Below are 114,937 nucleotides of genomic sequence, written 5' to 3'. Positions count from 1 at the left end.
ATTGGAAGGTGCGCCCGCCGCGGCTGCCGAAGCTTCCGCCCCGCCGTGCATCGGCATGATCGACGGCGACCATGGAGAAGGCCATGACCAGGCCGGCGTAGAGGCTGGCGAACCGGAAGGTTCGGGACGAAAGCATGCGGTGTCTCCCCTTTGATGCAATCCTACGATCGTCATTTAGGGATAGAAGCTTTCGATTGTGAGACGCCGGCGTCGATTTATCTAGCGCGCCAACTGTCCGATCGCCTCCTCGAGTCCCTTCAATGTCATCGTGAACATGCGGTCCTCGAAAGCCCGGCGAACGAGTCCGATGGAGGCCGTCCCGTCCCAATGATCCCGGGGGACGGGATTGATCCAGACCGATCGGGGCCATTTCGCGCGGAGGCGCTCCAGCCAGACCGCACCGGGCTCTTCGTTCCAATGCTCCACCGAGCCGCCGGGAACCGCGAGCTCATAGGGGCTCATCGAGGCATCGCCGACGAAGATCGCCCGGTGGTCCGCGCCGAAGGTCCGGATCACGTCGAGCGTCGATACCGTCGTGTCCACGCGCCGACGGTTGTCGGTCCAGAGCCGCTCGTAGGGGCAATTGTGGAAGTAGAAGACCTCGAGATGGCGAAGTTCAGAGCGCGCGGCGGAGAACAGCGCCTCGGCCTCGCGCACGTGATCGTCCATCGAGCCGCCGGAATCGAGGAAGAGCAGGACCTTGACGGCATTGCGGCGCTCGGGCCGCGTGACGACGTCGAGATAGCCGTGCTCGGCGGTTGCGCGGATGGTGCCGGAGAGGTCGAATTCGTCCGCCGCGCCCTCGCGCACCCATCGGCGCAGCCGCCGCAGCGCGATCTTGAGATTGCGCGTGCCAAGCTCGACGCCGTCGTCGAAGTTGCGGAACTCGCGCTGGTCCCAGACTTTCACCGCGCGGCGATGCCGGCTTTCGCCCTGGCCGATCCGCACGCCTTCGGGATTGTAGCCATGCGCGCCGAAGGGGGAGGTGCCCGCCGTCCCGATCCATTTCGATCCGCCCTGATGACGCCCCGACTGCTCCGCGAGGCGTGCCTTCAGCGCCTCCATGATCTTGTCGAACCCGCCGAGTTTCTCGACGAGCGCCTTTTCATCCTCCGTCAGATGCTTCTCCGCCAGCCGGCGGAGCCAGGACTCGGGAAGGGCGGTCGCGTCGATCGCCTGCGCGCCCGAGACGGCCTCCACGCCTTTGAACACTTCGGCGAAGACGCGGTCGAACCGGTCGATATGCCGCTCGTCCTTCACGAGGCTGGCGCGGGCCAGGAAGTAGAAGCCCTCGACGTCGAAGGTCACGAGATCGGCACCGAGCGCATCAAGGAAGCTCAGGTGCTCGCGCAAGGTCACCGGCACGCCGGCGGCCTTCAGCTGGAGGAAGAACGACAGGAACATGTCGAGAGGATAGAGCGACCGAGCCGCGCTGTCACATCGAACGCCGCCCTGAACCGCGCGGATGTCGCGCCTGGCCGGACGACGGCCGAAGTCACGCGTTCCGTCGCGCCAGGAACGCCAGACGCTCGAAGAGATGGACGTCCTGCTCGTTCTTCAGAAGCGCACCATGAAGCTTCGGCAGGATCTTCGAGGAGCTTTCGCGAAGGTCGAGGGGGTCGACATCCTCGGAGACGAGGAGGCGGATCCAGTCGAGCGCCTCGGAGGTCGACGGCTTCTTCTTCAGGCCGGGCTGCTCGCGGATCTCGTAGAACTGGGTCAGCGCCGCCCGCAGGAGATCGCGCCGGATGCCGGGATGGTGAACCTCCACGATGCGCTCCAGCGTCTCGGAATCGGGGAAGCGGATGTAGTGGAAGAAGCAGCGGCGCAGGAAGGCGTCGGGAAGCTCCTTCTCGTTGTTGGAGGTGATGATGACGATCGGCCGCACCTTGGCGCGCACCGTCTGGTCGGTCTCGTAGACGTAGAACTCCATCCGGTCGAGCTCCTGCAGGAGGTCGTTCGGAAACTCGATGTCGGCCTTGTCGATCTCGTCGATGAGGAGCACCACCCGCTCGGACGCGTCGAAGGCGTCCCAGAGCTTGCCGCGGCGGATGTAGTTCGAAATGTCGGCGACGCGGGCATCGCCGAGCTGGCTGTCGCGCAGCCGCGAAACCGCATCGTATTCGTAGAGACCCTGGCTCGCCTTCGTCGTCGACTTGACGTTCCATTCGATCAGTCGAAGGCCGAGCGAGGCGGCGATCTGAACGGCGAGCTCGGTCTTGCCCGTACCCGGTTCGCCCTTGACGAGGAGCGGGCGCTCCAGCGCGATGGCCGCGTTTACCGCCACCATCAGGTCCTTGCCCGCGACATAGGCGTCGGTGCCGGAAAAGCGCATGGGATCTCGTTCCTCTCGTCCAGACCCGCAGCATAGGGTTCGCTCCGCCGCCGGCAAGTGTGGCCGCTTTTCGCGCATGCGATAGGACGGAGCGGATCTCAGTGATAATACGCAGGAGGAAGGCCCTCCCGCGAACGGGACGCCAGGACGCCCCGCCATGATCGATCGCAGCGCCGCACACGAGCCTCTCGGGCCCGTTCTGACCGTTCTCTTCGCCTTCACCTGCGGCGCGCTCGCCGCCAATCTCTATTACGCGCAGCCGCTGGTCGCCTTGATCGGACAGGATCTGGGGCTCGCACCCTCGGCCGAGAGCTGGATCGTGACCGCCGCGCAGATCGGCTACGGCATCGGCCTCGTCGCGCTCGTGCCCCTCGGCGACATCCTCGAGAACCGCCGTGTCATCCTCTGCACCATGGCGGCGAACGTCCTGGCGCTCCTCGGCCTCAGTCTCGTGCCGGGCCTCGCCTCGCTCTTCGCGTTGATGCTCGTCGTGGGCGTGACGTCGGCGGCCGCACAGATGCTCGTGCCGCTCGCCGCGTCCATGGCCCCGCCCGAGGCGCGGGGGCGCGTGGTCGGCAACGTCGTGACGGGCCTTCTCGCCGGCATCCTCGCGGCACGACCCTTGGCGGGTTTTCTCGCCGAGATCCTGGGCTGGCGTGGTGTTTTCGCGGCCTCCGCCGGGCTGATCCTCCTTCTTCTCATCGCCGGGACCCTCTGGTTCCCGCGCCGCAGGCCGGAGGGCGGCGAACGCTATCCTCGGCTGATCGCCTCGCTCGGCCGCTTGTTCGCGACGGAGCCGGTGCTGCGACGACGGGCGCTCTACCATGCCGCGCTCTTCGCGAGCTTCTCGATGTTCTGGACCGGGGCGCCGCTGCTCCTCTTCGGCGAGGCCTATCGCTTCACGGCGGCGGGCGTCGCGCTCTTCGCGCTGTCGGGCGTGCTCGGGGTGTTCGCTGCTCCGGTCGCCGGCCGCCTGGCGGATCGCGGACACGGCCGGATCGGCACGCTCATCGCCATGCTCGCGGTCGCAGCGGGATTCTCCTGCGCCCTGTTCGGCACGACGTCGATCGTCGCACTCGTGATCGCCGGGATTCTCGTCGATCTCGGCGTCCAGGCCAATCTCGTGATCGGGCAGCGCGACATTCTGGGGCTTGCACCGGCGCTGCGCAATCGGATGAACGCCGTCTACATGGCGACCTTCTTCTGCGGCGGCGCCCTGGGGTCCGCCTTGACGAGCCCGGTCCTCGAAGCGTTCGGCTGGCGCGGCCTCTGCGCTATCGGCATCGCCTTTCCCGTTGCAGCGCTGCTCTATCTCGCGAGCAGCCGCGACCGGGCATCTGGTCTGCCGAACTCGCAACGCGTAGAGTGAGACCCATGGATCGGACATCACCGACGTTCCACGGGTTGCGGATGGGGGCTTTCACGCTCGGCTTCGTCGCGCTCTGTGCTCTCTCGGCGCTGGGAACGGCGGGGTGGGCTCGGTACGGCGAGCGACTCTGGCTCGCGATGGCCGATGGCGCCTGGGCGACCTGCTTCTGACGGGGCATCGGCCGCTTTTCGCAGCGCGTTTTCAACCCTATATCGCGGAGGCCGGCGGGCGTTCAGGAGCGCCGGCTCGTTGAAGGACTTTCGCATGACCGGTGCTCAGATCTTCCGCATCGGCCTCTGGGCCGTCGTCGCGCTTGTCTGCGGCGCGACGCTGGCGGTCTATCTCTCCCAGAGCACGACCGCGCCGACATCGCCGGAAGCCGCCTACGGATCGCCGTTCCGGCTCGTCGACCAGAACGGCGCTGTGATCACCGAGGCGGCGCTTCGCGGCAGGCCCTCGGCCGTCTTCTTCGGCTTCACGCACTGTCCGGACGTCTGCCCGACGACGCTGTCCGAACTCGCCGCCAAGAAAGCGGCGCTCAAGGCCGAGAAGAAGGATCTCAACGTCGTCTTCGTCACTGTCGATCCCGAGCGCGACACGCCGGCCGTGATGAAGGACTATGTCGGCGCGATCTCGCCCGATATCGTCGGCATCACCGGAGAGCCCGCCGCGATCACCGATATGCTCAAGGGCTGGGGCGTCCATGCCGCCAAGGTGGGAGAGGGCGCGGATTATACGATGGACCACACCGCCTCGACCTTCCTGCTTGATTCCGCCGGTCGTTTCGCGGGCACGATCGCCTGGGGCGAGAACCCGAAGACGGCGGACGAGAAGCTCGAACGGCTGGCCAGCCTCTGACGGGCTTGCTCGGTTCGCGCCGAACGCCGCCCGAGGTGATCTGCGGGTGATCCTGTGATAGGTCGCGGCCTCGAGGCTTGCTCTCTCGCTTCGCTTGACCGTTGCCGACCGATCCTTCGAGGACAGCCCGCTTGACGCAGACCCGCTACTTCACCCGCGCCGGACGCGCCGTCGCGCACCGTGTTTCGTCCTGCTGGGAATTAGCCTTCGAGGACGAAGGCGCGCCGGTCGCTGTCGCGGAAATCGACGAGGCGGGCGATCTCTACGAGGTCTCGGTCTATTTCGACGACGAGGCGGGCGGCGCGGAGCGCCTGCCCGACGTCACCGCGGCTCTCTCGGAACTCGAACCGATGTCGATCGAGGTCGAGCACATTCCGGACACCGACTGGATGAAGTCGGTGCTGGAGGGGCTGCAGCCGGTGCGCGCCGGACGTTTCGTCGTCCACGGCGCTCACGATCGTCACCGGGTCCGCGCCAACGATCTCGCCATCGAGATCGAAGCCGGTCAGGCCTTCGGCACGGGTCATCACGGCACCACATCGGGGTGCCTTGCGATGATCGACAAGATTGTCCGCCGGCGTCGTCCGGGCCATGCCCTCGACCTCGGCACGGGCAGCGCCGTGCTCGCCATCGCTCTGGCGCGTCTCGCCCGCATTCCCGTTCTCGCCACCGACATCGACCCGGTCGCGGTCGCGGTCGCCCGCGAGAACATTCGCGCCAATCATGTGGCAGGCTTCGTGGAAGCGGCCGTGGCCAAGGGTTTCGAGGCACGGGCCATCGGCGACCGCGCGCCCTATGACCTGATCGTTGCCAACATCCTGGCGCGTCCGCTGATGGAACTGGCGCCGAAACTGGCGGCGCATCTTGCTCCCAGCGGCGACGTCGTCCTGTCGGGAATTCTGGAGCGCCAGCGACGCGCCGTCCTGTCAGCGTATCGGCTTCAGGGGCTGTATCATCGAGAGACCTTGCACCGCGACGAATGGGTGACCCTGCATCTCAGCCGCTGAACGGAGTTCCACCCGTCGAAGGCGAGCCACCCCCCCCTCCCCCCCCCGCGACCCCACCGGGAGGAGGCTCAGCAGCGCTCGGGAGCGGCGAGATCGAAAAGCGAGCGGCGTTCGATCTGGCTGAGGTCGAGACGTTCCGCGCCGTCGAAGGACAGGATGCTGGCCACCGTGCGGCGAAAACGGCGGTCGCGAACCTGCATGACGGTGGCTTCGAACGGGGAGCGGGCGAGTCCGCTCTGACGGATGCGATGGCGACCCCGGAGGTCTGCGAGTTGGGTCGTGGTCATGGGGCATACCTTGCTGATCGAGTTCGAATCCGTCCTCCTCGCTGTCAATATGGAGGAGGGAGCTGGCCTCCACCATGCCGGCCTCCGCATAGGTCCTCCGCGTATGCTGCATTGCAATAAGCGCGCTGTGGTCATCCCCGGTTCATGCTGCCGTTCATTGCGTGGGACAGGCCACAGAAGGGCGCGGACCGAGCGGCCGGTTTGCAGGTCGGGCTGGCTGCTGTATCGCTGCCGCCGAAGATCCAGCGATCGTGAAGAGGCGCGTCCATGTTCCAGTCGTTCGACGACGTGATCGATTTCAGCCAGAGCGCGCGGCGGGTGGAGCAGTTGCGACGCCTTCTTGCCGCCGAGGGACTCGACGGCTTCGTCGTGCCGCGGGCTGACGAACATCAAGGCGAGTACATCCCGCCCTCCGCCGCCCGCCTGTCCTGGCTGACCGGCTTTTCCGGGTCGGCCGGCGTCGCCGTCGTTCTTCAGGACCGTGCGTTCATCCTCGTCGACGGCCGCTACACCGTTCAGGTTCGCGATCAGGTCGATCTCGACGTCTTCGAACCCAGGAACTCGGTGGAGACGCCGTTGGCGGAGTTCCTGACGCAGGAGGCCAAGGGCTTGACGATGGCGGTCGATCCCTGGCTGCACACGATCGGCGAGATCGCGGGATTGCGGGCCGCGCTGGAAGCCTCCGGCGGATCGCTGGTCGAGATGTCCGGCAATCCCGTCGACCGGATCTGGAACGATCGACCCGCGCCGCCGAAGGGCGCCATATCGGTGCATCCCGAGCGCTATGCCGGGCGTGCGGCCGGCGAGAAGCTCGCCGAGATCGAGACAGCACTGGAGCGGGCCTCGGCGGACGCCTGCGTCCTCACCGATCCGTCCTCCATCGCCTGGCTCTTCAACATCCGCGGCTCCGACGTCGCGCATACGCCGCTGCCGCTCGCCTTCGCCGTCCTCCACCGCGGCGAGATGGCCGAACTCTTCGTCGAAGCGGACAAGCTCGGCTCGCCGGCGGATCACCATCTCGGCGACCTCGCCCGGATTGCGCGTCCGGAGGATTTCGAGGCGTCCCTGAAGGCGCTGGCCGGCAAGGCGGTGCTTCTCGATCCTTCCCTGGCCGCGGCTCGGATCGCGACGCTCGTCGAAGGGGCTGGGGGACGGATCGTTCGCGGCGCCGATCCCGCGCGGCTGCCGCGCGCGATCAAGAACGCGGCGGAAATCGCCGGCTCTCGCGCGGCGCATCGGCGCGACGGCGCGGCGGTGACCGCCTTCCTCCACTGGCTCGACGAACAGGCTCCCGGAACCGTCACAGAGATCGCCGCGGCGGAGCGACTGGAGGCATTTCGATCCCGCTTCGGCGAGGCCGACGGCATGGCGCTTCGCGACATTTCCTTCGACACGATTTCCGGCTCCGGACCGAACGGGGCGATCGTGCATTACCGGGTCAATCGCGACACCGACCGAACGCTCGGTGCGGGGGAGCTTTTCCTCCTGGATTCCGGCGCGCAATATCTCGACGGCACGACCGACATCACCCGAACCATACCGATCGGCGTGCCGACCGAGGATATGCGCCGGGCCTTCACGCTTGTGCTGAAGGGAATGATCGCGATCTCCACCGCGCGGTTTCCCAAGGGCACGCGCGGTCTCGATCTCGATCCGCTCGCGCGCATCGCTCTGTGGAAGGCAGGCCTGGACTATGCGCACGGGACGGGCCACGGGGTCGGCTCGTATCTGTCGGTCCACGAGGGGCCGCAGTCGATCTCCCGCCGCGGCGCCGTGGCGATCGAACCGGGCATGATGCTCTCCAACGAGCCCGGCTATTATCGCGAGGGCGCGTTCGGCATCCGCATCGAGAACCTCATCCTGGCGCTGCCCGCCGAGCCGATCGCCGGCGGCGACATCGCCATGCTCGGCTTCGAGACGCTGACCTTCGTTCCCATCGACCGACGCCTGATCGATCCGGCGCTCCTGACGCGAGACGAGCGGGACTGGCTGGACCGCTACCATGCCGACGTCCGGCGGACGATCGCGCCGCTGCTGGAGGGAGAGGGCGCCGCAGCCTGGCTGGAGACGATGACGCAGCCTCTCCAGGGATGACGTCACAGAAAATGGGGCAGGAGCCGTTGCCGGCTCCTGCCCCTGAACTGCCCGATGTCGACCGGCTTAGCGGCAGAACTGCCGGGGGCCGTTATAGGGCTGGAACGTGCCGCTGCCGGGATCGAACGAGCGGTAGCGGGCCGAGCAGTAATTGTACCAAGCCCGCGACCAGGGCTCGTAGCGGCCCCCGGAATAGACCGCGCGCGGCGCGGCCCGGTAGTAGGTCGGCGCGTCGCGATAGACGTAGCGCGGCTGGTTGGCGCTCGCGATGGCGGCGCCGAGACCGAGGCCGATCACCGCACCGGCGATGGCGGCGCCTCCATTGCCCCGGCGGTGATGACGATAATAGCCGCGGTCGCCACGGTAGTAGCCACGTCCACCGCGATAGGAGCCGCGATCCCCGCGCCATCCGCCGCCGCCGCGCCAATGCCGGCCTTCGCCATAATACTGCGCCTGGGCCTGCGAGACGCCGATGACCGGCACGTTGGACGGTATCGCGGCCGGCGCGACAGACAAGGCGATGGCGACCGCCATGACCTTGGCGCCGAGAAACTTGAACATGCGCATCCGCGCCTCCTCAGAGAAACCTTCGATTGAACGATCTAACTGCCCGCCGGCTGAACGGTTCCTGAATGGGGCGGGTGCGGAGGCGAGATCGCGCAACCGTGACGCGCCGGTCGGATCAGGCCGGGAGCCCGGCAGGGACGGGGCGGGGGTGAGACGGTCGGGTGAGGAGGACGAGAAGCGGTTTCTCCACGGCGAGATGGACGGCGATGCCGACGAGCGCCGAAAGCGTGACCGCGACGAGGAGAAAGGCGACTTCGCCCTGGAACGAGGAGGACAGGCCGAACGAGCGCCACCCCTGGGAAAGAAGCGGCAGCGCCAGGGCGTGCGTCAGGTAGATCGAATAGGAGGCGTCGCCGAGAAGCACCGGCAGACGCCAACGGGGGAAGGATCGCCCGCGCTCCAGAAAGATCGCACCGGACACCACGAGCACGGCGGGCAGGCCGGCGGCGAGGAAGCGCCAGAGGCCGGTTCCGGCCAGCGCGAGGAGAGCGAAGGCGCCGACCAGCATCGCAAAGAGCGCGACGCCGGGCCGCACCACCGATCCCCCGGCATGGGCCCGGGCGAGAAGGAGGCCGGCGCCGAATTCGAAGATCAGCGGCATCGTGTAGAAATCGGTCGCCGGCCGATAGGGAATGTGCTCGCGGCTGGCGATGGCGAGGGCGAGGACGAGAAGCACGAAGCCGGTTCTGAGAGCGCGCGGCAGGACGAGCGAGACGGCGACGAGGACGTAGAAGGCCATCTCGTAGTTCAGCGTCCAGCCGGGAATGAGCAGCGGCAGGATCTCGTTCAGGGCGGGATGCACGACCGGCCAGAAGACCAGCGAGGCCAGGAGATGGCGCGCGTCGAAGACCGTGGAGGAGAGGAGATCCGGCCGCACGATCGCGACATTGGCGACGAAGAGCGTCAGCAGCCAGTAGAGCGGAACGATGCGCACGATGCGCTTGCGCAGGAAGGCGATCGGCGGGACATCGCGCCCCTGCGTCGTCAGTCCCATGACGAAGCCGGAGATGACGAAGAAGATGTCGACCCCCGCCAGTCCCGCCGTGAAGCGGAAGGCCTCGTCGGGCTCGACCAGCCGCCCGAACGCCTCCGCCGCGTGGAACACGACCACCATCATCGCCGCGACGGCTCGGAGATACTGGATCGAGAGCAGCACGGCGACGACGGCCTTGACGAAAACGGAGAGACCTCGACCCTGACGGATATAGCTTAAGATTTGGGCCGGTCTCGCCGGTCTCGCCGGTCACCCCGACATCGGCGTCGACACAGACCGGCCGGGGGTTGCGCCGCTCAGAGCTTCACTTCGCCCTCGTCCTTCCCGTCCCAGTAGTGAAGGCGGGTCGCATGGACCTTGATGAGGACGACGCCCGGCGTGTCGATCCCGTCCTTGAACCAATAGTCGAGGTCCGAGGTCCAATGCGCGGCGAAGGCCGCCTTGTCGCGGATGAGCTCGGCCGTGCCCTCGACGGAGATGAAGAGGGGCGGCTTGCCGAGGAGGCCGGACTTGCCCTGGAAGCCGAGACCGACCTTCGGATCGCGCTCGATGTCGGCGACGGTGTGGGCCTCCTCGTAGGTGAAGAAGTAGCTGTCGCCGTCGAACTCGACCTCGCCATTGTTGCTCATCGGCCGCGCCGCGATGTCGCCGGAGGCGGCCCGCGTCGAGAGCATGCAGAAGTCCAGGTCCTTCATGGCCTTCGCCAGGGCGTTCAGCGTCATCTCGCTCATGATGTCGTCCTCTCAGGTTTCGTCGGGGGGCAACGCGCGAGGCGGGGATCGGCTCCGGACGGGCCTCGAGGCGAGCCAGGGGAAGCGGGCCGAGGATCTGCCGGCTCGCACGCGACGGCGCCCCCTCTGGCCTGCCGGCCATCTCCCCCTCCAGGGGGGAGATCAAGCGCGTCGGGGGCGGCGCACGTTCTGAACCCTTGCCTCGTCGCCTGTCCGGACATGCCGAAACGCCCGCACGCTGGCGCGCCGGGGTGATGATCGAGCCGGCGGGCTGGTCGCCGGGATGCTCGTGCCGTCCTCGGGGGAGCGGCGGGACGCCGGAGGAAGACCCTCCGGTGTGGGGTATGTGGTGTGGTTGGTCCGCCTCCGGCGTCCACGCGTCAGTCCCGCTTCGTGCGTCGTTGATCGGGCATATTGGACTTTGGGCGACTTCGCCCGCCAGGATCTACGCCGATCTCTCCCGCAACCCCGGTTTCCCAGAGCCGACGCGAACATCCGGACCCAGGGGCTCCGCCTTTCCGAAAAAGGCTTCCTCCCGAGACCCGCCCCCAGCCCCCGAACGATCCCGGTGATCATTCGCGCCCGTCTCGTGGGCCGGTGGTGAGAAGAAGGATAGGGGCAGGCGGGGAGGGTGGGGATAAGTTTTGATGGCGACCGAGCCGGTGGGGACCGGTATCGACCCTGCTGAGACCTCCAGCCCCTACCCGACGTTTCCAGAAAGCAGACATCAAGCCTGTCTCGCCATAGGTCGGCTACATCACGGATACCGCGCAGTGGAAACACGCTCGCACGCACAGCTTCCCGCCAGCGAACCTACTCGAGCGCGTCATTTCCCTGCCCTTCGTCCGGTAAGCGCGACGTAACATACAGTAACCTACTTCAGGACCCGGCACGCTTCCGCGACACTCCAGCCCGAACGGATCGGCGGATTGCCCGCCTGCCCTGAAGGCCATGCTGAATGTCACTCACCTGGACCCGCGCTCTTGCGATCATGACCGCCGCACTGATGACGGCTTCGTGCGCAGGGCACCCCAAGGGTGTCATGACGCCCGTCACCTTCTCCTCTCGGTCGCCGACGGCGGCTAAGGTCGAGATGCTGGTCGCTACCACGCGTCTGGCGTCGAACAACCCGTCGACCCTCTTCAACGGGGAGCGCAGTCCGCAGCCGTCGCTGACCGACATCACCGTCTCGATCCCGGCCGGCTCCGGCCGCAAGATCGGCGACGTTCAATGGCCGGCGCGGCTGCCGCCGAACCCAGAGACGGATTTCGCCGTGACCTCCGTCAACGCGATGACCAGTGCACGTGAGGGCCTCGACTGGTTCAGACGGCACGGCAAGGGCGGCCACGCCCTCGTGTTCGTTCACGGCTTCAACAACACCTACGAGGACGCCGTCTTCCGGTACGCGCAAATCGTTCACGACTCCGGTGCCGAGGTGACGCCGATCATGTTCACTTGGCCGTCACGGGCCAAGCTGCGAGACTACAACTACGACAAGGAGAGCACGAACTACTCGCGGACCGCCTTCGAGAACACGCTGCGCTACCTGGCGCGGGATCCTTCGGTGAAGGACATCACCGTCCTCGCCCACTCCATGGGAACGTGGCTCGCGATGGAGTCGCTGCGACAGATGGCGATCCGGGACGGGCGGGTCGACCCCAAGATCGTCAACGTCATCCTCGCCTCGCCCGACATCGACGTCGACGTGTTCGCCCGCCAGTTCGTGGAGCTGAACGAGCCGCGCCCCAAGTTCACGATCTTCGTTTCCCAGGACGACAGGGCATTGGCCGCGTCAAGGCTGATATCGGGCAACGTCGACCGACTCGGCAGGATCGACCCGGCGGCCGAGCCCTACAAGTCGAAGCTGGAGCGTGCAGGCATTACCGTCGTCGACCTCACTAAGCTCAAGACCACCGACAGCCTGAACCACGGCAAATTCGCGGAGAGTCCGGAGATCGTCCAGCTCATCGGCGGTCGCCTCGCCAAGGGTCAGACCCTGTCAGGCAAGGACATCGGTCTCTTGGAGGGGGCGACGGTGCTTGTCGCTGGAACGACGGCCGCCGTCGGCGCCGCGGCGGCGACGGTCGCCACCGCGCCGACCGATGCGGCCAATGCCGCCGTCACTGGAATGTCCCGCGATACGGATGGACGTGAGCTCGAAGGCATTCTCGAAAGCGAACCCTCGCAGCCCCTTGTCCCGGAGCACGCGAAGCCAACGACATAAAACCTCGGATGCAACCCGTCCCGCTCATGTTGGACGGCTCAGTCGACCGTCACACATCCCTCCTCGATCGCCTTTCCCAGACGGTCGAGTTCAAGGGAGTAGCAGAACAGGGCGAACAGGACCCAGAGGATCAAGGCAACTCTCGGCAGTGCCTCTTCAAGTGAGGGAAGCCTGTCCAACTCTGGCAGGTGCCTGAAGAACAGGGCGGAGAACAAGGTCCCGCCGAAGAAGAAACTGATCCGGCTGGCGAACTGAACAAGATGCCCGACAAGCGCGCTCCTGAAGGGGGAACGCACTTCGATCCAGCGATACCGGGCGAAGTACGCGCAGTTGAGAAGAAGCGCCCCGAGCAGGATCTCCGCGTCGACGACGGGGCTGATCTCCTGGGGTTCTCCGAGCCAAAGGATCATCCGTCGGAACAAGGGAAAGATGACCCAGAACAGAAAGCTCGCCGCGGCGGTCTGCACGGCGAGCACGCAGACATAGAGGAACAGGTTCCGCCTGCGCTTCATGATCCCTCACATCGCTTCGCTACGTGAATCCTGCGGACTCGGGACTGCGTGCGATTCAAATGCCCTGTCCACAAAGCGTCATTCCACCGGATGCGCAAGTTCCACGAGGAGGCAAAGACCATGAGTTCGCACGCAACGACGGGCCCGGAAACCACGGGCCGCGGATGGCGCTTCAAATGCGGCGTCGCCTTGTTCTGCTTGATGATCGTGATGGTCCTGCTCATCCCGATCGCTGCGGCATCCGGAATGTCGCCGAGCAGGGTTGCCACTGTCACCGGAGTGATCTTCGTCGGCAACAAGATCATCCTTCTCCTCACCATCGCCGTGATGGGCAAGGCAGGGTTCCAGGAACTGAAGGGCATCATCGGCGGCTACATGCCCCGTCTGAAGGCCGACGGCATCGTCAGCCCGACACGACACGTCATCGGCCTCGTCATGTTCTGCCTGCCGATCATAACCGCGTGGCTCGAACCCTATCTCGACGCGGTCGCCCCAGGGCTGCGGCCGAACCTCTGGCAGCTCCAGTTGCTCGGCGACCTGATGCTGGTTGCGAGCATCTTCGTGCTCGGCGGCAACTTCTGGGAAAAGGTCCGCTCTCTCTTCATCCGCACGGCCAGAGTGGCCGATCCCGCACCGGACGTCGGCTGATCCCGATGACCGACCGGGGAAGCAGTACGTTGGCGAACGACGCGATTGAAGCCGGACCCGTACGAGATCCGGAGCCGGACGTTCGCGGGGGCAATCCGTTGAGGCCTATCGCGATTGCGGTCGTCTTTCTCGCCGCCTTCTTGATGGTGGTGGCGATCTTCATGGAGCGGCGGACGCCGTCCTCCTCTCAGGCGACTGTGCAGGCCTATGTCGTCGGCATCGCGCCGGAGGTCGCCGGCCGGGTTATCGAGGTCGGAGCGGCCGACAACTCCAGGGTCGCACCTGGCCAAATGCTGTTCCGGATTGACCCGCGGCCGTACGAGTTGGCAGTGGCTCAAGCCGAGGCGCGTCTTGCTCAGGTCGGCCAGACGATCGGTGCGTCGACGGCATCAGTCGATGTCGCACAGGCCAAGGTGGTGGAAGCGCGGGCAGCGCGGAACAACGCCGAGGAGGAGGCGAACCGCGCCGAAGAGCTCGTCAAACGCAAGGTCTACTCGAAGGCCAAACGCGATACCGCCGCGGCTGAGCTGGAGCAGCGGAATGCAGCCGTGGTCGCGGCGGAGGCATCCCTGGCACAGGCACGTGAGGCTCTGGGCCCAGCGGGCGACAACAACCCGCAGCTTCAGGAAGCGCTCGCCACCCTCGAGCGCGCCCAACTCGATCTCGTGCGCACAACGGTCATCGCCCCGGCAGACGGCGTCGTCACGAACCTCCAGCTTTCCGTGGGCAGCGTCGTCGGTGCCGGGCAGAGCGCGATGACCTTCATCGACGTGAACACCATCTGGGTGACGGCCGCCTTCAAGGAGAACAGCCTCGAGAGGATTGCCTCCGGCAGCCGTGCTGAGGTGCTGTTCGATGTCCTTCCTGGCAAGCTGTTCAACGCCACGGTCGAGAGCGTCGGGCTCGGCGTGGCTCAGGGCAGCATCGATCCGCGCACCGGTCTTCCGAAAGTGTCGACGGAAAGCGGGTGGATCCGGACGCCCCAGAGCTTTCCCGTGCGCCTGACACTCGACGACGGCCTTCCGAAGGGTGTCCGCTACGGGTCACAGGCGAACGTCGTCGTCTACACGGGCGACCACCCCTTTACGAACGCCGTTGGCCGATATTGGATGCGGCTCGTGTCGTACCTGACCTATGCCAGCTAGCGCTCGTCCATTTGGCGCACCTTCTCCAACCTTCGCGCCGGCGACGCGGAAGGGGCTGCGGATCGCGCTCGCGGTGTCCGTCGGCTTTACGTGGGCAGTGGCGTCGGGGGCCGTCATCCCGTTTCTCGGACCGTTGTTTGCGGCCCAGTTCCTGATCGGAAGTTCACGACCGCTCCCGATCGGCAAGGCGGTGGGGATGCTCCTCATCGTGATGGTCACAGGATCGATCCTCGAGTTGCTCACGGCGTCTATGGCGGAGCGCCCCCTGGTCCTCCTTCCCTTGCTCGGCCTGTTCTTCTTCGCCTGCTTCCACGCCCAGGTGAGCGGCAAGGGTAGCGCGGTCGTCTTCCTCATGCTGGTGGTCGGGATCATGGTCCCGTTGTTGACGATCCTGCACCGGGATCTTGGATCGTCCGTCCTCGCGCTCCTCGCCCATAGCATTGGAACAGGGATCATTCTTTCGTGGCTGGCCCATGCCGTGGTTCCCGACCGAGGCGGGATCGATACCGCCCCGGCGGCGCAGTTCATTCATCCGCGGCCGACGTCACGCGCTGCCGCCGATACTGTCATCCTCCTCCTGATCGTCACCGCCTGCCTGATCAAGGACGAGTGGGCGACGGCGATGGTCATTCCGATTACCGTCGCCTCGATCCAGACCCAAGTCGACATTTCCGCTGGCGCTCGCGCCTCCGTCGGGCTCGTCCTCGTTAATCTGGTCGGCGGGATCGCAGCTTCTGTCGCTTTCGTCCTTCTCGAGATCCGTCCGTCGCTCCTGTCGATGTTCGTGCTCGTTCTGCTTGCAGGGCTTGTCTTCGGCGGGAAGGCGGCACTTCCGTCGGCGAGCGCGAAGGTCCACGCTGGAGCGCTTACGACGTTTCTCCTGATCTTCGGGGCGGGTGTCTCGCCCCTCCCGGGAACGGCGGCCGAATCGTTCTCCACACGGATCGGCTACATCGTCGTAGCGATCGCCTATGCGATGCTCATGGGGGCGCTCCTGTGGCCGAGATCACGTCCGGCCCCAACATCACTTAGAACTTCAAAGGTCGCATGATGCGCTTCGGGATCGTCTGGCTCGTCGCGGCCACTCTCATGTTCTGCGGCCTTTCGCGGCCTGCTTCGGCCCAGGATGTGACTGCGCCGCCAGCGAAGGTGCAGCAACTCATCGATCTCCTGAACGATCCGGAGGTCCGCTCGATCCTGGCGGAGAAGGCGCCGCAGGTGGCGTCTCCAGCGACGCCCTCGCTGATGGCGATGGTCACCAGCCTCGACTCGGCGGTGCGGACACGCTTCACCTCCCTCGGCGATGCCGTCGCCCGGTTTCCCTCTGAACTGCGCGCGGCGTTAGTGATCGTTGCTCAGGACATCAACGTCGGTCGGCCCGGAACGGTCGTGGCCATTCTTGCCGTGCTGGTCGTCGTCGGATTCATCGGCGAGACGCTGGTACGGCGCGCGGTGCCGGGTCCGAACCGCGGCTTAGACCATATGGGAGCGCTGGCCCCAAGTGCCGTCCTCTTGCGGGAGATCCTGCCCCTCCTGGTCTTCATCGCGCTGACGGTCGGCACGTTTTTGAGCTTCGGCTGGCCCGCCCTGCTGCGCAGGGTCGTCCTCACCTACCTGTTCGCCTTCATCACCTTGCGCGCTCTCATGGCGACCGCGAGACTGCTGGCGATGTTCGGGCGCGAGGCGGCCCTGGCCGACCCAGACGCGCCGATCGAGGGCAACGAAGGGCTGAGCCACTTCTGGCACAGGAGAAGCCGAGCCTTTCTCGGCTTCTTCCTTTTTGCCTGGGCGACGGTGAACCTCCTACCGGAGCTCGGCTTCTCAGCCGAAGTCGTCCAACTCATCGCCTATGCCGCCGGCGTCGGACTGCTCGCGATCGCGAGCGAAGCCGTCTGGCATCGGCCCATGGCAGTGGGCCGGCGTGTGCCTGCGACGAACGTCCTACTGACACTCTACCTCGGGCTTCTCTGGCTGGTGTGGGTCGCGGGTTTCTACGGCCTGCTCTGGCTCGGCATCTACCTCCTCATCCTCCCGCCGATCCTCTCGGTCACGGGTCGTGCCGCGGCCGCGCTCGCGGGAAGGCGTGGGTCCGATACGCTGTCGGGAGCCGTGATCAACGTCCTGTTCGTCCGTGGCGTACGGGCCTTAGTCATAGCGCTCGCGATCGGCTGGCTTGCCTATGTCTGGCGCTTCAGCGTCGCGGCGCGGTCGGGCGGGGAACGCTTCGAGGCCGTTGTCGATGGCGTCTTGCAGGGCCTCGTCATCCTCCTGGTCGCCGACGTGCTCTGGCAGGTCTGCAAGGCGATCATCGAACGGCAGGTCCAGACATCCGACGCTACGATCTCCGCCGCGGAGGCAGCCCGGAAGAGCCGATTGCGGACCTTGTTGCCGCTCTTCCGCAACACGCTCGCCGTGTTCATTGCCGTCGTGACAGTGCTGACGGTGCTGTCGGGGCTCGGTATCGCGATCGGTCCGTTGATCGCGGGCGCAGGCATCTTCGGCGTCGCGATCGGGTTTGGCTCGCAGACGCTTGTGAAGGACATCCTCAGCGGCGTGTTCTTCATGCTCGACGACGCATTCCGTGTCGGCGAGTACATCCAGAGCGGCAGCTACAAGGGTACGGTCGAGTCCTTCAGCCTGCGCTCCGTGCGCCTACGTCACCACCGGGGGCCGATCTTCACGGTTCCGTTCGGCGATCTCGGCGCCGTCCAGAACATGAGCCGGGATTGGGTGATCGACAAAATGACGATCAACGTCACCTACGACACGGACGTGGATCTGGCCCGCCGCCTCATCAAAAAGGTCGGCCAGGAGTTGGCCGTGGATCCGGAGTTCGCGGCGAACACGATAGAACCCTTGAAGATGCAGGGCGTAGAGAGCTTCGGCGACTTCGCGATCGTCCTCCGGATGAAGCTGATGACGAAGCCCGGCGAGCAGTTCCGGATCAAGCGCAAGGCCTTCGTGATGATCAAGAAGTCGTTCGATGAGAACGGCATCAAGATTGCGACGCCGACGGTTCAGGTGTCGGGGGATGACAAGGGAGCCGGCCCGGCGGCCAGCGAGGCGATGCGCATGCGCAAGAACCTTGAGGCCCAAACCTCTGCGGCTGAGCCCGCTTGACCCCGAGCCTCTCGGTAAAAGGTCAACCGGGCGGTAGACTTTCGGCAACCGTTGCAGCGAGTGGTCGGTCGGTGGCCTGTCGCGGCTCGAGACCCGCCTTCTTGAGGCCCGCCAGAATACGAGCCCTGTCTTCGGGACGGCCAAGCCGCGTTTCCAGTTCTTCGGCGAGGTCGACGAGGTAGTCCGAACCCGTCAGGGCGAACTCCCGGCTTTCCTGCTCGGCCTCTTCGGTCATGCCGCACTCGGCGTAGATGACGGCCGCGACGACGTGGAACAGTGGGAACTTCTGGATGTTGGCACGTCGGATCTCGGACGCCGCCTTCTCATGGTTTCCCTGCATGTACTCGGCCAAGGCTAGAACGCCGCGGTAGTATCCAGCGGCACCGGGGTTCCGAGAGATGGCCGCTTCGAGGATCCCGCTGCCCCGTTCCCATTGGCCACTGAGGGCCAAACGGCTACCGAACTCGCTGAGCAGCTCCGTGTCGTTCGGATTGACGACTATCGCTTGCTCCCCCACCCGCAACGACTCCTGCGGCTCGCGGTTGAAAAACAGCGCCGTCATCAGAGCCTGCAATCCCCGGGCGTTCTCCGGGTCGAGCTCGACGGCCTTCCTCGCAGCCTGAAGTGAGCGCTCCACGGCCTGCGGAGCCGCTTGACGCTGGTTGTACCTGAAGCGGTCCTCGTCGAGGTAGACCATGGACAGCATGGCCCAAGCAGTCGAGTAACCCGGGTAGCGCCCCACCGCATCCTCAAGACAGGATCTGACGTCGGCATGCTGCTCGACGCTGAGATCCGAACGGTAGGCGTAGAAGCGCAGCGTGCAGGCATAGGCACCGAGGCCGTCGGGAGGCGGGTGCGCCGTGTCTGTTCGAGCGATGATCCCGTAGGGCTGGGCGATGGCGGTAGCGACCTTGTCCGCAACCTCCTTCTGGATCGAGAAGAGGCTTCGAGCGTCGAGGTCCCCGTCGTAGGTCGTGGACCAGAGGATGGCCCTCGATGCCGACTCCATGAGCCTGGCCGTAACGCGGACCTGCCGGCCTGAGACCCGGACACCGCCTCCCAGCACGAACCTTGCGCCCGTTTCAACGACGGGCACATCTTGATTTGAAGCGTTCGGCGGGTGCGCGAGGGGTTCGCGGCCGAACACCTTGAGCTCCTTGAAGCGCGGAAGGGTGGTCAGCAGCTCGTCGGTCAGGCCGGCCGCGTATAGCGCTGACTCTGGTCCTCCACCGAAGTCCGAGAACGGTGCTACGACAAGCGTGGGTCCACCCGGGGCGAAGCTGCCGACAGGTTCGATCATCATCGGCGGTGCCGCGATCCACCACGCCAAAGCGACCGCGATGCCGGCGGCACCCAGAACCGCCGAGGATGCCAACGCGACGATGCGACTCCTCCACCATGTCCCTTCGACCACCGTTGTTGGCGTTTCCGGGGGTGAGGCGAGAACCTCGGGCAGAACGGGAGCCGCCACCCAGGTGAAGGTCGGAACATAGCCGCCTTTGGCGATGTCGATCCGGATCGGGTCGGCATCCCCGGCGGCCAGGTAGTAGAGCTCGAGCGCCCGCCTCAGTCGACCCGCTTCAATCCGGACGACCGGGTCGTCCTGCGAGAAGTCCTCGCCGCGCCCGAACACCTCGACGGCAATCGTGTAGCCCTTGATCCGCTTTCCGTGTCCGGCGAGGGTTTCTTCCGTCACGTACTGGAGAAACGACCCGCACCGTCCGGCTCCCGGGAACGTCGGATCGGTGACGATACGCTGGACCTGTGCGCGGACTTCTTCTGCACTCGGAGCAGCTCGCTCCTCGGCAGCTTGCATCGGCGTCTGCATCGGTGCCGCCTTTCGCCGGTCCAGTTCCGCTCCGGCGCCGCATTTAGCTCCCGACAATGACCCTCGGTCAAGCAGGTCCGCTCGTCGTCCTTCGCCCTTTTACCGTCGCCTTGAGGCATGAGGCTTCAGGTGCACAACGTCGGCCGTCACCAAGGCGCGTTCGATCTCCCCTTTCAGTTCGTCGATCAACGTCGCGTATTCGGACAGCCGTTCGCCGCGTTCCGGAGCCTTCGAGTCTGACCATGATCGATGCTCGCTGACGGCGAGATCGAAATCGCGGCAGAGATCGGCGAAGTCCTCGTCGCGGACCGCTAGGCGATCGATCTTGCTCGCCTTACCAGGAAAAGCGTTCTTGGTGGCAGAGGCTTCGTCGTCCATTCGACCTCGCCCGCGGGACGACGTCCCGCACGTTGGACATTGACCGGACTGTGCATCGGCGACGCTGGCTTGGCTAACGCCGACAGCGGGTGATCACCTGCCCGTAGGCATTCACGACCTGTGTGCAACGGGTCGTCGTGGCGGTAGCGGCCCCGACCGCGACGGCACGGCGAGTGACCCGCCGGGTCGTCCGGCGGGCGACCCCAGCGTAGCTCAGCGGCGTCGCCGGACGTCCGATCCGCGCCTCTGCCTGGCTGAAGAAGCCGATGCCTGACTGGAGAAGCTCTCCGTCCCAGCAGAGGCACGACACAGCCGTGACGAAGGCGAGGACAAACTTTGCAAAACGCTTGCCGATCATGGCCGATCTCCTTCTTCCACAACGCCCGGGGGCACCTCGTCGATGTCGCCGAGACCGTCGACGTCGACTTGGCTGGCACCCTCGGGTGCCTTGAACTCGAAGGCACCTGCGTCCGTCTTCAGGTCGGTGTGCAGTTCCTTGATCCGCAACGTGTACTGGGGAGCCTGCGCGACAGTCTTGCTGGTGATGACGTACTTGCGCGGGACCGGGTGCTCGCCGGCATCGATCCAGATCTGCCAATCGGTCTCCGCGTTGCGGAAGGCAAGGTGGTCGCACTCCACGCCGTCGATGACCCCGAGGCCGACATACTTGGCGTCAACGACGTCCTCGGTGAGCTTCTCGTAAGCCCCGGCGAGCAGCAGGTCCGCGCCCGGCACCTCGATCGAATGGTCGTTGCGGAGTCGCTCGACGAGGTCGTTGACTGACCCAGGCGCATCGACCGTGGCGAAGCTGTTGCTGTCATGGCTGTAGACGGTGGCGGACTTGCCGTCGAACATGAGTTCCACGTCGCTGTAGCCGCCTGTCCTGCTGGCCCGAAGCCCGACTTTGCGGTCGAGCGTTAACTCGCCGGAAGAGGTGAACTGGATCTTCTGAAGGTCCGTCGTGATGATCTCGATGTCCGTGTCGTACCGAGCGGAAAGGGCGTTTTGACCGGACAGGTAGTCGGTCATCCCCTTGAGGATCGCACGGGCGTCGTGGTCCTGCGCATAGCTACCTGAGGTAAACAAAAGCAGGGCGGCCACGCCAGCCATCCCCCGCTTCCGCATCCCACGTGCTCCGTCTCCGATCAAGGTTGCCTTGCTCATGATGACCTTCCCGGCAGCTTCGCCGACGTGCGACTTGACGTGCGGGGTGGATGGGATCCTTGAGAGAACACCCTCGCCGCACTAGCCAACGCTAGCAACAGCGGCGTTTGATAGCCCGTAGGTTACTGTATGTTACACGGATCGATTTGCAGGCTGGGTCCTGAACTGCGCTGCGAGTCGCGAGGGTTGAGCACGTGTGATGGGCAATCAGTCGGATAGTGTTCAGCAGGTAACGAACTCAATCTAACTAGGCCGACCTGAACCTCCTGATGCGAACCCAGCGTCCGCTCAGGCTCCGATGCGCCTCAAACCTGACAGTCTCCTTTCCACCCAAACGAGACATCCGGCACAGGCTCCGCAATTATGCGTGGCGGATGTCCATGGTTCGGCAAGGCCGCATCGCGCGGGCTTTCGAGCCGCAAGTGCCCTCTCTCCCGATCCCTCAAACCGGCTGCACGAACCCGTCCAGCACCCGCTTCTGGCCGGCCTTGTCGAAGTCGACCGTGAGCTTGTTGCCTTCGATCACGGAGACCGAGCCGGGGCCGAATTTGAGGTGGAAGACGCGGTCGCCGACGGAGAAGCGGCTGGCTTCGGTGGCGACGGACTTGGCGACGAGCGTGCCTTCGATCTCGCGGGGGCCGCCGGCGCGGGCGGAGGAATAGAGCCCGGCGCCCTGGCGCGGGGGCTGGTTGTGGCCGCGCGGCGAAGCGGGACCAGCAGGGGCGGCGCCCATGCGGCCGGCGAAGCCGCCGCCGCCGGCGGGGCGGGGCGCGTCCTCCTCGAGGCCGGCGCGGCGGGCGCTTTCGGCCGCGTAGCGATCCGCCTTGGCGGAGACGCCGGAGGCGCCGGCTGGGTTGGCGCGGGCGCGAAGGTTCGCACCCGTCGCGCCGTCCTCGCCATAGGTGATGCTGCGGTCCTTATGGCCGGAGCGCGAGCCCCAAGCGGTGTCGGGCTGGCCGGTGCCGGAGCGGGCGGCCTCCTGCCGGGAGGCCTGCGCGCGCCGCCAGCCCGGCGTCTGGTAGGAGGTGGTGGAGAAGGCGTCGGCATCCCAACGGCTCGCGCCATAGCCGCCCATGCCGCCAGCGCCGTAGCCGCCATAGGAGCTGGTCGGCTCCACGATGTCGACATGGGCCTCGGGCAGCTCGTCGAGAAAGCGCGAGGGAATGGTGGACTGCCAGAGCCCGTGGATGCGCCGGTTCGAGACGAACCAGATCTTCACCCGCTTCTTGCCCCGCGTGATCCCGACATAGGCGAGGCGGCGCTCCTCCTCCAGCGCGGACCGGCCGCCCTCATCGAGCGCGCGCTGGTGGGGGAAGAGGCCTTCCTCCCAGCCGGGCAGGAAGACGGTCTCGAATTCGAGGCCCTTCGCCGAGTGAAGCGTCATCAGCGAGACCGCGTCGGCCTCCGCGTTCTGGTCGACATCCATGACGAGGGCGACATGCTCCAGAAAGCCGGGCAGGCTCTCGTAGAGATCCATGGAGCGGATCAGCTCCTTCAGATTGTCGAGCCGGCCCGGCGCTTCGGCCGAGCGGTCGTTCTGCCACATCTCGGTATAGCCGGACTCCTCGAGGATCATCTCGGCGAGGTCCGTGTGCTTGGTGGTCGGCAGGAGCTGCGACCAGCGGCGGAAATTGCCGACGACCTCGGTCAGCGACTTTCTCGGCTTGGGTTTGAGCTCCTCCGTGGCGACCATGGCCTCGGCCGCCGCGATCAGCGGGATGCCCTGGGCGCGCCCGTAATCGTGGAGGAGGCGGATCGTCGCGTCGCCGAGGCCGCGCTTGGGCGTGTTGAGGATGCGCTCGAAGGCGAGGTCGTCGGCCGGCTGGACGACGCCGCGGAAATAGGCGAGCGCGTCGCGGATCTCCTGGCGCTCGTAGAAGCGGGGGCCGCCGACGACGCGGTAGTTGAGCCCCATCGTGACGAAGCGGTCTTCGAACTCGCGCATCTGGAACGAGGCGCGGACGAGAATCGCCATGTCGTTCAGCTTGTGCCCGTTTCGCTGGAGCTGCTCGATCTCCTCGCCGACGGCGCGCGCCTCTTCCTCCGAATCCCAGCCCGCATGGACCGCGACCTTCTCGTGCTCGGGATCGTCGTGCTCGGTGAAGAGCGTCTTGCCGAGACGGTCCTCGTTGTGGGCGATGAGATGGGCGGCGGCGCCCAGAATGTGCTCGGTCGAGCGGTAGTTGCGCTCCAGACGGATGACGCTCGCGCCGGGAAAGTCGCGCTCGAAGCGCAGGATGTTGTCCACCTCCGCGCCGCGCCAGCCGTAGATCGACTGGTCGTCGTCGCCGACGCAGCAGATGTTGACCTTTTGGTCGCTCGCGCTGTCGCCGCGATGCGGCTCGCTCCGCGGGGGCGCGCCACCCGGCGCGACGGCCGGCCGGCCTGTGCCGGCCTCCGTGGAAAGGGCGGGGGGTGAAGACTGACCGATCTCCCCCTCCAGGGGGGAGATCGACGCGTCGACGGCAGCGCGCGTCTTCGGCCGTTGAGCGAGGAGGCGGAGCCAGAGATACTGGGCGGTGTTGGTGTCCTGGTACTCGTCGACGAGGATGTAGCGGAAGCGCCGGTGGTAGTCGGCGAGGATGTCCGGATGGGCCCGCAGGATCGCGATCGGATGCATCAGGAGATCGCCGAAATCGGTGGCGTTCAGCGCCCGGAGACGGTCCTGATAGGCCTGATAGAGCTCGCGGCCCCGGCCATTGGCGAAGGCGCGGGCATCGCCCTCCGGAATGTCCTTCGGGGTGAGGCCCTTGTTCTTCCAGCCGTCGATCAGCTGGGCGAAGGCGCGGGCCGGCCAACGCTTGTCGTCGAGCTTCTCGGCCTGGATCAGCTGCTTGATGAGGCGGATCTGGTCGTCGGTGTCGAGAATGGTGAAGTTCGATTTGAGGCCCGCCAGCTCGGCGTGGCGGCGCAGCATCTTCACGCCGATCGCGTGGAACGTGCCGAGCCAAGGCATGCCCTCGACCTGCCCGCCGACGAGGAGGCCGATTCGCGTCTTCATCTCGCGCGCGGCCTTGTTGGTGAAGGTCACCGCGAGGATCTGGCCGGGATAGGCGCGGCCCGTGGAGAGGATGTGCGCGATGCGCGTGGTCAGCACGCGCGTCTTGCCCGTGCCCGCGCCGGCGAGCACGAGGACGGGGCCCTCGGTCGTCTCCACCGCCGCGCGCTGCTCGGGATTCAGGCCTTCGAGATAGTCCGGCCCCCGGCTGCCGCGCGCGGCCAGCGCCCGTGCGGCGATGCCGCCGGCGGGGGCGGGTGTGCGCTGTCCGTCAAAATCGCTCATGCCGCCCTATCTCACGAAACACCGGGGGAACACTAGGGGAACGCGCCGGCGCCGCCGGGAAAGCCGCATCGCGCGGCGGCCCGCGCATGGACGCGGAAGTCTGGCCACCTTACTATCCCGTTCCACCGATAAGGGCGAGAGACCCCACGGACGCGGGGACGCAACGAGGAGCGACGATGGCGAGCGACAGACCGGCGGTCACCCAGGCGATGATCGATGCCTATGACGAATACACCCACCTGACGCTCGACCGCCGGGGCTTCATGGCGAAGCTCACCGCGCTCGCCGGCTCGGCCACGGCCGCCGCAACCATCGCGCCGCTGCTCGGCGCCTCGAAGGCCGAGGCCGCGCTGATCGCGGAGACCGATTCGCGGATCAGCGCGGTCTGGACGACCTACGAGGCCGCGGGAACGGAGATGAAGGCCTATCTCGCCAAGCCCGCGGACGGCGCGGGACCGTTCCCCGCCGTGATCGTGATCCACGAGAACCGGGGCCTCAACGGGCACATCCAGGACGTGGCGCGACGCTTCGCCACGGAGGGGTTCCTGGCGCTCGCGCCGGACTTCCTGTCCGTCTCCGGCGGCACGCCCGCCGACGAGGACAAGGCGCGCGAAATGATCGGGGCGCTCGACGCGGCGAAGACCGCCGAGCTGGCCGCCGCGACGGTCGGCTTTCTGAAGACGGCGGAGGGCTCGAATGGGCGCGTCGGCGCGGTCGGCTTCTGCTGGGGCGGCGGGCTCGTCAACACGCTCGCCACCGTCCAGCCGGAGCTTCTCGCCGGCGTCGCCTATTACGGGCGGCAGGCCCCGGCCGGCGACGTTCCGAAAATCAAGGCGGCGCTGATGCTGCATTACGGCGGGCTGGACGAGCGCATCAACGCCGGCATTCCAGCCTACGAGGCCGCGCTGAAGGCGGCCGGCACGCAGCACCAGATCTTCGTCTACGAGGGCGTCAACCATGCCTTCAACAACGACACATCGGCCGCGCGCTACGACAAGGCCGCCGCTGATCTCGCCTTCGGCCGGACGGTCGCCTTCCTGCGGGAGACGCTCGCGGGCGCCTGAGCGATCAGGCGTCGGCCTTGCGCGGAATGCCGACGCGCCGACCGATCCCGGCGGGAGCGGGGAGGGCGGCGCCGGCCGCCGCGGCCGCCTCGATGGCCGCGCGAATCTCCGGCGTCCAGGCCGCGACCCTGGGGCCGGAGAGGTCGATCGAGAGCACCATCGCCTCGACGGTCGCGGCGAGCCAGCCGTCGGCGTGGTGAAGCTCCTGGTAGATGTGCATGCGCTTGTCGTCGAAATCGACGATGCGCGTGTCGACATGCACGACGGCGCCCTCGTGCAGTTCGCGCAGATAGACGACGTGGCTCTCGGCCACGAAGGTCGAGCGCAGGGTGCGCGGCACGTCCTCGCGCTTCAGGCCGAGCGCGTCGAGCGCTTCGCCCGCCGCCTGGTCGAACAGGACGTGGTAGTAGGCGAGGTTCAGATGTCCGTTGAGATCGATCCATTCCGGCAGAACCCGCATCGCGGAGGAGCGGGAGCCGGCAGGGGACGAAGAGGAAGAATCGGTCGTCACGGCGAATTTCCTGAAGCGGGCGCGTCGAAGATCCCTGGAGCGGGTCGGCCGCCTATGCCATGCCCTTGGAGCGAAGACCACATGCCGAGCGAACAGCGATGACCCTGGCCGACCTGAAGCGCGAGAATCCCCGGCCCCGCGAGGGAACGCCCGCCGCCATCCAAGCGCTGCGAGCGCGCTTCGGGGACCGGGTTCTGACCGGTGCGGACGTGCGCCGCGCGCATGGGCACACCACGACCTACATTCCCAACCAGATGCCGGACGCCGTCGTCTATGCGACGAGCGAAGCCGACGTCCGCGACGTCGTGCTCGTCTGCGCCGCCCATGGCGCGCCGATCGTCGCCTTCGGGACGGGCTCCTCGCTGGAGGGCCACGTCAACGCCCCCGAGGGCGGCATCTCGCTCGATCTCTCCCGGATGGACAAGCTGCTGCAGGTGAACGCGGAGGATTTCGACTGCACGATCGAACCCGGCATCACGCGCGAGGCCCTGAACGCGCAGCTGCGCGACACCGGCCTCTTCTTTCCCATCGATCCCGGCGCCAATGCCAGCCTCGGCGGCATGGCGGCCACGCGGGCGTCGGGCACCAACGCGGTTCGCTACGGCACGATGCGCGACAATGTGATCGGCCTCACCGTGGTCCTTGCGGACGGGCGCGTCGTGCGCACGGCGCGCCGGGCCAAGAAGACGGCGGCGGGCTACGACCTCACCCGCCTCATGGTCGGCTCGGAGGGAACGCTCGGCATCATCACGCAGCTGAATCTACGCCTGCAGGGTATTCCCGAGGCGATTCTCTCCGGCGTCTGTCCCTTTCCCGATGTCGACAGCGCCTGCCGGACAGTGATCCAGACGATCCAGGCGGGCATTCCCGTCGCTCGGATCGAACTCCTCGACGCGCTCGCGATCTCGGCCGCGATCGCCTATTCCAAGATCGACCTGCCGCATTCCCCCTGCCTCTTCGTCGAGCTGCACGGCTCGGAGGCGGGTGTCGCCGAACAGGCCGAGTTCTTCGGCATGATCGCGGCCGAGAACGGCGGCGGGACGCTCGCCGTCGCGACCAGGGCGGAGGAGCGCGCCCAGCTCTGGAAAGCCCGCCATGACTTCTACTGGGCGAGCCTCACGCTGCGGCCGGGCGCCAAGGCGATCGCGACCGACGTCTGCGTGCCGATCTCCCAGCTCGCCGACTGCATCGCGCAGACCCAGGCCGACGCCGACGAGGCCGGCCTGATCGCGCCGATCGTCGGCCATGTCGGCGACGGCAACTTCCACGTCACGCTCCTCATCGACACGGACGTTCCCGACGAGATCGACCGCGCGGAGGACTTCATCGCCCGGCTCAGCCGCCGCGCGCTTCATTTCGACGGCACCTGCACCGGCGAGCACGGCATCGGCCAGGGCAAGCGCGGCTACCTGACCGACGAACTCGGCGAGGCGGTGAACGTGATGCGCCAGATCAAGCAGACGCTCGATCCCCAGAACATCCTGAATCCGGGCAAGATTTTCAGCCCGGTGTGACGGGGCGACATCGACAAAGCGCCGTCGTTCTGGCGTAACATCCCGGCATGCGCCGGGCCGGCGGCGCACGGGGCCGGTCGCCTGCCGAACCGAGGCCCACAATGCCGGTCGCCGGCCGTCTCGGCGGCTCGAAACCGAAGGAGCCGAGGCTGGTCAGGGCGTTCGTCGCGATCGGTGGTCTGTTGGTGGTCGCGCTGTTCGGCGCGCTCGTGGCGCCGTATTTCGTGGATTGGTCCGCCTACCGGGCGAGCTTCGAGCGCGAGGCCGGCCGCATCCTCGGCCATGCGGTCCATGTGCGCGGCGAGGCCTCCGCGCGACTCCTGCCGTTCCCGAGCGTGACCTTCACCGATGTCGTCGTGGACGGCACCGATGCGGCCGCGCCGCCGCTTCTCACCGTCGAGCGGTTCCGGATGGATGCCGAGCTCGCCCCCTATCTCTCGGGCGAGATCCGCATCTTCCGAATGGAACTGCAGCGCCCGCATCTCACCATGTCCCTCGACGAGGACGGGCGGGCCGAGGTCGCGAACGGCTCGGCCGGCCTGCCCGGCGGCGCGACCGTGATCCTCGAAGATGTCGCGATCTCGGACGGACGGGTGACCATCGCCGATCGCCCCGCCGGACGGACCGACGAACTGACGGACGTCACGGCCAGCCTGTCGGCCCGGTCCCTGACGGGGCCGTTCTCGGTAACCGGCCAGTTCCGGCTCGGAAGTTCGGCCTATGGGGTGCAGCTTTCCAGCGGTGCGCTGCAGCCGGACGGCGGGCTGCCGCTCCGTCTGACGCTCGACGCCCCCGATCTCGACGCCGAGGTCGTGGCCGACGGCCTTCTCGCCTCGCCGAACGGGACCCCGCGCTTCGAAGGCGGGATCAGGCTGACAAGCCCCCGGCCGCCGCCGCCCGGCGCGCAGGGCGCGGGCGACACCGCCGCGCCCGCCACGGCGCCTCTGCTGCCGCCGGTGACCGTGACCTCCCAAGGGGTCGCAACCCCCCAGCGTCTCGTTGTCTCGCAGATGCGGGTCGCCGCGGGCCCGCGCGAGCGGCCCTACATCCTCACCGGCGACGGCCGGATCGATCTCGGCGCGACGCCCCGCTTCGAACTGTCCCTCGAAGGCGAACAGGTCGACGTGGACGCCGTGGCGAGCGGGGGCGATCACGCTCTGTCCGGCTCGCTACGCCAGACGACGAGCTTTGCCGAGCGCCTCGATGCGGCGCGCGGCATCGTCGCCGCCATTCCCCGCCCGACCCTGCCGGGAACCATCCGCCTGTCGCTCCCGGTGATCCTGTCCGGCGACACGACGATTCGCGACGTCTCCTTCGTCGCCACGCCCTCGGCCGAGGGCTGGCGCGTGGCGGACCTGAAGGCCGAGCTTCCCGGGCGGACCCGGGTCGAGGCCAGTGGCGAGATCGGGCTGGAGCCGCCGTCCTTCTCCGGCGATCTCCTCGTCGCCTCCCGGCAACCCTCCGGCTTTTCCGACTGGCTGACCGGCGACGTCGATCCGGCGCTCCGGCGGATCGCGAATGCGGGCCTTTCGGCCAAGGCGGTGCTCACCGAGGAGACGCAGCGATTCGACGCGCTCGAACTCGACATCGGCGGCGAGACGGTGACCGGGCGCTTCGAGCGGGGCGCAGACGGCCTGACCGCCGATCTGAAAGCTGGCGGCGTCGATCTCGACGCGCTCTTGGCCCTGTCGCGGCTGTTCGGAAAGGCGGGCATCGCGGACCTGTCTCCCGAAGCGCGGCTGTCGGTGAAGCTCGATGCCGGACCGGTGCGGTGGTCGGGCGCGGCGGCCGAGCGGGTCGAGGCCGATCTGTCCTTCGATGGGCATACGCTCGCGGTGAACCGGCTCGGCGTCGCGGATCTCGCGGGGGCCGATCTCGACGTCTCGGGTCGCTTGACGGGGCTCGACACGGAAGCGGGCGGCCGTCTCGACGTGCGACTGGAAACGCCCGACCCCGAGCGTCTCGCCGCCTTTCTCGTCACCCGGCTGCCCCCGAGCCCGGTGCTGTCGGTCCTGGAGGCGCGCGCGGCGACGCTGGCGCCGCTGACGATCGCCGGCAGCGTCGCGACCGTCACGGAAGCACCCGGCGAGAAGCCGACGCTGCGCATCGCGCTCGAGGGATCCGCCGCCGCCACCGCGATGAAGCTGCAGGTGGCGCTCGGCAACGGCATCTACGCCAAGGGCACGAGCGGACGCTTCGGCCTGGAGGTCGACCTGTCGAGCCCCGAGCCGCAAGGGCTTCTGACGCAGTTCGGGCTGGAGGCCATCGCCACGCCCGCGCCTGCGCCGCTCGGTCTGAAGCTCCAGCTTTCGGCCGGCGCGACCGGTCCCGTCGCCGCCAGTGCCGCCTTGAACGCGCCGGGAACGGAGGCGACCGCCGAAGGAACGTTCGATGTCACGACCGCGGGCGTCGCCTCCGCGGATTTCGGCATCGGAGCGCGAAGCGACGATCTCGCTCCCTGGCTGAGGACGCTGGCGATCGAGGCGGGCCAGCCCCTGACCGGGCGGCTTCCCGTCGCGTTCGACGGCAATCTGTCCTGGTTTCGGGGCGACTGGACCTTGAAGGGGCTCACGGCCGACATCGCCGGCAGCACGATCTCGGGCGAGTTGCAGAAAACCGCGGACGGGCCGGTCGCAGGGCGGCTCGATGCGTCGGCCCTGTCGCTTCCCTGGCTGGCGACCCTCGTCACGGGACGCGCACCCGCCGAAACGGGGGACGGCGAGCCCTCGGCGACCGACGGGTTCGCCGCACCCCTCCTGCCGCCGATCGAGGCCGCGCTCGACCTCAACGTCGTCGCCCTCGACATCGGCCGCGGCGCCGTCGTTTCGGACGCCGCGGGCGCGCTCGAGATCGGACCGGCGCGGATCGCCTGGACGGATCTGTCCGGCGCCATCGCGGGCGGCTACATCAAGGGGGATGCGAGCCTCGAGAACGCCAACGGCGTCGCCGGCCTCTCCATCAATGCCGACCTTTCCGGGCTCGACCTCGGGGAGATCGTCCTCGCCGGCGGCGGAGACGGGCCATCGGAGCCGGCCGTCGCCGAGGCATCGCGGCCGCCGATCGCCGGCACCCTGGATGCGAGCCTGACGCTGAAGGCGACCGGCCAGTCCTATCGCGCGCTCGCCGCCTCTCTGAACGGGGCGGCGCGGCTCGAACTCGAAGGTGGAAGTCTCGGCGGCGTGCCGGTCGATCCGTTGCCGCGCCTTCTCGCGGCGGCGGACGCCGAGGGTTTTTCGGCCGAGATCGAGACCGTGGCGTCCCTGGTGGCGCGATTGTCGGCCGGCGCGCGGCGGTCGATCCCGGCGGCCTCGTTCGACGTGGCCGTCAGCGGCGGCTTGGCGCGGCTGGCCCCGGTGACCATCGAGGGCGGTGCCGAGGCGCTGACCGTCTCGGGCTCGCTCGATCTGAAGCGCGAAACGGTGACGGGCGATCTCCGGCTCTCGCTCGATCCCGGCGACGAGGCGGTGCCGGGCACCGATCCCTCCCTTTCCTATTCGCTCTCGGGACCCGTCGCCATGCCCTCGGTTTCGACCGACGTCCGCTCGCTCGCCACCTATCTCGGTGCGCGAGCGGTCGAACGGGAGGAGGCGCGCGTTCAGGCCATCCAGGAAAACCTGCAGGAGCGCTTGCGGCTGCGCCGGGAGGTTCGCTTCTTCAAGGCTCGCGCGGCCGAACGCGCTGCGCGCGCGGAGATCGCGGCGCAAGCCGAGCGTCGCGCCCTGGAACGGAGCCGGGAAGAGGCCGAACGCCGCCGCGTCGAGGCGGACGAGGCCGAGCGGGCGGCGGCGGAGGCGGCGCGCCGCAGGGCCGAGGATGAAGAGCGAAGGGCCAACGCGGCGCGGCGTGCCGACGAGGCGGCCCGCACGGCCCCGACGCCGACCCGCGCGCCCGCAAGCGAACCCGCGACCGAACCGGCCCCGACGCCTGCGCCAGCCCCGACCGCACCTAACCCGCCGGCGGCTCTCGATTTCGGCACCTCCGTCGACCCGGCACCCGAGACGCCCGCGCCGCGGGAAACCTTTCCATCGTTGCCCGGCGTGGAAAATCCGCTGAACTTCTGACGCCGGGCCGGGACGGAGGAAAGCCGTTCCCCGAACGCCCGAACGCCCGAACGCCCGAACGCTCGAAGGTCGCTCGATCCGGTCGCGCCGATGGCAACGCGGTTGCGGATCATCCTCCGATGTCCGGTCCCGATGCCGCCGCCCCCCGACGGCCTTGGGCGCGGGAGTGCGTGCGGCAAGGGTGCAGGAGCCGTGACGGCGCATCCCCGGGGGTTCGGCGATCCCGCCGCGTTTAGCGATCGCCCCAGAACTGCGCGCAGATCAATCCGCGAGGGGCGGGGGGGCGTCGCCGCCGCGGGTCGCCGCATCCGGATCGGTTCCGGCGCGCTCCAGCGCGGCTTCCAACACGAAGATGCGAAGGAGGGAGGAGAGGTTGGTGCCGTCGGCGCGATGGGCGTCGAGGTCGGCGACGAGGCGCGCCAGGGGAAGGCCGCGGCCGGACGCGATCGCCTGCAACTCGCGCCAGAAGGGTTCCTCGAGACTGATCGAGGTACGATGGCCGCGAATGGTCAGGGATCGCTTGAGGACGGTGGACGAGGCCGACGGGCCGCTCAGCGCGGCGGATCCTGCGGGAAACGGGTCGTCACGTCGACGTTTTCGTCGGGCGAGACGCCGTCGCGCCTCACGCCCGGCCGGTCGTCACCGACACCGGCGTCAAGCCGGTGGCCTTCGAGCCGCTCGGCCGCCGTCTCCGCTTCCCGCCGCGCGGTCTGGCGGAGGGTTTTGGGGAGGCCGTGGAGCAGGCGCTGCTCCGACGCGAGGGTTTCGGCGACCCGGCGGGCGGCGCGCTTGCGCTGAAGGCGGAGGTTGACGACCTCGCCCACGGCCGGTCAGGTCTTCTTGCGGAAAGCGTCGAGGGAGACGACGTCGGCGGGCTTCTTCTCGCCGGACGCATCGGCCCTGTCGGCCGACTTGTCGGACGCCTCTTCGGCCTCCTTCGCGACGGCCTTCGCCGGGAGCTTGGCGGGTGCGGGGGCGGGAATGCGCGGGGTCTTGGCGGAGGACGCGACCGGCGGAGCGAGCGGGATCGGGGCGTCCTCGTCCTGTCCGTTGGCCGCCTCGACCTCGCGCACGTCGAACTCCAGCTCGAAGTTCACGGCGGGATCGTAGAAGCCGCGGATCGCCGCGAAGGGAATGAGCAGCCGCTCGGGAATGTCGGAGAAGGACAGGCCGACCTCGAAGGTCGTGTCGGTGACCGCGAGGTCCCAGTACTGGTGCTGGATGACGATCGTCATCAGCTCCGGATACTTCTCTCGCAGGCGGGACGAGATGCGCACGCCCGGCGCGGAGGTCAGGAAGGTGATGAAGAAGTGGTGCTCGCCGGGCAGGCCGGTCTTGATCACCTCGCCCAGCACCTTGCGAATGACGCCGCGAAGCGCGTCCTGCGCAAGGATGTCGTAGCGGATCAGGTCCTGGCCCATCGTTCGCGTCTCGCACAGCATGTCGTCGACCGGTCGACCGGCGTCGTGCGCGGTGCCGGACAAAATCAAGTGGAGGCTTCTGTTGCCAGGTGCCTCCGGACCCCGCCTAGAAGTGCGAACCCCCAGGGCTTGATTCGAAGCTATCGCGCTGCCTTAAGCAGCGAGACGGACTTCCGCATAGTTGTCGTTGGCAACTATAAAAATAGCCCGATAACGGCGGTACAATGCCGGGCAAAAGTCCGATCTTTACACCCTCGTCGATCCTATTTCGCCCCCGCCGCAGGCTCTCGGCATCCTCGTCGCCAGGAACGAGGAGAGAGACTCCGGTGGAGGCGCCGGGTACCGCCCCCGGGTCCGAATGGTTTATTGCATCGTCTGTTTATCACCATAGCCGGCTTTCACCGGCGAGGAGGAATATAGGCACAACGCCCGCGTCTGAAAAGGGAGAAAGCGGCGGGTATGCGCGATCAAGGCGCACCGCCATGAGATGATGATCCTCCCAAGCCTTTCGCTTTAGTCTCTTGCAACCCATGCGGGAGAAAAGTTCTCCAGACGTGTATTGGATCGGTGCGCTGGACTCTGCGGCCCAATTGGGGAATCTATAGTTTATGGATTTGCTAACCATCCTGCGAGGCGTGTGAGTCGAAGTAGGGTGGTGTTTACCAGGCTGACCGGAATCTGGGTCCAGATTGGGGTCTTAGTATGCGTCAATATCACGAATTGCTGGATCTGATCTTGGATCGTGGGGTCTTGCGAGGGGATCGTACTGGAACTGGTACGAAATCTGTCTTCGGGCACCAGATGCGCTTCGATCTTTCGGAGGGTTTCCCGCTCATCACGACGAAAAAGCTTCATGTTCGGTCGATCGTTCATGAACTCCTTTGGTTTTTGCGTGGTGATCGCAACATTGCCTATCTGAAAATGAACGGCGTGCGCATCTGGGACGAATGGGCGGACGAGAACGGCGATCTCGGGCCCGTCTACGGCTCGCAATGGCGCTCCTGGCCGGACGGTCGGGGCGGCCACATCGACCAGATCGCGAACGTGGTGGCGGAGATCCGGCGCAATCCCAACTCCCGGCGTCTGATCGTCTCGGCCTGGAACCCGGCCATGGTCGACGAGATGGCGCTGCCGCCTTGCCATTGCCTCTTCCAGTTCTACGTCGCGGACGGGCGGCTCTCCTGCCAGCTCTACCAGCGCTCGGGCGACGTGTTCCTGGGCGTGCCCTTCAACATCGCCTCCTATGCCCTCCTGACGGCGATGGTGGCGCAGGTGACGGGACTGGAAGCGGGAGAGTTCATTCACACGCTCGGCGACGCGCATCTCTATGCGAACCATTTCGAGCAGGCGCGGCTCCAGCTGACGCGCGAGCCGCTGCCGCTGCCGCGCCTGAGGCTCAACCCGGCCGTGACCGATCTTTTCGCCTTCACCTTCGAGGACATCGCGATCGAGGGCTACGAGGCGCACGGCCATATCGCCGCGCCGGTCGCGGTCTGAGCCGGTGAGCGAGCGTCCCCTCGTCGCGGTCGTCGCCATGGCCATGAACGGCGTGATCGGCCGGGAGGGCGAAATGCCCTGGCGGCTGAAGAGCGACCTCAAGCGCTATCGGCAACTGACCATGGGCAAGCCGATGATCATGGGCCGCAAGACGCTGGTCTCGATCGGGCGCGTCCTCGACGGGCGCGACTCCGTCGTGCTGTCCCGGGGGAGGGAGTTGCCGTTCGAGGGCGCGCATCTCGCGGACACGGCCGAGAGCGCCGTCGCCATCGCCGACGACCTCGCTGGACGCCGCGGAGCGGAGGAGATCGCGGTGGTCGGCGGCGCCGAGATCTATCGCCTGTTCCTCGATCGGCTGGTGCGGCTTCACGTGACGCATGTCGAGGCGGAGCCGGAAGGGGATGCAAGGTTTCCCCCGATCGATCCGCGCGTCTGGCGGCTCGTCCGCCTGGATCCGGCCCTCACCGGACCCGGCGACAGCGCACCGACCCGCTACGCCTTGTACGAACGCCGGGCATAGTTAAGAAACGCCTGAAGGCCGCCTCGGGGCGCGACAGAGCCCGGAAGCGCTTTGGAAACAACGCGCGGCCCGTCTCGAGGGCTCGTCCAGCATTCGCGTCGAACGCGTGGGATCCTTCGCCTAAAAGGTCGCGGCCGCGTTGAAAGCGCAGGGTGCAATTCCTATAAGAGCCTTGATCTTGACGACATCGCGCGGGGACAACCCCGCGCTTCTCTTATCGGCCGAAAGGATATCGATGCCCTGGAGCAATCAGACGGGGGGTGGCGGCGGCTGGAAGGGCGGCGGCAACAATGGCGGACCCTGGGGTCAGGGACCGCAGAACCCGCGCCCCGGCGGCAACGGCAACAACTCGCCCGACCTGGAAGACATCCTGCGCCGTGGCCAGGATCGCCTGCGCCGCGCCATTCCGGGCGGCGGCGGTGGTGGCGGCGGCCGCGGCGCCTCCGGCGGCAATCTGGCCTTCGGCGGCCTGATCCTCGCCGGCCTCGTCGGCATCTGGTTGTTCAACTCGGTCTATACGGTCCAGCCGGATCAGGTCGGCGTCGAATCGATCTTCGGGAAGCCCAAGGAAGAACTGTCCGAGCCCGGACTGCACTTCGCGTTCTGGCCGGTCGAGTCGGTCGAGACTGTGCCCGTCGTGGAAAGCCAGATCACCATCGGCAGCGCGCAGTCGCGCGACACGTCCGGCCTGATGCTCTCGGGCGACCAGAACATCGTCGACGTGCAGTTCGCCGTCCTCTACCAGGTCGACGATCCCAAGGCCTATCTCTACAACGTCGAAGATCCCCAATCGATGCTCCAGCAGGTGGCCGAGAGCGCGATGCGCGAGGTCGTCGGCCGCCGGCCGGTGCAGGACGTCTTCCGTGACGCCCGGGCCGGCATTGCCGAAGAGGTGCGCGCCATCGCGCAGGACACGTTGAACCAGTACAATGCGGGCCTTCGCATCAATGCGATCGCCATCGAGGATGCCGCCCCGCCCTCCGAGGTGGCCGACGCCTTCGACGAGGTCCAGCGCGCCGAGCAGGACGAGGACCGCTTCGTCGAGGAAGCCAACCGCTATCGCAACGAGCGCGTCGGCGGTTCGCGAGGCGAGGCCGCGCAGATCCGCGAAGATGCCGCCGCCTACAAGAACCGCGTCGTCCAGGAAGCCGAGGGCGAGGCGCAGCGCTTCTCCTCGATCCTCGCCGAATACGAGAAGGCTCCCGAGGTCACCCGCAAGCGTCTCTTCCTGGAGACGATGGAAGGCGTGATGAAGGGATCCGCCAAGGTGATCGTCGAGCCCGGCGCGTCCGGCACGCAGGGCATCGTGCCCTATCTTCCGTTGAACCAGCTGCCGGGGCAGGGCGCGCAGCGGCCCGCCGGCGGCACCACCACGACGGCGCCCCGCGCCAGCCTTTCGGCGCCGCAGGGAGGCAACTGATGAGCAACCGTTTCACTGGCTTTCTCGTCGTCGTTCTCGCCGGCGTCTTCGTTCTCTGGAACTCGATCTTCATCGTCACCGAGAAGGAGCAGGCGATCGTCCTGCGCTTCGGCGAGATCCGACGCGTGGTCGAGCAGCCCGGCCTCTACTTCAAGCTGCCCTTCGGCTTCTCCGGGGCCGACACCGTGCAGAAGCTGCCCGATCGCGCGCTTCGCTTCGATCTCGACAACATCCGCGTCCAGGTGTCGGGCGGCAAGTTCTACGAGGTCGATGCCTTCTTGGTCTATCGCATCGAGGATGCCGCGCGGTTCCGGCGCACGGTTTCGGCTTCGGTGCCGCAGGCCGAGCAGCGGCTGCGCACCCGCCTCGATAGCGCGCTCCGTACCGTCTACGGTCAGCGCGGCTTCGAGGCCGCCCTTTCGGAGGAGCGCGGCGACATGATGCAGCAGGTCGCGGAGCAGATCCGCCCGGACGCCTCGTCCCTCGGTCTGCAGCTTCTCGACGTCCGCATCCGTCGCACCGACCTGACGCAGGAGGTCTCCCAGCAGACCTACGAGCGCATGAAGGCCGAGCGTCTGGCCGAAGCCGAGCTTCTGCGCGCCCGCGGCCAGGTCTCCGCCCGCACGATCCGCGCGGCGGCCGACCGCGAGGTCGTCGAAACGGTCGCCGCGGCCCGCCGCGACGCCGAGATCCTCCAGGGCGAGGGCGAGGCGCAGCGCAATTCCGTCTTCGCCTCCGCCTTCGGCGCGAACCAGGACTTCTTCGAGTTCTATCGCTCGATGAAGGCCTACCAGACCGCGTTGCAGGACACGGGAACCACGATGGTCCTGTCGCCGACCTCGGAATTCTTCCGCTTCTTCAACGAAGCGGGCGAGGCGCCCGCGGGAAGCACGGCAACGGCTGCGCCCGCGGCGCAGGCGCAGACGCCCGCACCGGCTCCTGAAGCGACAACGGCACCGGCCTCCGCGCCGTCGACGGAGCCCACCGCTCCGGCGGCACCGGTCGCCGATCCCTCTGCTTCCGCCGTTCCGCCCGCCGCGACGCCGTGACGCGCGGACGCGGCGTCCGGCGATGCCGGAGGTCGCGGGACCCTTGAAGGAAGACGGCCCGTCTCGCATGTCGAGGCGGGCCGTCTTCGCGAGGGGGTCCGGACGGGTCCGGTCCTCCCGTCACAACTCCGCCAGTTCCCTTGATTCAGACGCTTTTTTCGGTTTGCCTGTCGCTTCGCTCCGCGTCACATGATCCGGTCCTCGTCGGGAAGGCCGACATGTCCCGCGACGAACAGGAAGCCCCATGTCCGAATCGACGTCTTTGATCCTTCGCGCCGCGCTCGCTGGAGTGGCCCTCGGCGCCCTGGCCTCGATCGGGCCGGGCGCCGCCCTTGCGCAAGGGGTGATCGCGCCGCCCGCCGAGGGTCAGGCCATCGCGCCCCAGCCGCCCGTCGCGCAGACGATCGATCCCGCGGCGCCGGGTGTCCCCCCGACGCCGCGCACCGCTCATGGCCCGGCCTCCGTCGCCGATGTCGCCGAACCGCTGCTCGACGCCGTGGTGAACATCTCGACCTCGCAGACGATGAAGGATGCCGGCCGCGGCATTCCGACGCCGAAGGCTCCGGAGGGCTCGCCGCTCCAGGAGTTCTTCGACGATTTGAACAAGGACGGCGACGGCGTGGCGCGCAAGGCGGAGTCGATGGGTTCCGGCTTCGTGATCGATCCTTCGGGCATCATCGTCACCAACAATCACGTCATCGCCGACGCCGACGAGATCAGCGTCAACTTCACCGACGGCTCCAAGCTCGACGCGACGGTGGTCGGCGTCGACACCAAGACCGACCTCGCGGTCCTCAAGGTCGAGCCCAAGGCGCCACTGAAATCCGTGAAGTTCGGTGATTCCGAGAACCTGCGGATCGGCGACTGGGTGATGGCGGTCGGAAATCCGTTCGGCCTCGGCGGCTCCGTCAGCGTCGGTATCGTTTCCGCGCGCGGCCGCAACATCAACGCGGGCGCCTACGACAATTTCATCCAGACGGATGCCGCGATCAACCGCGGCAATTCCGGCGGACCGCTCTTCGACATGTATGGCGACGTCGTCGGCATCAACACCGCGATCATTTCGCCGACCGGCGGCTCGATCGGCATCGGCTTTTCCATCCCCTCCGTCTTGGCCGCCAATGTCGTCGGCCAGCTCCGCGAGTTCGGCGAGACGCGCCGCGGCTGGCTCGGCGTTCGCTTCCAGGAGGTGACGGACGAGATCGCGGAAGGGCTGAACCTTGCCGACGCCAAGGGCGCGCTCGTCATGGGCATCGTCGCGGGCGGCCCGTCCGACAACGGTCTCCTGAAGATCGGCGACGTCATCACCGAGTTCGACGGCAAGCCCATCGCCTCCTCGCGCGATCTCCCGCGCATCGTCGCGGAAACCGCGATCGGCCGCAAAGTGCCGGTGAAGCTCCTGCGCAAGAAGGCGCTGACCTCCGACCCGAGCGAGGAGATCACCGTGGAGGTGACGCTCGGACGGCTCGAGGACGGCGAGAAGCTGATGGCCGAGGACGAGACCAAGCCGGAGCCGGTCGAGACCGAGGTCGAGGAGTCCGCGCTCGAAGCGCTCGGCATGACCTTCGCCGACATCGACGAGAAGACGCGCACCGATTTCGCCCTCGCGGAGGATGCTTCCGGCGTCGTGGTGACGGCGGTCAAGCCGGCCTCGAGCGCGGCCGAGAAGGGCATCGAGGCCGGCACCGTCATCCGCGAGGTCGCGCAGGAGCCGGTGAAGACGGCCAAGGACGTGGCGGAGAAAGTCGCCAAGCTGAAGGGCGAGGGCCGCAAGAACGCGCTCTTCCTGCTCGCCTCGGGAAGCGGCGAACTGCGCTTCGTGGTGGTGCCGATCGACTGAGGCTGGTCGCGGCGGGAGAGTCCCGCGCGTTGCGCGGGGGGCCTCCAGCGTTCAGCGCGAGACGATCTCCTCGCTCCGGTAGCCCTGCATGAACAGGAGCGCCGAGAGGTCCGCGTGGTCGATCCGGTGCGGGGCGGCGCTCGCGACGGCGGGCTTGGCATGGACGGCGACGCCGGAGCCGGCGATGCCGATCATGCCGAGATCGTTGGCGCCGTCGCCGACGGCGATCGCGTCCGAAGCGGACAGGCCGAGTTCGGCGGCGATGGCTTCGAGCGCCTCGACCTTCGCCTCGCGGCCGAGAATGGGCCGCTCGACTTCGCCGGTGAGGCGGCCCTCGGCGATGACGAGACGGTTGGCGCGGTTTTCGTGGAAGCCGAGGCGCTCGGCGATGACCGAGGTGAAGGCGGTGAAGCCGCCGGACACGAGCGCGGTGCGCGCGCCGTTCGCCCGCATCGTCGCGACGAGTTCGGGTCCGCCCGGGCTGAACGTGATGCGGCTGGCGATCACGTCCGCGATGACGCTCTCGTCGAGGCCCTTCAGGAGCGCGACGCGCTCGACGAGGGCGGGCTCGAAGGCGATCTCGCCGTTCATCGCGCGCGCGGTGATCGTGGCGACCGCATCCTTGATGCCGACGATCGCGGCGAGCTCGTCGATGCACTCCTCGCCGATCATCGTGGAGTCCATGTCGGCGATCAAAATCCGCTTGCGCCGCGACGCCTCCTCCTGCACCACCACGTCGAGGCGGGCCTCGTCGAGCCGGCGGCGCAGCTCCGCCAGCGTTTCCGGCGCGGGCGGGGCGGGAAGGCGAAGGTCGCAGGCGACGCCGGGTTCCAGCCAATCGGCAGCGGCGGAGCAGAGGAGCGCGGCGGCGGCGTCCGCGATGTCCTGGGAAAGACCGGCGCGACCGCGCGCGGAGATCAGCGTGACGACGATCATGGCGGAAGAGGTCTCTGGCGGGGAACGGGCTTCGGCCGTGCTGATAGCCGGGCCGACCGCCAGCGGCAAGTCGGCCCTGGCGGTGGCGCTGGCCGAGGCGACCGGCGGCGTCGTGGTCAATGCCGATTCCATGCAGGTCTATGACGGCCTGCGGATCCTGACCGCTCGGCCCTCCGATGAGGATCTCTCGCGGGCGAAGCATCGGCTCTACGGCCATGTCGCGCCCGACGCCGCCTATTCCACGGGCGCCTATCTCCGGGACGCCGCCAAGGTGCTTGGCGAGATCCGCGCGGCCGGGCGTCTGCCGATCGTCTGCGGCGGGACGGGGCTGTATGTCCGCGCGCTGCTCGGCGGGATCGACGACATGCCGCCCGTGGACGAGGGCATCCGCGCCCGCTGGCGGGCCCGGATGGCCGAGGAGGGGCCGGCTCGGCTGCACGAGGATCTCGCGCGGCGCGATCCGGCGGCCGCCGCACGCATCCGGCCGGCCGACGCCCAGCGCATCCTGCGCGCGCTGGAGCTCTTGGAAGCGACCGGCGGCCCGCTTGCCGATCTCCAGCGCCGCGCGGGAACCCCGCTCGTGGAAGAAGCGCGGGCCTTGAAGATCGTGTTGACGCCGCCGCGCACGATCCTGCGCGAGCGGATCGCGCAGCGCTTCGATCAAATGATGGCGGCCGGTGCGCTCGAGGAGGCCCGGTCCTTCCTGGCAAGGCCCGGCGCGGCGGAGAGCCTTGCGGGGAAGGCGATCGGCATTCCGGAATTGGCGGCTCATTTTTCCGGCGAACTGACGCTCTGCGCCGCCGTCGACCGCGCGGTGACGCGCAGCCGGCAATATGCCAAGCGGCAGGACACCTGGTTTCGCCACCAGCTCGGACCGGACTGGCAGCGCTTCGCCGATCCCGCCGACATCGGCCTGCCGGATGTCCTGCGCACGGTCGCCGTGAACGCTCGGTCCGGCTGACATCCTCGGAACCTGTATGGCAGGCTTCCGTTCACGTTGACGTCAACGCCGTGTGACGGCCCTATGAGAGTAACGACATGTCCGCGACCGAGGTCATTCGCCGTCACGGCGACCATATCGAGAGGGCCGCCCGGGCCGGTTACATCGCGCGAGGCATCGTCTTCGTCATCATCGGCTATTTCGCTTTCAAGGCCGCCTATTCGACGGGCCGGACGATGGACTCCAAGGACGCCATCAGCTTCGTCTTCGGCACGGTCGGCGGCCAGATCCTCCTCGTCGCGCTCGTCGCCGCGCTCGCCGCCTTCGCCGCCTGGCGCTTCCTTCAGGCGATCCGCGACGTCGACCGCCACGGAACCGGCGTCAAGGGTGTCGCGGTCCGCACCGGCCTCGTCGGCAGCGGCATTTCCTACGCCGCGCTCGCCTTCTTCGCGGGGGCGCTCGCCTGGGGCGCCGGGTCCGCGTCCGAGGGGGGCACGACGAAGGGCTGGATCGCCATGGCCTACGAGGCGGGCTGGGGTCAGGCTTTCACCTACACGGTCGCCGCTCTTCTCGTCGTCGTCGGCGCGGCGCATGTCTTCAAGGGCGTCGGCGCGGGCTTTGAGAAATACATGACGATCCCCGCGGACAAGAAGGCGTGGGTCAAGCCGGTCTGCCAGTTCGGCCTCGTCGCGCGGGGCTTCACCTACTTGCTGCTCGCCTATCTCCTCGGCACCGGCGCCGCCTCCTATGGCGACGGCGAGACGCCGGGCCTGGAGACCGCGCTCGACGCCATGTCGGCATGGCCCTACGGCTGGCTCTTCCTCGCGGCCACGGGGATCGGCCTCATCGCCTTCGGGCTCTACGCCTTCGCCGAGGCTCGCTATCGCCGCATCCGTCTGGACTGACAGGCGCGCCTCGCGCCGACGTCCTGCGGGGAAGGGGCCAGACGATCGATGGTGTTCGACGGTGATTGACGGTGGGACACGGAGTGACTAATGTGCGCCCCATGAGCACGATTCTTATCGTAGTAATGGAGCGCACACGCGAGACGGTCTAGAGACCGTCCGGCGAAAGCCACGTGTGCGCTGAGGGCCCCTTCGAGGGCCCTTTTTTATTGCCCGAACTTTGAATGCCGAAGACGAAGATCACAGACGACGCAGCGACACGAAGGCCGGCTCATCCCGAGGGGACAGCGAGATCGGCCGGACCGAAGCCCCAGACGGGAGAGACGAGATGCAGGCCGGAACACGCGAGATGACGGGCGCCCAGATGGTCGTCCAGGCGATGAAGGATCATGGGGTCGAGCACCTCTTCGGCTATCCCGGCGGCGCGGTCCTGCCGATCTACGACGTCCTGTTCCAGCAGTCGGACGTCAAGCACATCCTTGTCCGGCACGAACAGGGCGCCGGCCATGCGGCCGAAGGCTATGCCCGCTCCACCGGCAAGCCCGGCGTCATGCTCGTCACCTCCGGCCCCGGCGCGACCAACGCCGTGACGCCGCTGCAGGACGCGCTGATGGATTCCATCCCACTCGTCTGCATCACGGGACAGGTCCCCACGACCCTGATCGGCTCCGACGCCTTCCAGGAATGCGACACGGTCGGCATCACGCGGCCCTGCACCAAGCACAACTGGCTGGTGAAGGACGTCAACGACCTCGCCCGCATCCTGCACGAGGCCTTCCACGTCGCGACCACGGGCCGGCCGGGTCCGGTCGTCGTCGACGTCCCGAAGGACGTCCAGTTCGCGACCGGCACCTACACGCCGCCCGCGCCGATCGAGAGCCACCAGAGCTACCGCCCGCGTCTCGACACGGATGCCGGCCGCATCCGCGCGGCCGTCGAGATGCTGGCCTCGGCGAAGAAGCCGATCATCTATTCCGGCGGCGGCGTCATCAATTCCGGGCCCGAGGCGAGCCGGCTCCTGCGCGAACTGGTCGGCCTCACCGGCTTTCCCATCACCTCGACGCTGATGGGCCTCGGCGCCTATCCGGCTTCCGGCGAAAGCTGGCTCGGCATGCTCGGCATGCACGGGACCTACGAGGCCAATCTGGTGATGCACGACTGCGACGTCATGCTGTGCATCGGTGCGCGCTTCGACGACCGCATCACCGGCCGTCTGAACGCCTTCTCGCCGAACTCCAAGAAGATCCACATCGACATCGATCCCTCCTCGATCAACAAGAACGTGCATGTCGAACTGCCGATCATCGGCGACGTCGCGCATGTCCTCGCCGATCTCGTCTCCGCCTGGAAGGGCGGCGAGCGGCGGGCGGATGCGGATGCACTGAAGGCCTGGTGGTCGACGATCGAGGGCTGGCGCGCGCGCAACTGCCTGTCCTATCGGCAGGACGACAAGATCATCATGCCGCAATACGCGATCCAGCGCCTCTACGAGGCGACCAAGGACCGCGACACCTACATCACGACCGAGGTCGGGCAGCACCAGATGTGGGCGGCGCAGTTCTACGGCTTCGAGGAGCCCAACCGCTGGATGACCTCCGGCGGGCTCGGCACCATGGGCTACGGCCTGCCGGCGGCGCTCGGCGTCCAGATCGCCCATCCGGACTCGCTCGTCATCGACATCGCGGGCGACGCCTCCATCCAGATGATGACGCAGGAGATGTCGACAGCCGTCCAGTTCGACGCGCCGATCAAGATCTTCATCCTCAACAACCAATATATGGGCATGGTCCGCCAGTGGCAGCAGCTGCTCCACGGCAACCGCCTGTCCAACTCCTATTCGGAAGCGATGCCGGACTTCGTGAAGCTCGCGGAGGCCTATGGCGGCGTCGGCCTGCGCTGCGAGAAGCCGGGGGATCTCGACGGCGCCATCCAGGAGATGATCAACGTCCGCCGGCCGGTGATCTTCGACTGCCACGTCGCCCAGCTCGCCAACTGCTTCCCGATGATCCCGTCCGGCAAGGCGCACAACGAGATCATGCTGCCCGACGAGGCCACCGACGAGGCCGTCGCCAACGCGATCGACGCCAAGGGCAAGGCTTTGGTGTAAGCTCGCCCGAACGCGCCGCGCCTCATCAGGGGCGCGGTCGCCGGGCGTGAAGGAGAGGGCCGTGACGATCCGGGTGAGACTGTCGGAGACGGGCGAGATCGCGATCCCGAAGGACGTGCGTGATGCGCATGGCTGGGGCGCGGGGACGGAGTTCGATTTGATCGAGAGCGGCGAGGGCGCCCTGTTGCGTCAGGTCGTTCTCAGTCCGCGGCGCCCGTCGAAGGAGCAGATCGAGGCGTTCCTTGCGTCTCGTCCCAGGATCAATCGGCCCTTCCCCACTGACAACGAAATCGAACGCATCGTTCTCGAAGAAGCGAAGCGACGGTTCGATGCGACACGCGATTGATACGAATGTGCTGGCACGGCTTCTCGTCAGTGACGATGAGGAGCAGTCTCTTCGGCTGAAGCCTTACTTCGAAGCCGAACTGTTCGTACCCGTTTCGGTCGTCGTCGAATGCGAGTGGGTGCTTCGCAGCGCTTTCGGACTTCCTCGGCCTGTCCTCAACCGACTGATCCGTTCCATCTTCGATTTTCCGAATATCGAATTCGCGGAGGCGAGTTCGGTTCTCGCCGCGCTCGATCTTCATGAAAAAGGCTTCGACTTCGCCGATGCGCTTCATTTGGCGCTGAGCAAATCCTGCTCGGTGATGCTGACCTTCGACAAAGCCTTCATCCGGCGAGCCGCCACGTCGCCGGATCTGCCTCTCGTGCGCGAGCCCTGACGGCTCCGCTTCATTTCCCTCGTTCAGCCTCAGGTTCCCGTTCCATGAATCGCCCCGTCCAGCCGCCCGCTTCCGCCTATTTCATCACCGACGAGAAGGAGCAGGTCGAGGCCCGCACGCTCGCGCTCGTGGTCGACAACGAGCCGGGCGTCCTCGCCCGCGTTATCGGGCTCTTTTCCGGGCGGGGCTACAACATCGAGAGCCTGACCGTTTCCGAGACCGAGCACGCCAAGCATCTCTCGCGCATCACGGTCGTCACGCGCGGCGCGCCCCATGTCATCGAGCAGCTGAAGAGCCAGCTCGACCGGATCGTGCCGGTCCACCGCGTTCTCGACCTCACCGTCGCGGCGCGGGCGAACGGGCATGACGGCCCGATCGAGCGCGAACTCGCCGTCGTCAAGGTCGCGGGAACCGGCGATCACCGCGTCGAGGCGTTGCGCCTCGCCGACGCCTTCCGCGCGACGATCGTCGATGCCTCGGTCGAGCATTTCATCTTCGAGATCACCGGTCGCGTCTCCGAGATCGACCAGTTCATCGCCATCATGGCGCCCTTGGGTCTGGTCGAGGTCTGCCGCACCGGCGTCGCGGCGCTGACGCGCGGCAAGTCCGAGACCTGATGGGGTGCCGCTCGAAACCTTTCTCGCGCTGATCGTCTATGCCTTCGTTACCTCGGTGACGCCGGGGCCGAACAACATGATGCTGATGGCATCGGGCGTGAATTTTGGTTTCAAGCGGACCCTCCCGCACATGCTGGGCATCGCGCTTGGCTTCTTCGTCCTCCTGCTCAGCGTCGGCTTCGGGCTCGGCGCCGTTCTTCTGGCCGTCCCGGCGGCGCAGACGGCGCTGAAGATCGCGAGCGTCGCCTACATGGTCTGGCTGGCCTGGAAGGTCGCGATGTCGCGCTCGATCGGGGAGGGGACGGCGTCGGCCAAGCCGTTGACGCTGCTCGAGGCCGCGGCCTTTCAATGGGTCAATCCCAAGGCCTGGGCGATGGCGCTCGTCGCGATGGGCGCCTACACCAACGCGGACCATCCCGTCCTTTCGGTCGTCCTCGTCGGCGTCGCCTTCGCGGTCGTGAACTTCCCGAGCGTTTCCGTCTGGGCCGGCTTCGGCGTCGCCCTGCGTGGCTATTTGGCGGATCCGCGCCGTCTGCGGGTCTTCAACGGCCTGATGGGGCTGGCGCTCCTCCTATCGATCGTCCCGATCCTGTTCTGACACCAGGGAGAGTTCCGATGCCGATCGAGCCCGTTATCGTCCGAGATCTCGGGATTGCGAGCGACGGCTGGAGCGAGCCGGAGGGGCGGGGCGTGGTCGGCTGGCAGACGCTCCTGTCGGGTGATCTCACGCCGACGGACGGGCTGACGGCGGGAATCGCCCATCTCCAGCCGGGCGGGCATCTTGCCCTGCATCGCCACGAACCCGCCGAACTCTACTTCCTTCTCGAAGGCGAGGCGGTGGTCTCCGTCAACGGCGCGGAAAGCCGGGTGTCGACAGGCGCCTGCGTCTTCATTCCCGGCAATGCCGAGCATGGCATCCGCAACGAGGGGGGCGCGCCCGTGCGCTTTCTCTACGTCTTCCCCACCGACAGCTTCGCCGAGATTGTCTATCGCTTCTCCGAGGATGACAGGCCGGAATGAGGGAGCCCCGGAACGGGATGGGGAGATCGATCGCCTTGCCCTTCCCGGCCGAATCCTGTCACTGGCAGTCATGAAGTTTTCTCCTCAGCAGGATCAGGCCCTCAAAGCCGTCGCCGACTGGCTGGCGGCCGGCGACAAGCCGCTGTTCCGTCTCTTCGGCTATGCCGGAACCGGCAAGACGACGCTCGCGCGCCATTTTGCCGAAGGCATCGACGGCAATGTCCAGTTCGCCGCCTTCACGGGCAAGGCGGCGCAGGTCCTGCGTTCGAAGGGCGCCAAGAGCGCGCGTACGCTGCATTCGCTGATGTATCGCCCCCGCGGAGAGGAAACGGTGACCGACGAGGAGAAGGGCTCCTCGCGCATCTCGCCGACCTTCTCGCTGAACCGGCAGAGCCCTGTCTCCAAGGCCAAGCTCATCGTCGTCGACGAGTGCTCGATGGTCGACGAGGTTCTGGGGCGCGATCTTCTGTCCTTCGGAACACCGGTCCTGGTGCTCGGCGATCCGGGCCAGCTGCCTCCGGTTTCCGGCGGGGGCTTCTTCACGGAAGCCGAGCCAGATTTCCTCCTGACGGACATCCACCGCCAGGCGCGCGACAATCCGATCATCGACCTCGCGCTGACCGTTCGGGAGGGCCGTCCGCTGATGAAGGGCGACTACGGCACGGCGCAGGTGATCGGCAAGGAGGAGGTCGACCGCGACCGCGTGCTCTCGGCCGATCAGGTACTCGTCGGCACGAACCGCACGCGGCGGCGCTACAATGCGCGACTGCGGGAGCTGAAGGGATTTCAGGGCGCGCTGCCCTATTCCGGCGACAAGCTTGTCTGCCTGCGCAACGATCCGGCCAAGGGCCTGCTCAACGGCTCCCTCTGGCAGGTCATGACGGCCTCGCCCGAAACGACCAAGCCCGGCATCAACCTCATCGTGAAGCCGGACGACGACGATGTCGACCAGGGCGCGGCCAAGATCAAGCTCTTGAAACAGGCCTTCGAGGCACCCGACGAGGAGGTGCCCTGGGCAACGAAGAAGCGTTACGACGATTTCGACTACGGCTATGCCCTGACCGTCCACAAGGCGCAGGGCTCGCAGTGGAACGACGTCATGCTCTTCGACGAGAGCTGGGCCTTCAAGGAAACGCGCGATCGCTGGCTCTACACCGCCATCACGCGCGCCGCGGAGCGGCTGACGATCGTGCGCTGAGCGCGCGGATGCCGGGCGAGATCATCGCGATCGGAAGGTCCGGTCGCCATCGTCCGTCCCGTTCCCAACGACCAGGATCTCTCGCATCCAAAGACATGGCCGAACGCAGAGAGGGCGGCGGATCGCTCCGCCGCCCTCTCTGCGTCTGCCTGACGTGCGGGATCAGCAGCCGGCGGGCGTGAAGCTCGCGGTGCCGGCGCCGATCGACTCGAGCTTGGCCGTGCAGCCGCCGCCGAGATCGGCGGAGGCGCCGGGCTTCACCTCCTGCGGGCCCTGGCCGACAACGACGATGAAGGCGGCTTCGGGGGTCAGGCGCGACAGGAAAATGCGCTTGTCGCCATAGGTCGCGGTCTGCCCGATGGCGATCGGCGTGCCCGCCGCGGTGGACGCGGCCGGTGCCGCGGCCGGAGCCTCGGGTGCCGGGGCTTCGGCGGCGGGAGCCGGAGCTTCGGGCGCTGCGGCGGCCGGGGCTGCTGCGGCCGGCTCCGCGGGCGCCGCCGGCGCTGCGGCGGACGCGGTATCGGCGGACGGGGTCTCGCCGCAACCGGCGGGCTCGACCGTCACCGACGTCGCCTCGACGCTGGCGACCGAAAGGCTGCAGCCGTCGCCGAGATCGACGCTGCCACCGGCCTTTCCGGAGACCTGACCCTGGCCGGGGATGAAGAAGAACGCCGTCTGATCCGCCGCGGAGATTCGGGACAGGAACGCCTTCTTCTCGCCGAACACCGCCGTCTGCCCGATCACGAGCGCGCCGTTGGACGCGGCCGGCGCCGGGGCGGCAGCCGGAGTCTCGGCAGCTGCCGGCGCCGGGGCGGGCACGGCTGCGGGCTCGGCGGCGGGCGCCGCGGGTGCTGCAGCGGCGGGAGCGGCTGCCGGAGCGGCCGGCGCAGCCGCCGCGGGTGCTTCGGCGGCCGGAGCGCTCGGAGCGCCGCAGCCGGTGGGCGCGAGAAGCGCGGCGGGACCGGCGACGCCGGTCAGAGCCACGGAGCAGCCATCGCCGAGATCGACCGAGGCGCCGGACGCGACTTCGTTCGATGCGCCGCCGGCCGTGCCGATCGTCGCCTTGCCCTCGCCGACGGAGGCGACGGTCAGCGTCTTGGAACCGAAGATCGCGGATTGTCCGGCCAGAAGGATCGCGCCGCTATTGCCGAGGCCGGATGCCAGCGCCGCGAACTCGCCGCCGGACGGAGCGGCGGGAGCGGCCGGAGCCGGCATCGCCGCCAGCGCATCGATCTTCTGCCCGAGCGCTGCGACCGTCTGTCCAAGCGCGTCCGTGGCGGCCTTCGATGCGGCATCCGCCTGATCGAGCTTCGCCGAAAGGGCGGCAGCGGCCTCGTTCGGTGCTGCCGACGCCTGCGCCTGGACGGCGGCGGCGATCTCGGTCATCCGCTGATCTGCGCCGACCATGCCGTTCTGGATGCCGGCGACGGACACGAGCCCGTTGTTCACCTTCGCCTCGATCTGCGTCAGCCGATCGCCCAGCGTCGTCTCGATGTCATCGACATCGGGTCCGAGGACCCAGCCGATGAGAAGGCCGATGAAGCCTGCAATCACCAGCGGCACGAATCTTGAACTACCCATCAATCTCTCCCAGCCGTTTATCGCGGCTTGGCAAGGGAACAGTGCGAGGTCCGTGCTGTCAACCGCTCTTGCGCCGCGGTCTCCAAGAGTTCATCGACCGAGCGCAAGGCGCGACGGACGAGCGTCCCGACGCCTTGGCGGCATGCCTCGACGGGGGTCCGGACGAGGTCCTGCGCCGGGCGGGACGGCCTCTTGCAGTCCGAGGCAAAGACGGGTAGAGGGCCGTACCGTAACGTACGGTACTTATCGGGAAGGCGGTTGCCGCGTGGATGTCGAGGAAGCCGAAATCGAGGGACGTCCGCTGACCAGCCGTCAGCGCGAAGTGCTCGACGCCGCCCTCGGCCTCCTGGTCGATGCCGGGGAAACGCTGACGATGAGCGCGGTCGCACAGCGCGCGAGCTGCTCCAAGGAAACGCTCTACAAGTGGTTCGGCGGTCGCGATGGTCTCCTGACCGCGACGGTGCAGTGGCAGGCGGCGAAGGTGCGCATGCCGACGGTGCCGGCCGAGGGGCTCGATCGCGCCGCGCTCTTCGACAGCCTCGACGGTTTCGCGCGGGACTGGCTGACGGTCCTGACGGGGCGCACCTCCGTCGCCCTCAATCGCCTCGCCGTCGGCGAGGCCGGTTCGGAGCGCAAGGGCGAGGCGGGATCCTCGCCGCTCGGCTCCATCGTCCTCGAAAACGGTCCGTCCGCGATGCGCCGCCGGCTTCGGCCGATGATCGAAGCGGGCCGGTCCGCCGGACTGATCGCCTTCGCGGATGCCGACGAGGCCTTCGCGACCTTTTTCGGTCTCGTCGTGCGCGACGTGCAGATCCGTCTCCTGCTCGGCGAGCCGCTCGCGCCGACGGAGGGCGAGATCGCACGGGACGCCGGCCGCGCGACCGAACAGTTCTTCGCCCTCTATGGGGCAAGGCCCGGCAGCGGCTGACGCCGCTGATCCACAACGAGAGCGGCCGATGGCCGCGCCGTCCCCGACCGCCACCCGGTTGCAACCCACCGCCACAAGGAAACGATGCGATGCGCGTCTATTACGATCGTGATGCCGACCTCAACCTCGTCAAGTCCAAGAAGGTCGCCGTCATCGGCTATGGCAGCCAGGGCCGCGCCCATGCGCTGAACCTCAAGGATTCCGGCGCCGGCAACGTCGTCATCGCCCTGAAGAGCGGTTCGCCGACCGTCAAGAAGGCCGAGGCCGACGGCTTCAAGGTCATGACCGTGGCGGAAGCCGCCGCCTGGGCCGACCTCATGATGATGGCGACTCCGGACGAACTGCAGGCCGACATCTACAAGGCCGACATCGCTCCGAACATTCGCGACGGCGCCGCGATCGCCTTCGCCCACGGCCTCAACGTGCATTTCGGCCTGATCGAGCCGAAGTCCTCGGTCGACGTCGTCATGATCGCGCCGAAGGGCCCCGGCCACACCGTGCGCGGCGAGTATCAGAAGGGCGGCGGCGTGCCGTGCCTCGTCGCCGTCCACCAGGACGCATCGGGCAACGCGCTCGAACTCGCGCTCTCCTACGCCTGCGGCGTCGGCGGCGGCCGCTCCGGCATCATCGAGACCAACTTCAAGGAAGAGTGCGAGACCGATCTCTTCGGCGAGCAAGTCGTGCTCTGCGGCGGTCTGGTCGAACTGATCCGCGCCGGGTTCGAGACGCTGGTCGAAGGGGGCTACGCGCCCGAGATGGCCTATTTCGAGTGCCTGCACGAGGTGAAGCTGATCGTCGACCTCATCTACGAGGGCGGCATCGCGAACATGAACTATTCGATCTCGAACACCGCCGAGTGGGGCGAGTACGTGACCGGCCCGCGCATCATCACGGATGAGACCAAGGCCGAGATGAAGCGGGTTCTCAAGGACATCCAGACCGGCAAGTTCACGTCCGACTGGATGCAGGAATACCGGTCCGGCGCGGCCCGTTTCAAGGGCATCCGCCGCAACAACGATCGCCACCAGATCGAAGAGGTCGGCGAGCGTCTGCGCGGCATGATGCCCTGGATCAAGTCGAACGCACTGGTCGACAAGGCCCGCAACTGAAGCCTCGCGGCCCAAGACTCTGGCGGCCCGAGACCCTGGCTGCCCCAGACTCTGGCTGCCCGAGACTTTAGCTGAACGGCTTGCGGCGAAGCACCCGTGCGGGTGCGGCCGGCTCGCCGGCTTCCGTCGAGCCCTGATCCGAAAAGCCGCCGCATCCAAGGGGATGCGGCGGCTTTCTTTTGAAAGAACCTCAGCGCTTTGGCGTTGGCCGACCGGCCCGTGCCGCCCCGACGCCCGCCTCGGGCCTTTACCTAGCGTTAAGAGCGATATGACAATGTCGTTCACCGATCGCTCGTCATGGAGGCCACCTGTGAGTGCCGTGCCCGACCAGGAACCCGACGGGTCCGAGCGCCGCGTCGCGCAGCGAACCCGTACGCTCAAGCGCGCCAAGATCCTGTTCAACAATCGGTTCTCGACCTTCGACTGCATCGTGCGGAACATCTCCTCGACCGGCGCCCTCCTGACGATCGACGACGCGGCTCACCTGCCCAAGGTCTTCGAGGTTCGCATCGGCGACGAAGCCGAGCGGCCGGCCAAGCTCGTCTATCGCCGCGGGATGTTGGCCGGCATCCGCTTTCTCGACGTGATCTCCGAGGAGGAGGAGCAGGCGGCTCTCGATCAGGCCGCGCTGGCGGCCGAGACCGGGCGTGCGAGCGAATTTGGACCGGGCGATCCGTTTCACGATCAGGCTTCGATGCCGGCAACCACCGGACTTTCCATCCGCCGCATCGTTCCCGAGGCGCTGCCGAGCGCCTTGACCCGCCGGTTTCCCTGGTTCTGACGTCGAAATCTCGCGCATCCGCGAAGAAATGTTCGCAACGAGGTGGACAGGATCGGCGACCTTGGCTATAGAGCCGCCATCGGCCTTCGGGACCGACACGCACCGCTCCGGCGGCGCGGTTTCTGCCTTGGCAGGATGATGGGTGTGTAGCTCAGTTGGTAGAGCAGCTGACTCTTAATCAGCGGGTCCACAGTTCGAACCTGTGCACACCCACCATATCATACGCTGATAAAATTCCAGGACATATTAGCCGGACGGCCGGCGATCAGCTCGGATCGTCTTCGCCACGAAGCGGACCGGTCGGCTCTTGGGCTGTTGTAGCGGCTGGATGGCGGGGGCCTCCGGCGTCGCTGGGGCGATCGATGCCGCGTGCACGCGCCGCACCGCGTCGATGCCGGCGGGACGCCGAGCCCTTAAATGATAAGCCTGACTGGTCATCTTGTCGCGGTTGTCGGAGTCCCGTGAACCGAACCGGCGCGAGCGCTGTTGGACCCCGGATCGCTCGGATGGGCCGAGCAGAGGAGTTGAGCATGGCCGCACGTTTCACCAAGTTGAACAATGCCATCAAGTCGGGTCTCGAGACCTTGGCGATCAAGGCCGCCGTCGAGCAGATCGACTATTGGCAGGAGCAACTTGCCGATGTCGAGACAGCCGGCGCGAAGGGCATCCACGCCGATCTCGCATCGCTGAAGACCAAGCTTCAGGCCGACGAGGTGGACGGCGAGGCGGTGAAGAAGCTTCTGGGCTCGCTTGCGGACAAGACCGAGAAGATCGCCGGCCGCGTCGACGACGAGAAGATTTCGGAACAACTGGCCGGCGTCGGCGAGGGCCTGCATCAGGCCGCCTGATCAACCGTCGCAACGCGTTCGCTGGGGCATGCGCCGGGCGAGGGCAGGGGCACCGGGGAGCATCGCGCTCGCCGGTGCCCTTTCGTTTCGGCTCCCGGTCGCCCGACGCATCCTCCAAGGGCTACCTTGCCCAGAGCATCGCCGCTTCGCCCATGGGGAGGCACGGCTCGATCCCGTCGAAGACGCGTCAGACAAGAGATGCGCCGAGGGCCACAAGTGCTCACGCGCCTCGCGCGCCATCCTCCAAGAGTTCACAAGCAGACGGGTCGTTCCTATAGAGGAGGCCGCCGTCTCACCAAGAATTTCGATTGTTTCGTCCAAAGACAAGGGACGGATATTGCGGTTTGCCCGACAGTGATTCAATCTCGCCAAGCCGAGCGGATCAGCGCTTGATCGCGGTCATTGGAGCCGGAATTGGACGTGATACAGGTGCCGGGCTCGACGCTCGGCGGCGACCTCATCGCAGCGGCGGTTACGGCCGACATCGAGCGGGTCCTCAAGACGGTCCGACAGCATCTGGGAATGGATGTCGCCTTCGTTTCCAACGTCATCGGCGACCGCCGCATCTTCCGCTACGTCGAGGGGCAGACCGACCGCGTCCTGCTCCGTCCGGGTGATGCCGGCCCGCTCGACGAGAGCTACTGCCAGAGGATCCTCGACGGCCGCCTGCCCGAACTCATGCCGGACACGACCCAAGTGCCGGAGGCGACGGCGATGCCGGTCACGTCGGACATGCCGATCGGCGCCCATATGAGCGTCCCGCTCCGCTTCTCCGACGGCAGCATCTACGGCACGTTCTGCTGCTTCAGCCATGAGGCCCGTCCCTCGCTCAATCCACGCGATCTCGACGTGATGCGTGCCTTCGCCGAGATCACCGCCCACCAGATCGAGCTTCGGGAAACGGCCCGCCGCGAGGCGGCGGTCAAGCGGGCGCGGATCGAGGCCGTGCTGGCGGCTGGCGGGCCGACCATGCTGTTCCAGCCGATCATCATGCTGTCGGATCAGCGGGTCGTCGGCGTCGAAGCGCTCGCGCGCTTTTCGGCCGAGCCCTTGCGCACGCCCGACAAATGGTTCGCCGAGGCGGCGGATGTGGGGCTGCGCATCGAGCTCGAGACCGCCGCCATCCGCAACGCGATCGAAAGCTGGCACGGGATCTGGGCCGACCTGCCGCTCCAGCTCGGCCTCAACTGCTCCCCGACGACGATCATCGAGGGACGCCTGGAAGATCTCTTCCGGGACCTGCCGGCCGACCGGATCGTCCTGGAACTGACCGAGCACGATCAGGTGGAGGATTACCTGATCCTGAACGACCGGCTGCGCCCTTTGCGCGACCTCGGCGTGAAGGTCGCGATCGACGACACGGGATCGGGCTATGCCAGCATGCGCCACATCCTGACGACCCGCCCGAACATCATCAAGCTCGACATCAGCCTCACCAAGAGGATCGATCTCGACCCCATGCGCCGGGCCCTCGCCGAAGCCCTGATCGGCTTCGCGACCGGTTTCGGCGGGCGCGTGGTAGCCGAAGGCGTGGAAACGGAGCGTGAGCTGGAAGCCCTGCGCGCGATCGGCGTCCAGGCCGCTCAGGGCTATCACATCGCGCGCCCGATGACCGTCCCCGCCTTCCGGCAGTTTCTCGCGCGCCGATAGGTCGGATCGCCCGCCCGATCCCGATCCCGATCCCGATCCTGGCTCCGACGGCCGCGGACCGGCCCGGCGATCCGTCGAGATCGGCGGCTTCCGCTTTGGCTCCGCCGCGGGGGCGTTGACGCGCCGTTAATCCTGTTGGCCCAGGGTGACGCTAGGGAAACCTTCGCAGAAGGCGGGTGATGCAGGTCTGGGGAACGAGGCGGCGACCGTCGAAGATGCGCCCGGACCGGCGCGGCGGCGAGCGGCTGGCGGGCGACGCGCGGCTGCGGCCCGACGCCTTCCTCGCCCATCTCGTGGACGCGCGCGCGATCGAGCCGCCGGCCGCCGAGCGCGCGCGGGCCGCGCTTCATCTCGGCGGCTCCCTGCCGATCGTCCTCAGCGAGCTCGGCCTTTTGTCGGAGGACCGGCTGGTGGAGGCGCTGTCGCAATGGTGCGGCCTCGAAGCCGCCGGCCCCGAGCGTCCCGCGCAGGCCCTCCTCGCCGACCGCCTGCCGCGCGATTACTGCAGCCGCCTACGCCTCCTGCCGCTCGCCGAGGACCCCGCGCCGCTCGTGGCGCTGGCCGATCCCTTCCGCAACGACCTCCTGACGAGCCTTCGCTACGCGTTGGGACCCGACGCGCAGTTCCGCATCATCGGCCCCTCCGCCTTCGACGCAGCCTTCCGCGCGCTCTACGGCGAGGAAGAGGCTCGGGATGAGGCGGGAGGGGACGGCGCGCTGGTGGGCAGCGACACCGAGCGGCTCGAGGACGCCGCGCGTCAGGCGCCCATCGTGCGTCTCGCCAACGCGCTCCTGCGCACCGCCTTCGAGATCGGCGCCTCCGACATCCATGTCGAGCCCGGCGAGACCGATCTCGTGGCGCGCTTTCGCGTCGACGGCATGCTCGTGCGGCCGACCATCTATCCCCGCGCGCTGCACACGGGCCTCGTCACGCGCGTCAAGATCCTCGCCGGGCTCAACATCGCGGAGCGTCGCCTGCCGCAGGACGGGCGTCTCACCACGGTGGATCGCGGGCGCGAGGTCGACGTGCGCGTCTCCGTCCTGCCGACCGCCAGCGGGGAGGCGCTGGTGCTGCGCCTGCTCGGGCAGGGGCAGAAGCCGCAGGAGGAGGTCTCGCTTCCCGCGCTCGGCTACACGCAGGCCTTGGCCGAACGGGTCGAGCGCATGGCGGCGCGTCCGAACGGCATCTTCCTCGTGACCGGCCCCACGGGTTCGGGCAAGACCACGACGCTCTACACGCTGCTCTCGCGCTTCAACGACGGGCGCACCAAGATCGTCACCGTCGAGGACCCCGTGGAATACCGCGTGCCCGGCATCCAGCAGGTGCAGACGCACGCCGCCATCGGCCTCGACTTCGCGCAGGCGCTGCGCTCGATCCTGCGACAGGACCCCGACGTCGTGATGATCGGCGAGATCCGCGACGTCGAGACCGCGCGCATCGCCGTGCAGGCCGCGCTGACCGGCCATCTCGTGGTCTCGACCCTCCACACCAATTCCGCCGCCGCCGCCATCACGCGCCTCGCGGATATGGGGGTGGAGCCCTATCTCCTTGCGGCCACGCTGAACGGCGTCCTCGCCCAGCGCCTCGTTCGTCTCCTCTGCGCGGCGTGCCGCCGGATCGAGCCGGCGACGCTCGCCGAGACCGCGCTTCTGGTGCGTCGGGGATGTCTCGCGTCGGGCGCCGCCCCGCCGCCGCTCGCCCATCCCGGCGGCTGCCCCCATTGCAACGGCACGGGCTTTCGCGGCCGCGCGGTGATCGCGGAAGGCATCGAGTTCGACGAATTGCTGCGCGCCCGCGTCTCGGCGCGCGACACGGAGGCCGCGATCCGCGACCTCGCGCGGCGGAACGGCATGGCGAGCCTTGCCGACCACGGCATCGGACGGGCGCTGGCGCTGGAAACCAGCCTCGACCAGGTGATGCGCCATCTCGAACTGGAATCGGATGCGGCCGTTCCGAGGCCGGAGGCGGCATGACGCGCTTTCGTTTCGAGGTGGTGGATTCCGCGGGGCGCCTGCGCGCGGGACATGTCGAGGCCGAGAACCGGAGCGAGGCCGCTGCGCGCGCCGCTTCCGGCGGCCGGCGCCTCATCAAGCTCGCGCAGGCGCCCGAAACCGAACCCTTCTGGAAGCGCGACATCCTCGGCGGTCCCGGCAGGGCCAGGCCGGCCGACCGGCTGATCTTCCTCAAAGACCTCTCGACGCTGCTGGGAGCCCAACTCACCGTCGACCGCGCCTTGCGCCTCGCCATCCGGCAAGCGCCGGCGCGCCTGCGTCCGATCCTCGACGCCGTGCTTGCCGACGTCCTGTCGGGCGTGCCGTTGTCCAAGGCCTTCCGCCGCCATCCCGGCGCCTTTCCCATCGAGACGGTCGAGATCACCGCGGCCGGCGAGATCAGCGGCTCGCTCGGGCGCGTCCTCGCCGATCTCGTCGCCTCGCTGGAGCGGCGCGAGGAGATCCGCCGCACCGTCGTCTCCGCGCTGATCTATCCGGCGCTGCTGCTCGCCATGGCGCTCGGCATCGTCGGCCTCGTGATCGGCGTCCTCGTTCCCTCGCTCGCGCCCCTCTTCGACCAGCCGGGGGTCGAGACGCCCGCGGTCCTGCGCCTTATCCAGGAGGTCGAGGCGCTCCTCGCCGAGGGCTGGCCGGTGATCATCGCCGGGCTCGGCGCGGCCCTCAGCGGCCTCGTCGCCGTCTGGTCGCGACCGGGCTTCGGGATAGCGCGCGAGAAGCTCCTTTTTCGTCTGCCGCTGCTCGGGCCGGTCCTGCTCGGCAGCGAGGCGGCGCGACTGTGCCGCGTGCTCGGCACGCTGCTCGGCGCCGACGTGCCGGTGCCGGCCGCCATCGCGGCGGCCTCGCTCGTGCCGCGCAGCCAGACCTTCCGCCGCGTGCTCGCCGAGGCCGGACGGCGCATTCCAGAGGGCGCGCGCCTTGCCGTCGCGCTCGGCGGGCTGGAGGCCCTCTCGCCCGTAACCCTGCGCATGATCGCGACCGGCGAGGAGGTCAACCGCCTCGGGCCGCTCCTGATGCAGGCCGCCCATCTCCACGAGAGGGCCTTGGAAACCCGCATCGGCCGCCTGTTCGCCGTGATGACGCCGGTCATCACCGGCTGTCTCGGCATCGTCATCGGCGGCCTCATCCTGTCGATCATGAGCGCGGTCTTCTCCGTCAACGACCTGGCGGTGCGGTGATGGCCGGCCCGCCACGCCCAAGGGTGGGGGAGGCCGGCTTCACGCTGGCGGAAATGCTCGTGGTGATCGCCGTCGTCGCGCTTGCCGCCGGCGCGGGTGCGCTGGCAATGGCAGGCCGGGGCCCGGCCCGGATGGTCGCCTCGGCCGCCGACCGCGTCGCGGCGGAACTGCGCTATGTCCGGCTCGACGCCATCCGCTCGGGCCAGCCCCGAAGCCTTATCTTCGATCCCGCAGCGAAGGCGCTGGTGAGCGAGACGCGCCCGCCCTTCGCGATCCCGGACGGCCTGCGCCTCGATCTCGTGACGGCGCGCGAAGCGGGCGCGGACGGCAAGGCCGCGATCCTCTTCCTGCCGGACGGGCGCTCCAGCGGCGGCCGCGTCGAACTGGCCGCCGGCACGGCGAAGGGCGCCCTCGTCGTGGACTGGCTGACCGGCCTCGTGCGCGGTGAAGCCCCGTGACTCCCGCCGCGGATCCGCATGTCGAGGACGGCGAGGCCGGTTTCGTGCTGGTGGAAGCGCTCGTCGCCTTCGCCATCCTCGCCCTCGTCAGCATCGCCATGCTGCGCGCCTTCGCCGGCACGATGGATGTGGTGGAGGTCGTGGATGCTCATTTCCGTCGCCTCGCGCTGGCGCAGGATCTCGTGGAGAGCGTGCGCGCCCGCGCGATCGTCGCTCCGGGGCGCGAGCAGGGCGTCAGCGATGGAATCGCCTGGCACATCGAGATCGCCGAGGTCCGGCGCGCGGGGCCGCCGGCGGAACCCGGCAGCCCACGCCCCTTTCGCCTGTCCGTCTTCGTGGTCGAGGCACCCGGCACGTCGAAGGGCCGCCGGCCCGATCTGTCGACGCTGGTGCTTGCCCGCGCTCCGGCTCCCGATGCGTGACGCACCGCAACGCTCGCCGCCGCCGGCACCTTCGATGGACGCCGGTCCCGAGGCCGGCATGACGCTGGTGGAACTTCTCGTCGCCATGGCGCTCCTGTCGCTGATCGCGCTCTTCGCCCTCCAGGGCATCGGGTCCCTGCGATGGGCGGCCCCGATCGCCGGACGCCTCGACGCAGCGGAAGAAGCCTCGCTCGTGGCGGCCCATCTGCGCCGCACGTTCGGCGAAGCAGTCGCCCTCCTGCCCGACGGAACGCCCGCCGCCTTAATCGGAACGCCGGACTCCGTCCGCTTTCTCGCACCCGCCGATCCGCTTCTGGAAAGCGGCGGCATCGCGGCGATCACGCTCTCGGTGGAGCCGGCCGCCGACGACACGCTCGTCCTCGCCGAACGCCGGAAGCCGTCGCGCCTGCAGCAGGACGAGAAGCGCGACGCGAACATCCTCCTCCGCGGCGTCAAGGCCCTCCGGCTCGCCTACGGCGCGACAAACGAGGACGGCTCGCCCGAATGGCGGGCGGACTGGAGCGATCCGGCGCTCGGCACGCCGGCCCTCGTGCGGATCGAACTGGAGCGGGCCGACGGGAAGGGACGAGGCCTCGACCTCATCGTGCATCCCATGTCCGCGTTCCAAGCGCCCGCAGCAGGAAGCGATACTGTGAATTCGGCGGCACAAAAGATGGCAAGTCCTGCTAGAACATAAGTATCTTATAGTAAAATTCATTGTTTCTTTGCGTCAGCTTCGATCCACCCTCCTTCCGTAAAGCATCGGGCTTGATCGCCACCCGCCATCGGCGCGTGGCGGAGGGAAAGGGTCGAGAACGGTATGGCGACAGGCCGAAGCGAGGGATGCGGCAGCCAGGGACGACGCGTCGGCACGCCCCGCTCCGCGGCGACGCTCGTGCTCTGCGCCATCCTGCTCCTGTCGGCAGCGTGCAACACGCAGCCGTCGACCCGCAGCGGACTGGAGGCCACGCGCTCCCTGTCGAGCCCGCGCGACACGTCGAACCGCCGCCCGTTCGTCTCCGCCGCGCCCAAAGCCGGCGCCGTCACGCTGACGAGCGGCACCCCGGTCGCCCGGCGCCCGCTTTTCCAGGATGACGGCAAGGCCGTCACCCTCAATCTCGTGGATGTGTCCATCGCCGTGGCGGCCAACGCCATCTTCACCGAAATCCTCAAGGTCAACTACGTCATCGGCGACGACGTGGAGGGAACGGTGACGCTGCAGACGGCGCGGCCCATGTCGAAGCAGGCGCTGGTCGACACGTTCCAGTCCGTGCTCGCCTCCAGAGGCATGAAGATCACCAAGGTCGGCGCGGCCTACCACATCACCGGCTCGCAGGACCCGATCAGCACGGGCAGCCTGTCCTTCGCCCAGCGCGGCGGCGTTCAGATCGGAACGGCCGCGCGCGTCGTGCCGCTCGTCGCCGTGTCCGCCGCAGAGATGGAGCGCATTCTCGCGCCGATCGCGCCCGCAGGCGTGCTTCGGGCCGATCGCGCCCGCAACATCCTGATCCTGTCCGGCACGGCCGAGCAGATCCGCAACATGGAAGAGGCCATCGCGCTTTTCGACGTCGACTGGATGCGCGGCATGTCGGCCTCGATCTTTCCCCTGTCGGGCGGCGGCGACCCCACCGCCATCTCGCGCCAGCTGGAGGAACTCTTCGGCGGCACGAACGGACCGGTCGAGGGCGCCCTGCGGTTCGTGCCGAGCCGCGAGCTGAACGCCATCCTCGTCATCTCCTCCAACGCCGCCTATCTGGAGCGCGCCCGCGATTACATCCGCAAGCTCGATCAGGTCGCGGCGGCGAACACGCCGCAGACCTTCGTCTACAAGGTCGAGAACCGGCCGGCCAAGGAACTCGCCGTCATCGTGCAAGGCATGGTCGGGGGCCTCGAGGGCGCCAACGGAATTGCGAGCGGCCTGACGCCGCTGCGCTCCAGCCTCGGCGTCGGCGATACGGAGACCGCCTCTCTCGCCAGTCCGTCGCCGACCCAGAGCGCGGACGGCACGGACGCGGTCTCCAGCCTGTCGAGCGGCCATGTCGGCATCGTCGCCGACGAGCCCAACAACGCCCTCATCATCGTCGCCACCAAGGCGCAGTACGACCGCCTTCTGCCGACGCTCATGACATCGGACCGCATGGCGAACCAGGTGCTGATCGAGGCCGTCATCGCCGAGGTCACGCTGAACGACGAACTGCGCTTCGGCCTGCGCTGGTTCTTCGACCAACAGAACGTCAAGACGCGCCTGACGGATGCCGTGAACGGCGCCATCGGCGTCATCGCGCCCGGCTTCTCCTACCTCTTCGCCAATTCCGACTTCCAGGTCGTTCTCAACGCCCTGTCCTCGGTCACCGACGTGAAGGTCATCTCCTCGCCGACGCTGACCGTCCTCGACAACCGCACCGCGCGCCTGCAGATCGGCGACCAGGTGCCGATCGTCACGCAGACGGCGTCCTCCACGCAAGGGTCGATCGACGCGCCCATCGTCAACCGCGTCGAGATGAAGGACACCGGCGTCATTCTCTCCGTGACCCCGCGCGTGAATTCCAACGGCAACGTCCTTCTCAACATCGAGCAGGAGGTCAGCGACGTCGTGCGGACCACGACCTCGGGGATCGATTCACCGACGATCCGCCAGCGCAAGGTCTCCACCACGGTTTCGGTCGAGGACGGTCAGAGCATCGCGCTCGGCGGCCTCGTGCAGGAAAAGCGCGAGAACGGCACCGACGCCGTGCCCATTCTGGGCAATATTCCGGTGCTGGGCGCGGCCTTCCGCAATCGCACGAACGGCGTGAAGCGCACCGAACTCGTGATCTTCATCCGTCCCCGCGTCATGCGCAACGGATCCGAAGCGCAGGCCGTGACGCGCGAATTCCGCGACAACCTCGCGCATCTCGGGCTCAAGGCCGGACGCGGCGACGGACTGGCCCAGCGCATCGCCAGATGAGCCCGCGCCCCCGAGCGCCTCGGCCGCAGACGTCACGCCCACCCGGCGAGCGCCGGGCGCACGGGCCCGACGGGGCGAGCGGGGAGGCGGGCTTCGTCCTTGTCTCGATCCTGTCCGTGGTCATGCTCTTCGTCGCCGTCGCGACCGGGCTCGCCATCAAGGCCCGCCTCCACGCGCTTCAGACCGCCCATCTGCGCGAGGCCGCAGCCTATGGCGCTCTCGCGGACGGCGCGGCCCTCTTCGTCGTCGATGCCTTGCGCGAGGTCTCCAAGCCGGACAAGGCCGCGCCGCAGGACCCCGCTGCGGCGGAGCCGATCCCCGTGAACGGCCTGCCGCTGGATTGCCCGATGCCGCGCGCATCCTCGGCGGGCGGGCCCCCCGCATCGACAAGCGCGCGCATCGTGCTGCGCGTCGTCGACGCGGGCGGCCTCGTCGATCTGAATGCCGCGCCCGAGCCGATGATGACGGCCGTCTTCGGCGCCGCCGGTCTCGATGCGGCGACGGCCTCGACTCTCGCGACCGAGATCGGAACGGTCCGGACGCCGAAGGACGCGGCGTCCGGCACGGCCGTGCGCAGCGGGTCCTTCCTCGATCCGAGCGAGGTGCGCGTCCTGCGCAACGTGGCGGCGGCCCGCCGCGTGCTGCCGCTCCTCACCGTCGACAACCCGCGCCCGGCCTTCGACCTCGCCGTCACCGATCGTTTCGCCCGCACGCTCCTGCCGCGCGACGCGCCCTTGCTGCCCTCGCTGAGACCCTATCTCGCGCCGAGCCGCGGCGAGGTCTTTCGCATCGAGGTCTGGTTTGTGGCCGCTGACGGCGCGGTGCGCGCGAGCCGCGGCGCGACGGCGGCGTTCCAAGACGGGCGCGCGGAGATGCCCCGGATCCGTGCCTGGTCGCGTCTGTCCGACGTGACCGGCCCTCCGAACGAAGCCGCCGGGGCCGGGACGGAGCCGGGGCGCGTGACGGCGCTCTGCACGGCGCTCCGCGACGCTTTAGGGCCCCAGCGGTAGCGGCGAAAGAAGGGCGGCGAGACCGATCGCGAGCGCCAGGAACGGCCCGAAGCGCAGGCGCGTGTCGCGCGAGATTGCGCGGCCCCGAAGGGCCTGGAGCCCGAGATAGGCGAGAGCGCCCGCACAGGCAAGGAACAGCGCCACGAACAGCGCGGCCATGCCGAGCCAGAGCGTCGCCGCCGCGAGCAGCTTCACGTCGCCGAGCCCCAGTCCGACAAGACCGCGCCGACGCCGATAGACCTCGCGCAGGACGAGCAGCAGGGCCCCGACGACGAGCGCGTCGAAGGCGCGCCAGCCAAGGAACGCCCATCCCGCCTCGGCGGCTGTGACAAGGCCGAGAGCGGCGATGGCGGCATTGGCCGCATCGGGAATGATGCCGCGCCGCGCGTCCACCAAGGCGACGAGCGCGAGGAGAGCGACGAGCGCGAGCAGACGGGGGTCGGCATGTGTCATGGAGGTGAGGGGACCGGGCCGGCGGATGCGATCCGCCCTTCCTCTCCATATGCCAGCATCGCCTTTACCGGGACGTAACCGGGGCAGGGCTGACGTCGCACCTCCATTCGACCCCGTCCGCGGTGTCCTGCCGTCCGCAGCAAGACACCAAACCCGTGAGCAGGATCTGGCCACGCGGCCATCCGAGGCCCGGGCTTGGCAGAGCCGCGGTCCGGCCATGGCGATGCCGGCGTCGCGCGGATGGAACTCGACCGTCTCGACACCGGCCGCGATCCCGATGCCCAGCAAGGGCTGCGCGGCCTCGTCGACGGCGGCGGCGCGCCGATCTGGACCAGGCGCCCATTTGCGTAGAACGCCGCCGGCCTCGATGACTTAGGGGGCCGCGCCTGTCTCGACGCGATCGCCGGTCCACCGCCTTGCGCATCGTCTCGACCGGACGCGACGAAGCGGCGTGCGGCGAGGACCCCGACATCGCCTCCGGGACCCGCTGGAGACAGCGAGGTCGGTCCGATGTCCGGGCCTCGCATTTTACCGGGCCGTAACCCGGATGACGTAGCGTCATGTCGTCAGCGGGGCGATGCCGACCACTGGCCTTCGGCTTGCCGCGTGTGAAGGCGGCACGAGGCTGCGCACGGACGGTGGCGCCGGTTCGCGCCCAGCGGGCGCCAGGGGCCCGTCGGCCGGAACCCGTCCCGGAACGACGAACAGGAGACGCAAGTGAGTTCCTCGTTTCCGCCCGCCGTCCGTCTCGCGACGTTCGTGCTTCTCGTCGTCTGCGCCGCGACCGGGTCCGCGCTGGCCGAGCCGCTTCTGACGACCGAACTGCGCGGCTTTCTCCCGCCGGATTTCGCGACCGCGGCGGCGCCGGCACCGGCGCTGAGCGGGATGCTGCACCTTCCGCCGATGGTGGAGCTGCGCTCCGTCCTGCGGATGGCTCACCTCGTGGGCCTTTGCCTCGGGCTCGGCCTCGCGGTCGCGCTCGATCTGAGCATGCTCGGCTGGCTGCGCAAAGGCCACGTTCCACCCGGTGCGGCCGAGTTCATGCGGAGCGGGGAGCGGTTGGTCGCGATCGGCCTCGCGCTGCTCTGGGCCTCGGGCCTCGCGCTCACCGTGCTCGCGGTGCGGGCCGATCCGGCCTTCGTCGACAGTCCCAAGCTCTGGGCGAAGGTGACGATCGTCGCCGCGCTGACGCTCAACGCGGCGCTTCTGCACGACCGCATCCTGCCGGCCTTCGAAGCTTCGCTGGGTCGGCGGATCGACGGCAACTGGCGCGGGCGCGAGCGGCGGGTCTTCTTGCTCGGCGGTTCTGTTTCGGCCGCCTCCTGGACCATGGCCTTCGCGCTCGGCATTCTCAAGGAATGGAACTACGCGGCCAAATTCGGGGTGATCCTCGCCCTGTGGCTTTTGGCGATCGCGATCGTTCTGGCCGCCCTGCGCTTTCTCTTTCCCAGGCCGACCGCGCACCGCTCCTATGAAGGGGTCGACCGGCGCGCGGCGGCCTTGGAGAGGATCGATCAGGCCGGGGGCACCGGCGTGCCCCTGACGCGCGCCTCGACGCGCCTCGCCACCTCCTGATAGGTCACCGCGTAGGCAAACCGCTCCACGGCGGCGCCGCTCGGGTCGAGCAGCAACACGATGCTGGAATGGTCGACGGAGTAAGGCTGGCCATCGGTCGTCTTTGGGCGCGCCGTGATGATCTTGTAGGTCCAGGCCAGCTTGTCCATCGTCTCGATGGGGCCCGTCAGCGTGGTGAACGTGTAGGTGAGCGGCACGACATACCGCGACATGACGGCCGGCGTATCGCGCGCCGGGTCCACGGTCGCGAAGACCGGCGTGATCTTCGAACGGATTTTAGGCGCGACGAGATCGAGCGCCGCCGCCATTTCGAAGAGGCTGGTCGGGCAGATGTTCGGGCAGTTGGTGAAGCCGAAATACATCAGCCGCCAACCCTTGGCATCGTCCCACGGATCGTAGGGGGCGCCATGCCCGTCGACGAGGCCGGGCAGGGCGGGCCGCTCCGAGGGCGAGACCATGGGGGCCCGCGCATCCTGCGCCTCTGCCGAAACCGGCAAAGAGGGCGCGAGCAGCGCGAGGCCGAGGGACACGGCACGCAGGCTGCCTGCCCGGCGAGCCGCCGCACGGACCTTGCCGACAATGCCGCTACGGAAATCGTCGGTGTTCGGGAAAGACATGGCGTTCTCCGGAAAAGACGAAACCGGTCATGCGCCTCCCGTCTTGCCACAGGCTGACCTCCCTTCGTCAGCTTTTACATGGTGTCGATACAGTAAGTGTCGGTTGCTATCCTGACCCCGGGTTCGGTTAACCTCGCGGTTTCACCGCAAATCAACCCGGTTGCTTCATCAAGACTGGAGGGAAAAGCACCCGGTCGATCGGCGTCGATCGATGTAAGGAAGCGAGGATCGCGATGACGACGACGGAACATCCGGCAAGGCGACGTGCGGGTTCGGATGCGAATGCGCCAGGGAGGGTCCGACGACGGTCCCGGACGCGTGGGATCGCGCGCTTCGGCCTCGTGACGGCGACGGTCGGCCTCCTGTCGGGCCCGGCTGCAGCACAGGTCGGAACCTTCAGCGACGTCCTTCCCTGGGCCTTCATCCCGATCCACTCCTCCCTTCTGCCGGACGGCAAGGTGATGACCTTCGGCGCCAAGCCGAACGACGGGCAGGGCGGCTTCGACTTCGACCTCTGGGACCCGACCAAGGGCACGGGGCCCGATTCCCATCTCCAGCTTCCCAATGTTCTCGAAGTGGACTCCTTCTGCGCCGGCGCGGTGCTGCGATCCGACAATTCCAAGCTGATGATCGTCGGCGGCAATTCCAACGAGCGCGTCACCGAATTCGGCTACAAGAACGCCCGCGCCGGTCTCACGGTCATGCCGTCGATGACGTATCCGCGCTATTACGCGACGGTGACGACCCTTCCTTCGGGCCAGACGCTCGTCACCGGCGGCTCGCCCTCCTACGGCAATCAGACGAACGCCTCGCCGATCTCCGAGGTCCTGACGCCCGGCGCCGGATGGCGCGAACTTCCCGGCACCGAAAACTCGCCGATGCGTCGCGCCGATATGGCGACCTCGGGCAATCCGTTCTGGTATCCGCACATCTACACGACCAGCGCCGATGAAGTCTTCGTTCTCGCCGGCAGGTATTCCTACTACGTCGACCACACCGGCGACGGCTCGATCCGCGACGTTCGGCCCGTCACCGGAAACAACTGGGGGGCGACCTCGACGGGCGTCCTGTACCGGCCGGGTCTTGCCCTGCAGATCGGGGGCGGCTCCTACGGCAACAACACGCCGGACAACGTGCCGGGCTCCGACATGGCCAGCATCTTCGATCTCAGGCCGCGCATCGCGACGAGCCGAGACACCCGCATGCGTTTCAAGCGGCACTGGCCGACCGCTGTCGTGCTGCCGAACGGCGAGGTGCTCGTGGTCGGCGGCGCCGAGGGCAACAACACGCTCGAAAACGTCGCCTATGCCGCCGAGATCTTCAATCCCGACACCGAGCAGTGGCGCGTGGACGCGTCCATGCAGACGCCCCGTCTCTATCACTCGACCGCGCTTCTCATGAAGGACGGTCGCGTTCTGGTGGGCGGTGGCGGCGCGCCGGGACCGATCGCGGGCCGCAATGCCGAGGTCTATACGCCCGCCTTCCTCTTGGACCGGACCGGCAAGCCGGCTCCGCGTCCCTCCATCCTCGCCGGCCCCGTGCGGGTCGCGCTCGGGCAGACCTTCCGCGTGCAGGCGGACAAGACCATCCGGCGCATGACCTTCGTCAAGACCGGCACCGTCACGCATGGCTGGAACACCGACCAGCGCTTCTTCGAGGCCGCCTGGACGCCCGCTGGAGACGGCTACGATGTGACCTTCCCGGACGACGCGATCAACGCAACCCCCGGCCTCTACATGCTCTTCGCCTTCGACGAGGCGGGCGTGCCCTCCGAGGGCAAGTACATGCGCCTTCCCAGCCCCACCGGCGACGACGGGACCGACATCCCCTCGGACACGCCGACCTCGCCCGCACCCGCGGGCACGCTCGGCGGCGGCACGCCGCAGGGTCCTGTCGGCTGGGCGCGCTGCGCTTCGGAAAGCCAGATGTGTCGCTTCGACGGGCTGCGCACGGTGCGCTTCGGCGCCAACGGCACCTATGCCACGCGCGAAGCGACGAACGAGATCCTCTGCAGCACGGACACGTTCGGCCGCGATCCGGTCTTCGGCACGCTGAAGTTCTGCGAATACCAGACGGCCGCCGATCCGGCGCCGACGCCCGAGCCCGCCACTCCGCAACCCGAGCCGACGCCGCCGGCGCCGCAGCCGAGCCCTCAGCCCGATGTCCCGCAGCCGACCGCGCCCGCCTCGACGGCCGGCTGGACACGCTGCGCGTCGGAGAACGAGACGTGCCGTTTCGAAGGCGTGCGCCAAGTGCGCTACGGCGCGAACGGCATCTACGCCACGCGGGTCATGGTGAGTCTCGCCGCCTGCAACACGGCGACCTTCGGCCGCGATCCCGTTCCCGGCACGATCAAGGTCTGCGACGTCGAGTCTGCCGGTGCTCCTGCCCCAACGCCGACGCAGCCCGCCCCTCAAGAGGAGACGGCGGGCACCTGGGCGCGCTGCGCCTCGGAGAACGAGACGTGCCGCTTCGAAGGCGTGCGCCAGGTGCGCTACGGCGCCAAGGGCGTCTTCGCCACGCGGGTCATGGTGAACGTGGCCGCCTGCGACACGGCGACCTTCGGTCGGGATCCGGTTCCCGGCACGATCAAGGCCTGCGACGTCGCATCGGCCGACACGCCCGCCCCGCAGCAGGAGACGGCGGGCACCTGGGCTCGCTGCGCCTCCGAGAACGAGGTGTGCCGCTTCGACGGCGTGCGAAGGGTCCGCTACGGTATCGACGGCCTCTTCGTGACCCGCGAGATGCGCAACACCGCGGCCTGCAACACGGCGACCTTCGGTCTCGATCCGGCTTTCGGGCGGATCAAGATCTGCGACGTCGAGTCGGCCGGCGCCGCGGCTCCGACGCAGCCCGCGCCGCAGCGGGAAACGGCGGGCACCTGGGCGCGCTGCGCCACGGAAGGGTACATGTGCGCCTTCGATGGCGTGCGCAAGGTCCGCTACGGCATTGATGGACGCTTCGTGACCCGCGACCTGCGCAAACCCGCGGCCTGCAAAACGGCGACATTCGGTCGTGATCCGGCGCCCGGGCGGATCAAGGTCTGCGAGATCCAGATGGCGCGCTAAGGCAAGAAGCGACGGCCTCCACGATGATCGAGGCCGGCGCCACCCATCCAGGCTTTCCGTGGCGCGGTCGCATGAACCCCTGCGTCGCGGAAAGCCCTTTTTGCAGGACCGCCGGCACGGCCTTCCCGCGAACTTCCTTGAGCCATCCAATGGTCAGCCGAGCCCGCTACCTTGGCCTGCTGCGCGATGGCGGACTCGATCATCGCTCCACGACGAGACGGCAGCCCATTGGGAGTTGGAAGCGGACGGCCCGTGTCATGGCCAGACCGCGCCGGCTTGCGCGGCGTCGATACGTCGAGCGACGACGGACCTTCCGGGGCAGGACTGCGCATCTTTGCCCGAGGTCCGGTCGGCAGCGGACGACGCAGTTTGAAGCGGAGCCGGCCAATCCGGCCAAGCACACCTCGTGACGACCGGCGCCGTGCTGTCGTTCAGCGCGAAAGAAGAGCGTCCCGGAACGGCAGCGTCACGTGCTCCTCGCCGCGGCGAAGGCGGACGCTCGTCTCCGAGATGCCTTGGACGGTCCAGCCGAGAACCACGTCGCCCCGCCGTTTCCAACCCTCGCCGGATAGCGAGAAGAGCACCTTCGGCACGTCCTCGCCGGCGAGCAGTCCGGCGAGCGGGGGCGGGGGAAGGAGAGCCGACGAAGCCGCCGACGATTGCGGATCGGGCGAGATCGGCAGCGGCTCGACGCCCGCGGCCGGGCGGCGGAGGGGATCGAACGGCGCGGCCGAAAGCCCGCGTCCGTCGCCGAGCGGGGAGGGCGGCAGGGCGAAAGCCAGGGCGGCGCGCGGCTGCGCGTCGACCGGCCAGAACGAGGCGGCGAGGAGGAGGGCGAGGCTGCCCGCAGCGGCGATGCCCGCCAGCTTCGTCGCCGGTCCCGTGCCCCAGTCTCCATCGGTCTGAAGGAGGGGCAAGGCCTCCTCGTTGGCGGCGATCATGGCAGAGACGGCTCCGTCAGGAGGAACGCCGCCGACACCTCGATGCGGCCGGCCAGAACCACGGGCGCGCCGGGTGACGAGGTCGCGGCCGCCGTGAGATCGCCGACCCGGATGGCCGGCACGCCGCTTTCCAGATCGCGCAGGAACGTGTAGAGCCCGCTCGGCGTCGCCTCGAAACGAACGAGGAGCCGCACGGGGGCGCCGGGACGCTCGTCTGCGGCGGCGTCGGCCAAGTGCTCGAGCGCTTCGATCCGGACGGCCTCGATGGGCGCGGACGACGCGACGCGCTGCGAGAGGAGGTTGGCCGCTTCGCTCCGGTCCGCGGCGATGATGAACGGCGCCGGTCCCTCCGCGCTCGCGGCGGCGAGCACGCCGGACCGGCGCGCATCCAGCAGCGCGAGCCGATCGAGAACACGCTGCTCGTCCGCGATGGCGTCCCGCGCGGCAAGCCAGGTTCGAAGCGGCGCGAGAACCGGCGGCAGCGCCACGAGCAGAACCGCGCCGAGCAGGAGCAAGGCCGCGCCGCGCTGCAGCGCGGGATGATCGGTGAAGGGCGTCACGGGCGACCGCCCGCAAAGGGTGCCGCGATCCGGAGGGAGAGCGTTGCGAGGCCGGGCTCGGCCGTCAGCGTCTCGGCGGCGGAAAAGAGCGGACTTTGCGCGAGGGCGGCCGCGCCATCCGCCGCGCCAGGACCCCCGCTGGTTAGAACAAGCGCATCGCCGGTCAGGGCGAGGCTGCGCAGGAAGGCGTTCTTCGGCAGGCGCGTCGCGATCTCGTCGAGGAGGAGCGCGGCCCCCGGCCGCTGCCGCTCGACCAAGAAATCCGCCACGGCGGCGGCCGACTGCTCGCGGATCGAGGGGCGCGCGAAGGACGCGCGCTGCTCGGCCATGGCCGCAAGCGTTTCGGCGGGACGCCCGGCCAGCACGGCGAGCGTTGCAAGAAGCAGCGCGGCGGCGGCGAGGAAGAGCGCCTGCGCGGTGCGCGGCAAGGCGCGAAAGCGCGTGCCGGGGCCCGCACGGCGTTCGTTGAAAAGGTCGACCGGCACCGGTCGCCCTTCGCCGTCACCGACCGTGACGCGAACCAGCCGCGCCCCGGCGGCCTGGAGCGCGGCTTCCACCGCCGCGATGCGCGGGCGCAGGAGCGCGACCTGGCGCAGGATCAGCCGCTTGCCCGCGCGATCCTCCAGTTCGACATACCAGTCGGTCATGATGTCGTCGGGCGGAACCGGCAGCAGCGCCTCGATCTCGTAGCGCAGGATCGTGCCGGCATGGGCCAGCGCCGGTCTCGGCAGCTCCACCGTGCGCATGAGGCAATCGCCGCGCGGGATGGACAGGCGCACCGTGTCGCGATTTGCCGTCGCGAGCAAACCCGCCAGCCGTTCGGCGAAGGCGTCCTCTCCCGGCACCAGGACCATCCCCGGCGAACGCGCCGTGATCCCGCCCGCGAGCGCGAGCGCCACGCGCCCATCCGGTTGAAGAAAGCAGTCGATCGCTGCAGGCCGTCGCCCCATCCGCGCCAGCCAGGCGGGCGGCAGAAGGCTGATCAGACCGTCCCGCCACCACAGCGCGAAGGCGGCGAGTTTCGGCAGGATCGTCGCCCCGCCCGATGTCGCTTCCGCCGTCCCGTCCATGCCCGCCGAGCGCCCTTCGCCGATATCCCGGCGTCACCATAGGGCGCAGGCGTTGACCCAGCGTTAATCATGCCGGGCACGCATGCACAGAGGGGTGCCGCAGCCCTGCGACCGGACCGGGCCTGTCGTCGTGACCATCGACGCCGTCGCCAGGACGCACCCGGCGGGACGGCGCCTGCGCCTCGCAGATCCGCCCGTCGACGGCAACCGATCCTTTCGGAATGCGCTGTTGGCATGCTCCGACGAAAGCCCGTCGCGGAACGCGCCGCCGGCAGACCGCGCAGCCGGTCCGGACGTTGGGGATCGCGGGCGCCAACGATCCGCGGTGTAGCCTCGCGTGACGTCAGGATGCGGACTATCCAGCCTCAGCCATGCACCGCGTCGCCGCGCTGGCATCTAGCGTCACTTTCCGCGAAACATCACGGCAGAACAGGGGCTTGCCCAGGAGGTCTGGCGGAGAAGAAGGGATTCTCCCAAACACATCCGAAAAGCCCAGAAAACAAGGGTTCTGAAGCCGCTTTCAGTCGCCGTGTGTACCAGTGGCGTGTATCGATGTCGACCCTATGCCCGCAGTGGAATTGGTCAATCTGGACCCTCTAGCCAAGCGCAGTCTGCTGCCAAGGCCCGGGCTTGTGCAAGGTGCAACGTCGTTTACTTGGCGTTGCACCACATGCAGATAGTCTCGATCCGCGCGCCTGCACGAGGGGCGACGGCCGGCAAGTTCTACCGGACGCGCGACGGCAAGTTTCGATCCACGCCCCTCGCGAGGGGCGACCCGGTCACGGGCGACAAGGTCCGCCGCGGCTGGAAGTTTCGATCCACGCCCCTGCGCGAGGGGCGACGCCCATCAAACGGCCTCCTCGATGCCATAGACCTGTTTCGATCCACGCCCCTGCGCGAGGGGCGACATCGCCTCGGACACACGCGCGGCTGTGTGGTTCATGTTTCGATCCACGCCCCTGCGCGAGGGGCGACGGAATTCGGCTATCATCCGAGCCTCGTCGTGGAGTTTCGATCCACGCCCCTGCGCGAGGGGCGACTTCGGCGTCGGCCAGCCGGCTCGGTGCCCAAGCGTTTCGATCCACGCCCCTGCGCGAGGGGCGACGCCGGCATCGTGGCGGCCGCGCGCGCCTACCTGGTTTCGATCCACGCCCCTGCGCAAGGGGCGACTCGCGAGCTTGCGCGCTTCCGGGAGCTTGTAGGTGTTTCGATCCACGCCCCTGCGCAAGGGGCGACGAGGTTGTTCGCCTTCTCGCTGTCGCGCTGGAGTTTCGATCCACGCCCCTGCGCAAGGGGCGACGCTGCGTGCGGGTGACGGTGTCGACCATGTCGCCGTTTCGATCCACGCCCCTGCGCAAGGGGCGACAACCGCGCAGGACGTTGTTCAGCCCGTTGATGTAGTTTCGATCCACGCCCCTGCGCGAGGGGCGACAGCACCGCCTCGATCTCATCCGCGAGGCGATCAAGTTTCGATCCACGCCCCTGCGCGAGGGGCGACATCACACGCCCGAGACATGCCGGAAGACCTTCGGGTTTCGATCCACGCCCCTGCGCGAGGGGCGACGGGCGTCCAGGTCGCGCCGCCGTCCATCGTCATGTTTCGATCCACGCCCCTGCGCGAGGGGCGACACGGAATTCGGCTATCATCCGAGCCTCGTCGTCGAGTTTCGATCCACGCCCCTGCGCGAGGGGCGACTGGGTGCCTCGGTCGAAACCGATCGTCTTCACGGTTTCGATCCACGCCCCTGCGCGAGGGGCGACTGCCATCCATCTAAGCCATTGGCTGCGATCAAGAAAGCGCGCGGCTTGCGCGAACTCCCGGCATCCGTCGCCCCGCGCTCCTTGCGCATGCCGCGCCGGCGCCAATAAGCTTCACGATTTCAAAGAGCACGGTCTGGAGCGAACCAGCCGGGAAACGGCGACACGCTTGGCGTTCGCGCCAAACTGTTCACACGATCAGCACGCCGCCGAGATCCGTCGAAGGCTTGGCGCCGACATGCTCGACACGGCGCTGGCCGCCGCTGCCGAGGTGATAGTAGCGCAGGCTGTCCTGGTCGGGGTCGATGATCGTTTCGAGGCGCGCCTTGAGGCGCGTCCACTCGGCCGGATCCACCTCGATCTCGAAGACTGAATACTGCACCCGTTGGCCGACGTCGCGGCAGGCCTTCGCCACTTGCCGCAGCCGCTTCGCGCCGCCGGGCTCGCTCGTCTTCACGTCATAGGTGACGAGGACCAGCATCGCGGTGCTCCTATTTCCAGAACCAGGGCGGATAGACGTCGAGATCGCCGCGAAGATGACGCGACAGCATCTGGGCCTGGAGATAGGGCACGAGGCCGAGCGGCGCCTTCTCGCCGAGAAAGGGATGCAGGCGCTCCTCGCGCTTGCGCTCCTGCCAGGCCGCGAGCACGCGCTTGCGCGCCTCGTCCGTCAGCGTCACGGCGCCGCCCTCGCGCCGCTCGAAGTCGCCGGGCGAGAGCTGGCGGCGGTTGATCATCGACAGGGCCAGCCGGTCGGCGAAGATCGGCCGAAGTTCCTCCATCAGGTCGAGCGCCAGACTGGGGCGGCCCGGACGGTCGCGGTGGAGGAAGCCGACGGCCGGATCGAGACCGACGGCTTCGGCGGCGCTGCGGCAATCGTGGGTCAGAAGGGTGTAGAAGAAGGAGAGGAGGGCGTTCAGCGGGTCGAGCGGAGGGCGGCGCGAGCGGCCGCTCCAGCGAAAGGCGGGGTCTTCGTGTCGCACTAGATGGCCGAAGACGGAGAAGTAGAGCGCCGCCGCCTCGCCCTCCGCGCCGCGTAGAGTGTCGACGTCGCCGCCGGCCAGCTCGACGCGTCGGAGGATCCGGGCGAGACGTTCGACGGCTGCGCCCAGCGCCGCCTGAGCGGCCTCGGGCACGGTCTCGCCATGATCGCGAAGGCCACGCATGAGGACCGAGCGCTGATTGGCGACCTTGCCGAGCAGAAGCGAGCGGACGATCTCGGTGGGATCGTCGGAGGCGGCATATTGCGCCCCGCGCAGCAGGACGTTGCCGCTGACCGGTCCCTCGATCCGTGCGTGAAAGCGTCCGCTGCGCTCCAGGAGGACGATCGTCATGCCCGCCGCCGCCGCCGCGCCGATCATCCCGGGCGTCACGCTGATCGGTCCGAAGAGCACGATCGAGGTCAGCATGTGGAAGGGCACGCGGGCGCGCTCCTGGTTTTCGACGAGGACGACGGCGTTCTCGCCGTCCTTGCGCAGCACCGCGCCCTCGGTCGTGACGTAAAGGGTGTTGAGGAGCTTCTTCACGGGATTTCCGCCAGATGGGAGCGGAGTGCGACGTCGCGGAAGGCGCGGGCAGAACGGGTGATGGCCTTCGGCCGGCAGAGATCGATCAGCGAGCAGGCCCGGCAGCGGCTCGCATGCGGCGTCGGCTTTGGCGTGCGGCCGGCGGAGAAGACGTCGTGCAGCTCGGCGATGGTCGCCTCGGTCAGCGCCCGCAGCGGCGCGTCGAAGACCACCTCAACCCGGCGCTTCGTCTCGCCGTAGAAGAGCGCGCCCTCGGGAACGCCGTGGCCCGTCATCTCCTCGAGGCAGAGGCCTTGCGCGCAGAGCTGCACCGCATCGGCGCGATGCGCCTTCGGCTTGCCACGCTTGAACTCGACGGGCCGGGCGACCTCGCCGCCCGGCGAGGGCAGGAACTCGACGAGGTCGGCGACGCCGGCGATGCCCAGCCGCGCGCTGGCGACGGGAAGCGCCGAGACGCGGCGCACACCCTTGATGCGCCGCTGACCGGGACGGTCGGTGGCCAGGTGCATCACCGTGCCCTCGGCCGTGAAGCGGTTGTCCGCCCACATCCGCTCCAGATGGATCAGCGCCGCCTGCCGAAGGCAGTAGACGGCATGCTGGAGCGCGGAAAGGGGAATGGGTTCGCCCTGCAACTCGTTCTCCCTCTACCCTCTGCCCTCTCGCGCCGGCGCCGGCGCGATCGAGATCACCGCCACGATTAGCTGGTTTCGATCCACGCGGTCGTCCCGCGACCCTTGGCCTTCCTACAGCCGCTCTACGATCTCGACCCCCTCGGGAAGGCCCTCCCGGTTGATCGAGACGACGTAGTCGGTGAAGGCGCGCGCCGGGGGATAGTTGTCGAGGCGTCGGCCGATCGGCAGTGTCTCGCCCTCCACGAGACGATCCACCGTGATCCTGTCGAAGAGCTTGTGCGCGGGCGCCCGGCCGAGGGCGTTGTCGTGCCGGAAGACGATCAGTCGGCGTGTCGCCATCTCGCCGCGTGCTGCGGAGCGATCATGCTCGAACATCGCCTCCAGCGCCTCCATCAGGACGTCCAAGTCGGCGTCGGAAAATCCCGTCTTCTCGGCGAGCTTGGCGGAGACGAAGCCATGCGCCCGATAAAGGCCATAGGGGACGATGTGCTTGCGGCCCATGGTCCGGTTCTCGGTCCGCTGGTCTTCCTCGCCTTCGAGGGTCTGCTTCTTCTCGGCGGCGGTCGTCGCGGCCATGCGCGTGATCGAGACCTCCTGCGGGACGATCGGCTCGATGGATTGGGCGAAGGTCATCTGGACGGGACCGCGGACCTGGCCGCAATTGATGCCCGTCGACATCACCGCGCCGAAGCTGCGCACGTCGAATAAATTGTCGCACATGAAGCGGCGAAGCCGTGTCGCTTCGTCATCGTCCCTGGGGTTCAGCTTGGCCTGACCGTCAATCTTGGCGTCGTCGCCGCGTTCGGCCCTATAGGCTTTGCGGTGCTGTTCGTTGAGGATCGCCCCTTCCTGGACGTAGATCGCCTTGCCAGGTTCGCCGCCATGGGCAAGTTCCACATAGTTGCGGATCTTGCGCTTCAGGCTGACGTCCGAGACCAGCCCGTTGCCGGTCTCGGGGTCGAGGCGCGGCATGTTGCCGGCATCGGGATCGCCGTTCGGATTGCCGTTCTTCACGTCGAAGAGGAGAACGAAGTCGTGGCGTCGGGACAGGTCGCTCATGATGCGGCGGGCTCCTCGGTCGGTGCCTCCTTGCGGGCGAGGAAGGCGCTGCGCTGGTGATAGTAGCCGAGCCCGAACAGGGCTTGCTCGGCGGCGGAAAGCGTGGGGGGAAAGGGATCGTCATTCGGATCCATGCGGTCCATGATGGCCGCGATCGCCTTCTCGATGTTGACGCGCTGGCCGGGACGCTCCTTGCCGATCTTGGCGAGATGGTTGACCGATCCCGCGTCGAGCATGCGGAATACCTTCTGCGGCTGGACGGAGGCCGAGCCGTAGAACTTGTCCTTGATCGTCGCATTGACGTTGCGGCCGAGGGCTCCGGTCTGGGCGAACTCGTAGGCGGCGAAGAGGCGGCCGAGCAGGTAGCCGCGGTTGGGATTCTCCGGATCGAGTGCCACGGGCGCTTCCTTCTCGAGATGATAATTGCGGATGACGAGCGCCTTCAGCATGGAGACGCGGCGAGAAGTGACGTGGCCGTCGGCGCGGATGCGCATCAGGAGCGTCGAGAGGAGGGTCATCGGATAGCGCGACCCTGCAAGGATCGCGCGCATCCATTCTCCGGCCAGATTGGGCGGGACGTTGTCGGACTTCCCGCGTGCGGCCGTCTCGGCGAGATACTGCCAGAGCGGTGGGGCGCCGCCCGGATCGGCCGGCTCGACCCGCATCTCCTGCCAGAGCCGCGCGTAGTGGGAGACGATGGCGCCGAACTCGTCTTCCAGCCAGAAGCGGACGGAGATGCGCGCCGCGTTCGGTGCGAGGCCGAGAATGTGGAAGCGGACACCGGCGCAGAGCTCGGGCGCCACCTCGTGCAGCGGAAGCCTTTTGCGAATGCGCTCGAGGATATCGCCGACGCGGCGCGTGTCGCCCGTCGTGTCGATCGGCTCGTCCGCGAACATCGCGGCGAAGACGCTCTCCGACATCGCGGCGGCTTGCGCGTCGGCGGCCTCCGCCCAGAACACCGTCGAGGCGTCGCCGATCTGGATGCGGTGGCCGGAATCCTTGGTGAGAAAATGGTTGAGGGCGCCGACATAGGCGCTCGCCGCCGCCTGCGAGACCGGCGCATTGTCGCCCTGGACGTGGCCGTAGCTCTCGAAGGCGTCGAGATTGAAGGAGACGATCGAGGCGCCCGCCGACTGGCCGCCCCAGACGCCCTTGATCGAAGGATGCAGCCGCGCGATGGGGCCGCGCCGTCCGGTGACGAGGCAGAGCGCCGTCTCGGCTTTCCGGTCTGGCGGCGCCTCGATCAGCGCGCGGGCGGCCAAACGGTCGAACAGGAAGACGTTGCGCCGCCGCTCGCTCTCCAGCGCGAAGACGACGTTCTGGTCCTTCATGTCCTCGGTGAAGCCCGCCGCCTCGAACATCTCGGGCCGCCAGAATTCGAGAAAGCGCAGGAAGGCGAGCAGCCCCTCGTCCTCTGTCCCGGCGAGGAGCGCGCGGTGATGATCGACGAATGCCCGGTGTTCAAGAGCCGTGCGCGGTCCCGGGTCAACCTTCACGCCGAGCGAATAGGCCGTCTTGTCCCAAAACGAATTGGGAAGGATGTTGCTTGCGCGCTTGACGGGCTGCGGCACCGGCATCGGCCGCGGCTGGCGTTTCTTGCCCTCGCCGTCGCGCCAGTCCGTCACGCTGGCGATCGTGCCATCCGGATTCAACCCGACGACGAGGCCGATCTTCTGGAGGGAGAGGCCGGGCTTGGGCGCATCCGGCAGGCGGTCATAGGCCCGGGCGAGGGAGGAGAGGATGGTCACCGCAGCACCTCCGGAGAGCCGGGCGCCGGCACGCGCATGACGCCATCCTTCAGCTTTGCCCGAAAGAACATCGAGGGTCGTCCGGGCGCGGCGTGGTCGATGTCGAAGAGCATGAAGCCGAGATCCCGGGGCGTGCCGAAACCGAGCTCGGCGCTCGTCTCCGACGCGGTCGGAACCGGGTCATCCTGCTGTACGAGGGAGAACCGGGCGTCGAACTCGCGGGTGCCGAGACAGGGCTGGTGGAAGCACTGGCCGGCGGCGGCGCGGCGGTTGAACATGTCGAGATGCTTGCCCTCGCTGTCCTCGGGCCCGGCTCTCGCGGTCATCTCGAAATGCGCCGAGATGACGTAGTCGACGTCGACGAGGAGCGTCGTCGCCCGCTGCCGGCGGTCGTCGTCGACGATTACGGCGAGGCCATCGAGGTCGCCGCGCTTCATGGCGCTCTTTGCTTTGGCAGCCGATCCTTTGTGCCCGACCTCGTTGCGCCGGATCGAGCGGAAGCGGATTGGCTTCAGCACGTGGATCTCGTCGATCACCCAACGGATCGCCGGCTTCCAGTGGATCGCCTCCAGAATGCCGCGTGCGGCCGACGGCGTCATCACGTCGTAGGAGACGCGCTCGACCTTCATCTCCGGCCGCGTGAAGCAAGCAAAGGGGCCGGAGACGCGCAGTCTGGTGCCGTAGGTCAAGTTGGCTCGCTCCTATTCAGATCACCCCGTCTTCGAGAGCGATGTAGTCGGCATTCTCCCACAGCAGCCCGACCGTCTCGTCGTAAAGCGAGGGCGTGCGCAGCACGGCGAACTGGTCGGCGCGGTCCTTCAGATTAACGAATTCCACATGCCCGTTCTCCAGGAGCAGGCGCCGCGCCTTCGGCGGCACCTGCACGACGCAGAGTTGTAGATCGCGGGCGATCGCGCCAGAGGGAGTCTCGGCCGTCCACAGCTTCTTCACGGCCGCCGCCGCCGCCGGCCCGCGCGGCACGATGATCGGTTCCATGCCGCTCTCGATCATCCGGTACTTCTCGGCGATCGTGCGATAGGCGACGTCGACGCCGGTGCGGGGATCGAGCGTCATGTCCTTCAGGATCTTCTTGCTGTCGAGCCGATCGGCGAGACGCCAGTAGATCTCCTCGAAATAGTCCGCCATCGCATCCGGCGCGAAAAGGTCGGCATGCTGGTCCATTATCCGCGCCATGTCGCCGATCAGCCCGGCGATCTCCACCGGCGGCCTGTGATCCTTCGGCTTGAAGACGGTGACGAGACTTGCCTCGGCATCCCGCTCGCCCTCGCGGTTGCAGCGTCCGGCCGCCTGGGCGATCTGGTCGAGGCCCGCTTCCGCCCGCCAGACGAGCGGGAAGTCGATGTCGACACCCGCCTCGACGAGCGAGGTGGCAATCAGCCGGCAGCCTTCCCCGCTCTTCAGGCGGTGGCGGACGTCGGCCAAAATCTCCCGGCGATGCGCGCCGCATTGCCTGGTCGTCAGGTGGACGAGGTCGCCGAGTTCCGCAGCTTCCGCGGCGCGGAAAAGATCCAGCGCGTGGCGCCGGCTGTTGACGATGACGAGCGCCTGCGGTGTAACCGAAAGCGCGGCGACGATCGCTTCATCGTCCATGACGCCGGCATGGACTAGGCAGGTGCGTCGCAGGCTTGCCGCATGCCGTGCCGGATCGGGCGCGAGTTCCCGGCCGGCAAGCTCCAGCGCCAGCGGATGGCCGGCAGGCAGACGGCGCGCATCGAAAGCCGGCTGCGTGGCGGTGCAAAGGATAATGGAGCAGCCGTAGTTGCGGGCGAGTTCGTCCAGCATCTGGACGGTCGGCGACAGCAGCGGGCGCGGCAAGGTCTGCGCCTCGTCGAGGACGATGATGCTGCCGGCGAGGTTGTGCAGCTTGCGGCAGCGCCCCGGTCTTGCCGCGAAGAGGCTTTCGAAAAGCTGGACATGGGTGGTGACGATTACGGGCGCGGCCCAGTCCTCCATGGCGAGCCGCATTTTCTCGGCGCCCGATCGGAAGCCGTCGGCTGAGCGGGCGTCGTCCGCGCCGCGCGTCGTCTCGTTGATCCGCTCGGTCTCGATTCCGGAATGATGCTCGAGCACGTTCGCCTCGCCGAGCATGTCCCGGAAGATCGCCGCGGTCTGGTCGATGATCGAGGTGAAGGGAATGGCGACGACGATGCGTCGATGGCGATGGATCCTGGCGTGATTGAGTGCGAAGCCGAGGGAGGCAAGTGTCTTGCCGCCGCCCGTTGGCACCGTCAGGGTGAAGAGGCCGGGTGCCATCTCAGCTTTTGCCAGGACCGAGTCGAGAATCTCACGTCGGAGGGCAGCGAGCGGCGTTCGGGGAGCGCCGAAACTTGCGATCGTCTTTTCGAAGGCCCCGAGGAATTCCGGCAGCCTTGCGGCGAGCGAAGGCCAGTAGCGATCTTTTCGACGTTCGCCGATGCGCTCGTAGAAGCCCTCTGTCTCCTTGTAATCGGCATCGACGAGGCAAGAGAAGATCATCCGCCCAAGTAGGCCGAACTGGAAGGCCAGCCTGTCCTTGCGCCAGGCGAATTCCGGCAGTAGGCCCGCGGCGGAGGCGGGTGTTAAGGCGGCGGCTTCGGCCGAAAGAAGCGTTCTGTCGAACGCTCTCACCCTAGTCTTAAGAGAACTGTCCGAGAACGAGCGACGATCCGGCAGCCCGGCGTGATGCCCCGCGATGCCCTGGGCAATCAGCGTGGCGATCATCCGTTCATCCACAGTCGTCACAATATCGAGCAGAACTGCGGCACCTGCCGTTGAGTGGTCGACGCTGTCTCCGCCGGACAGGCGTTCCTGAAATCCAGCCGTATACTTGCCGAGATCGTGACGGCGGCCGGCGACTTCCGCTGCGGGACCGATTTTGAACGCCGTACCGAAACTCTCCGCGCGGCGGGCTACGCAGTAGAGATGATCCGAGAGGAGGTCCCAGTCCGATCGATCTTCTCGCGGTGTTGAATGCGCATGGAACGCCATGGATCAGTTGTTCCTGTCGCCAAGCCGTCAGCCGCCAGAAGTTGGTCAGTTACAAGCTTCAGCTTCATCCACAAAAACCGCCCGCCGCAAGTCTTCGACAAGAAGTCACGGCTTTCTCCAACACTGAGTGCGGCAATGGTATGTCGTCGGGCGCGGTAGCTGCTCACCCACCTCCGCCGTGAAAGAGCCAGACGCTGGCGCCGGCATTGCGGGGAACCTCAATTCGGTAGATCGCAGGGGACCAGGGCACCTTTCAAATGCACACGATCTCGAAGGCAGTGACAATCTGAATCAGCAATTATTGCCGATACAAACCCGCGACGCGGGATCGCTGGAGCCTGCGGGGCGATAGACCGGACCGGGCGCCGGCAAGTCCAGATCGACGTACGCTGGCGGCCGAATGGCAGCCGTTTGTCGTTGCCTTTGCACGACGCTGAGATAAGCAGCGCGGCTGTCTCCCGGGTCTTTGTTCGTGACGCTTAGGTGGGCTGACTCGGGACGTGTGGTCAGTCTCTCCGCGAGCTTCGACTTCAGGAGCGCTGCCGCCTCCCGAGACAGGGCGTGGTTCTCGACCAGAATGCCGCGCATGGCGCACGCGACGGCAACGGCATCCCCGTAGGCTGCGTCGCCAAAGACCCGGACGGCCTTCCAGCCATGGCGCTCTGCGGCTGCGGCCGTCTCCTCGGCGGCCACCCATGTGAGGGCACCCTGAAGACGGATGCTGGTGCCCGTGTCGAGCAGCGCCGAACCGTCGGCGAGGTCGATCCAGAGGCAGTCTCGCACGGGGTCGACGCGCACCCGCGCGACGTTCCCGATCGCCTCGACGTCGAGCCATCCCCCGCCTTGCCAAGATCGGAGAGCGGCCGCTCGGCGGTCTCCCGGCGTTCGTCTTCCCTCGCTCGCTTGGGCGGGTTCGAGGCGGCGTGCGGCGATCTCGCGCGCTGGCCGCTCAAGCCCTTTCCGCTCTGCCTCTGCATCAGCACATTCTTCGGCCGCAGCCTGCCAAGCACGGCGGCGGCGCCGATGCTGCGCAAGGTCCGCGATGGCAGGTGTGAGCGTGCCGGTCCGCTTCGTGGCTACTGCGTTCCACCGCGGCAACTCCGGCTCCGGAGAAGGAAGACCGCGATCGGCATTCGGCCGAGCGTCGCCCATGTATGCGATTCCGTGCGTGCGGCAGAAGGTGGTCAGCCGTTCTGCAATCAGTTCGCGCACAACTCGCCCTTCTCGTTCACGAAACCAGTCGCTCCAAGCACGCTCCTTTTTGCGAGCGAATTCATTTCCGTCGATCCGCCGAAGCGTACCGATGGCGTGAACATTCACGTTACGGCCGCCGTCGCTGGCCGCCGTGTCGTGAACGTCGATCTGAAGTACCATTCCCGCGGCCTGGAAGGGTTGGTAGACATGCCGAACCGCAGCCGCCCAGAGATCCCGAGGGATTGCCCGCGGCATCGAGAAATCGACGACGCGGGCCTCCTGCGCGTCGAGCCGCTTCTCGGCTGCGGCTGCGCGGTTCCACAGCGCACCAGGATTAAGGCACCAGTCGGGTACGCCGTCGGGTGCGAGAACAACGGTCGGCATCGCATGCTCGGTGGCCTTACGTGAGAAATCGAACCGACGCCCGGCGTGGTCGATCGCGATACAGCAAGCCTGGTAGGCTGAGCGCTTTGCGGCTGAATGCCTCTCGGATCGCGACACGATGCCGAGCTGCACGCGGAAAAAATCGGACATCGGCCAACTCCGCCGGCGGATTTGGGGAGACCGCCAGCCATTCTTCGAGCCACATCGCGCAGCGATGTATAGGCGAGCCTCTTCCCCGGTTTCGCGGGCCCGTGTCATCGATCATGACTGGAGTTGGTGCCGGGGCAAATCGCCGGCCATCATCAGCCCGGACGCCAAAACACGGAAGGGATGATGATGGTCCAGGAAGTTGCGAGCAGGCTGGAGGTGGCCCGCCTGAAGGAACGCGCCGCGCGTGCGAAAGTCGCCAGGCTGCGGCGCGCGGTCGACGGCGTGAACCGCCGTCTCGCAAACCAAAGGAAGTACGTCCTCGGCGCTGCCCTCATGGCCTTAGCCGAATCCGGCAAGGCGGAGTCGATGGTCACCGGATTTCGCCGCTGGCTAAACCGATACGTTTCCCGACATCAGGACCGCATCGCGCTCGCCGGAACACCGTTCGACCTCTCGGCTAACGGAGGCGACGATGCGACGTCCTGAACAGTCCCTCGTGCCGTCGCAGGTCTCGAAGCCAGGACGCCGGAGGCGACGTTTTGGTGCAAGCGTCCAGGTTCGGATGCATCGAGCACGGAAGCGTAGCCGTCGGGCGGGTCGTGATGCCGACGGACCCTGGGTTCTTCTCGCCATCGCCGCGGCAGTCATGGGCGATACACTGGCGCGATCCGTTCTCGGGATTGCCGCCACTGCGGTCGCGCGTCCACAGAACTTGTCTTCGACGGCGTCTTCCCCGGTGCTCTCCATCGAACGGAGGGGCGTTTCCCCCGAACGGTATCAGGCAGCGCGAACGGTTGCCGCCGACACGGGTCTCGCGCGTTTCGAGCGGGCCCGGATCGACTACCTGCCGCCCCTCAGTATCGGGGACGCGGGCCTCGCTCGCGCGCTCGACTACCTCATCCGCAACAATGGCGGCCGTCACGGCCCGGTGACGGAAGCGCGGTGACGGACCGTCGACGCTGCCTCGCTGCCGCTGGCCATCTACCTCCGCCACACCGACGACCGCTCGGCATGGCGGTCTCTCCAGCCCGAACTCCAGACATGCACGGTAACGGGCGCGCGGCCCGTCATGCGGGAGGACCGAGACCTCGGTCGCGAGAAGTTGGTCAAGCTCGTCGAGTTGTCACGGGTCTGGGCGGCACGCGGGACACTCCTGCTGCTCGACGGCCCCGACAGCGGCGACCCGGCCCCGGCGCCCGAACTGGGTTCCAAACGGCGAGCTCGAGCCGACCGGCGGTCCAGGTCGGCGCTGACGGGCATCGGCGCATCAGCTTCGGCCGACGTGAAGGTCTCCAAAGATAGGGCGGGGAAGCGCTCCGCGTCGGGGTCGGGGCGGTAGTCGCCGTTGGCGTACCGTTGTAGCTGCTCATGCGCCTGCATCATCGCCGCGCTGACAGCAGTGGTAATTCGCTCCCGGCTTTCGTCATCGACGAGGAGTCCTCGTTTCTCGAGGAAGGCGTCCACGATCGGTTTGTATCGTTTGGTTCGGATCACTTCGTACATGCGCTTGCCCACGGGGGTCTCGTGCCCGGACATCCTAACCTTTTCAGGTTTCAGGAACGCATAGTCCGTGACCAGCCGCACGCCCCAATCCTGGTCCCCCGGGTTCTCCTCGTGACGGGCTACGGTGTCCCTGTAGATTTCACCGGCAATGGCGACCGCCTGCTTCTGGGAGAACGAGCGGACGCCGACGCGAAGGTTCTTCCAGCGAGCCTCGACGTCGGCTGCTACACGGCTGAATGCGACCTTGGCCTCGGCGGGGTCGCGCGTCCGCAGGCTGACCCGATACTCGCGCTTGCCGAGTTGGTCGACGAGCACGGCTGGGACGCGCTTCCGGTACCAAAATATTCCCGAGTCGGGGTGCATCCAGGGTGAGGCCATTCGCAAGCCCATGTGTACCGCCGTTGTGCACCAGTGCGGCGGTTACAAACCCCTGAATCACAGGACATGGCTTGTCTGTAGGGCTTTGAGGATCGGCTGGCGGAGAAGAAGGGATTCGAACCCTCGATACGGTTTCCCGTATACGCCCTTAGCAGGGGCGCGCCTTCGACCACTCGGCCACCTCTCCAATCGGGGCGTCTAAAGGAGTCGGAGGGATGTTTCAAGTCCGTTGAGACGGATCGCCGACCGGAAGAGGGATTCTTCTCGATCTCCGCGTCCTTGGGCAGGCTTTGGGGACAGGATGCGACGCCGCGCCGTCGGCTCGTCGTCCCGCCCCGACGGCCGGTTCCACATGGGCTCGCCCGGCGGGACGCGGATTTCGACCGTCGCCGGAGAGGCGTCGCGGCGGGCCGGCTCAGCCCTTGTCCTCCGGCAATGGCGGGCCACGGAAGGCGTCCAGCCGTTCGGGGGCGGGAAGGGCGACGGGAGCGCCGGTTTCGGCCGAGCGGTAGATCGCCTCCATCAGGCGGTGGTCCTGAACCCCCTCCTCGCCGGGCGTGCGGGGCGTGCGGTCGTCGAGGATGCAGGTCGCCATGTGGTCGATCTCGGCTGCGAACTGGTTGTTCGCCTCGAGCTTCACCGCGGTCTCCGCCGTCGCATCGCCGTCGCGCTCTGCGATCGTCAGGCGCTGGCCGGTGTAGGAATAGGCGTTCGGCATGTCGACGCTCGCCCGCTCGAAGTTGAGCCGCTGGTGCTTGTCGTCCCGCGCGCCGTAGCTCGTCAGGCACTGGGCGATGAAGCCGGAGGGGAAGCGAAGCCGAAAGGCCACGGTTTCCTCCACCTCGGCATAGCGCGGGTCGTCCGGCGGCGAATGGAGGAGGGCGGAAACCTCGACGGGCTCTTCACCGGTGAGAAAACGGGCGGTGTTGAGGCAGTAGAGGCCGATGTCGGGCAGCGATCCGCCGCCCGACAGGGCGCGCTTGTGCCGCCACTGCTCCGCGCCGTTGTCCGCCACGGTCTGGACATTGGTCGCGCTCATCGCGACCAGCCGGCCGAAGCGCTTTTCGCGCACCCAGTCCATCAGCTGGCGGTTGTATATCTCGTACTGGATCCGATAGGCGATCATCAGTTTCACCTTCGCGGCCGCGCAGGTCGCGACCATCGCCTCGGCATCTTCGACGCTCGTCGCCATCGGCTTCTCGCAGAGGACGTGCTTGCCCGCCTTGGCCGCGCGCTCCGTGAACTCGCGATGCAGCGCGTTCGGCAGAACGACGTACACGACCTGCACGGCTTCATTGTCGGCGATGGCGTCGAAGCTCTCGTAGTCGTAGCAGGCGGCGGGATCGATGCCGTATTGGCTCGCCACGGTCCTCAACTTGCCCGGAGATCCCGACACGAGCGCCGTCACCTTCGCCTTCTTCGACTGCGCGAAGGCGGGAAGAAGCTCTTCGAGACTGAGACGACCAAGCCCGACGATGGCGAACCCGACGCGCTCGTCCGGCGACAAGGGCGCGGGCGGCGGCGCCGAAGGCGTGTCGGCGGGCGACCGCCAGGGGTCGAAGACGACGCGGCCCTCCTCCACGCGCCCGCGATCGACGGGGCTCGGCGGCGGAAGGTCTGCCGCGGACGCGGCGCGCGACCCGAACAGGAGCCCCGCGGCGCCGAAGCCGCCGAATTTGAGGAGATCGCGTCGCTGGAGCTCCGCACCCGTGGTGGCCGGTGGTTCGTTCGAGATCGTGTCGGTCATGGCGCCATCCCTTGCCTGGAGACGGAGTGAACGCGCGAAGCGCGGAAAAGGCAGCGGCAGACTGTATGCCCGGCTTTGGAACGGGGGCCCCGTCCCAAGTCTTATCGGGGCATCGGAACGCAGGAGGACGGCGATGTCGAGGACGGACGAGCGGACAAAGCGGGGCGAAGCAGGAGCACCGGGGGCGGCGGCCGAGGACCGGGACGAGGCCGTCATCGCCGAGGAGTTCGGCGGCTTGGACAACGATCTCGTGGACATGACGACGCTGTCCAGGTCGCCCGCCGACCGGGAGGACGATGGCCTCGGCCCGGCCGACGAGGACGAGGACGAGCCGGGACTGCCGGACGGCGGCGCGAGCGGGACGGATCGCGCCGGCGACGACGTGGACGAAACGAGCGCCGGCGGACTTCGCTTTCCGGACGAGGCGCCGACGAGGCGATGAGGCGCGCCAATGCGTCGCGCCACCGCGCCGACGGGAAAACCGGAGGCGCGGGGGCGCCGATCTTGTATAGCGTCGATCGACCGACGATCGTCCGGACGAACCGCTGAGGCATGATGGCGAGCAAGGACACGAGCGACCCGATGGGCTTCCTGACCGGCGGCGGGGAGGCTGCGCGGATGATCCGCGAGAAGGACTGGTCGCGCCATCCTCTCGGGCCGCCCGACACCTGGCCCGACACCTTGCGCGTGTCGCTCGGTCTCGTTCTGAACTCCCCGGAATCCATGATTCTCGCCTGGGGACCCGACGATCTCCACTTCTTCTTCAACGACACCTATTTCCCGCTCCTCGGGCCTCGCCTCGCCTGGGCGATGGGGGAGCGGTTCGACGTCGTCTGGGCCGACGGTTGGTCGCAGGCCAAGCCGATCATCGACGAAGCCATGGCGGGGCGCTCCCGGCGTTTCGTCGACCTGCCGTGGAAGCTCGCCACCGATCGCGGCGTCGCCGACACGTGGTTCACCTTTTCCTATTCGCGCATCGTGGAGGCCGACGGGCGGCTGGCCGGGCTCTTCATCCTCACCAACGAGACGACGCAGAGCGTTCTCGCGGCCGCGGCCCTCAAGACCAATGTGGAACGGCAGGATTTTCTTCTGGCGCTCGAACGCGAGCTCCGGTCTCTGAAGGAGCCGTCCGAGATCGTCCTCGCCGCCGCCGAGGCTTTGGGTCGCCAGCTCCGCGTGCATCAGGTGTCCTATTCCGACATCGACGAGGAGATGAAGCACGCGGTCACGGAATACGAGTGGAACGACGGCCGGATGGCGAGCACGGTCGGCGTTCATCGGATGGAGGATTACGGCGCCGAATTCGCCGCCGATCTGCGCGCCGGCCAGATCATCGCGATCGACGACGTCGCGAGCGATCCGCGCACCGCCGATCCGAGCGCGCTCGCGATCTTCGCCGAAATCCAGCTCGCCGCCTTCATCACCGTGCCGATCACGAAGAACGGCAGGCTCGTCGCGGCGTTCGGCATCCATTCGCGGGACGCCCGAAACTGGACGCCCGCCGAGATCGGCCTTGCCGAGGACGTCGCCGACCGCGCCTGGACGACGATCGCGCGGGCGCGCGTCGACGCGGCGCTGCGCGAGAGCGAATCGCGCCTGAGGTTCCTCGACGAGCTGGGGCGGGCGACCGCGAGCCTCCTCGATGCCGACGAGGTGCTGGCGACGACGACGCGCATGGTGGCCGAGCAGATGGGCGTGTCCAACTGCGCCTATGCCGACATGGACGAGGACGAGGACGGCTTCACGATCCGCGGCGACTTTGCCGCGGGGGGCTCGTCCAGCATCGTCGGCCGATACCGGCTGTCGGATTTCGGCCGCCTCGCCGTGGAGCGGCTTTCCGCGGGCTTGCCGCTGATCATCGACGACAATCTCGCCGAACTCGAGCCGGCGGAGGCCGCGACCTTCCAGGCGATCGGCATCGCGGCGACGATCTGCATGCCGCTCGTCAAGGACGGCCGGCTGACGGCGCTGATGGCGATCCACGATCGCGTGCCGCATGTCTGGACGGGGCCCGAGCTGGCCTTGATCCGCGAGGTGACCGACCGGTCCTGGGCGCATGTCGAGCGGGCCCGGACCGCGGCGGAACTGAAGGCGTCGGCGGACGCTCTCGGGGCCCTCAACGCCACGCTCGAGGAGCGTGTCCAGGAGCGGACCGGCGAACTCATGGCGATCGAGGAGACGCTGCGCCAATCGCAGAAGATGGAGGCGGTGGGGCAGCTGACCGGCGGGCTCGCGCACGATTTCAACAATCTCCTGGCCGGCATCCAGGGCAGCCTGGAACTGACGCGCAGCCGGATCGAGGACGGCCGGGCCGGGGAGGTGGGGCGCTACATCAACGGCGCGCTGGAGGCGACCAAGCGTGCGGCGGCTCTGACGCATCGTCTGCTCGCCTTCTCGCGTCGCCAGACGCTGGCGCCCAAGCCGACGGACGTGAACCGCCTCGTCATCGAGATGGAAGACCTCGTCCGTCGCACCGTCGGACCGGCGATCGAAGTCCATACGATCGTCAACAGCGGGCTCTGGCCGGTGCTCGTCGATCCGAACCAGCTGGAAAACGCCCTCCTCAATCTCTGCATCAACGCCCGCGACGCCATGCCGGACGGCGGACGCCTCATCGTGGAGACGGGCAACCGCCAGATCGACGCCACATCCGCCGCCCGCCTCGACCTGCCGCCGGGCGCCTATGTGGTGCTCTCGGTCTCCGACAACGGAACGGGAATGGCGCCCGACGTGCTCGCCAAGGCCTTCGATCCCTTTTTCACGACCAAGCCGATCGGCGTCGGGACCGGGCTCGGCCTGTCCATGATCTACGGCTTCGCCCAGCAGTCCGGCGGGCAGGTGCGCATCGATTCCGCGCCGGGCCAGGGGACCAGCGTCTCCATCCACCTGCCGCGACATCATGCAGGGGAAGCGGTGGAGGAGGCGGCGGCCGCGGTGGCCGATGTCCCGAAGGCCAAGGCGAACGAGACCATTCTCGTCATCGACGACGAGGCGCTCGTGCGCATGCTGGTGGTCGATGTCGTGGAGGACCTCGGCTACACGGCCATCGAGGCCGGGGACGGGCCGCAGGGCATGGCGATCCTGCGCTCCGAGCGGCCGCTCGATCTCCTCATCACCGATGTCGGACTGCCCAACGGGATGAACGGGCGGCAGGTCGCCGATGCCGCGCGGGAGCTGCGCCCGAACCTCAAGGTGCTGTTCGTCACCGGCTATGCCGAAAACGCCGTCCTCGGCCATGGCCATCTCGCGCCGGGCATGCAGGTGGTGACCAAGCCCTTCGCGGTCGACGATCTCGCGCGTCGCATCAGCGCCTTGCTCGCGGAGACATGAGGGCCGGCGACATCGGTCCGGGAGGCCGGCGGCGGGAGATCGCGGACGGGCGGGCCCCGCGCCGGGACATGGGCGCCGAGACGTTCGGGCCGAGACATCCGCGCCGAGACATCCGCGCCGAGACATCCGGGCGGTGATATCAGGGTCGGGACATCCGGGCTGGGATCCCCGTCAGGCCGCACGCTTGAGGGCGAAGCTCTCGCCGTCCTCGGTGGACGCCTGCCCCATCCGCCGCAACGCCAGGAGCACGTCGCCGACGGCCGGTCTCACGTGTCGCGCGGGCCGGAACCTCGCCGCGATGCCGGCCGCATCGAGCGGCACGCCGGCGGCGGCGAGCGCCGCCATGACGACGACCGTCTGCTCCAGCTCGTTCTTCGGGAAGAGCGCCTTTCGCGCCTGCGCCGTCGCGGCCACCGCGCCGGCGGGATCGCTCACCATCTGCCGGGCGCGCTCGACCTCGGTGCCGAAGCGCGGGATCTGATAGGCCGGCCGCAGCCAGGCCACGAGCCCGCGCTTTTCCTCGCGCGCCCGTTCGCGGTTGAGCGCGAGGAGCCGCGCGAGAATGTCCGCCTCGGCGAGATCGGCCGGCCAACCGTAGGCGGCCGCGACCTCGGCATCGAGCCGGTCGTGAAGCTCCTGGAGGATGAGGACGAGCCCGTCGTCGAAGACTTTGCGATCCTTCGCGCCGAGAGCGGACGGCTTGGATCCGGCGCGAAGGCGGTCGAGCACATTGTAGAGGCCGGTCAAGGTGAGGTGCTCGTGCAGGGCGAGGACCCGCTTGCGATGGCCGTCGATCTCCTCGGCAAGCGCGCGGACGAGGTGTTTGCGCGCGTCCGGGACGACGGGATGCGGAAAGGGATCGAAGCAGCGAGTCTTGGAGTAGCGGGGGTCGTTGCCGATGCCGAGCCATCCGCCGGCGCGAAGAGCCCAAATCGTATGGATGCGAGACGACAGGACGCCCAGATCGAAGGCGTCGTCGCTCGCCACCACCACCAGCATGTTGTCCGGCAGGATCGTCCCGTCGAGGAACTGGAAGACGCGATGCTTGGCGGTCTCGACCGTCGCGATGTAGCGGTGGAGGCCGGCCAGGGCCGGCCGGAGTTCCCGGCGCGGTTCGCCGAAAATCCACCAGTTGTCGCGGTAGCTTCGACGGTTGTTGGCGTCTCGCCCCATGGGCGTCTCCACGCCGCCGACGATGGCGACCTTCTCCTTCACCTCGAGGCGGACGCGCTGGTAGACCTCGGGAAAGCGCCGGCGGACATCGTCGATCGTCAGCCCGAAGAGATCGATGGCCAGGACGCCGCGCGGGCGTGCCGCGAGATCGCGCCCGTTCCGGTAGGGCCGGATGTGGTCGCCAAGGCCCGGATGCCGGCGCAGGCCGAGGGCGAACGCTTCCCTCTGCGTCACGATGAAGCCCGCGCCGTGAAGCTTCATGCCGGGCGAGCAGACCCCCGCGTTCGCCCTCAAAGCGGGGGCCTTGGTGACGTCCACGCCGACCGTCAGATCCGCGTTCACCCGCCCGCGCATCTCCTTCAGCGCGATCATCGGCGCATCCGTCTCGATGTTCTCCTCCGAGGCGATCTCGCCGACGACGCCCTCGAGCGAGCCCGCTTCCGCGACCGTCATCGCAATGCGGACGGCCGCGCTGTCGCGCGCCTGCCGGGTCCAGGGATGATCGGGGACTGCCATGACGATCGACAGCGGACGCCGCGCGCCGAGATGGCGCTCCGTGACGCGGCGCTGGAAGACCTGGCTGATCGAGTTGGTCGTGACGAAACCGAAGCGGCGCAGGATGGAGCCCCTGGCAAGGAGGATGTCGGCGGCGCGGCCCCACCAGTACATGACGAGATCGGCGCTCTCGTTCACCGCCGGATGGGCCGCACGAAGGGCTCTGGCCTTTTCCGGCGACAGGCGCGCGCGAAGGTCCTTGCCGCCGATGAAGGGCGGATTGCCGACGATGAAGTGGGCTTGCGGCCAGTCCGGACGCCGCGGGTTGGGATAGGGATCGTCGGCGCAGGGCGCGTCGGCTGCGAGCACGGCGTCCATGACCTGGATGTTGTGGAAGGCCCGCAGGATCGGCTCACCGGGCACGCCGCCCTTGGAGCGCATGTGCCATTGGAGATGTCCGATCCAGAGCACGAGCTCGGCGATGGCGGCGGCGCGCGGATTCAGCTCGAGCCCGAGGAACTGGTGCGGATCCACCGAATGTCCGGCAAGGCCCGTCAGCGCCTCCTGTCCGCCGAGATCGACGATGGCCTCCAAGACCTCGTCCTCCAGCTTCTTCATCAGAAGAAGCGCGATGTAGAGGAAGTTGCCGGTGCCGCAGGCGGGGTCGAGAACGCGGGTCTCGCGGAGCTTGTCGTGAAACCCCTGCACGGTCGCGATCGCATCCGCGTTGCGGCCGGCCGATTTCTGACGCTCGACGGTGGAGAGGACTTCCGCCCACTCGGCTCTCAGGGGATCGATCACGGTCGCCACGACGAGGCGCTCGACATAGCGGCCGGGCGTGTAATGGGCGCCGAGACGCCGCCGCTCGGTCGGCTCCAGCGCCTGTTCCAGGAGCGTGCCGAAGATCGCCGGCTCGACCTCCCGCCAGTTCCGGTCGGCGGCGGCGACGAGTTCGCCGATCGCCTGGCGCGACAGGGGCAAGGCGACGCGGCTCCGGAAGAACTCGCCGTTGAAGCGCTTGACCTTCTGCTGGATCGAGGCGGTGAACGTTCCCTTGTCCATCGCCGCCCAGAGGTCTCCCAGCATGGCGGGAAAGATCTCCGGCCGGCGCTCGCAGTCGCGCAGGAGCTGGGTGAAAGCGTGCTTGGGCAGGAGGTCGACATCGCCGGCGAACATCGTGAAGAGGAGCCGCATCAGGAACATGGCGACCTCCTCGGCGGGATGGCCGTCCTGTTCCAGCGTCTTCGACACCGCCGCGAGGCGCGAGGCGATGTCGCGCGTCACCTCGGCGCGATGGCGGGCGGGATCGAGCGCCGTCGGATCGGTCCAGATGAGACGCAGGCGCTCGCGGACGGCGGGGTCGCGCAGCTCCTCCAGGTAGATGCGGAACGAGCGGCGGTCGGGAAACTGATCGTAGGCTTTGCCGTCCCTGCGAAAGTTCGCATAGACTTCGATGCAGTGGCCGACGTCGCAGACGAGCACGAAGGGCGGCGGCTCGTGGTCCGGCGGCAGGAGGCGCACATAGCCTTCCGCCTGGTTGCGCGCGTTGAGCATCAGCGCGTCCCAGCCGCGATGCGCGCCGCGTCGGCCGAGCCGCCCGGCCTCGGTGCCCTTTTCCGGCACCTCGTCGAGCTTCTTTTCCCCGAAGAAGCGCGATTGCTTCGCCTCAAGCACGAAGCTTCCGCGCTTGTAGAGATCGATCCGCCGGCGGGAGGCGCTGCCGTCGCGCGCCAGTTCGCGCACGGCGCGCTCGAAGACGTAGTCGTTGGTCTCGGTGGAGGCGCTCGCGGGGTCTGGTCGCGGCAGATCGAGGTCCGCGCAGAACTCGCCGAGAAACAGACCGTAATTGGCGCGCTCCTGACCGCCTTCGCGCCCCTGCCACCGCGTGATGAACGCCTCGACCGCAGACGACATGAGATCGCTCCTCCGAATCAACCACAGGTAGTTGACATCAGATTTACAACCTGTGGGCGATAACGCCAGTCGTCGGCTCGGGAAACGTTTGGGATTCTTGATGCGACCGCCGTCCCTTCAAGGATCGGCGCCTCAAGGTCCGCCGCCGTCCCCGGTGTCAGTCGGCGCCGGCGTCGCCGGATCGGCCGAGAGGCACGTGGATCGTGCATCGCAGCCCGTCCGGCGCATAGGCCGTCAGCAACCGGCCGCCGAGTTCGTGCTCGATGCTGGTGCGGATCAGCCGCGATCCGAAACCCGATCCCGTCGGCGGCGCGGCGATGGCCCGGCCATATTCGGACCAGTCGATCTGCAGGATCGGGCCGGCGGGAGTCTCCTGCAATCCCCAGGCGATCTCCAGCCGTCCGCCCGGCGCCGAGAGGCCGCCGTGCTTGGCGGCATTGGTGGCGAGTTCGTGGAAGACCATGCCGAGCGACAGGGCGTGACGGGCGGGGAGATCGACGTCGCTGCCGGACAGGCGGACCTGACCGCTCGAATACGGGTTCAGTTCGGCGTCGAGCATCTCGCGCAGGCTGGCCGTCTCCCAGCCGCCGCGCGTCAGCGCGTTGTGCGTCGCCGAGAGCGCCATGATGCGGGCTTCGAAGTTGGCGTGGAACTGCTCCAGCGACGTCGCGCGCTTGGCCGTCTGGCGGGAGATCGACTGGACCGTCGAGAGCGTGTTCTTCACGCGGTGGTTGAGTTCGTCGATGAGCAGCCTCTGACGCCGCTCGCTGCCTTCGAGTTCGAGAAAGGCGTTTCGCCGGTCCGTGACGTCGAGAACGATGCCGACCATGCGGGTGGCGTCGGCATGACGGGAGGCGGCGACCCGGCCCCGGGCATTCACCCAGCGCTGCGTCCGCGCGAGCGGATACTCGACGTCGTAGTCCTCGCCCGTCGCGATGGCATGCGCCATCTGCCGCTCGCGCTCGGCGCGGCTGTCCGGCGCGATCCGCGTGAGGGCTTCCGAATAGGTCAGCGCGTCGTCGGCGCCGAGCCCGAAGATCGCCTTGCCCTTCGGCGAGATGAAGAGGACGCGCGATCGCAGGTCGAGCTCCCAGTAGCCGACGCCACCGGCATCGAGCGCGGCGAGGATGTTGCTGCGCTGGTCGTAGAGGCTCGCCATCATGGCGAGGAACAGAATGATGACGGTGAGCGTCGCGATGCCGATCGCCAGCGCCGTCGGCGGCGCCCCGTGGAGGGCGACGGGGCGGTCGGCGATGAGGGTGAGCTTCAGGGCGGCCATGGCCGTGTAGTGCATGCCGACGACGGCGAGGCCGAGGATGACGGCGGCCAGCGCCTGCATGCGCGCCGAGCGCTCGCGCCGCGCGGCGAAGAGGGCGGCCGTCGACGCGGTGACGGCGATCGCGAGCGAGAGCACGACGAGCCCGACATCGTAGCCGAAGGACATGGCGCTTTCGAGCGCGGCCATGCCGACATAGTGCATCGTGCAGATCCCGGCGCCCATGGCCGTTCCCGCCAGAACGATCTGCTTGGGCCGCACGGTCTCGGACGCGACGAAGAAGAAGGCGCCGGCCGTCGAGCCGATCGCGAGCACGAGCGAAGCGATCGTCAGCATCGGATCGTAGCTGACGCTCGAGCCGGGATCGAAGCCCAGCATGGCGACGAAGTGCATCGACCAGATGCTCATGCCCATGGCGAGCGCAGCCGTGGCGAGCCAGACGAGCCGCGGCCGCCCGATGTTTTCCGACACGCGCCGAAACAGGTCGAGCGCCGTCCAGGATCCAAGGACGGCGATCACGATCGACAGGACGATGAAGAGCAGATGATGTGAGCTGTGCTGCATTCCGGATCGCCGCGCTGTCGAATGTCGTTCCTGCGCTGCGATTTCGTCTAAGTCAAACCGACGATGTGTCCGTTCGTCTCAAGTGGAAGGACGGCGCTCCACCGTCCCGCGAAGAATCGAAAAAGCGAACACGCCGAGATAGAGATAGGCGATCAGCTCGAAGAACTCTTCGATCTCGCTGTAATAGATAAGGCTCTCAAGAGCTTCCGCCGCAACGAGAAGTCCGACGATGGGAAGGCTTGGCCAGATCCAGCGGATATTGGACAGACGCGATGCGTCGAACCAGTCGATCGGGCGCAGAACGAGGGCGAGCACACCAAGCACCGACGCCGACGCGACGATCGTTTCCTTCCACCCCGAGGTGAGGCAGGCGCCATCCCCGCTGAAGGCGCTTCCGCAGCGCGGGATCTCGCGCGTCAGCGCGAAGATGCAGACATAGGCCGCGACGAGGCAGAACAGCGCGCGCGATCCGGCCGAGCGCAGGAAGGCGGCGGCGAAGATGCCGGCGATGCCCAGAAGCAGCGCGGCCTGCAGAACCTCCACCGGACCGTCCTCGATGAAGAAGGACCGCGTCGGCTCGTAGCGGTCGACCAGCATTCCGAGCGCGACCGCCCCGGCAAGGGCGAGGGCCACCGCGGCCAGCCACGGGACCACCTTCGGCGCCGGACTGCCCGCCCAGCTGCGCGGCCTGCCCTGCCATGCGGCATCCTCTTCGGCATTGTTCGGGCGTGGCGGGCAATGCAGCATGGCTAAAGGGTCCTACGACGATCGTCGAACCTTTAGAGGACGCACACCGTGCCGCAAGTAAGGCGAACCCGGAAATGCCAAGTCCTGCCTCACGATCTCGTTGTTCCGTCACGCTTTTCGTCGAGGCGCGGCGGATGCCAGTTCCGGAGTGGCAGGGCCTCGTCCGCCGAGGCGGACGGTGAGCGGGAGGATCGAATCAGGACAGAAGTCCGCGTTTTGCCAGGTTCCGCATCAGGTCGCCAGCGCCCATCGTCCATCCTTCGACGGCGTCCGTCGGCCGCACGCGGTTGACGAGCACGCCGAGCGACGGCGTTTCGATGGAGACGATGTCGCCGGTCCTGTGGGTGAAGCCTCGTCCCGCTTCGCCGCGATCCTCGACCGGGGCGAACATCGTGCCGAGATAGAGGACGAGCCCGTCGGGATAGGGGTGATGCGCGTTGACGGCCTGCGCCATGATGTCGGCGGGATCGCGGCTGATCTCGCGCATGGACGACCGACCGGTCAACGTGAAACCCTCCGGGCCCTCGACCGTCAGGGACAGGTCCAGCGCGCGGACGTCGTCGAGCGTGAAATGCGCGTCGAAGAGGCGGATGAAGGGGCCGATGGCGGCGGCGGCGTTGTTGTCCTTGGCTTTGCCGAGGAGGAGCGCGGAGCGCCCCTCGACATCCCGGAGGTTCACGTCGTTGCCGAGCGTCGCGCCGACGATCCGGCCCTTCGAGGAGCCGACGAGCACGACCTCCGGCTCCGGATTGTTCCAGGTGGAGGCGGGATGAACGCCGATGTCCGCCCCGGTGCCGACGGAGGAGAGGGGCTGCCCCTTGGTGAAGATCTCCGCGTCGGGTCCGATGCCGACTTCGAGATACTGGCTCCACGCGCCCGCTTCGATCAGCGCGGCCTTGAGGGCTGCGGCCTCCGCCGAGCCCGGCTTCAGGCGGCGCAGATCCTGTCCGACGAGATCGAGCACCGTTCCGCGCACGCTCGCGGCGGCATCGGCGTCGCCGCGAATGCGCTCCTCGATCACGCGCTCCAGCATGGAGGCGACGAAGGTGACGCCGGCCGCCTTCAACGCCTGGAGATCGACCGGTGAGAGGAGCCAAGGCCGGCTCGGATCGCGCGCGTCGGGATTGGTGTTGGCGAGGAGGTCCTCGAGCGGACCCAGGTCCTCGCCGGCGGCGGCCTTCGCCGCCGCGGCGGGGTCCTCCGCCTCGCAGAGATCGCGGATCGTGGCGAAGGTCCGGGACAGGTCGAGGACGCGCCCGGCCTCGATCCGGACCACGGACGGCCCGCCGGCATCCGGGCGGAACACGCGTCCGACCAGCGTCGCCCTGTTGTCCCCGGCCAGGGTCATCGTCGCTGCGTGCCGCTCGATGGCGATCATGTCTGGTCTCCCGCTCCGTTCGCCCGCTTCGTCGGCTCCCGACGTCGAAGCGCCTCGACGCCGGAGGGGCCGCGGCGTGGCGGATCCTCTCAACGGCGCAAAATGCTACGCACCGCATATAGAAGCTGCGGTCCTGGCGGGATAGGGGTCGGCGCGATCCCTCGAAATCCGAGCCGGGGGATCTATTCTATCGTCGAGGACGGCGGCATCCCAGACCAAGCCCGCCGCCGCCATTCGGGAGAACCGTTTCCATGAGCCTGTCCGGCATCTTCGCCGAGGTCGTCGCGCTGATCGGCGCGGGGGCGATCAAAGTCCGCCATCGCAAGGACGCCATCCGTGCGCCGGCCTACGGCACCGCGCCCTCCATTCCTGAAGCGCGTCCGCAGGGCGCCGTCCCGACGCTGAAGATGCCGACCGCTCGGGGCTGGGAGGTGGGCCACAAGCCGACGCCCGCGCCGGGCCTCAAGGTCAACGCCTTCGCGATCGGCCTCAAGCATCCCCGCTGGATCGAAGTCCTGCCGAACGGCGACGTCTTGGTGGCCGAGGCGATCGGTCTCGCCGGACCGATCAAGTCGGCGTTCGATCTGGCGATGGTCTCGACGATGAAGCGGGCGGCGGCCGTCGGAACGAGCCCGAACCGGCTGATCCTCCTGCGCGACACCGATGGCGACGGCACCGCCGAGACGCGCCACACCTATCTGGAAAACCTCAACCAGCCCTTCGGCATGACGGTCGTGGGCGAAACGCTCTATGTCGGCAACACCGACGGCGTCGTCGCCTTCCCCTTCAAGGAGGGCGAGACGAAGATCACCGCGCCCGCGCGCCGGATCTCCACCTATCAGCCGGGCGGCCATTGGACGCGCAGCATCAAGAAGAGCGCCGACGGCAGCAAGCTCTATGTCGGCGTCGGGTCGCTCTCCAACATCGGGGAAAGCGGCATGACGGTCGAGGAAGGCCGCGCGGCGATCTACGAGATCGACGTCGCGACCGGCGTGAGCCGCATCTTCGCCTCGGGTCTGCGAAATCCCGTGGGACTGGCGATCCAGCCGGACACGGGGCAACTCTGGACGGTGGTCAACGAGCGCGACGGACTCGGCGACGAGACCCCGCCGGACTACCTGACCTCGGTGCAGGAGGGTGGCTTCTACGGCTGGCCCTACTGCTACTGGGGCCGGACGGTCGACGACCGCGTGCCGCAGGATGCGAGCCTCGTCGCCCGCGCGATCCAGCCCGATTATGCGCTCGGCGGGCACACCGCCTCGCTCGGTCTCTGCTGGTTGCCGGCCGGCACGCTGAACGGCTTCGGCGAGGGCATGGTGATCGGCCAGCACGGCTCCTGGAACCGCTCCAAGCTCAGCGGCTACAAGGTCGCCTTCGTGCCCTTCGAGAACGGCCGGCCCTCGGGTCCGCCGCGCGACATCCTCACCGGCTTCCTCGCCCCCGACGAAAAGGTCTCCTACGGCCGGCCGGTCGGCGTGACGCTGGGCGCCGACGGCTCGCTGCTCGTGGCGGACGATGTGGGCGACGTCATCTGGCGCGTCTCGAACGCCTGATCCGGGCGTCGTGTCGGCAACACCGGACCGGCATCCCGACCGGGATGTCGGCGCGGCGGCTCAGACGAGACCGAGTTGGAGCAGATCCTTGAGCTGCACGAGGCCGGCAACCTTTCCGGCCTCGTCGGTGACGAAGACCGCGGAGATGCGGTGCGCGTCACAGAGCGCCAGGGCGTCGACCGCGAGCCGGTCGGCGCCGATCTTGCGGGGATGGCGCGACATGATGTCGGCCGCGGTCTTGTCGAAGATCGTGCGGTCGGTCATCGCGCGGCGCAGATCCCCGTCCGTGACGACGCCCGTGAAGGTCTCGCCCTCGTAGACCGCGGTGATGCCGCGCTGGCCCTGGCTGATCGCGGAGATCACCTCCGGCATCGGGCTGTCGACCGAGACGCTCGGCACGTCGCGAAGGTTCGGCCGCCGGTCCAGCACCTCGAACAGGCGGAGCAGCTGCGCGCCGAGCTTGCCCGCGGGATGGAACTTGGCGAAATCGTCGCGCCGGAAGTCGCGGGCGACGATGAGGACGGCCGCCAAGGCATCGCCGAGGACGAGGCTCATCGTCGTCGAGGTCATCGGGGCGAGCGACAGCGGGCACGCCTCCGTGGCATCCGGCATGAGGAGGATCGCATCGGCATTGCGCCCGAGCGCCGATTGCGGCCGGGCCGTCATGGCGACGAGCGTCACGTGGAAGCGGCGGCAATACTCGATGATCGCCTGCAGTTCCGTGCTCTCGCCGGAATTGGAAATGGCGATCACGAGGTCGTCCATTCCGACCATGCCGAGATCGCCATGCGCAGCCTCGGCTGCATGGACGAAGAAGGCGGGCGTTCCGGTCGAGGCGAGGGTGGCCGCGATCTTCTGTCCGACATGGCCGGACTTGCCGATGCCGGTGACGATCACCCGGCCCCGGCAGCGCCGCACGCGCTCGACGACGTCGACGAAGCGCTCGTCGATGGAGCCGGCCAGCGCCTGGAGGCCGGCGATCTCGGTCGCGATCGTCTGCCGCGCGGTCGCGATGGCGTCCGCGGGCGAGGCGGGTTCGACGGGTAACGTGTCCGGCATGGCGAAGACCTCGAAAAGGTTGGGCGCGGCTGCGAGTGCAAGCCGGGGTCCCCGATGCTGCGGCGCGACCGGGCGACCCGTCCTGCGCCGCTTAAGACCGGAAAGGGTCAGCCCTTGGCGATGGCATCGATGCGCGTCAGGGTCCGGAGGAATTCCGGCATCCATTCGAGCGGCAGCATGTTCGGCCCGTCGCTCGGGGCATGGTCCGGATCGTCATGGGCCTCGACGAAGACCGAGGCGACGCCGACCGCGACGGCGGCGCGGGCGAGCGGCAGTGCGAAGCGGCGGTCGCCCCCCGAGCTCGTGCCCTGGCCGCCCGGCTGCTGCACCGAATGCGTCGCGTCGAAGACCACGGGATAGCCGGTCTCGGCCATGATCGGCAGGGCCCTGAAATCCGTGACGAGCGTGTTGTAGCCGAACGAGGCACCCCGTTCGCATAGCATGATGCGTTCGTTCCCGGACTGCGCGACCTTGGCGGCGACGTTCGCCATGTCCCAGGGCGCGAGGAACTGGCCCTTCTTGATGTTGATCGAACGGCCCGTCTTGGCGGCGGCGACGAGAAGGTCGGTCTGTCGGCTGAGAAAGGCCGGGATCTGCAGGATGTCGACGGCCTCGCCCGCGGCGACCGCCTGGGGGATGTCATGGATGTCGGTGAGCACGGGACAGCCGAAGCGTTCGCGCACGTCCGACAGGATTCGAAGACCCTCGTCGAGCCCGACGCCCCGCCGGCCCGCGAGGGACGTGCGGTTGGCCTTGTCGTAGGAAGCCTTGAAGACGAAGGGGACATCGGCGGCCGCGGCCATGGCGGTCAGAGCCTGCGCCATGCGCAAGGCGTGGTCGCGACTCTCGATCTGGCAGGGACCGGAGATGAGGACGAAGGGCAGGTCGTTGCCGAAGGCGATGCCGCCGACGTCGAAACGGCGGGCGGCGGCGGGTGCGGGAGCTTGATAGGACATCGGCGCGGCCTTTCCATGCGCGGTACGACCGCGGGGCGCGAAGGGCGCCGGCGGCATCGCCGCGTCGCCCCGGACTAAGGGTCCGCGTCTTCTAGGACCGCGGGCGACGGGAAGGCAAGCCGGAGCGCGTTTACCAGCGCGGGCCGTTGATTCGGCCCTTCGCTTGTGACGCCGCCAAGTCTTCGTTAAATCTCCGTTTAGGCGGGTCCTCGCGTATCGGGACGGACCGCTGCGGACGGTCGTTGGAATGAAGCGAAAAGTTGTCGGTATCGCCCTGTTCTGTCTTCTCCTGCTGGTCGCGATCTTCGCCGGCTACTGGGACATGCTGAACACCGAGAAGGTTCGACTGGCCCGCGAGACGACCGGGCAGGCGACCGACAGCGTCGCGGCGCTCGTCGACCCGGCCGGGCCGTCGGGCGCGCAGAAGCCGGCGGATGGCGCGACGACAGCGGACGCCGGCGCCGAAGGGGCCGCGTCGACCGAAGCCGCTTCCGGCGCCGCGACATCCGGGAGCGCCGGTCCGGACCGCGCCGCCGCGCCGGAGGCGCCGAGCTTCGATATCCTTCGCGTCGAACCGGACGGCTCGACCGTCATGGCCGGCAAGGCGCCGGCCGGCTCCACCGTTCGCCTCGTCGACGGAACGACGACCCTCGGCCAGGAGACCGCCGGCCCGGCCGGCGATTTCGCCATCGTCCTCGACAAGCCTCTCGCCGTCGGCGAGCATCAGATCCGCATCGAAGCCGCGGGAGGAAGCGGTCCCGCCGTGACCTCGCGCGAGACCGCGATCGTCAGCGTTCCCCAGCGCGGACGGGAGAACGAGCTTCTGGCGCTGGTGGAAACGCCGGATGCGCCGAGCCGGCTGATCAGCGTTCCGACGCCCGGCGTCGTCGCGGCCCGCGAGGGTGGCGAAGCGATGACGGCCGCCGGAACATCCGCGGCGGCGACCGGCGCCGACGGTGCCCTTCCATCAAGCGCCTCCGGCGAAGAAGCCCGTCAGACGACGGACGCCGCCCCGGCGGATGGCTTGCCCGAAACCGGCCCTGCATTGACGCAGACGGCGACGGCGACGGCGACCGATCCGACGCGCGCGGCCGCGGCCCCGGTGGTCGGGCCCGTGGCGGGCAACGGAACGGCTCCCGCGCCCGCCGGAGAAACGAGCGCAGCGCCTCCCGCCGCTTCGACCTCCCCTTATGCCGGTTCTGCTACGACATCCGCGCCGGCCGTGACATCGCCGACGCCCGCGACCGCCGGCACGGCGCCGGGGATCCTCGCCGTCGAAGCCGTGGAGATCGAGGATCGCACGATCTACGTCGCGGGCCGCAAGCCCCTCGGTCATTCGGTCCGCATCTACGTCGACAACGTCTTCCTCGGCGAGGACGCCAACCGCGGGGGCGACCGCTTTCTCGTGACGAGTTCCGCCGATGTCCTGGCGGGCGAACATCTGGTGCGCGCGGACCAGTTGGCGGCGGACGGCACGGTGCTCGCGCGCGTCGAGGTTCCGTTCCTGAAGCCGGAGGGACGCGCGATGTCGGCCATCGCCGGAGCGCCCGGCGCTGGAGCGACCGGCGAAGCCGGCGCCGGAAACGTCGACGCGCGCGGCGAGGCGGTTTCCCGTCCCGCCTCGAACGCGACCGCCCCTGCCGGATCGACGCCGTCGCCGTCTTCGATCGCCTCGGCGGACGCGCCCGCCAACGATCCTTTGGATGATCGCGCCTCGCCATCGGGGTCCCCGCAGCCGGCAACCGCCGCCCCGTCGCCCGGCGAAACGCCCGCAGCGCCGCCTGAAACGGTGAAGACACCCGTGCCCCGGTCGACGGGGGGATCGCTCGAGGGCACAGCGCCGGACGCCGCACCGCCGACCATCGCCGATCCCGCGCCGGATGTGGCGGGTTCGGCTCCCGCAACGGCTCCGGACGGCGAGCCGTCGGGCCTGTCGGCCGCTGGCCCGGCATCGGTTCGACCCGCGCCGGACGAGCCGTCCGCCGGAACCCGCGACGCCGCGACGACGCCGAGCGGGACTGAGGCTGCGAGGTCTCCCGACTTGGCGGCGGCGGCGGACGCGTCGTCCGTCGCCGGCGGAGCCTCCTCTGCCGACGTCGCAACGGAACGGCAGGCGCCGCTCGAGGCCGCCGGAGCCCGCGTCATCATCCGGCGCGGCGACACGCTCTGGCGCATCTCGCGCGACACCTACGGGCGCGGTGCGCGCTACACGACGATCTATCTCGCCAATGGCGATCAGATCCGCGACCCGAACCGCATCTATCCCGGCCAGGTCTTCCGCATGCCGGAGGACCGCGTCGAAGACGCCTCCGCCCCGAATTGACCGGCACACGGAGACGACGGCGCGAAACGCCGGCGGCAGGACGCCCCGGCCTCTCGTCGACCATGCGGCGTGAAGACGCCGCGGCGAGGGGGCTTTCCCGAAGACCCGGAAGAACTTAGAACGCTTCGAAACCGCGGCGTCCCGTCGAGCATGACGCGGCCGGTCTTCGCCGCGCCTCTCGTTCGAACGGTTTTCCCTTGTCCACGACCACCTCGAAGACGGTTTCCGCCGATGGCGGGCAGACCCTGTCGACGCTTCGCAACCTCTGGCCCTATATGTGGCCGGCCGGCCGGCCGGATCTGCGCGCCCGCGTCGTCTGGGCGACGTTCTTCCTGGTGCTCGCCAAGCTCCTGACCGTCGGCATTCCCTATTTCTACAAATGGGCGACCGATGCCCTGGACGGCACGAACAGCGCGCTGACGGTCCTGCCGCTCGTTCTGACGGGAGCGATCACGCTGGTGATCGCCTACAACGTCGCGCGTATCCTGTCCGTCGCCTTGAACCAGCTGCGCGACGCGCTCTTCGCGAGCGTCGGGCAGCATGCGGTCCGCCGTCTCGCCTTCCGCACCTTCAACCACATGCACGCGCTCTCGCTGCGCTTCCACCTGGAGCGCCGCACGGGGGGGCTCAGCCGGATCATCGAGCGCGGCACGAAGGGGATCGAGACGATCGTCCGCTTCACGATCCTCAACAGCATACCGACCGTTCTGGAATTCGCTCTGACGGCGGCGATCTTCGGCTTCGCCTACGGCCTCTCCTACCTCGTCGTCATCGCCGTGACGGTTGGCGTCTATTCCTGGTTCACGATCAAGGCGAGCGACTGGCGTATCGGCATCCGGCGCGAGATGAACGATTCCGACACCGAGGCCAACACCAAGGCGATCGATTCCCTCCTCAACTTCGAGACCGTGAAGTATTTCGGCAACGAGGCGATGGAGGCCGAGCGCTTCGATCGCTCGATGGCCCGCTACGAGAAGGCGGCGACGCAGACCTGGACGTCGCTCGGCTGGCTGAACTTCGGCCAGGGCGTGATCTTCTCCATCGGCATGGGCGTCACCATGGTCATGTCGGCGCGCGAGGTGCAGGCGGGAACGCAGACCCTCGGCGACTTCGTCTTCATCAACGCCATGCTGATGCAGCTTTCGATCCCGCTGAACTTCATCGGCTTCATCTATCGCGAGATTCGCCAGGGCCTGACGGACATCGAGGAGATGTTCGGGCTCCTCGAGGTCGAGGAGGAGGTCCGGGACCGACCGGGCGCGGTGAGCCTTCGCGTCACCGAGGGCGCCATCCGCTTCGAGGACGTGCGCTTCAGCTACGATCCCGCCCGGGAGATCCTGAAGGGCATCTCCTTCGAGGTGCCGCCCGGCAAGTCGGTGGCGATCGTCGGCCCGTCCGGCGCCGGCAAGTCGACGATTTCGAGGCTGCTCTTCCGGTTCTACGACGTCTCGGCCGGCCGCATCCTCATCGACGGTCAGGACATCGCGACGGTCACGCAGGCGAGCGTGCGCGCAGCGATCGGCATCGTGCCGCAGGACACCGTCCTCTTCAACGACACGATTGCCTACAACGTGCGTTACGGCCGGATCGACGCCAGCGACGAGGAGATGCGCCGGGCGGCCGAACTCGCGCAGATCGCCGGCTTCATCGACATCCTGCCGGACGGCTTCGCCACCATGGTCGGCGAGCGCGGATTGAAGCTGTCCGGCGGCGAGAAGCAGCGCGTCGCCATCGCCCGCACGATCCTGAAGGCACCGCCGATCCTGATCCTCGACGAGGCGACCTCGGCGCTGGACACGCACACCGAGCAGGAGATCCAGTCGGCCCTCGACCTCGTCTCGAAGGAGCGCACGACGCTGACGATCGCGCATCGCCTGTCGACCATCATCGATGCCGACGAGATCATCGTCCTTCGCGCGGGGCAGATCGTGGAGCGCGGAACGCATCGCGAACTGCTTGAGGAAAGCGGTCTCTATGCCGAGATGTGGCGCATGCAGCGCGAGGCGACGGAGGCGGAAGAAACGCTGCGCCGCGCTCGCGCGGCCGATGAACTCGGTGTGATCGAGCGGCGGCGGACCGATCCCGTGGCCTGAACGGGCTGATTTCGCCTGTCCTGCCGTTCGCAAACCCGCTAAGACCGCCCCTTGACGCGCCGGTGTGCGAAGACCGGCGCCGGGCACCGAGAGACGAGGCACGCATTTTCTCATGGACGTCATCCAGTCGATCAGAAACGTCTTCGTCCCGATCCACCGGGCCGGCTATCCGTTCATCGCAGCCTTCGTCGCCGCCGCCGTCCTGCTCGGCCTCCTCTGGCAGCCGCTCTTCTGGATCGGCCTGATCCTCGCCGTCTGGTGCACCTATTTCTTCCGCGATCCCGAGCGCGTGACGCCGATTTCAGAACAGGTCGTGGTGAGTCCCGCGGACGGGCACGTCTCGCTGGTCGGGCACGTCGTGCCGCCGCCGGAGCTGGAGCTCGGCATCGAGCCGATGCTGCGGATCTCGGTCTTCATGAACGTCTTCGACTGCCACGTGAACCGCGCCCCGATGCGGGGCAGGATCGCGCGCATCGCCTATCGTGAGGGGCAGTTCCAGAATGCCGAGCTCGACAAGGCGAGCGAGGTGAACGAGCGCAATTCCGTGGTGATCGAGACGCCGCAGGGCGAGATCGGCGTCGTGCAGATCGCGGGCCTCGTCGCCCGGCGCATCATCTGCTGGTCCGCCACCGGCGATCGCCTGGAGGCGGGCGAGCGCTTCGGCCTCATCCGCTTCGGCTCGCGCCTCGACGTGTACCTGCCCGGCGATGCGCGTCCGCGCGTCGCGGAGGGTCAGATCGCAACGGCCGGCGAAACGGTGATCGCGGAGTTCGGAAGCACCGCTTCCGCCTGGCCGTTCCGCCGCGACTGAACCGGAAAGGGCCGCCATGACCTCGCCGTATCCGCCGATCGACACCGACGAGGACGCGAACGGAGCCGTGCCGGAGCCCGCCGTCCGGCGGCGGATCCCCTTCCGCCACATCGTGCCGAACCTCATCACCATCCTCTCCATCTGCGCGGGGATGACGGGCATGCGTCTCGCCTTCGAAGGGCGCTTCGAGCTGGCCGTGGGCATGGTGATCGGCGCGGCGCTCCTCGATGGGATCGACGGACGCATCGCGCGCCTCCTGAAGGGTCAGAGTCGTTTCGGCGCGGAGATGGATTCGCTCGCCGACATCGTGAACTTCGGCGTCGTGCCCGGCATGGTGCTCTACGCCTACACGCTGCGCGAGGCGGGCTCGGCCGGCTGGATCGCGGCGCTGCTCTTCGCGGCGACCTGCGCCCTTCGCCTTGCGCGCTTCAACACGATGCTGGACGGGCCGAAGCGGCCGGAATGGCAGAGCGCGTTCTTCACCGGCGTCCCGGCTCCGGCGGGCGCGGGCCTCGCCATGCTGCCGCTCTACCTGTCCTTCACGGGCGTCGATCTCGGCTCGCCGAAGGCGACGGCGCTCGTCTCGGCCGCCTATCTCCTCCTGATCGGCTTCCTCATGGCCAGCCGCATTCCCACCTGGTCCGGCAAGACGATCGGCGTCCAGATCAGCCGCGACTACGTCATTCCGGTGATCCTCGTTCTCGTCCTCTACGTCGTCCTCCTCGTCAGCTTCCTGTGGCAGACGCTGAGCGCGACCGCGATCGCCTATTTCGTCGGGATGATCTTTTCCGTTCGGTCCTTCCGCCGACAGGCGCGGGCCGACCGGGAGGCGGCGCAGATCCTGTAGGGAGCGACGACATGGCGAAGCAGTTTGCCGATCTCGATGCGGTGCGCAGCGCCTTCATCGCTCGCCAGAAGATCTTCTTCACCGCATCCGCGGCCGGCGACAGCCACGTCAACGTCTCGCCTCGCTCGACCGAGCACCTGCACCTTCTCGGTGCCAACGAGGTCGCCTATCTCGATCTCACGGGAAGCGGCAGCGAAACGGCCGCCCATGTGAAGGCCGGCGGCCGCCTGACCATCATGGTCTGCGCCGTCGAGGGACCGCCGCTGATCCTCCGGCTCTACGGACGCGGGCGGATCGCCTTTCGCTGCGAACCTGGCTACGACGCCTTCCTCGCGCGGTTCTATCCCGCCGGCGAACCGCTCGGCGCCCGCCAGATCGTCTTCCTCGACATCGCCCTCGTCCAGACGTCCTGCGGCTACGCCGTCCCCCTCTTCGAGCACGTGGGCGAGCGCGACGTCCTCGAGCGCTGGGCGGAGGCGAAGGGCGAGGAGGGTCTCGTCACCTATCGCGAGGCGACGAATCTCGAAAGCATCGACGGGCTGCCGACGGGCATGCCGGTGGCGTGAGGCCGGGAGGCGACGCCATCGACGGGCGCGCCGGTCCACAAGGCCTCACGTCCCGGGTGCTCACAGCCACTTGCGGCGGTCATCGCCGATAGGCGCGCCGACGGAGAAGACGACCGCGGGTCACTCCGGCATGCGGTAGGTCGTGAACCGGTTTTCGCGGACGTCGAAGATCCGGCCCGTCTCGGTGCAATCGGGTAGAGCAAGGGGCAGGATTCGGGCCGCGACCTCGGCGGGCGTCGGCAGCGATGCCGGGTCTTCGCCCGGCATGGCGAGCGCCCGCATGGCTGTCCGCGTCGCGCCGGGATTGACGCAATTGACGCGCAGCGGCGAGTTCATCGTCTCGTTGGCCCAGGACCGCGCCAACGCCTCCTCCGCCGCCTTGGTCGCGGCATAGAGGCCCCAGAAGGCCTTGGCGGAATGGGCGGCCCCGGAGGACAGGATGATGGCGCGCCCGGCATCGGACCGGCGCAGCAGCGGGTCGGTCGAGCGGATCAGGCGCCATGTGGCGGTGACGTTGAGCGTCATCGTCTTCTCGAAGGTCTTCGCCTCGATATGGCCGATCGGCGCGAGCACGCCGAGCGCGCCCGCATTGGCGACGAGCACGTCGAGCCGGCCCCAGCGCTCCGCGATCGCTCCGCCGAGGCGGTCGATGCCGGCCATGTCCGTCAGGTCGAGCGGCACCAGCGTCGTCGCGCCGCCGGCGGCCTTTATCTCGTCGTCAAGCTCCTCGAGCCCGCCGACGGTGCGCGCGACCGCGATCACATGCGCGCCATCGGCAGCCAGAAGCTTGGCGAGGCTGTAGCCGATGCCGCGCGATGCGCCCGTCACGAGGGCGACCCGCCCGTCCAGTCTTCCCATGATGCCACTCCCGAAAGCGCGAGGTCGTCTCCGTCGTCCGCGGACGGAGATCCTTCGTTCACACGGAGGACTCGATAGAACGATGCGCGGGGAAAGGCGAGAACCCGGCCGTGCGAACGGCCGGGAAAAGCGCGGGGATCAGCCGGCGCCGCCGAGCAGCGACAGCTGGCGCACGTTGGTGTCGGAGCCCTCGAGATCGGTCAGCGAGGTCGGATAGTCGCCGGTGAAGCAGGCATCGCAGAACTGCGGCTGCAGGGGATTGCGGGACGGCTCCTTCACGGCGCGGTAGAGCCCGTCGATCGACAGGAAGGCAAGGCTGTCGACCTTGATGAAATCCGCCATTTCCTCGACCGACATGCGGGAGGCCAGGAGCTTGGCCTTTTCCGGCGTGTCGACGCCGTAGAAGCAGCTGGAGCGCGTCGGCGGCGAGGCGATGCGCATGTGGACCTCGCTTGCGCCGGCATCGCGGACCATCTGGACGATCTTCTGCGAGGTGGTGCCGCGCACGATCGAATCGTCGACCAGGACGACGCGTCGGCCTTCGAGGATCGCGCGATTGGCGTTGTGCTTCAGTTTCACGCCCATATGGCGGATCGAATCCGTGGGCTGGATGAAGGTGCGTCCGACATAGTGGTTGCGGATGATGCCGAGTTCGAACGGCAGCCCGGCCTCCTGCGCGTAGCCGATCGCGGCGGGGACGCCGGAATCGGGCACCGGCACGACGATATCCGCCGCCTCCTGGCTCTCGCGGGCGAGTTCGGCCCCGATGCGCTTGCGGATCTCGTAGACGTTCCGGCCCTCGATGTTGGAATCGGGACGGGCGAAATAGACGTATTCGAAGATGCAGAAGCGCGGACGGCGCGCCTGGAAGGGGAAGATCGACTCGATCCCGCTTTCCGTGATGATGACCATCTCGCCCGGCGCGATGTCGCGCACGAAGGTGGCGCCGATGATGTCGAGGGCGCAGGTCTCCGATGCGAGGATCGGCGAGCCCTCGAGATCGCCGAGCACCAAGGGCCGAATGCCGAGGGGATCGCGCACGCCCACCATCTTCTTCGGCGACAGACCGACGAGGGAAAAGGCGCCTTCGAGCCGCGAAAGGGCGTCGATCAGCTTGTCGGTGAACATGCGTGCAGCGCTCGTCGCCACGAGATGAAGGATCGTCTCGGTGTCCGACGTGGAGGAGAAGATCGAGCCGCGCCGCTGCAGTTCCCGCTGCACCGTCATGGCATTGGTGATGTTGCCGTTGTGTGCGACGGCGAAACCGCCGACGGACAGCTCGGCGAAGAACGGCTGCACGTTGCGCAGCCCGCCGCCGCCGCTCGTGGAATAGCGGGTGTGACCGATCGCGGCGGTTCCCGGCAGCCGCTCCAGGACGGATTGCTTGGTGAAGGTGTCGCCGATATGCCCGGAATGGCGCTCGACGTGGAACTGCGTCCCGTCGAAGGAGACGATGCCCGCCGCCTCTTGTCCGCGATGCTGCAAGGCGTGCAGCCCCAGCGTCACGAAGGGTGCGGCATCGGCGCGGTTGAAGATGCCGAACACGCCGCATTCCTCATGCAGCGTGTCGTCGTCAGGATCGCCGAAAGGGGTCTCGCCCATGATGTCACTCGCCATCCGCCGGTCTGCCGGCATCTCTTGCGTGCAGTTTCCGAGCCGGACCCATCGAACGAACCCGAAAGCGCGAAAGCCCGAGCGGACCGCATGAGGTCTGCACGAGGCCTGGACGTTCGACGATGGTACCGCCTGCGGTTCCTATATAGACGTCGTCGGAGCGTTTCGCGACGCACAAACTGCGTTCGAAACGGATTGTTGTCGAAAGCCTGGCTGATCGACCGTGGGACGGATCAGTTGGCCGGCGCCTCGTCCGGTGCTTCGCTGCCGCCTTCGACCGGCGCGGCGCCCTCGATGGCCCCTTCGATCGTCGTTGGTTCGGCCGCCGGCTGCCGGTCCAGCTTCTCGCGGATCTGCTCGGGGAGAAGCTCCTCGGGTCGTTCGGGCACCGCCGCGACGAGGCGGGCGCCGAGGTCGTCGAGGAAGGGCTTGGAGCGGGCTTCCGCGATCCAGGTCGGCTGATTGTCCGGCGCGAGCCAATTGAAGAAGAGCATGGCGACGACGACGAGGGCGAGACCGCGCGCCGCGCCGAAGATGAAGCCGAGAGTGCGGTCGAGCGCTCCGATGCGGCTGTCGATGATGAAATCGGCGATCCGCAGGGTGATGAAGGACACGATGATCAGCGTCACGAAGAAGATCGCGAGCCCCGCAATGCCCATCGCGACCGTTTCGCTGTCGACATATTGCTGCACATAGGGCGTCAGCTGCTTGTAGAAGAAAAAGGCCGCCGCAGCCGCCGCCAGCCAGGACAGGACCGACAGGACCTCGCGCGAGAAGCCGCGCACCATCGCGAGCAGCGCAGAGACCAGCATGATGCCGACGAGAATGGCATCGAGCAGTGTGACCGTCATGACTTCCACCTCTGTGGCCGAGAACACCGCGCGGCGCCGATCCCCGCGGGATCGGCCGTGCGGACCGTGACCTCGCCGTCCCGTGCGCCCGCCGGCTCAGGCATCCTCTCGAGGACGACCGGCAGCGACCCGCGCGACGAGATGGGGAAGGCTGTCGATTTCGTGCATCGACGCGCCCCGGCCCTTCGGAAGGTCGGCGCTGAGGGACGGGAGAACGGCCTGTGCAAACCCAAGCTTCTCCGCCTCCTTCAGCCGCTGGGCGGCATGCGCCACCGGCCGAACGGCGCCGGACAGGCTGATCTCGCCGAAATAAACGCAATCGGTGGGGAGGGCAAGTCCGGACAGGGAGGAGACGAGGGCCGCCGCGACCGCCAGATCGGCCGCGGGCTCGGAGATGCGAAAGCCGCCGGCGACGTTGAGATAGACGTCGTGCTGCCCGAGGCGCACCCCGCAATGGGCCTCCAGGACGGCGAGCACCATGGCGAGGCGCGGCCCGTCCCAGCCCAGCACCGAACGCCGCGGCGTGCCAAGCGTCGACGGCGCGACGAGCGCCTGGATCTCGACGAGGACCGGCCGCGTGCCTTCGATGCCCGCGAAGACGGCCGCGCCCGGCGCCTTGGCGTTGCGCTCGCCGAGAAAGAGTTCCGACGGGTTCTGAACCTCGCGCAGGCCCGTGTCGCCCATCTCGAAGACGCCGATCTCGTCGGTCGGCCCGAAGCGGTTCTTCACCGTCCGCAGGATGCGGAAGTGATGGCCGCCTTCGCCTTCGAAGTAGAGCACGGCATCGACCATGTGCTCGACCACGCGCGGTCCCGCGATCTGCCCGTCCTTGGTCACATGGCCGACAAGGATCACGGCCGCGCCGCTGGATTTGGCGTATTTCACCAGCGCCTGGACGCCGGTGCGCACCTGCGTGACCGTGCCCGGCGCCGATTCGGCCATGTCGGACCAGAGCGTCTGGATGGAATCGATGATGACGAGATCCGGTCGCTTGTCGTCCTGCAGCGTGGCGAGAATGTCCTCGACATTGGTCTCGGCCATCAGGAGCACGTCGGTGTCGGCGGCCTTGAGGCGCTGGGCCCGCAGCCGCACCTGCGCGACGGCCTCCTCGCCGGACACGTAGACGACGCGGTTGCCCCGCCGGCTGAGCCCGGCGGCCGCCTGCATCAGGAGCGTCGACTTGCCGATGCCGGGATCGCCGCCGATGAGGATCGCCGAGCCGCGGACAATGCCGCCGCCGGCCGCGCGGTCGAGCTCGCCGATGCCCGTCAGGATGCGCGGCGCCTCCTCCATCTCGCCGGACAGGGGCATGAGGGCCGCCACCCGTCCGCGACGGGCGCTCTGCCGGGGCCCGCCGCCGACGCCGCCGGCGACGGTCTCCTCGACGATCGTGTTCCACTCGCCGCAGGCTTCGCACTTGCCGTGCCAGCGATTGGTGACGGAGCCGCAGTTCTGGCAGATGAAGGTGGCTTTGGTCTTGGCCATGTCGACTTTCGGGGAGGACGCCCGACGTCCTTAGCAGAATCCCCGAAAAGAACAAAACGAATACGGATCTATTCGAACCGCTCCGGCAGGTAGGCTTCGTCGGCGAGATCGGTGAAGCGGGTGAACTCGGCCTGGAAGGCGAGGGGAACCGTGCCGGTCGGGCCGTGGCGCTGCTTGGCGACGATCACTTCGGCCTTGCCGCGCGCCTCGTTCATCTCCTGCTCCCAGGTGAGATGCTCGGGCGTGCCGTGCTTGGGTTCCTTGTTCGAGAGGTAGTATTCCTCGCGATAGACGAAGAGCACGACGTCGGCGTCCTGCTCGATCGAGCCGGATTCGCGCAGGTCGGACAGCTGGGGATGCTTGTCCTCGCGATTCTCGACCTGACGCGAGAGCTGCGAGAGCGCGATGATCGGGACGTTCAGTTCCTTGGCCAGAGCCTTGAGGCCCGTCGTGATCTCGGTGATCTCCTGGACGCGGTTCTGCGAGTTCTTGGACGAGCCCTGCATCAGCTGGATGTAGTCGATCATCATGACGTCGAGGCCGCGTTGTCGCTTGAGGCGGCGGGCGCGGGCGGCGAGCTGGGCGATCGAGATGCCGCCGGTCTGGTCGATGTAGAGCGGCAGGCGCTGCATCGTCTCCGAACAGGCGATGAGCTTCACCAGTTCGGTCTCGTTGATCGTGCCTCTGCGGATCTTGGAGGACGAGATTTCCGTCTGCTCCGACATGATGCGCGTCGCGAGCTGCTCGGCGGACATTTCGAGGCTGAAAAACCCGACGACGCCGCCGTTCTTGGCCGCGAACGTGCCGTCCGACTGGTCGGCAGGCTCGAAGGCGGCGGCGATGTTGAAGGCGAGGTTGGTGACGAGCGACGTCTTGCCCATGGCCGGACGGCCGGCGAGCACGATGAGATCGGACCGCTGGAGGCCGCCGAGCTGGCGATCGAGCGCGATGATGCCGGTGGAGATGCCGGACAGGCCGCCGTCCCTGTCCTTGGCGGCCGTGGCCATCTCGACGGCGAGCGTCACCGCATCCGTGAAGGCCTGGAAGCCGCCGTCGTAGCGGCCGGTCTCGGCCAGCTCGAAGAGCCGACGCTCGGCATCCTCGATCTGGGCCTTGGGCTCCATGTCGAGCGGTGCGTCGAAGGCGATGTTCACCATGTCCTCGCCGATCCGGATCAGCGAGCGGCGGATGGCGAGATCGTAGATCGCGCGGCCGTAATCGGAGGCGTTGATGACGGTCGTCGCTTCCGCCGCGAGGCGCGCGAGATATTGCGCGACGGTGATGTCGCCGACCTTCTCGTTGGCGGGAAGGAACGTCTTGATCGTGACCGGGGTCGCGATCTTGCCCATCCGGATCATCTCGGAGGCGCGCGCGAAGATGTCGCGGTGGAGGCTTTCCAGGAAATGGTCGGCTTTGAGGAAATCATGGACGACGTAATAGGCGTCGTTGTTGACGAGGATGGCGCCGAGCAGAGCCTGTTCGGCCTCGATATTGCCGGGAGCCTCGCGGTAGAGCGCGGCTTCCTCCTCGAACTTTCGCGCCGGTTCGGCCATGGTTCTGTCTTCCCGAATATCGAACGACGGATGAAGGGATGGTCCTACAGGCTTCCTTCGTCCCGGGACAGACTTGGGACTTGGCGCCCGCTCCGTCCACAGGGCGACCGACGGATCTGTGGAGCGACGCGAGGCGCGGCTTGACTCCGCCCGGCAGGGTCTCGGGAATCACTGGCCGTCGATCCGACGGGACGCGCGAACGAAAAGGAGCCCCGGCCGGGACCGGAGCTCCTCGCATGCACAGGATGGGCAGGCCCCGGCCTCACGCCGGAACCGCTCGTCCGCTGGATCAGGCCTCGGACTCGTCCGAAGCCTCGTCCTCGTCCTCGCCGCCATTGCCGGGGACGATCGGATCCTCGTCGATGCCGTAGATGGCCTCGGCCGAGGTGAGCGTCTCGCCGCGGGCCTGGCGCTCGGCCTCTTCGTGCGAACGGGCGATGTTCAGCGTGATCTGCAGCTCGACATCGGCATGCAGCTGGATCGCGACCGAGTGGACGCCGATCGCCTTGATCGGCTGGTTCAGCAGAACCTCGTTGCGGCCGACCTTGAAACCGTTCTCCTTGAGGATGTCGGAGACGTCGCGCGCCGACACCGAACCGTACATCTGGCCCGTCTCGCCGGCCGAGCGGACGACGGTGAAGCTCTGGCCCGCCAGCGTCTCTGCGACGGTGGAGGCCTCGTTCTTCTTCTGCTCGTTGCGCGCGATCAGCTCGCTCTTCTGCGATTCGAACTTCTTGCGATTGGCTTCCGAAGCGCGCAGGGCGCGGCCCGTCGGCAGGAGGAAGTTGCGCGCGAAGCCGTCCTTGACGCGGACGGTGTCGCCCATCTGGCCGAGGCGGGCGACGCGCTCGAGGAGGATGACGTCCATGGTGCTGGTCCTTTGAGGTTGAGGTGGCGGGTCAGGCGGATGCGGCCGGCTCGGCCGGTTTGCGCATCGTTTCGGAAAGCCCGAGGATCGTCGCGGCGATCAGCGGGAACGACAGGAAGACGATCGCCGTGTAGGCGGCGAAGAGAAGGAGCCCGCGACCGGGACGCGCCCGGATCCGGCGGTGGAAGCTCGCGAGCCCGACCAGGGTGAAGGCCGCCCCGAACGTGCCGGCGAAGACCGAGGCGATCGTGGAGGTCGCACCGGGGAAGAACGTGCCGAGGATCGCGGCGCCGAAGACCGCGACCGCGATGCGGGGAAGGCCGGCGGAGGCAGGGATGTCGTCGCGCGGGCGCGGGAGGCGGCCGGAGGCGCGCGCGATCAGCCCGGAAACATGGAGGCAGGCGACGAGGATGATGGTCAGCAGCGCCGGTTGCACGAAGGGCACGATCCGCACCATGAAGGCCG

At 67.9% G+C, this 114,937-nt stretch carries 99 protein-coding genes, 2 tRNA genes, 1 other RNA gene and 1 CRISPR repeat array (2 of these 103 cut by a window edge); of the genes, 53 read left to right on the top strand and 49 right to left on the bottom strand.

Going from position 1 to position 114,937, the window contains the following annotated elements:
• From ASG43_RS10415 to ASG43_RS10405, 3 genes are all read right to left on the bottom strand, one after another.
• Positions 1-136 carry the beginning of a Tim44 domain-containing protein gene (locus ASG43_RS10415; protein WP_056504057.1) on the bottom strand. The gene continues 878 nt to the left of window position 1, outside the view, so 136 of the gene's 1,014 nt are visible here — the first part of the coding sequence; it begins with the start codon at positions 134-136; its stop codon lies off the left edge, out of view.
• Between the two features lie 83 nt (positions 137-219).
• Positions 220-1,404: a VWA domain-containing protein gene (locus ASG43_RS10410; RefSeq protein ID WP_056504056.1), complete on the bottom strand. Its 1,185-nt coding sequence runs from the start codon at positions 1,402-1,404 to the stop codon at positions 220-222.
• Between the two features lie 91 nt (positions 1,405-1,495).
• Positions 1,496-2,335 (bottom strand): MoxR family ATPase, encoded by an 840-nt coding sequence (locus ASG43_RS10405; RefSeq protein WP_056504055.1) that lies wholly within the window; start codon positions 2,333-2,335, stop codon positions 1,496-1,498.
• A gap of 157 nt (positions 2,336-2,492) precedes the next feature.
• On the opposite strand from ASG43_RS10405, the gene ASG43_RS10400 reads away from it, so the two are divergent.
• From ASG43_RS10400 to ASG43_RS10390, 4 genes are all read left to right on the top strand, one after another.
• Positions 2,493-3,704, top strand: a complete 1,212-nt coding sequence (locus ASG43_RS10400) for an MFS transporter (protein WP_056504054.1) — start codon at positions 2,493-2,495, stop codon at positions 3,702-3,704.
• Between the two features lie 5 nt (positions 3,705-3,709).
• The gene (locus ASG43_RS22705) at positions 3,710-3,874 is read left to right on the top strand and encodes a hypothetical protein (RefSeq protein ID WP_156386625.1); all 165 of its coding nucleotides are present in this window, start codon (positions 3,710-3,712) and stop codon (positions 3,872-3,874) included.
• Between the two features lie 94 nt (positions 3,875-3,968).
• Complete coding sequence (locus ASG43_RS10395) at positions 3,969-4,562, top strand: SCO family protein (protein WP_056504513.1); 594 nt, start codon at positions 3,969-3,971, stop codon at positions 4,560-4,562.
• A 131-nt stretch (positions 4,563-4,693) separates the two neighbouring features.
• Positions 4,694-5,569 (top strand): 50S ribosomal protein L11 methyltransferase, encoded by an 876-nt coding sequence (locus ASG43_RS10390; RefSeq protein ID WP_056504050.1) that lies wholly within the window; start codon positions 4,694-4,696, stop codon positions 5,567-5,569.
• 68 nt (positions 5,570-5,637) lie between these two features.
• Here ASG43_RS10390 and ASG43_RS10385 read toward each other — a convergent pair whose 3' ends face one another.
• Complete coding sequence (locus ASG43_RS10385) at positions 5,638-5,856, bottom strand: hypothetical protein (RefSeq protein ID WP_056504047.1); 219 nt, start codon at positions 5,854-5,856, stop codon at positions 5,638-5,640.
• Positions 5,857-6,123: 267 nt separating this feature from the next.
• Between ASG43_RS10385 and ASG43_RS10380 the strand changes: the two genes are divergently transcribed.
• On the top strand, positions 6,124-7,950 hold the full coding sequence (locus ASG43_RS10380) for an aminopeptidase P family protein (RefSeq protein ID WP_056504044.1): 1,827 nt from the start codon (positions 6,124-6,126) through the stop codon (positions 7,948-7,950).
• Between the two features lie 66 nt (positions 7,951-8,016).
• Here ASG43_RS10380 and ASG43_RS10375 read toward each other — a convergent pair whose 3' ends face one another.
• From ASG43_RS10375 to ASG43_RS10365, 3 genes are all read right to left on the bottom strand, one after another.
• Positions 8,017-8,517 (bottom strand): BA14K family protein, encoded by a 501-nt coding sequence (locus ASG43_RS10375; RefSeq protein ID WP_056504039.1) that lies wholly within the window; start codon positions 8,515-8,517, stop codon positions 8,017-8,019.
• A 115-nt stretch (positions 8,518-8,632) separates the two neighbouring features.
• Positions 8,633-9,673 carry an acyltransferase gene (locus tag ASG43_RS10370; protein ID WP_056504036.1) on the bottom strand — a complete coding sequence of 347 codons (1,041 nt, stop codon included), beginning with the start codon at positions 9,671-9,673 and terminating at the stop codon, positions 8,633-8,635.
• 134 nt (positions 9,674-9,807) lie between these two features.
• Positions 9,808-10,242 carry a pyridoxamine 5'-phosphate oxidase family protein gene (locus ASG43_RS10365; protein WP_056504034.1) on the bottom strand — a complete coding sequence of 145 codons (435 nt, stop codon included), beginning with the start codon at positions 10,240-10,242 and terminating at the stop codon, positions 9,808-9,810.
• A gap of 958 nt (positions 10,243-11,200) precedes the next feature.
• Between ASG43_RS10365 and ASG43_RS10360 the strand changes: the two genes are divergently transcribed.
• A complete protein-coding gene (locus tag ASG43_RS10360) occupies positions 11,201-12,466 on the top strand; it encodes an alpha/beta hydrolase (RefSeq protein WP_082490808.1) in 1,266 nt (421 codons plus the stop codon).
• 38 nt (positions 12,467-12,504) lie between these two features.
• Here the strand turns inward: ASG43_RS10360 and ASG43_RS10355 are convergent, their stop codons facing one another.
• Entirely contained in the window at positions 12,505-12,978 is a 474-nt protein-coding gene (locus ASG43_RS10355) for a hypothetical protein (RefSeq protein ID WP_056504032.1), read from the bottom strand.
• A 120-nt stretch (positions 12,979-13,098) separates the two neighbouring features.
• Here ASG43_RS10355 and ASG43_RS10350 point away from each other — a divergent pair, with 120 nt between their 5' ends.
• The 4 genes from ASG43_RS10350 to ASG43_RS10335 are packed head-to-tail and all read left to right on the top strand — an operon-like array spanning position 13,099 to position 17,891.
• Positions 13,099-13,626, top strand: a complete 528-nt coding sequence (locus ASG43_RS10350) for a transporter suffix domain-containing protein (RefSeq protein WP_056504510.1) — start codon at positions 13,099-13,101, stop codon at positions 13,624-13,626.
• Between the two features lie 44 nt (positions 13,627-13,670).
• Positions 13,671-14,771 (top strand): HlyD family secretion protein, encoded by a 1,101-nt coding sequence (locus tag ASG43_RS10345; protein ID WP_056504508.1) that lies wholly within the window; start codon positions 13,671-13,673, stop codon positions 14,769-14,771.
• On the top strand, positions 14,761-15,822 hold the full coding sequence (locus tag ASG43_RS10340; RefSeq protein WP_056504031.1) for a DUF2955 domain-containing protein: 1,062 nt from the start codon (positions 14,761-14,763) through the stop codon (positions 15,820-15,822). Before ASG43_RS10345 ends, ASG43_RS10340 begins: the two co-directional genes overlap by 11 nt.
• Positions 15,822-17,891 (top strand): mechanosensitive ion channel family protein, encoded by a 2,070-nt coding sequence (locus ASG43_RS10335; RefSeq protein ID WP_162244707.1) that lies wholly within the window; start codon positions 15,822-15,824, stop codon positions 17,889-17,891. The genes ASG43_RS10340 and ASG43_RS10335 overlap by 1 nt, the downstream gene beginning before the upstream one ends.
• A gap of 22 nt (positions 17,892-17,913) precedes the next feature.
• Here the strand turns inward: ASG43_RS10335 and ASG43_RS10330 are convergent, their stop codons facing one another.
• The 5 genes from ASG43_RS10330 to ASG43_RS10310 form a co-directional block, all read right to left on the bottom strand.
• On the bottom strand, positions 17,914-19,719 hold the full coding sequence (locus ASG43_RS10330; RefSeq protein ID WP_056504028.1) for a hypothetical protein: 1,806 nt from the start codon (positions 19,717-19,719) through the stop codon (positions 17,914-17,916).
• A gap of 99 nt (positions 19,720-19,818) precedes the next feature.
• Entirely contained in the window at positions 19,819-20,097 is a 279-nt protein-coding gene (locus ASG43_RS10325; protein ID WP_056504027.1) for a hypothetical protein, read from the bottom strand.
• A gap of 73 nt (positions 20,098-20,170) precedes the next feature.
• Entirely contained in the window at positions 20,171-20,455 is a 285-nt protein-coding gene (locus ASG43_RS10320) for a hypothetical protein (RefSeq protein ID WP_056504024.1), read from the bottom strand.
• Complete coding sequence (locus tag ASG43_RS10315; RefSeq protein ID WP_056504021.1) at positions 20,452-21,261, bottom strand: DUF2092 domain-containing protein; 810 nt, start codon at positions 21,259-21,261, stop codon at positions 20,452-20,454. The genes ASG43_RS10320 and ASG43_RS10315 overlap by 4 nt, the downstream gene beginning before the upstream one ends.
• A gap of 442 nt (positions 21,262-21,703) precedes the next feature.
• Positions 21,704-24,544, bottom strand: a complete 2,841-nt coding sequence (locus ASG43_RS10310) for a UvrD-helicase domain-containing protein (protein WP_056504020.1) — start codon at positions 24,542-24,544, stop codon at positions 21,704-21,706.
• A 176-nt stretch (positions 24,545-24,720) separates the two neighbouring features.
• Here ASG43_RS10310 and ASG43_RS10305 point away from each other — a divergent pair, with 176 nt between their 5' ends.
• On the top strand, positions 24,721-25,608 hold the full coding sequence (locus ASG43_RS10305; RefSeq protein ID WP_056504019.1) for a dienelactone hydrolase family protein: 888 nt from the start codon (positions 24,721-24,723) through the stop codon (positions 25,606-25,608).
• Positions 25,609-25,612: 4 nt separating this feature from the next.
• Here the strand turns inward: ASG43_RS10305 and ASG43_RS10300 are convergent, their stop codons facing one another.
• The gene (locus ASG43_RS10300; protein ID WP_244488053.1) at positions 25,613-26,119 is read right to left on the bottom strand and encodes an acyl-CoA thioesterase; all 507 of its coding nucleotides are present in this window, start codon (positions 26,117-26,119) and stop codon (positions 25,613-25,615) included.
• Positions 26,120-26,217: 98 nt separating this feature from the next.
• Here ASG43_RS10300 and ASG43_RS10295 point away from each other — a divergent pair, with 98 nt between their 5' ends.
• Complete coding sequence (locus tag ASG43_RS10295; protein WP_056504009.1) at positions 26,218-27,633, top strand: FAD-linked oxidase C-terminal domain-containing protein; 1,416 nt, start codon at positions 26,218-26,220, stop codon at positions 27,631-27,633.
• A 101-nt stretch (positions 27,634-27,734) separates the two neighbouring features.
• Positions 27,735-31,694: an AsmA-like C-terminal region-containing protein gene (locus ASG43_RS10290; RefSeq protein ID WP_056504002.1), complete on the top strand. Its 3,960-nt coding sequence runs from the start codon at positions 27,735-27,737 to the stop codon at positions 31,692-31,694.
• A gap of 261 nt (positions 31,695-31,955) precedes the next feature.
• Here the strand turns inward: ASG43_RS10290 and ASG43_RS10285 are convergent, their stop codons facing one another.
• From ASG43_RS10285 to ssrA, 4 genes are all read right to left on the bottom strand, one after another.
• Positions 31,956-32,249, bottom strand: coding sequence for a ribbon-helix-helix domain-containing protein (locus ASG43_RS10285; protein WP_056504001.1), 294 nt, complete (start codon positions 32,247-32,249; stop codon positions 31,956-31,958).
• Positions 32,246-32,518: a DUF4169 family protein gene (locus ASG43_RS10280; protein WP_056504000.1), complete on the bottom strand. Its 273-nt coding sequence runs from the start codon at positions 32,516-32,518 to the stop codon at positions 32,246-32,248. Before ASG43_RS10280 ends, ASG43_RS10285 begins: the two co-directional genes overlap by 4 nt.
• Positions 32,519-32,524: 6 nt before the next feature.
• Complete coding sequence (locus ASG43_RS10275) at positions 32,525-33,115, bottom strand: SspB family protein (RefSeq protein ID WP_056504503.1); 591 nt, start codon at positions 33,113-33,115, stop codon at positions 32,525-32,527.
• A 68-nt stretch (positions 33,116-33,183) separates the two neighbouring features.
• Positions 33,184-33,561: a transfer-messenger RNA gene (ssrA, locus tag ASG43_RS22160) on the bottom strand.
• A gap of 256 nt (positions 33,562-33,817) precedes the next feature.
• On the opposite strand from ssrA, the gene ASG43_RS10270 reads away from it, so the two are divergent.
• The 5 genes from ASG43_RS10270 to ASG43_RS10250 all read left to right on the top strand — a co-directional run bounded on the left by ASG43_RS10270 (position 33,818) and on the right by ASG43_RS10250 (position 39,441).
• On the top strand, positions 33,818-34,612 hold the full coding sequence (locus ASG43_RS10270; RefSeq protein ID WP_056503997.1) for a thymidylate synthase: 795 nt from the start codon (positions 33,818-33,820) through the stop codon (positions 34,610-34,612).
• 4 nt (positions 34,613-34,616) lie between these two features.
• Entirely contained in the window at positions 34,617-35,132 is a 516-nt protein-coding gene (locus ASG43_RS10265) for a dihydrofolate reductase (RefSeq protein ID WP_244488052.1), read from the top strand.
• Between the two features lie 235 nt (positions 35,133-35,367).
• Positions 35,368-36,552: an FtsH protease activity modulator HflK gene (gene hflK, locus ASG43_RS10260; RefSeq protein ID WP_056503994.1), complete on the top strand. Its 1,185-nt coding sequence runs from the start codon at positions 35,368-35,370 to the stop codon at positions 36,550-36,552.
• Entirely contained in the window at positions 36,552-37,601 is a 1,050-nt protein-coding gene (locus ASG43_RS10255; RefSeq protein WP_056503992.1) for a protease modulator HflC, read from the top strand. The genes hflK and ASG43_RS10255 overlap by 1 nt, the downstream gene beginning before the upstream one ends.
• 244 nt (positions 37,602-37,845) lie before the next feature.
• The gene (locus tag ASG43_RS10250; RefSeq protein ID WP_056503990.1) at positions 37,846-39,441 is read left to right on the top strand and encodes a Do family serine endopeptidase; all 1,596 of its coding nucleotides are present in this window, start codon (positions 37,846-37,848) and stop codon (positions 39,439-39,441) included.
• Between the two features lie 51 nt (positions 39,442-39,492).
• On the opposite strand, the gene serB is transcribed toward ASG43_RS10250, so the two are convergent.
• Positions 39,493-40,377, bottom strand: a complete 885-nt coding sequence (serB, locus tag ASG43_RS10245; protein ID WP_056503982.1) for a phosphoserine phosphatase SerB — start codon at positions 40,375-40,377, stop codon at positions 39,493-39,495.
• On the opposite strand from serB, the gene miaA reads away from it, so the two are divergent.
• The 9 genes from miaA to ASG43_RS10200 all read left to right on the top strand — a co-directional run bounded on the left by miaA (position 40,376) and on the right by ASG43_RS10200 (position 47,886).
• On the top strand, positions 40,376-41,338 hold the full coding sequence (gene miaA / locus ASG43_RS10240; protein WP_056504496.1) for a tRNA (adenosine(37)-N6)-dimethylallyltransferase MiaA: 963 nt from the start codon (positions 40,376-40,378) through the stop codon (positions 41,336-41,338). The genes serB and miaA overlap by 2 nt on opposite strands.
• A gap of 77 nt (positions 41,339-41,415) precedes the next feature.
• Positions 41,416-42,222: a DUF1206 domain-containing protein gene (locus ASG43_RS10235; RefSeq protein ID WP_056503979.1), complete on the top strand. Its 807-nt coding sequence runs from the start codon at positions 41,416-41,418 to the stop codon at positions 42,220-42,222.
• A 328-nt stretch (positions 42,223-42,550) separates the two neighbouring features.
• Positions 42,551-44,329: an acetolactate synthase 3 large subunit gene (locus tag ASG43_RS10230; RefSeq protein WP_082490805.1), complete on the top strand. Its 1,779-nt coding sequence runs from the start codon at positions 42,551-42,553 to the stop codon at positions 44,327-44,329.
• A gap of 61 nt (positions 44,330-44,390) precedes the next feature.
• On the top strand, positions 44,391-44,675 hold the full coding sequence (locus tag ASG43_RS10225; RefSeq protein WP_156386623.1) for an AbrB/MazE/SpoVT family DNA-binding domain-containing protein: 285 nt from the start codon (positions 44,391-44,393) through the stop codon (positions 44,673-44,675).
• Positions 44,572-45,051: a type II toxin-antitoxin system VapC family toxin gene (locus ASG43_RS10220; RefSeq protein WP_162244706.1), complete on the top strand. Its 480-nt coding sequence runs from the start codon at positions 44,572-44,574 to the stop codon at positions 45,049-45,051. Before ASG43_RS10225 ends, ASG43_RS10220 begins: the two co-directional genes overlap by 104 nt.
• 44 nt (positions 45,052-45,095) lie before the next feature.
• Entirely contained in the window at positions 45,096-45,668 is a 573-nt protein-coding gene (gene ilvN / locus ASG43_RS10215; protein WP_056503973.1) for an acetolactate synthase small subunit, read from the top strand.
• 4 nt (positions 45,669-45,672) lie between these two features.
• Complete coding sequence (locus tag ASG43_RS10210) at positions 45,673-46,266, top strand: LysE family translocator (RefSeq protein ID WP_056503972.1); 594 nt, start codon at positions 45,673-45,675, stop codon at positions 46,264-46,266.
• A gap of 17 nt (positions 46,267-46,283) precedes the next feature.
• Complete coding sequence (locus tag ASG43_RS10205) at positions 46,284-46,688, top strand: cupin domain-containing protein (RefSeq protein ID WP_056503971.1); 405 nt, start codon at positions 46,284-46,286, stop codon at positions 46,686-46,688.
• A 70-nt stretch (positions 46,689-46,758) separates the two neighbouring features.
• The gene (locus tag ASG43_RS10200; protein ID WP_056503970.1) at positions 46,759-47,886 is read left to right on the top strand and encodes an ATP-dependent RecD-like DNA helicase; all 1,128 of its coding nucleotides are present in this window, start codon (positions 46,759-46,761) and stop codon (positions 47,884-47,886) included.
• Positions 47,887-48,048: 162 nt separating this feature from the next.
• Here the strand turns inward: ASG43_RS10200 and ASG43_RS23280 are convergent, their stop codons facing one another.
• Positions 48,049-49,467: a hypothetical protein gene (locus ASG43_RS23280; RefSeq protein WP_200939502.1), complete on the bottom strand. Its 1,419-nt coding sequence runs from the start codon at positions 49,465-49,467 to the stop codon at positions 48,049-48,051.
• Between the two features lie 265 nt (positions 49,468-49,732).
• Between ASG43_RS23280 and ASG43_RS10190 the strand changes: the two genes are divergently transcribed.
• The 13 genes from ASG43_RS10190 to ASG43_RS10130 all read left to right on the top strand — a co-directional run bounded on the left by ASG43_RS10190 (position 49,733) and on the right by ASG43_RS10130 (position 62,807).
• On the top strand, positions 49,733-50,395 hold the full coding sequence (locus tag ASG43_RS10190) for a TetR/AcrR family transcriptional regulator C-terminal domain-containing protein (protein ID WP_056503968.1): 663 nt from the start codon (positions 49,733-49,735) through the stop codon (positions 50,393-50,395).
• Between the two features lie 89 nt (positions 50,396-50,484).
• Entirely contained in the window at positions 50,485-51,504 is a 1,020-nt protein-coding gene (gene ilvC / locus ASG43_RS10185) for a ketol-acid reductoisomerase (protein WP_056503967.1), read from the top strand.
• A 310-nt stretch (positions 51,505-51,814) separates the two neighbouring features.
• The gene (locus tag ASG43_RS10180) at positions 51,815-52,285 is read left to right on the top strand and encodes a PilZ domain-containing protein (protein ID WP_162244705.1); all 471 of its coding nucleotides are present in this window, start codon (positions 51,815-51,817) and stop codon (positions 52,283-52,285) included.
• 140 nt (positions 52,286-52,425) lie between these two features.
• Positions 52,426-52,501 (top strand) — tRNA-Lys (locus tag ASG43_RS10175).
• Positions 52,502-52,815: 314 nt separating this feature from the next.
• On the top strand, positions 52,816-53,133 hold the full coding sequence (locus ASG43_RS10170; RefSeq protein WP_056503961.1) for a hypothetical protein: 318 nt from the start codon (positions 52,816-52,818) through the stop codon (positions 53,131-53,133).
• Positions 53,134-53,553: 420 nt separating this feature from the next.
• Complete coding sequence (locus tag ASG43_RS10165; RefSeq protein WP_200939501.1) at positions 53,554-54,783, top strand: EAL domain-containing protein; 1,230 nt, start codon at positions 53,554-53,556, stop codon at positions 54,781-54,783.
• A 215-nt stretch (positions 54,784-54,998) separates the two neighbouring features.
• Positions 54,999-56,756 (top strand): GspE/PulE family protein, encoded by a 1,758-nt coding sequence (locus ASG43_RS10160; protein WP_244488051.1) that lies wholly within the window; start codon positions 54,999-55,001, stop codon positions 56,754-56,756.
• Positions 56,753-57,970, top strand: coding sequence for a type II secretion system F family protein (locus tag ASG43_RS10155; RefSeq protein WP_056503953.1), 1,218 nt, complete (start codon positions 56,753-56,755; stop codon positions 57,968-57,970). Before ASG43_RS10160 ends, ASG43_RS10155 begins: the two co-directional genes overlap by 4 nt.
• Positions 57,970-58,428, top strand: coding sequence for a GspH/FimT family pseudopilin (locus ASG43_RS10150; protein WP_082490800.1), 459 nt, complete (start codon positions 57,970-57,972; stop codon positions 58,426-58,428). Before ASG43_RS10155 ends, ASG43_RS10150 begins: the two co-directional genes overlap by 1 nt.
• Positions 58,425-58,850, top strand: a complete 426-nt coding sequence (locus ASG43_RS23115; RefSeq protein ID WP_056503948.1) for a hypothetical protein — start codon at positions 58,425-58,427, stop codon at positions 58,848-58,850. The genes ASG43_RS10150 and ASG43_RS23115 overlap by 4 nt, the downstream gene beginning before the upstream one ends.
• 34 nt (positions 58,851-58,884) lie before the next feature.
• Positions 58,885-59,547, top strand: a complete 663-nt coding sequence (locus ASG43_RS23110; protein WP_056503945.1) for a type II secretion system protein — start codon at positions 58,885-58,887, stop codon at positions 59,545-59,547.
• 123 nt (positions 59,548-59,670) lie between these two features.
• Positions 59,671-61,797, top strand: a complete 2,127-nt coding sequence (gene gspD, locus ASG43_RS10135) for a type II secretion system secretin GspD (RefSeq protein WP_082490799.1) — start codon at positions 59,671-59,673, stop codon at positions 61,795-61,797.
• Entirely contained in the window at positions 61,794-62,807 is a 1,014-nt protein-coding gene (locus ASG43_RS10130) for a hypothetical protein (protein ID WP_156386620.1), read from the top strand. Before gspD ends, ASG43_RS10130 begins: the two co-directional genes overlap by 4 nt.
• Here the strand turns inward: ASG43_RS10130 and ASG43_RS23105 are convergent.
• Entirely contained in the window at positions 62,790-63,260 is a 471-nt protein-coding gene (locus ASG43_RS23105) for an A24 family peptidase (protein ID WP_056503941.1), read from the bottom strand. The genes ASG43_RS10130 and ASG43_RS23105 overlap by 18 nt on opposite strands.
• A gap of 195 nt (positions 63,261-63,455) precedes the next feature.
• On the opposite strand from ASG43_RS23105, the gene ASG43_RS23100 reads away from it, so the two are divergent.
• The gene (locus ASG43_RS23100) at positions 63,456-63,611 is read left to right on the top strand and encodes a hypothetical protein (RefSeq protein WP_162244704.1); all 156 of its coding nucleotides are present in this window, start codon (positions 63,456-63,458) and stop codon (positions 63,609-63,611) included.
• Positions 63,612-63,977: 366 nt separating this feature from the next.
• On the top strand, positions 63,978-64,835 hold the full coding sequence (locus tag ASG43_RS10120; RefSeq protein ID WP_056503938.1) for a hypothetical protein: 858 nt from the start codon (positions 63,978-63,980) through the stop codon (positions 64,833-64,835).
• Here the strand turns inward: ASG43_RS10120 and ASG43_RS10115 are convergent.
• The gene (locus ASG43_RS10115) at positions 64,775-65,452 is read right to left on the bottom strand and encodes an SCO family protein (protein WP_056503935.1); all 678 of its coding nucleotides are present in this window, start codon (positions 65,450-65,452) and stop codon (positions 64,775-64,777) included. The genes ASG43_RS10120 and ASG43_RS10115 overlap by 61 nt on opposite strands.
• 341 nt (positions 65,453-65,793) lie before the next feature.
• Here ASG43_RS10115 and ASG43_RS23720 point away from each other — a divergent pair, with 341 nt between their 5' ends.
• Complete coding sequence (locus ASG43_RS23720; protein ID WP_162244703.1) at positions 65,794-68,520, top strand: galactose oxidase-like domain-containing protein; 2,727 nt, start codon at positions 65,794-65,796, stop codon at positions 68,518-68,520.
• 431 nt (positions 68,521-68,951) lie between these two features.
• Here ASG43_RS23720 and ASG43_RS10105 read toward each other — a convergent pair whose 3' ends face one another.
• The 11 genes from ASG43_RS10105 to ASG43_RS10055 all read right to left on the bottom strand — a co-directional run bounded on the left by ASG43_RS10105 (position 68,952) and on the right by ASG43_RS10055 (position 82,530).
• On the bottom strand, positions 68,952-69,461 hold the full coding sequence (locus tag ASG43_RS10105) for a hypothetical protein (protein WP_056503928.1): 510 nt from the start codon (positions 69,459-69,461) through the stop codon (positions 68,952-68,954).
• Positions 69,458-70,021 (bottom strand): GspMb/PilO family protein, encoded by a 564-nt coding sequence (locus tag ASG43_RS10100; protein ID WP_056503925.1) that lies wholly within the window; start codon positions 70,019-70,021, stop codon positions 69,458-69,460. The genes ASG43_RS10105 and ASG43_RS10100 overlap by 4 nt, the downstream gene beginning before the upstream one ends.
• A complete protein-coding gene (locus ASG43_RS10095) occupies positions 70,018-71,091 on the bottom strand; it encodes a hypothetical protein (RefSeq protein ID WP_056503922.1) in 1,074 nt (357 codons plus the stop codon). The genes ASG43_RS10100 and ASG43_RS10095 overlap by 4 nt, the downstream gene beginning before the upstream one ends.
• A 679-nt stretch (positions 71,092-71,770) precedes the next feature.
• Positions 71,771-72,852: a CRISPR direct-repeat array (repeat unit 32 nt; unit sequence GTTTCGATCCACGCCCCTGCGCGAGGGGCGAC).
• Positions 72,853-73,039: 187 nt separating this feature from the next.
• Entirely contained in the window at positions 73,040-73,330 is a 291-nt protein-coding gene (cas2, locus tag ASG43_RS10090; protein ID WP_056503919.1) for a CRISPR-associated endonuclease Cas2, read from the bottom strand.
• Positions 73,331-73,340: 10 nt separating this feature from the next.
• Positions 73,341-74,375 carry a type I-C CRISPR-associated endonuclease Cas1c gene (cas1c, locus tag ASG43_RS10085; RefSeq protein WP_056503916.1) on the bottom strand — a complete coding sequence of 345 codons (1,035 nt, stop codon included), beginning with the start codon at positions 74,373-74,375 and terminating at the stop codon, positions 73,341-73,343.
• Entirely contained in the window at positions 74,372-75,007 is a 636-nt protein-coding gene (gene cas4, locus ASG43_RS10080) for a CRISPR-associated protein Cas4 (RefSeq protein WP_056503912.1), read from the bottom strand. Before cas4 ends, cas1c begins: the two co-directional genes overlap by 4 nt.
• A gap of 111 nt (positions 75,008-75,118) precedes the next feature.
• A complete protein-coding gene (cas7c, locus tag ASG43_RS10075) occupies positions 75,119-76,066 on the bottom strand; it encodes a type I-C CRISPR-associated protein Cas7/Csd2 (protein WP_056503910.1) in 948 nt (315 codons plus the stop codon).
• Complete coding sequence (gene cas8c, locus ASG43_RS10070; protein WP_056503906.1) at positions 76,063-77,814, bottom strand: type I-C CRISPR-associated protein Cas8c/Csd1; 1,752 nt, start codon at positions 77,812-77,814, stop codon at positions 76,063-76,065. Before cas8c ends, cas7c begins: the two co-directional genes overlap by 4 nt.
• On the bottom strand, positions 77,811-78,503 hold the full coding sequence (gene cas5c / locus ASG43_RS10065; protein WP_056503902.1) for a type I-C CRISPR-associated protein Cas5c: 693 nt from the start codon (positions 78,501-78,503) through the stop codon (positions 77,811-77,813). Before cas5c ends, cas8c begins: the two co-directional genes overlap by 4 nt.
• Positions 78,504-78,519: 16 nt before the next feature.
• On the bottom strand, positions 78,520-80,802 hold the full coding sequence (locus ASG43_RS10060; protein WP_056503898.1) for a CRISPR-associated endonuclease Cas3'': 2,283 nt from the start codon (positions 80,800-80,802) through the stop codon (positions 78,520-78,522).
• Positions 80,803-81,093: 291 nt separating this feature from the next.
• Positions 81,094-82,530, bottom strand: a complete 1,437-nt coding sequence (locus ASG43_RS10055) for a MobA/MobL family protein (RefSeq protein ID WP_056503893.1) — start codon at positions 82,528-82,530, stop codon at positions 81,094-81,096.
• Between the two features lie 180 nt (positions 82,531-82,710).
• On the opposite strand from ASG43_RS10055, the gene ASG43_RS10050 reads away from it, so the two are divergent.
• Positions 82,711-83,016 carry a hypothetical protein gene (locus ASG43_RS10050; RefSeq protein ID WP_056503890.1) on the top strand — a complete coding sequence of 102 codons (306 nt, stop codon included), beginning with the start codon at positions 82,711-82,713 and terminating at the stop codon, positions 83,014-83,016.
• Positions 83,017-83,266: 250 nt separating this feature from the next.
• Positions 83,267-83,476, top strand: a complete 210-nt coding sequence (locus tag ASG43_RS10045; protein ID WP_056503887.1) for a hypothetical protein — start codon at positions 83,267-83,269, stop codon at positions 83,474-83,476.
• A 35-nt stretch (positions 83,477-83,511) separates the two neighbouring features.
• On the opposite strand, the gene ASG43_RS10040 is transcribed toward ASG43_RS10045, so the two are convergent.
• The 3 genes from ASG43_RS10040 to ASG43_RS10030 form a co-directional block, all read right to left on the bottom strand.
• Positions 83,512-84,396 (bottom strand): DUF6538 domain-containing protein, encoded by an 885-nt coding sequence (locus ASG43_RS10040; protein WP_056503883.1) that lies wholly within the window; start codon positions 84,394-84,396, stop codon positions 83,512-83,514.
• Between the two features lie 112 nt (positions 84,397-84,508).
• Positions 84,509-84,598: transfer RNA gene (locus ASG43_RS10035), tRNA-Ser, on the bottom strand.
• 228 nt (positions 84,599-84,826) lie between these two features.
• Positions 84,827-86,158 carry a Gfo/Idh/MocA family oxidoreductase gene (locus tag ASG43_RS10030; protein ID WP_082490796.1) on the bottom strand — a complete coding sequence of 444 codons (1,332 nt, stop codon included), beginning with the start codon at positions 86,156-86,158 and terminating at the stop codon, positions 84,827-84,829.
• A 133-nt stretch (positions 86,159-86,291) separates the two neighbouring features.
• On the opposite strand from ASG43_RS10030, the gene ASG43_RS10025 reads away from it, so the two are divergent.
• Together ASG43_RS10025 and ASG43_RS10020 are read left to right on the top strand one after the other, a co-directional pair.
• Positions 86,292-86,600, top strand: a complete 309-nt coding sequence (locus tag ASG43_RS10025; RefSeq protein ID WP_056503879.1) for a hypothetical protein — start codon at positions 86,292-86,294, stop codon at positions 86,598-86,600.
• Positions 86,601-86,710: 110 nt separating this feature from the next.
• The gene (locus tag ASG43_RS10020) at positions 86,711-89,488 is read left to right on the top strand and encodes a GAF domain-containing protein (RefSeq protein WP_082490794.1); all 2,778 of its coding nucleotides are present in this window, start codon (positions 86,711-86,713) and stop codon (positions 89,486-89,488) included.
• A gap of 171 nt (positions 89,489-89,659) precedes the next feature.
• Here the strand turns inward: ASG43_RS10020 and ASG43_RS10015 are convergent, their stop codons facing one another.
• The 4 genes from ASG43_RS10015 to ASG43_RS10000 form a co-directional block, all read right to left on the bottom strand.
• Positions 89,660-93,070 (bottom strand): DNA methyltransferase, encoded by a 3,411-nt coding sequence (locus tag ASG43_RS10015; RefSeq protein ID WP_056503875.1) that lies wholly within the window; start codon positions 93,068-93,070, stop codon positions 89,660-89,662.
• 157 nt (positions 93,071-93,227) lie between these two features.
• Positions 93,228-94,910, bottom strand: a complete 1,683-nt coding sequence (locus ASG43_RS10010; RefSeq protein WP_056503872.1) for an MHYT domain-containing protein — start codon at positions 94,908-94,910, stop codon at positions 93,228-93,230.
• 78 nt (positions 94,911-94,988) lie between these two features.
• Positions 94,989-95,657, bottom strand: coding sequence for a hypothetical protein (locus ASG43_RS10005; RefSeq protein WP_056503869.1), 669 nt, complete (start codon positions 95,655-95,657; stop codon positions 94,989-94,991).
• A gap of 196 nt (positions 95,658-95,853) precedes the next feature.
• On the bottom strand, positions 95,854-97,035 hold the full coding sequence (locus tag ASG43_RS10000) for a fumarylacetoacetate hydrolase family protein (protein WP_082490793.1): 1,182 nt from the start codon (positions 97,033-97,035) through the stop codon (positions 95,854-95,856).
• 251 nt (positions 97,036-97,286) lie between these two features.
• Between ASG43_RS10000 and ASG43_RS09995 the strand changes: the two genes are divergently transcribed.
• Complete coding sequence (locus ASG43_RS09995; protein ID WP_056503867.1) at positions 97,287-98,588, top strand: sorbosone dehydrogenase family protein; 1,302 nt, start codon at positions 97,287-97,289, stop codon at positions 98,586-98,588.
• 60 nt (positions 98,589-98,648) lie between these two features.
• Here ASG43_RS09995 and ASG43_RS09990 read toward each other — a convergent pair whose 3' ends face one another.
• Both ASG43_RS09990 and kdsA read right to left on the bottom strand, forming a co-directional pair.
• Positions 98,649-99,647, bottom strand: coding sequence for a KpsF/GutQ family sugar-phosphate isomerase (locus ASG43_RS09990; RefSeq protein WP_056503865.1), 999 nt, complete (start codon positions 99,645-99,647; stop codon positions 98,649-98,651).
• Between the two features lie 107 nt (positions 99,648-99,754).
• Positions 99,755-100,603, bottom strand: a complete 849-nt coding sequence (gene kdsA / locus ASG43_RS09985) for a 3-deoxy-8-phosphooctulonate synthase (RefSeq protein ID WP_056503862.1) — start codon at positions 100,601-100,603, stop codon at positions 99,755-99,757.
• 247 nt (positions 100,604-100,850) lie between these two features.
• On the opposite strand from kdsA, the gene ASG43_RS23095 reads away from it, so the two are divergent.
• The 5 genes from ASG43_RS23095 to ASG43_RS09960 all read left to right on the top strand — a co-directional run bounded on the left by ASG43_RS23095 (position 100,851) and on the right by ASG43_RS09960 (position 107,243).
• The gene (locus ASG43_RS23095) at positions 100,851-102,926 is read left to right on the top strand and encodes a LysM peptidoglycan-binding domain-containing protein (protein ID WP_056503860.1); all 2,076 of its coding nucleotides are present in this window, start codon (positions 100,851-100,853) and stop codon (positions 102,924-102,926) included.
• 197 nt (positions 102,927-103,123) lie between these two features.
• Entirely contained in the window at positions 103,124-105,019 is a 1,896-nt protein-coding gene (locus ASG43_RS09975) for an ABC transporter ATP-binding protein/permease (RefSeq protein ID WP_056503854.1), read from the top strand.
• Positions 105,020-105,131: 112 nt separating this feature from the next.
• Positions 105,132-105,830, top strand: coding sequence for a phosphatidylserine decarboxylase (locus ASG43_RS09970; RefSeq protein WP_056503851.1), 699 nt, complete (start codon positions 105,132-105,134; stop codon positions 105,828-105,830).
• Between the two features lie 16 nt (positions 105,831-105,846).
• Entirely contained in the window at positions 105,847-106,677 is an 831-nt protein-coding gene (locus tag ASG43_RS09965) for a phosphatidylcholine/phosphatidylserine synthase (protein WP_056503846.1), read from the top strand.
• A gap of 11 nt (positions 106,678-106,688) precedes the next feature.
• Positions 106,689-107,243, top strand: a complete 555-nt coding sequence (locus ASG43_RS09960) for a pyridoxamine 5'-phosphate oxidase family protein (RefSeq protein ID WP_056503843.1) — start codon at positions 106,689-106,691, stop codon at positions 107,241-107,243.
• A gap of 120 nt (positions 107,244-107,363) precedes the next feature.
• On the opposite strand, the gene ASG43_RS09955 is transcribed toward ASG43_RS09960, so the two are convergent.
• The 7 genes from ASG43_RS09955 to ASG43_RS09925 all read right to left on the bottom strand — a co-directional run.
• Entirely contained in the window at positions 107,364-108,101 is a 738-nt protein-coding gene (locus ASG43_RS09955) for an SDR family NAD(P)-dependent oxidoreductase (RefSeq protein ID WP_056503838.1), read from the bottom strand.
• A gap of 138 nt (positions 108,102-108,239) precedes the next feature.
• A complete protein-coding gene (purF, locus tag ASG43_RS09950; RefSeq protein WP_056503836.1) occupies positions 108,240-109,718 on the bottom strand; it encodes an amidophosphoribosyltransferase in 1,479 nt (492 codons plus the stop codon).
• Between the two features lie 230 nt (positions 109,719-109,948).
• Complete coding sequence (locus tag ASG43_RS09945; RefSeq protein WP_056503833.1) at positions 109,949-110,566, bottom strand: CvpA family protein; 618 nt, start codon at positions 110,564-110,566, stop codon at positions 109,949-109,951.
• Between the two features lie 96 nt (positions 110,567-110,662).
• Positions 110,663-112,051 (bottom strand): DNA repair protein RadA, encoded by a 1,389-nt coding sequence (gene radA, locus ASG43_RS09940; protein WP_056503830.1) that lies wholly within the window; start codon positions 112,049-112,051, stop codon positions 110,663-110,665.
• 68 nt (positions 112,052-112,119) lie between these two features.
• Positions 112,120-113,604, bottom strand: coding sequence for a replicative DNA helicase (locus tag ASG43_RS09935; RefSeq protein WP_056503826.1), 1,485 nt, complete (start codon positions 113,602-113,604; stop codon positions 112,120-112,122).
• Positions 113,605-113,893: 289 nt separating this feature from the next.
• Positions 113,894-114,472 carry a 50S ribosomal protein L9 gene (rplI, locus tag ASG43_RS09930; protein WP_056503824.1) on the bottom strand — a complete coding sequence of 193 codons (579 nt, stop codon included), beginning with the start codon at positions 114,470-114,472 and terminating at the stop codon, positions 113,894-113,896.
• Positions 114,473-114,503: 31 nt separating this feature from the next.
• Positions 114,504-114,937 carry the end of a hypothetical protein gene (locus ASG43_RS09925; RefSeq protein WP_082490829.1) on the bottom strand. Its footprint extends 580 nt past the window's final position, so the window shows 434 of its 1,014 coding nt (coding positions 581-1,014); its start codon lies beyond the right edge, outside the window; it ends in the stop codon at positions 114,504-114,506.

It is taken from the genome of Aureimonas sp. Leaf454 (assembly GCF_001424685.1).
GTDB lineage: Bacteria > Pseudomonadota > Alphaproteobacteria > Rhizobiales > Rhizobiaceae > Plantimonas.
Note: the sequence above shows the minus strand (reverse complement) of the source record. Positions and strands in the feature narration are given on the sequence as shown.

Excerpts from the sequence above, each read along its gene's own strand:
- ASG43_RS10410 (WP_056504056.1), bottom strand. The coding sequence starts at position 1,404 with ATGTTCCTGTCGTTCTTCCTCCAGCTGAAGGCCGCCGGCGTGCCGGTG.
- ASG43_RS10405 (WP_056504055.1), bottom strand. The coding sequence starts at position 2,335 with ATGCGCTTTTCCGGCACCGACGCCTATGTCGCGGGCAAGGACCTGATG.
- ASG43_RS10400 (WP_056504054.1), top strand. The coding sequence starts at position 2,493 with ATGATCGATCGCAGCGCCGCACACGAGCCTCTCGGGCCCGTTCTGACC.
- ASG43_RS22705 (WP_156386625.1), top strand. The coding sequence starts at position 3,710 with ATGGATCGGACATCACCGACGTTCCACGGGTTGCGGATGGGGGCTTTC.
- ASG43_RS10395 (WP_056504513.1), top strand. The coding sequence starts at position 3,969 with ATGACCGGTGCTCAGATCTTCCGCATCGGCCTCTGGGCCGTCGTCGCG.
- ASG43_RS10385 (WP_056504047.1), bottom strand. The coding sequence starts at position 5,856 with ATGACCACGACCCAACTCGCAGACCTCCGGGGTCGCCATCGCATCCGT.
- ASG43_RS10380 (WP_056504044.1), top strand. The coding sequence starts at position 6,124 with ATGTTCCAGTCGTTCGACGACGTGATCGATTTCAGCCAGAGCGCGCGG.
- ASG43_RS10375 (WP_056504039.1), bottom strand. The coding sequence starts at position 8,517 with ATGCGCATGTTCAAGTTTCTCGGCGCCAAGGTCATGGCGGTCGCCATC.
- ASG43_RS10365 (WP_056504034.1), bottom strand. The coding sequence starts at position 10,242 with ATGAGCGAGATGACGCTGAACGCCCTGGCGAAGGCCATGAAGGACCTG.
- ASG43_RS10360 (WP_082490808.1), top strand. The coding sequence starts at position 11,201 with ATGTCACTCACCTGGACCCGCGCTCTTGCGATCATGACCGCCGCACTG.
- ASG43_RS10355 (WP_056504032.1), bottom strand. The coding sequence starts at position 12,978 with ATGAAGCGCAGGCGGAACCTGTTCCTCTATGTCTGCGTGCTCGCCGTG.
- ASG43_RS10350 (WP_056504510.1), top strand. The coding sequence starts at position 13,099 with ATGAGTTCGCACGCAACGACGGGCCCGGAAACCACGGGCCGCGGATGG.
- ASG43_RS10340 (WP_056504031.1), top strand. The coding sequence starts at position 14,761 with ATGCCAGCTAGCGCTCGTCCATTTGGCGCACCTTCTCCAACCTTCGCG.
- ASG43_RS10335 (WP_162244707.1), top strand. The coding sequence starts at position 15,822 with ATGCGCTTCGGGATCGTCTGGCTCGTCGCGGCCACTCTCATGTTCTGC.
- ASG43_RS10330 (WP_056504028.1), bottom strand. The coding sequence starts at position 19,719 with ATGCAGACGCCGATGCAAGCTGCCGAGGAGCGAGCTGCTCCGAGTGCA.
- ASG43_RS10325 (WP_056504027.1), bottom strand. The coding sequence starts at position 20,097 with ATGGACGACGAAGCCTCTGCCACCAAGAACGCTTTTCCTGGTAAGGCG.
- ASG43_RS10320 (WP_056504024.1), bottom strand. The coding sequence starts at position 20,455 with ATGATCGGCAAGCGTTTTGCAAAGTTTGTCCTCGCCTTCGTCACGGCT.
- ASG43_RS10315 (WP_056504021.1), bottom strand. The coding sequence starts at position 21,261 with ATGAGCAAGGCAACCTTGATCGGAGACGGAGCACGTGGGATGCGGAAG.
- ASG43_RS10310 (WP_056504020.1), bottom strand. The coding sequence starts at position 24,544 with ATGAGCGATTTTGACGGACAGCGCACACCCGCCCCCGCCGGCGGCATC.
- ASG43_RS10305 (WP_056504019.1), top strand. The coding sequence starts at position 24,721 with ATGGCGAGCGACAGACCGGCGGTCACCCAGGCGATGATCGATGCCTAT.
- ASG43_RS10295 (WP_056504009.1), top strand. The coding sequence starts at position 26,218 with ATGACCCTGGCCGACCTGAAGCGCGAGAATCCCCGGCCCCGCGAGGGA.
- ASG43_RS10290 (WP_056504002.1), top strand. The coding sequence starts at position 27,735 with ATGCCGGTCGCCGGCCGTCTCGGCGGCTCGAAACCGAAGGAGCCGAGG.
- ASG43_RS10275 (WP_056504503.1), bottom strand. The coding sequence starts at position 33,115 with ATGGGCCAGGACCTGATCCGCTACGACATCCTTGCGCAGGACGCGCTT.
- ASG43_RS10270 (WP_056503997.1), top strand. The coding sequence starts at position 33,818 with ATGCGTCAATATCACGAATTGCTGGATCTGATCTTGGATCGTGGGGTC.
- hflK (WP_056503994.1), top strand. The coding sequence starts at position 35,368 with ATGCCCTGGAGCAATCAGACGGGGGGTGGCGGCGGCTGGAAGGGCGGC.
- ASG43_RS10255 (WP_056503992.1), top strand. The coding sequence starts at position 36,552 with ATGAGCAACCGTTTCACTGGCTTTCTCGTCGTCGTTCTCGCCGGCGTC.
- ASG43_RS10250 (WP_056503990.1), top strand. The coding sequence starts at position 37,846 with ATGTCCGAATCGACGTCTTTGATCCTTCGCGCCGCGCTCGCTGGAGTG.
- miaA (WP_056504496.1), top strand. The coding sequence starts at position 40,376 with ATGGCGGAAGAGGTCTCTGGCGGGGAACGGGCTTCGGCCGTGCTGATA.
- serB (WP_056503982.1), bottom strand. The coding sequence starts at position 40,377 with ATGATCGTCGTCACGCTGATCTCCGCGCGCGGTCGCGCCGGTCTTTCC.
- ASG43_RS10235 (WP_056503979.1), top strand. The coding sequence starts at position 41,416 with ATGTCCGCGACCGAGGTCATTCGCCGTCACGGCGACCATATCGAGAGG.
- ASG43_RS10230 (WP_082490805.1), top strand. The coding sequence starts at position 42,551 with ATGCAGGCCGGAACACGCGAGATGACGGGCGCCCAGATGGTCGTCCAG.
- ilvN (WP_056503973.1), top strand. The coding sequence starts at position 45,096 with ATGAATCGCCCCGTCCAGCCGCCCGCTTCCGCCTATTTCATCACCGAC.
- ASG43_RS10205 (WP_056503971.1), top strand. The coding sequence starts at position 46,284 with ATGCCGATCGAGCCCGTTATCGTCCGAGATCTCGGGATTGCGAGCGAC.
- ASG43_RS10200 (WP_056503970.1), top strand. The coding sequence starts at position 46,759 with ATGAAGTTTTCTCCTCAGCAGGATCAGGCCCTCAAAGCCGTCGCCGAC.
- ASG43_RS23280 (WP_200939502.1), bottom strand. The coding sequence starts at position 49,467 with ATGGGTAGTTCAAGATTCGTGCCGCTGGTGATTGCAGGCTTCATCGGC.
- ilvC (WP_056503967.1), top strand. The coding sequence starts at position 50,485 with ATGCGCGTCTATTACGATCGTGATGCCGACCTCAACCTCGTCAAGTCC.
- ASG43_RS10170 (WP_056503961.1), top strand. The coding sequence starts at position 52,816 with ATGGCCGCACGTTTCACCAAGTTGAACAATGCCATCAAGTCGGGTCTC.
- ASG43_RS10160 (WP_244488051.1), top strand. The coding sequence starts at position 54,999 with ATGCGCCCGGACCGGCGCGGCGGCGAGCGGCTGGCGGGCGACGCGCGG.
- ASG43_RS10155 (WP_056503953.1), top strand. The coding sequence starts at position 56,753 with ATGACGCGCTTTCGTTTCGAGGTGGTGGATTCCGCGGGGCGCCTGCGC.
- ASG43_RS10150 (WP_082490800.1), top strand. The coding sequence starts at position 57,970 with ATGGCCGGCCCGCCACGCCCAAGGGTGGGGGAGGCCGGCTTCACGCTG.
- ASG43_RS23110 (WP_056503945.1), top strand. The coding sequence starts at position 58,885 with ATGGACGCCGGTCCCGAGGCCGGCATGACGCTGGTGGAACTTCTCGTC.
- gspD (WP_082490799.1), top strand. The coding sequence starts at position 59,671 with ATGGCGACAGGCCGAAGCGAGGGATGCGGCAGCCAGGGACGACGCGTC.
- ASG43_RS10130 (WP_156386620.1), top strand. The coding sequence starts at position 61,794 with ATGAGCCCGCGCCCCCGAGCGCCTCGGCCGCAGACGTCACGCCCACCC.
- ASG43_RS23105 (WP_056503941.1), bottom strand. The coding sequence starts at position 63,260 with ATGACACATGCCGACCCCCGTCTGCTCGCGCTCGTCGCTCTCCTCGCG.
- ASG43_RS10115 (WP_056503935.1), bottom strand. The coding sequence starts at position 65,452 with ATGTCTTTCCCGAACACCGACGATTTCCGTAGCGGCATTGTCGGCAAG.
- ASG43_RS10105 (WP_056503928.1), bottom strand. The coding sequence starts at position 69,461 with ATGATCGCCGCCAACGAGGAGGCCTTGCCCCTCCTTCAGACCGATGGA.
- ASG43_RS10095 (WP_056503922.1), bottom strand. The coding sequence starts at position 71,091 with ATGGACGGGACGGCGGAAGCGACATCGGGCGGGGCGACGATCCTGCCG.
- cas2 (WP_056503919.1), bottom strand. The coding sequence starts at position 73,330 with ATGCTGGTCCTCGTCACCTATGACGTGAAGACGAGCGAGCCCGGCGGC.
- cas7c (WP_056503910.1), bottom strand. The coding sequence starts at position 76,066 with ATGAGCGACCTGTCCCGACGCCACGACTTCGTTCTCCTCTTCGACGTG.
- ASG43_RS10060 (WP_056503898.1), bottom strand. The coding sequence starts at position 80,802 with ATGGCGTTCCATGCGCATTCAACACCGCGAGAAGATCGATCGGACTGG.
- ASG43_RS10055 (WP_056503893.1), bottom strand. The coding sequence starts at position 82,530 with ATGTCCGATTTTTTCCGCGTGCAGCTCGGCATCGTGTCGCGATCCGAG.
- ASG43_RS10050 (WP_056503890.1), top strand. The coding sequence starts at position 82,711 with ATGATGATGGTCCAGGAAGTTGCGAGCAGGCTGGAGGTGGCCCGCCTG.
- ASG43_RS10040 (WP_056503883.1), bottom strand. The coding sequence starts at position 84,396 with ATGCACCCCGACTCGGGAATATTTTGGTACCGGAAGCGCGTCCCAGCC.
- ASG43_RS10030 (WP_082490796.1), bottom strand. The coding sequence starts at position 86,158 with ATGACCGACACGATCTCGAACGAACCACCGGCCACCACGGGTGCGGAG.
- ASG43_RS10025 (WP_056503879.1), top strand. The coding sequence starts at position 86,292 with ATGTCGAGGACGGACGAGCGGACAAAGCGGGGCGAAGCAGGAGCACCG.
- ASG43_RS10020 (WP_082490794.1), top strand. The coding sequence starts at position 86,711 with ATGATGGCGAGCAAGGACACGAGCGACCCGATGGGCTTCCTGACCGGC.
- ASG43_RS10015 (WP_056503875.1), bottom strand. The coding sequence starts at position 93,070 with ATGTCGTCTGCGGTCGAGGCGTTCATCACGCGGTGGCAGGGGCGCGAA.
- ASG43_RS10010 (WP_056503872.1), bottom strand. The coding sequence starts at position 94,910 with ATGCAGCACAGCTCACATCATCTGCTCTTCATCGTCCTGTCGATCGTG.
- ASG43_RS10005 (WP_056503869.1), bottom strand. The coding sequence starts at position 95,657 with ATGCTGCATTGCCCGCCACGCCCGAACAATGCCGAAGAGGATGCCGCA.
- ASG43_RS10000 (WP_082490793.1), bottom strand. The coding sequence starts at position 97,035 with ATGATCGCCATCGAGCGGCACGCAGCGACGATGACCCTGGCCGGGGAC.
- ASG43_RS09995 (WP_056503867.1), top strand. The coding sequence starts at position 97,287 with ATGAGCCTGTCCGGCATCTTCGCCGAGGTCGTCGCGCTGATCGGCGCG.
- ASG43_RS09990 (WP_056503865.1), bottom strand. The coding sequence starts at position 99,647 with ATGCCGGACACGTTACCCGTCGAACCCGCCTCGCCCGCGGACGCCATC.
- kdsA (WP_056503862.1), bottom strand. The coding sequence starts at position 100,603 with ATGTCCTATCAAGCTCCCGCACCCGCCGCCGCCCGCCGTTTCGACGTC.
- ASG43_RS23095 (WP_056503860.1), top strand. The coding sequence starts at position 100,851 with ATGAAGCGAAAAGTTGTCGGTATCGCCCTGTTCTGTCTTCTCCTGCTG.
- ASG43_RS09970 (WP_056503851.1), top strand. The coding sequence starts at position 105,132 with ATGGACGTCATCCAGTCGATCAGAAACGTCTTCGTCCCGATCCACCGG.
- ASG43_RS09965 (WP_056503846.1), top strand. The coding sequence starts at position 105,847 with ATGACCTCGCCGTATCCGCCGATCGACACCGACGAGGACGCGAACGGA.
- ASG43_RS09960 (WP_056503843.1), top strand. The coding sequence starts at position 106,689 with ATGGCGAAGCAGTTTGCCGATCTCGATGCGGTGCGCAGCGCCTTCATC.
- ASG43_RS09955 (WP_056503838.1), bottom strand. The coding sequence starts at position 108,101 with ATGGGAAGACTGGACGGGCGGGTCGCCCTCGTGACGGGCGCATCGCGC.
- purF (WP_056503836.1), bottom strand. The coding sequence starts at position 109,718 with ATGGCGAGTGACATCATGGGCGAGACCCCTTTCGGCGATCCTGACGAC.
- ASG43_RS09945 (WP_056503833.1), bottom strand. The coding sequence starts at position 110,566 with ATGACGGTCACACTGCTCGATGCCATTCTCGTCGGCATCATGCTGGTC.
- radA (WP_056503830.1), bottom strand. The coding sequence starts at position 112,051 with ATGGCCAAGACCAAAGCCACCTTCATCTGCCAGAACTGCGGCTCCGTC.
- ASG43_RS09935 (WP_056503826.1), bottom strand. The coding sequence starts at position 113,604 with ATGGCCGAACCGGCGCGAAAGTTCGAGGAGGAAGCCGCGCTCTACCGC.
- rplI (WP_056503824.1), bottom strand. The coding sequence starts at position 114,472 with ATGGACGTCATCCTCCTCGAGCGCGTCGCCCGCCTCGGCCAGATGGGC.